The organism is Streptomyces sp. NPDC041200, from assembly GCF_055591805.1.
Map to the genome: position 1 here is coordinate 854208 of NZ_JBVIZF010000001.1, position 114276 is coordinate 968483.

A 114276-nucleotide genomic window follows, 5' to 3' on the forward strand; every position below is an offset into this window, starting at 1 on the left:
GTGCGGTCCCTGGGCCAGCAGCCACGCCAGTGCCACCTGAGCCGCCGTCACCGACTCCCCGTGCCGCCGCGCGACCCGCCGCAGCCCGGCCACGATGGGCTGGTTCGCCGCCATCATCTCCGCCGTGAACCGCGGATGCCGGGCGCGCATGTCCTCCGGCTCGAACCCCTGCCCCGGCGTCAGCGTCCCGCTCAGAAAGCCGTTGCCCAGTGGCATCGCCGCCAGGAAGCCCACCCCGCGCGAGGCACACCACGGCACCAGCGCCTCCAGCGCCTCGGGCGACCACACCGACAGTTCCGCCTGCACACAGCTCACCGGGAAGACCTGCTGCACCCGCTCCAGCTGCCGCACCGTCGCGTCGTGCATGCGGGCACCGGACCGCCGCTGCGCCCGCGCGCCCACCGCGCACAGCCCCAGCGCCCGTACCTTCCCCGCCGCGACCAGCTCGGCCATCGCGCCCCAGGTCTCCTCTATCGGTACCTCGGGGTCGGCCCGGTGCAGCTGGTAGAGGTCGATCACATCGGTCTGGAGCCGCCGCAGCGAGGCGTCGCACGCCCGCTTCACATAGCCGGGCCGCCCGTTCGCCACGATGTGCTGCTCGCCGACCAGCAGTCCGCACTTGGTGGAGACGAAAGCGTCCGCCCGCCGCTCCTTGAGCGCCCGGCCCACCAGCAGTTCATTGGTGAAGGGTCCGTACATGTCGGCGGTGTCGAGCAGGTTCACGCCCGCGTCGAGCGCGGTGTGCACGGCGCGCAGCGAATGCTCGCCGTTGCGCTGCGAAGCGGTATACGCCCAGCTCATGGGCATGCACCCCAGGCCGATCGCACCCACTTCGAGCGCCGCCGCTCCGATTGTCCTGCGCTCCACCTGGACTGACCCCTCCCGTTTCTCGCACCAAACTAACCTCTGCGGAGAGCCTCACTTCGCATAGCCTCCTGGCATGAGTGCAGATGACAGCGATACGTTCCGGCACCACGATTCGTCTCATGCCGCGTCCGGCGACCCGGCCCGCCCCCTCGCTTGGTTGCCCATCGCGCCCGACGAGATCGAGGGGCTGCCCGAGAGCCTGGACTACGCCCACTGGGACGGCGGCCCCGACTACCCCACCGACCCCGGCCGCGTCGCCTTCTACTGTGCGCCGTACATGAAGAAGCCCGAGGTGCTGGCCCGTCCGCTGGAGGCCATGACGGGCCTGCGGGTGATCCAGACGCTCACCGCGGGCATAGACGGCCTGCTGCCCGCCATGTCACGTGTTGTCCCCGATGTGCAGCTGTGCAACGCCCGGGGGCTGCATGACGCGAGCACCGCCGAGCTGGCCCTCACCCTGATCCTCGCCTCGCTGCGCGACATCCCCGGTTTTGTCCGCGCCCAGGACGCCGAAGAGTGGACCCCCGGCTTCCGTCCGGCGCTCGCCGACAAGTCCGTTCTGATCGTCGGGTACGGCTCGATCGGCAGCGCGATCGAGGCCCGGCTCGAACCTTTTGAATGCGAGCGGGTGGCGCGCGTCGCGCGCTCCCCGCGTACGACCGAGCGCGGTCCGGTGCACCCGATCGACGCCTTGCCTCAACTGCTTCCGGAGGCCGACGTCGTTGTCCTGGTGACCCCGCTGACCGAGGAGACCCGGGGCCTGGCCGGAGCGGACTTCCTGGCGAAGATGAAGGACGGAGCGCTGTTGGTGAACGTCGCACGGGGCGGGGTGGTGGACACCAAGGCGCTCCTCGCCGAGGTGGAGAGCGGCCGGCTGCGCGCCGCGCTGGATGTCACCGACCCCGAACCACTGCCCGCCGGGCATCCGCTGTGGCACGCTCCAGGAGTGCTCATCACCCCGCATGTGGGCGGCCCCTCGTCGGCCTTCCTGCCCCGCGCCAAGCGGCTGTTGCGCGCTCAGCTGCACCGGTTCGCCGCGGGTGAGCCGATGGAACATCTCATGATGACCACGGGGTAGACGAGGGGGCAACATGCCCCTGGCAGTACATACAGGCATCGATTGACTGCACTCCGTATATACAACGGCGTATGCGGTTACGGTGCGTAGATGACCTATGTCCCTGAGTGACCAGTCTGGTGTATCGTCCCGAGCGGGGGCTGCGCCAATGACCTGACGGCGTCAGCGATGGACCGGAACTCGAGGGGGGCGACGGGCGATGTATGGCCAATGGACCAACGACCCGACGCAGCTCAGGCGTCGACCGCGACTTTTCCGCGCAGCCGCGCGGCTCTCGATGACGAAGCTCACGGGGATACGGCTCGCGCGGCCGCGCCCCTTCGCACGACGGGCGGCAGCGCGGTGAGCGCCACCGGAGCGGTGCTCGCCCGGCCGTCGGTCACCGGCGGCACCCGGCTGCTGCCCCAGGTCGCCCTCGCCCTCGTCTGCGGCGGGTACGCGGTGGGCGCGGTGCTCGGCTGGGGATCATCCGAACTGGCCGTCTTCATGGGCGACTTCGGGCTGGCCGCGGCCGCCCTCACCGCCGCCGCCTCCTGCCTGTGGCACGGGCGCAGGAACTCGGGGCGGATGCGCCCGGCCTGGCTGCTGTTCGCGGCCTCGTCCGCCATGGCCGCGCTGGGCAACGGCACCTGGGGGTGGTACGAGGTGGTGCTGGGCCGTCCCGTGCCCACCCCCTCGTTCGCCGATGTGTGCTTCCTTCTCTTCGCGCCGCCCGCGATCGTGGGCATGCTGGTGCTCGCCAAGCGCCCGCGCAACCGGGCCGGGTGGATCTGCCTGGGGCTGGACGCCTGGCTGATCGCCGGATCGCTCATGACCCTGTCGTGGAGCCTCGCGCTCGCCCACACCGGGGAGTTCGGCCAGGACGCCGGGAGCGTGGCCCGCAGGGCCTTCTCGCTCGCCTATCCGCTGCTGGACATCGTGCTGGTCAGCATGGTGATCGTGCTGCACTTCCGGCGCTCGTCGACGGCCAGCAGGTCGGCGGTCAACACCGCGATCGGCGCGTTCGCCCTTACCGTGCTGTGCGACGCGCTGTTCACCTCGCCGCTGCTGCACGAGCACTACCGCTCCGGCCAGATCCTGGACGCGGGCTGGTTCGCCGGTTCGATGCTGCTCGCGTACGCGCCCTGGGTGGCCCGGCGGGACGCCGCCGAGACCCCGCCGCCCGCGGTGCGCCGCACCGACCGGCCGAGCCGTCCCACGGCGGGCGCGTTCGCCGCCCTGGCGCCGTACCTCGCCGCCGCCGTCTGCACGCTGGGGATCCTGTTCAACGTGATGGACGGCCGTCCGGTCGACGGGGTGGTGCTCTTCACCGCCTGCGCGGTCGTGCTCGCCCTGCTCGTCCGGCAGGCGATCATGCTGATGGACAACATCGCGCTCACTCAGGAGCTGGCGGAGAAGGAGAACCACTTCCGCTCCCTGGTGCAGAGCTCCAGCGACGTGATCATGATCGCCGCGCCCACCGGCATCCTGCGGTACGTCAGCCCCGCCGCCACCGGCGTCTACGGGCGGGACGCGGACGAGCTGCAGGACTCCGAACTGGCCTCGCTCATCCACCCCGAGGACCTGGGCGCGGTGGTCCACGAGATCCGCCGGTTCCTGGCCGCCTCGCCGGGCGAGGAGCCCACCACCCGCATCGAGTGCCGGTTCCGCTCCGGCTCCGGCGACTGGCTCAACGTGGAGTCGACGGTCAACCGCCACCACGGTGGCCTGATCTTCAACAGCCGCGATGTCACCGAGCGGGTCCGGCTCCAGGCCCAGCTGCAGCACAGCGCCGAGCACGACCCGCTCACCGACCTGCCCAACCGCGCCCTGTTCACCAAGCGGGTCCGGCACGCGGTCGGCGGACGCCGCCGTACCGACGCGGGCACCGCCGTGCTCTTCATCGACCTCGACGGCTTCAAGGCCGTCAACGACACCGTCGGCCACCAGGCGGGCGACGAGCTGCTGGTCCAGGCCGCCCGCCGGCTCCAGGAGTCCGTGCGGTCCGGCTCCGGCGACTGCGCCGCCCGGCTCGGGGGCGACGAGTTCGCCGCCCTCATCGTGGGCGACGGCGCCGGGGACACCAGCACCCGCGAATGCCACATCCTGGAGATCGCCGACCGGCTGCGGGCCCGGCTCTCCCAGCCCTACCGGGTGGAGGGCGGCACCGAGGTGCGGGTCGCCGCCAGCATCGGCGTCGCCTTCGCCGAGCCCGGCACCAGCCCCGGCGCCCTGATGCGCAACGCCGATCTGGCCATGTACCGCGCGAAGGCCGCCGGGAAGAACCGCGTCGAGCTGTACGCCCCGCAGATGCAGGCCGAGGTGGCGCGCCGCGCCGAGGTCGCGACGCGGCTGCGGGCCGCCCTGCACGACGGTGAGTTCGTGCTGCTGCACCAGCCCGTCGTGGAGCTGGCGACCGGCCGGGTCACCGCCGTCGCGGCGCAGCCCCGCTGGCGCTCGGCCCAGGGCATCCTGTTCACCCCGGCCGAGTTCCTGAGGGTCGCCGACAACAACGGGCGCGGCGGCGGCCACGGCCGCGCCGGTGAGGAAGGCGCCCGCACCGCCGAGCTGACCCGCTGGACGCTGGAGGCCGCCGTGGAGCAGGCCGCCCAGCGCCGCCGGGACGGCCACATGACCCCCGTCTGCGTGCGGCTGCCCGCGGGCCGTCTGGTCGACAAGTCGCTGCCGCCCAAGGCCGTCGAGACCCTGCTCGCCCGGCACGGCCTGCCGTCCGGCGCGCTGATCCTGGAGCTGACCGACAGCGATCCCCGGGTGCCGCTGGACGAGCTGGAGCACCGGCTCGGCGCGCTGCGGCGGCTGGGGGTGCGGATCGCGCTCGACGGCTTCGGCAGCGGATATGGCGCGATCAGGGCATTGCGCAGGCTCCCCATCGATGTGCTCAAGCTGGACCAGGGGCTGGTCGAGGGGGTGGTCGAGTCCTCCCGGCTGCACAAGATCACCTCAGGGCTGCTGCGGATCGGCGGCGACCTCGGGATGCAGTCCATCGCCGAGGGCGTGGACATGCCCGAACAGCTCGTGACCCTGCGCGGCATGGGCTGCACCCACGCCCAGGGCATGGCCTTCAGCGGCCCGCTGGACGAGCACCGGCTGCGCCGGGCGCTCACCCGAGGCAGCTATCCGGTGCCGCGCTCGGACGCTCCGGTGCTGGTCGGCGGCGGGCCGCCGGTGCGTCACGGCGGATTCGGCGGGCACGGGCCCCGGCGCCAGGAGGCGCACACCCACCCACCGACCCGCTCAAATACTGAGACTCCCGTCCCACCCACTTGACACCTGGTACGCGCGAGGGGGAGGGTCGGAGCCATGCGCACCCGAATTCTCGTACTTGGACAGCGCGTCGGCTGAGCAGGGCCATGTTGAAGCCCTGCGGACCCTCACCGGCGCGCTCCCCTCGCTTGCCTAACGGCACGAGGGGTTTTTTGTTGCACTGACGCCTGTGCACCGCCTTCCTCCCCCGCATCACACCTCATTCGAGAAGAGAACGCAGATGACCGACCAGGCCTCCGGGGCCCATCATCCCCAGCCGCGGGCCCGTAACGGCGGACCCCAGTCCGCGACCGTCGAGCACGTCACGGGTGCGCAGTCCCTCATCCGTTCGCTCGAGGAGGTGGGCGCCGACACCGTCTTCGGGATTCCCGGCGGTGCGATCCTCCCCGCGTACGACCCGATGATGGACTCCGTGAAGGTCAGGCACGTACTCGTCCGCCACGAGCAGGGTGCGGGCCACGCCGCCACCGGTTACGCCCAGGCCACCGGCAAGGTCGGCGTCTGCATGGCGACCTCGGGCCCCGGCGCCACCAACCTGGTCACCCCGATCGCCGACGCCCACATGGACTCGGTCCCCATCGTCGCGATCACCGGCCAGGTGGCCTCCAAGGCGATCGGCACGGACGCCTTCCAGGAGGCGGACATCTGCGGCATCACGATGCCGATCACCAAGCACAACTTCCTGGTCACCAAGGCCGAGGACATCCCGCGCACGATCGCCGAGGCGTTCCACATCGCGGCCACCGGCCGCCCCGGCCCGGTCCTGGTCGACATCGCCAAGGACGCGCTGCAGGCGAAGACCACCTTCTCCTGGCCGCCGCAGACCGACCTGCCCGGCTACCGCCCGGTGACCAAGCCGCACGCCAAGCAGATCCGCGAGGCGGCCCGGCTGATCACCCAGGCCGAGCGCCCGGTGCTGTACGTGGGCGGTGGCGTCCTCAAGGCGCACGCCACCGCCGAGCTGCGGGTGCTGGCCGAGCTGACCGGGGCGCCGGTCACCACCACCCTGATGGGGCTCGGCGCGTTCCCCGACAGCCACCAGCTGCACCTGGGCATGCCGGGCATGCACGGCACCGTCGCCGCCGTCACCAGCCTGCAGAAGGCGGACCTGATCGTGGCGCTCGGCGCGCGCTTCGACGACCGGGTCACCGGCAAGCTCGATTCGTTCGCCCCGTACGCCAAGATCGTGCACGCGGACATCGACCCGGCGGAGATCGGCAAGAACCGCGCCGCCGACGTGCCGATCGTCGGTGACGCCCGCGAGGTCATCGCGGATCTGGTCGTCGCGGTCCAGGCCGAGCACGACGCGGGCCGCACCGGCGACTACAGCGGCTGGTGGGAGGACCTGAACCGGTGGCGCGAGACCTATCCGCTCGGCTATGACCTGCCCGAGGACGGCAGCCTGTCGCCGCAGCAGGTCATCCAGCGGATCGGTGAGCTGGCCCCGGAGGACACGATCTTCGCCGCGGGCGTCGGCCAGCACCAGATGTGGTCCGCCCACTTCATCCAGTACGAGAAGCCCGCGACCTGGCTGAACTCCGGCGGCGCCGGGACCATGGGGTACGCCGTCCCGGCCGCCATGGGCGCCAAGGCGGGCGCGGAGGACCGTACGGTCTGGGCGATCGACGGTGACGGCTGCTTCCAGATGACCAACCAGGAGCTGGTCACCTGCGCGCTGAACAACATCCCGGTCAAGGTCGCGATCATCAACAACGGCGCGCTGGGCATGGTCCGCCAGTGGCAGACCCTGTTCTACAACCAGCGCTACTCCAACACCGTGCTGCACTCCGGCCCCGGCGCAGACACCCCCCCGCCCGGCGCGGGCACCCGGGTCCCGGACTTCGTGAAGCTCGCCGAGGCCATGGGCTGCATCGGCATCCGCTGCGAGGACCCGGCCGACCTCGACGCCGTGATCGAGAAGGCCAACGCGATCAACGACCGCCCGGTGGTCGTGGACTTCATCGTCCACGAGGACGCCATGGTCTGGCCGATGGTCGCGGCCGGCACCTCCAATGACGAGATCCTGGCGGCGCGTGACACCCGCCCGGACTTCGGCGACAGCGAAGACGACTGAGGCCGGGACCGAGAGAGAAGAAGAGAGACGCACCGCATGTCCAAGCACACGCTCTCCGTCCTGGTGGAGAACACCCCCGGCATCCTCGCCCGGATCGCCGCCCTGTTCTCCCGCCGCGGCTTCAACATCGACTCGCTCGCCGTGGGCGTCACCGAGCACCCCGACATCTCCCGCATCACCATCGTGGTCAATGTCGAGGAACTGCCGCTGGAGCAGGTCACCAAGCAGCTCAACAAGCTCGTCAACGTCCTGAAGATCGTCGAGCTGGAGGACGGCTCGGCCATTCAGCGGGAACTCGTTCTCGTGAAGGTCCGGGCCGACAACGAGACCCGCTCCCAGATCGTCGAGATCGTCCAGCTGTTCCGCGCCAAGACCGTGGACGTCTCCCCGGAGGCCGTGACCATCGAGGCCACCGGCGGCAGCGACAAGCTCGAAGCCATGCTCAAGATGCTGGAACCGTACGGCATCAAGGAGCTGGTGCAGTCCGGCACGATCGCCATAGGGCGCGGCGCCCGCTCCATCACCGACCGGAGCCTGCGCTCGCTCGACCGGTCCGCCTGACGAGACCCCCGAACCTTCACCCGCCCGCCCGTCATACGGTGGGACGCACAACCCACACGCTAGGAGAATCCCGAAGTGGCCGAGCTGTTCTACGACGACGACGCCGACCTGTCCATCATCCAGGGCCGCAAGGTCGCGATCCTTGGGTACGGCAGCCAGGGCCACGCCCACGCGCTGTCGCTGCGCGACTCGGGCGTCGACGTCCGCGTCGGCCTGCACGAGGGCTCCAAGTCCAAGGCCAAGGCCGAGGAGCAGGGCCTGCGCGTGGTGACCCCGGCCGAGGCGGCCGCCGAGGCCGACGTGATCATGATCCTGGTCCCGGACCCGATCCAGGCCAAGGTCTACGAGGAGTCCGTGAAGGACAACCTGAAGGACGGCGACGCGCTGTTCTTCGGCCACGGCCTCAACATCCGGTACGACTTCATCCAGCCGTCGGCCAACGTCGACGTCTGCATGGTCGCCCCCAAGGGCCCGGGCCACCTGGTCCGCCGCCAGTACGAAGAGGGCCGGGGCGTGCCGTGCATCGCGGCCGTCGAGCAGGACGCCACGGGCAACGCCTTCCCGCTCGCCCTCTCGTACGCCAAGGGCATCGGCGGCACCCGCGCCGGGGTCATCAAGACCACCTTCACCGAGGAGACCGAGACCGACCTCTTCGGTGAGCAGGCGGTGCTGTGCGGTGGCACCGCGGCGCTGGTCAAGGCCGGGTTCGAGACCCTGACCGAGGCCGGTTACCAGCCGGAGATCGCGTACTTCGAGTGCCTCCACGAGCTGAAGCTGATCGTGGACCTCATGTACGAGGGCGGCCTGGAGAAGATGCGCTGGTCGATCTCCGAGACCGCCGAGTGGGGCGACTACGTCTCCGGACCGCGGATCATCAACGACTCCACCAAGGCCGAGATGAAGAAGATCCTCGGTGAGATCCAGGACGGCACCTTCGCCAAGAACTGGATGGCGGAGTACAACGCCGGTCTGCCGAAGTACAACGAGCTGAAGAAGGCGGACGAGGACCACCTCCTGGAGACCACGGGCAAGGAGCTGCGCAAGCTCATGAGCTGGGTCGACGACGAGGCGTAAGCGCCCGCCCGGCGCGGTGGGCCGTGCCCCGGGTGTGGCGGGGGTTCCGTGGAACCCCCGCCACACCCGGTTCGCCTTTGTCCACCGCGCACCACCACGTGCGGGTGATCCTGCCGCATAGGCGCATTACACAGGCCCGATCGCTACTACACTTTCCTGCAACAAACGCGTCAGGCTCACAGCGTCGTGCGTCTTCCACGCGGCTGGAACCCTTCACCGCCTGCGGCCGTCGGGACGGCCGTCCGCTGAGGACTAGTGAGGACTGAAGACCACGTGAGCACTGCTTCCCCCGGTAAACCTGTCGTACTCATCGCCGAAGAGCTGTCGCCCGCCACGGTCGACGCCCTGGGCCCGGATTTCGAGATCCGGAGCTGCAACGGCGCGGACCGAGACGAACTGCTTCCCGCCCTTGCCGACGTGGACGCGATCCTCGTCCGCAGCGCGACCAAGGTCGACGCGGAAGCCATCGCCGCGGCGAAGAAGCTGAAGGTGGTCGCCCGCGCGGGCGTCGGCCTGGACAATGTGGACGTCTCCGCCGCCACCAAGGCGGGCGTCATGGTCGTCAACGCGCCGACGTCCAACATCGTCACCGCTGCCGAGCTGGCCTGCGGCCTGCTGGTCGCCACCGCCCGCAACATCCCGCAGGCGAACGCCGCTCTGAAGAACGGCGAGTGGAAGCGCAGCAAGTACACCGGTGTGGAGCTGAGCGAGAAGACCCTCGGCGTCGTCGGCCTCGGCCGCATCGGCGTCCTGGTGGCCCAGCGCATGTCCGCCTTCGGGATGAAGGTCGTCGCGTACGACCCGTACGTGCAGCCCGCGCGCGCCGCGCAGATGGGCGTGAAGCTGCTCACCCTCGATGAGCTGCTGGAGGTCTCGGACTTCATCACGGTCCACCTCCCCAAGACCCCCGAGACCGTCGGCCTGATCGGCGACGAGGCGCTGCGCAAGGTCAAGCCCGAGGTCCGCATCGTCAACGCCGCCCGTGGCGGGATCGTCGACGAGGTGGCGCTGGCCGCGGCCCTCAAGGAGGGCCGGGTGGCCGGTGCCGGTCTGGACGTGTTCTCCAAGGAGCCGTGCACCGACTCCCCGCTGTTCGAGTTCGACAACGTGGTCGCCACCCCGCACCTGGGCGCCTCCACCGGCGAGGCCCAGGAGAAGGCGGGCATCGCGGTCGCGCGCTCGGTGCGGCTGGCGCTGGCGGGCGAGCTGGTCCCGGACGCGGTGAACGTGCAGGGCGGTGTGATCGCCGAGGACGTACGCCCCGGGCTGCCGCTGGCCGAGAAGCTGGGCCGGATCTTCACCGCCCTCGCGGGCGAGGTCGCCGTCCGGCTCGACGTCGAGGTGTACGGCGAGATCACCCAGCACGACGTCAAGGTGCTGGAGCTGTCCGCGCTCAAGGGCGTCTTCGAGGACGTCGTCGACGAGACCGTGAGTTACGTGAACGCCCCGCTGTTCGCGCAGGAGCGCGGCGTCGAGGTGCGGCTGACCACCAGCTCGGAGTCCTCGGAGCACCGCAATGTGGTGACCGTGCGGGGCACCCTGGCCGACGGCACCGAGGTGTCGATCTCCGGCACGCTGGCCGGTCCGAAGCACCTCCAGAAGATCGTCGCGGTCGGGGAGTACGACGTCGACCTGGCGCTCGCTGACCACATGGCCTTCCTCCGCTACACCGACCGTCCCGGCATCGTCGGCACGCTCGGCCGCATCCTGGGCGAGGCGGGCATCAACATCGCGGGCATGCAGGTCTCGCGTTCCGCGGTGGGCGGTGCCGCGCTGGTCGCGCTGACCGTGGACGACACGATTCCGCAGACCGTGCTCACCGAGATCGCCGAGGAGATCGGCGCCACGTCGGCCCGTTCGGTCAACCTGGTCTGAGCCGGGTAGCGCATTCGCGTCTTCCCAGGGCCCGGCCCCCGCTTCGTGCGGGGGCCGGGCCCTTTTCCGTGCCTCCTCCGTGCCTCCTCCGTGCCTCCTCCGTGCCGCGACGGGACGCGTTTTTCATCAGGTGTTGAATAAGGTGTCGGGGAGCGCTACGCTCTGAGCTATGTGGAGAAAAAATCTCCACATAGCTCCGTGTGTGTCCTCCGCAGGAGACCCGTCGTGTCCGATGACACTCCCCGTATGCGCGCCGACGCGCGCCGCAACCGCGAACAGATCCTGCGCGCCGCCCGTGAGGTCTTCGCCGATCAGGGGCCGGACGCCCCGCTCGACGAGATCGCCCGGCGCGCCGGGGTCGGCATCGCCACCCTCTACCGGCGGTTTCCCGCCCGCTCCGACCTCTTCCGCGGCGTGGCCGCCGAGGTCTTCACCGCCGTCGCCGAGGCGGCGTGGCAGGCCGCCGAGGCGGAGGGCGACCCGGCCGACGCGCTGCGGCGCTTCACGCACGCCGCGCTCGACCTCAAGATCGGATCGGTGGTACCGGCGCTGCTGGGCCACTTCACCGCCGACGAACTCTTCGGGCAGGTACGCGGCGACGCCGCTGACCTTTCCAGCGGCACCGACCCCGTCGAGACCGTGGACCGCCTCCTGGCCCGTGCCCGCGCGGTCGGCGCGGTCCGTCCCGATGTCGTCTTCGGCGACATCGTCCTGATGATCATCCGGCTGTCGCGGCCGCTGCCCGGCGGTGGCCGCGTTCCGGACGACGACGCCCTCGCCCACCGCCAGCTCGACCTGTACGTGGACGGGCTGCGCCCCACCGGCTCCCCGCGGCCCACCACCGCCCTCGGCGGTCCGGCCGTCGACGCCGCCGCCTTCACCCGCCTCCGGGAGCGAGTGATCGACGACGCCCGTGCCGCCGTCGACTGATCACGTCCGTACGCGCCACCAGAAAGGCACCCTCATGTCCGAGCCCTCAGCCATACCGCCCGACGCCGCCCCGGCCGCTGGATCGCCCGCCGCTGGATCGCCCGCGCCCAACCCACGGCGCTGGATCGCGCTGCTCTTCATCGGCCTCGCCCAGCTGATGATCGTTCTCGACATCACCATCGTGAACATCGCCCTGCCCTCCGCCCAGCGCGACCTGGGCATCTCCGCGGGCGACCGGCAGTGGGTCATCACCGCGTACACCCTGGCCTTCGGCAGCCTGCTGCTGTTCGGCGGCCGGATCGCCGATTACACCGGCCGCAGGCGCGCCTTCCTGGTCGGTCTGATCGGCTTCGCCGGGGCCTCCGCGCTCGGCGGCGCCGCCCAGGGGCTCGGCATGCTGCTCGGGGCCCGTGCGCTCCAGGGCGCTTTCGCCGCGCTGCTCGCGCCCTCGGCGCTGTCGCTGCTGGCCGTGAACTTCACCGAGGCCCGCGAGCGCGCCAAGGCGTTCGGCATCTTCGGCGCGATCGCGGCGGGCGGGGGCGCGATCGGCCTGGTCGTCGGCGGGCTGCTGACCGAGTACCTGGACTGGCGCTGGTGCCTGTACGTCAACGTGCCGATCGCCGCCCTCGCCGCGTTCAGCTGGTCCGTCCTGCCCGCCGACCGGCCCGCCGAGCGGCGGGCACGCTTCGACATCCCCGGTGTGCTGCTGGCCGTCGCCGGTCTGGTGTCCCTCGTCTACGGATGCAGCGAGGCCGAGTCCGAGGGCTGGGGCTCCCGGCTGGTGACGGGGCTGCTGACGCTGGGCGTGGTGCTGCTCGTCGCCTTCGTCCTGGTGGAGCGGCGCGCCGCCCAGCCGCTGCTGCCGATCCGGGTGATCGCGGACCGCACCCGGGGCAGCGCCTATCTGGCGGTCGGCCTGTCGGTGGTCGGCATGTTCGCGATGTTCCTCTTCCTCACCTACTACATGCAGATCGTGAAGGGGTACTCGGCGCTGGTCACCGGCGTCGCCTTCCTGCCGATGACCGCGGCGGTGCTGGCCGCCGCGGGCGGCGTCGCCGCCCGCCTCATCCCCAAGGTGCCGCCCCGGGTCCTGGTGGCGCCCGGTCTGCTGATCGCGGCCACCGGGGTGGCGCTGCTGGTCCCGCTGGAGGCCGGAAGCTCGTACGCGGCGGGCGTGCTGCCCTCCGAACTCCTCGTCGGCTTCGGCATGGGCCTGGTGATGGCCCCCTCGATGAACTACGCGACCCACGGCGTCCAGCCCAGGGACGCGGGCATCGCCTCCGCCACGGTGAACACGGCCCAGCAGATCGGCGGTTCCATCGGCACGGCGATGCTCAACACCATCGCCACCAGCGCGACCGCCGACTACCTCCGTGACCACGCCCGCCGCATGACGCCGGAGACCGCGAAGGAGGGCCTGGTCGAGGGCTTCTCCCACGCGTTCGTCTGGTCGTCGGTGCTCCTCACGGTGGCGGCGGTGGTGGTGGGCGTGCTGATGAACACCCCGCGCCCGGCCCACGACAAGGCCGCCCACGCCGCCCCGGCCGCTCCCGTGCATCTGGGCTGACGGCGTCAATGCCAGGGCCACCCGTCACTCGTGTGAGGGGTGGTTCCGGCGTTCTCGCCCGCCAGGCTGGCCGTGCGGCCAAGAATCTCGTCCATGGGAGTAACCACGACTGCTGAACCGCTTCCGGCCTGGGTGTTTCCGCCCCCGGGCGGCTTCACCGCAGACGACCTTGACCGTATTCCGGATCTCCCGCCGCACACTGAGCTGATCGACGGGAGCCTCGTCTTCGTGAGCCCGCGGAAGCACTTCCATTCGCTGGCGGTCGACCTGCTGGTCAGCAACTTGCGGGGGCTGGCGCGTCGCTGCGTGTGTGCCGCGAGATGACCATCACCATCAACAAGATCAACCGGCCCGAGCCCGATATCTCACTCCTGCGTGCGGCGGCTGTCTCCGCCGAGGCGGACGAGACGGGCTACGACGCGGCCGATGCCCTGCTCGCGGTGGAGGTAGTGTCACCGGAGTCGGAAGGCCGCGACCGTGAGCGCAAGCCGCAGTTGTACGCCAAGGCTGGAATCCCGCATTTTTGGCGGGTCGAGAAGGGCGAGGGACGTCGCCCGGTTGTCTACGTCTATGAGCTGGATCCAGCGACCGGCTTCTACGTCCCCTCCGGCATCCACCACGACCGGCTGAAGCTCACCGTCCCCTTCGATATCGACATCGACCTCACCGAGATCGACCGGATGTGAGAGTCGGGCCCGCCTCGCGCAGCACCGTCCGGATGACCGCCCGGGGTGAGCGCTGGGGGCGGTAGCGGTAGATGTCGGCGGGGGTCCACCCGGGGTCCGTGGTGAAGGTGCGCAGGGCCCACTCGGGCGGCTGGGTGCCCGAGGACTCGGCTTCCGCTCGGGCCTTTGCCGCCTCCGCCTCGAACTTCGCTCGGGCGATGCGGTTCAGGTCGACGCGGCGGCCGTTGTACGAGGCGCCCGTGGCCGAGAACTGGTGGCCGTGGAAGGTGGTCACCGTGATGTCGGGGGAGGCTCCCGGGCCGGTGTGGGTGAAGACGTCGTGTTCGGAGACGATCTTCGATTCGAGCCCGGCGCCGAGGAAGTAGGAGCTGCCGCCGAGGGCCTGACCGCGCATCGGGTAGTCGGGGTCGTCGGTGGAGCCGCGGAAGTAGTTGTTGTACGTGTGCACCTGGCCGAAGCGGACGCGCGGGCTGCGCTGGGCGGTGTCGGAGAACAGGTTGTGGTGGAAGGTGATCCGCAGATGGCCGCGGTCGCGGTCGCCCTTGCCGTCCCCTGAGCCGATCAGCAGGGTCTTCTCGTGGTCGCTGAAGCGGCTGTAGGAGACGGTGACGAAGTCCGTGCCGTCCTCCATGTCCAGCAGCCCGTCGTGGTGTTCGACGTGCTTGCCGTGGAAGCCGACCGCGGCCCGGCTGGTGGGGTAGCGGCCGTCGGAGAAGGCGCAGTGGTCGATCCAGATGTTGCGGCCGGTGACGACCGACAGCGCGTCGAAGCGCGCGTTCCAGGAGCCGGTCGCGCCGTCGCCCGGGTCCCAGCTGGGGAAGTGGTCCACCGGGGCTTCGAGGCGGAGGTCGCGGATGACGATGTTCCGGCCGGTGTTGACGGTCAGATAGACGCCGAGCAGGGCCGCGTCCCTGCCCGTGCCCAGGATGGTGGTGTTGCTGGGCACGGTGAGCTGGATCTGCTGCTTCTGGGCGTTCGAGCCGGTGACGCGGAGCGTGCGCATCCGCTTGCACCACTCGTAGCGGTCGTCGCTCCAGGACGTACCGTCCGGGCCGAAGCAGTCCATGTAGCGCCGCAGGTCCCAGCCCGGGGCGTAGTCCTGGGCGCCCAGGAGGCGGCCGTCGTCGCTCTCGTTGCCGGCCAGGTGCCCGCGTACGCGGATGACCTTGGGGGCGGCCGGATCGCCGTGGTTGGCGAGGGCGGTCTTCAGCTCGGCGCGGGTGCGCACCACATGGACGCTGTCGGGGGCGGCGCCCGCGCCCCCGGTGGTGCCGGGGCCCGCCGTGGCCCAGCCCGTGGGCCGGTCCGATACGCCCGAAGGCGCCGCCGCCGAAGGTGCTGCCGTCAATGGTGCCGCGGCGGCCCCGCCCGGCGCGCCCAGCAGGGCGCACAGGAGCACGGCCGCCGCGGTGTACGCGGACCGGCGCGTCCGACGAGGCACCCTCAGCCCGCCATCTCGTACGCGTAGTCCGGCGAGAACGCCCCCGCCGCCCCCGCGCAGCCGTCGAGTTCGCCCGGCGGCTTGACCCACAGATAGGCGTCGATGGCCGGGTCCCCGGTGTTGGCCGTGGGGTTCTCGCCGACCTTGCGGCCGCGCGGGTCGCACCAGGCGTCGCCGGGCGCGGGGCCATTGCCGTTGCGGCTGGTGTCGATGACCGCGGTGAGGCCCGAGGAGGCGCCGAGCTGGGCGAGCACGGCCTTGGCGAAGGCCACCTCCTCGGTGGTGCGGCGGTAGTTGGAGACATTGCTGTAGATGCCGTCGCCGCTGCTCAGCACGCCCGCCGAGCGGAGCCGGGAGGCCTGGACGGCGGGGCTGTTCCAGGCGGAGTGCCCGGCGTCGAAGTACACCCGCGCCTTGGGCGCGGCGGCGTGGATGGCGGCGGAGGCGCGGGCGAGCGAGGCGTAGCGGCCGCTCAGCTCGGCGGGCGACAGACAGCTGATGAGCGCGATCGAGTCCGGTTCGAGGATCACGACCGAGGCTCCGCCCCCCAGCCCGGCGGCGAAGCCGCGGACCCAGGCGTCGTAGCTCGCCAGATCGGGGGCCCCGCCCGCGGAGGCGCCGCCGCAGTCGCGGTTGGGGAGCTGGTACGCGACGAGCACGGGTACCTGATTCTTGGCGGCGGCGGCCGAGGTGATCTTGCGGACGTCCTCGGTGACGGTGCCGGGGGTGTACCGCGAGAACCAGACGGCCTGGGGCTGGGACGCGATCCGCGAGGCGATGCGGGCCCGGCGGGAGTCGTTCGGGTTGGCGGCGACCCACTTGTTGACGAGCGAGCCGGGGTCGTTGAAGAAGGCGGTGGCGGAGGGCAGTTCGCCCGCCGCGGCGCGGGGCGCGTGGCCCACGCCGACCAGGAAGGTGGTGGCGAGCGCGGCGGCCGCTAACGCTCTGATGACGCGCACGGTGCATCAGTCCTCTCGCGTAACCGGGGGACGGGGAGCGGGGCGTGCGGGGTGCGTTCCGTATGGGTTGCCGCCGCACCGGGGAAGGTTGCCGTCGGCGTTCGGCATACGGGCGTCTAAGACGCTTGTATGGGCCCGGGATAGGCTGACGCCATGGGACATCGAGAGGATCTGCTGGCCGGTGCGAAGCGCTGCCTGCTGGAAAAGGGCTGGTCACGCACGACCGCGCGGGACATCGTGGCCGCCTCGGGGGCCAACCTCGCGTCCATCGGCTACCACTACGGCTCGAAGGACGCCCTCATGCGGGAGGCGCTGTTCGCGGCCATGAGTGACTGGGCCGACGAGGCCCAGGCGTCCCCCTCCCAGGGCGCCGTGACCGGCGGCGAGCTGACGGAGCGTTTCGCCTCGGGCTGGTCCCGGGCCCTCGAACTCTTCGGCAAGCACCAGGCGATGTGGCGGGCCCAATTGGAGGCCGTCATGCAGGCCGAGCACGACCCCGCGCTGCGGGAGGCCTTCGACCGCGCCCAGCCGGAGGCGCGGCAGGGGCTGGTGGGGCTGTTCCACGGCATCGACGAGCGCGAGGTCGACGAGGAGACCGCCCGCGTCATGGGCTCGTTCTACCTGACCCTGGTGAGCGGGATGGTCGTCCAACAGGCCCTCAATCCCGGCCTCGCGCCCGATGCCCGCGATCTGGTCGGCGCGATGCGCCGCATCGTCGGCGACGGCACGCCGCCCCCGGCGCCGTCCGCCTGAGCGGGAGGCGTCAACCCGTGAGCCGTGTCCGGAATTCTCGGCGACTGGGGCGATGGCGCGCGCGAACAGTCCGCCATCGAGGCGGAGTTCTGCGGCAAGATCCCGCCTAGCGGAGCCGGGCGGCCTTGAGCGCCATGTGCAGGAGCAGCCGGTCGTCGCCCGCGTCGAGGTCCAGGCCGGTGAGCTGGCGTACCCGGGAGAGGCGGTAGTAGAGCGTCTGCCGGTGGATGCCGAGCATCTGGGCGGTACGGCTCGCCTGGCCCGCGCAGTCGAGGAACGTCTCGGCGGTGCGGGCCAGTTCGACGTGCGCGCGCTCCAGGAGGGGGCGCACGGCGGCGTCGGGGGCGGTCGTGGGGAGCGTGGCCAGCAGCCGGTACGGGCCGATGGCCGTCCACTCCGCGATCGGGTCGAACCGGGCGTCCGCCCGCGCGGCCCGAGCGGCGGCCAGCGCCTCGCGCCAGGCGGCGGGCAGCTCGTCAAGGCCGCGCCGCGCCTCGCTGACCCCGGCGGCGCTCTCCCGGCCGCCGCCGCACGCCGGTGCGGGCTCGTCGGGGGCGGCCGCGCGGGGGGAGCGGAGGAGCTGTTCTGCGGTGGCCCGGGCGGGGCCGAGCGAGGTGGGGGCGCGCAGCCGGACGAGGGCGGCCAGCGCCGTTTCGTCGGGGATCACGCAGGCCGCGGCGATGCCCGGCAGATGAGGGAGGCCCGGGTGGTCCTCGTCCTCGCCCGTGTCCGGCACCCACGGCAGGACCGCGACCAGCGCCAGCGGCCCGTCGGCCGTGCCGCGCAGCGCGGTGTGCAGGTCCGAGCAGGCCGCGTCGCGGGCGGCGGGCGGCCCGGTGAGCAGTTCGCGCAGCAGCTCGCCCAGCTCCTCACCGGCCCGTGCCTCGGCCGCCAGCAGGGCGCCGATCCGGGCCGTGGTCTCCATCGCCCGGACCAGCCGCGGGTCGGGGCGTGCCGTGGGGCCGCCCAGTTCCAGGTCGGAGAGATGGCCGTCGTCCAGCAGCCAGACATAGCCGTGGACGACGCCGCGGTGCCGCACCGGCAGGCAGATGCGGCCCATGAAGACCCCGGCCCCCGGGTCCGGCGGGATCCGCAGCGGGGCCTGCGCCCGGGCGATCCCGAACGCCTCGAACCAGGCCCGCACCGCCGCCGTCGAGCGGCGCTGCAGGATGGACCGGGTCCGGACCGGGTCCAGGGTCGGTTCCTCGGCGTCGTCGCTGTCCTGCGCGCCGAAGGCGATCAGGGCGAAGTCGCGGTTCTCCAGGGTCGCGGGCGCGCCGAGCGTCGCGGTGATCTCGTCCACCAGCTGCTGATAGTCCTCGCGCATGGCGTCCCGGCCTCCTTCCCCGAATATCGCCTCAGCCTCTCATACAGGTGTCTGAGATCCCGGACACGGATGCGTGACAGCTGTCGATGGCACCGATTCCGCGCGATCCTTAGGTTTCACGGTGAGTTGTTGGAGCCGTTCACCGGCCGTCATCGTGGAGGTGCCCTGTGCTGGGACCCGTGCTGCTCGCCGCTTCGCGCAGTGCCGCCATCCGCCGGATCGTGTCCGGCGCGCCGGTCACTCGCCCGATGGTGGATCGATTCGTCGCCGGTGAGCGGCTGACCGAATCCATGGCCGCGGTGCGCGGGCTGACCTCGCGCGGCCTGGAGGTCACCCTGGACCACCTCGGCGAGGACGTTACCGACCGGTCCGAAGCGCTGCGCAGCCGGGACGCCTATCTGGCGCTGACCGAGGCGCTCGCCGGGGAGTCGCTCGGGGCCCGCGCGGAGATGTCCGTGAAGCTCTCCGCCTTCGGCCAGGCGCTGCCCGGCGGCCATGACCTCGCGCTCGCCAATGTGACCCCGGTCGTGGAGGCCGCCGCGGCGGCCGGGACGACGGTCACCCTCGACATGGAGGACCACACCACCGTGGACTCCACCCTCGCGATCCTCCACGAGCTGCGCACCCGGTTCCCGCAGACCGGCGCGGTCGTCCAGTCGTACCTCTTCCGGACCGAGGACGACTGCCGCGCGCTCGCCGGGGAAGGCTCGCGGGTGCGGCTGGTGAAGGGCGCGTACAACGAGCCCGCGTCGGTCGCGTACCAGGACAAGCGCGAGGTGGACCTCGCCTTCGTGCGCTGCCTGAAGATCCTGATGTCCGGCGACGGCTACCCCATGATCGGCTCGCACGATCCGCGCATGGTCGCCATCGCCCAGGACGTCGCCCACCGACTGGGCCGCAAATTGGACGAGTACGAGTTCCAGATGCTGTACGGCATCCGCCCGGCCGAGCAGGAGCGGCTGATCGCGGAAGGTCACCGTATGCGGGTTTACGTCCCGTATGGAACAGACTGGTATGGGTACTTCATGCGGCGGCTCGCCGAGCGTCCCGCGAACCTCGCGTTCTTCCTGCGCTCGCTCGTCGGCCGCGGCTGACAGCCCTCGGCTCACGACACCACGACGACCATCACGACAAAGGAGACAACGGCCATCATGGACGCTGTGACCCAGGTCCCCGTGCCGGTGAACGAGCCGGTGCACACCTATGCCCCCGGCAGCGCCGAGCGCACCCGCCTCGAGGCCAAGCTCAAGGAGCTGGCCGACAACCCGATCGACCTGCCTATGACCATCGGCGGCGAGAAGCGGCTCGGCGGGGGCGAGCGGTTCGACGTCGTACAGCCGCACAACCACGCGGCCCGCCTCGGCACCTACGGCAACGCCACCAAGCAGGACGCCCAGGACGCGGTCGACGCGGCCCTGGCCGCCGCCCCGGCATGGCGCGCGCTCAGCTTCGACGACCGTGCCGCGATCATCCTCAAGGCCGCCGACCTGCTGTCCGGCCCGTGGCGCGAGACGCTGGCCGCCTCCACCATGCTGGGCCAGTCGAAAACCGCGCAGCAGGCCGAGATCGACACTCCCTGCGAGCTGATCGACTTCTGGCGCTTCAACGTCCACTTCGCCCGCCAGATCCTGGCCGAGCAGCCGCCGGCCAACTCCCCGGGCGTCTGGAACCGCAGCGACCACCGGCCGCTGGAGGGCTTCGTCTACGCGATCACGCCCTTCAACTTCACGGCGATCGCGGGCAACCTCCCCACCGCCCCCGCCCTGATGGGCAACACCGTCGTCTGGAAGCCCTCGCCGACCCAGACCCACGCCGCCGTGCTGCTGATGCGGGTGCTGGAGGAGGCCGGGCTGCCCAAGGGCGTGATCAACCTGGTCACGGGCGACGGCAAGGACGTCTCCGAGGTGGCGCTGACCCACCCGGACCTCGCGGGCATCCACTTCACCGGCTCGACCCGTACCTTCCAGCACCTGTGGAAGACGGTCGGCAACAACATCGAGAACTACAAGACCTACCCGCGGCTGGTCGGCGAGACCGGCGGCAAGGACTTCATCGTCGCCCACCCGTCCGCCGACCCGGCGGTGCTGAAGACGGCGATCACCCGTGGTGCCTTCGAGTTCCAGGGCCAGAAGTGTTCCGCCGCCTCGCGCGCCTACGTCCCGCGCTCCCTGTGGGACAACGGCCTCAAGGAGGAGCTGGCCGCCGAGGTCAACGGCCTGGCGATGGGCCCCGTCACCGACCTGGGCAACTTCATGGGCGCGGTCATCGACGAGCGCTCCTTCGCCAAGAACAAGGCGGCGATCGACCGGGCGAAGTCCGACCCGACGATCGAGGTCGTCGCGGGCGGCACGTACGACGACAGCGAGGGCTACTTCGTCCGTCCGACCGTGCTCGTCTCCACCGACGCGGAGAACGAGATCTTCAAGGACGAGTACTTCGGCCCGATCATCGGTGTCTTCGTGTACGAGGACGCCGAGTACGACGCGATGCTGGAGCAGATGGAGTCGGCGTCGGCGTACGGCCTGACCGGCTGCGTCATCGCCCAGGACCGCGCCGCGGCCGCCGCGACCTGCGAGAAGCTGCGCTTCGCGGCCGGCAACTTCTACATCAACGACAAGCCCACCGGTGCCGTCGTCGGCCAGCAGCCCTTCGGTGGCGGCCGCGCGTCCGGCACCAACGACAAGGCGGGCGCGAAGCAGAACCTGATGCGCTGGACCTCCACCCGCTCCATCAAGGAGACGATGGTCCCGCCGACGGACTACCGCTACCCGCACATGGGCTGAGCCGCCCGGCGCACCGCGCGCCGCCCGGGTTCCCCCCCAGGGTCCCGCCCCCGACCTGGCTGCGAGCCGGTCGGGGGCGGCGTGCGTGAAGAGGGGGTGAAACGGCATAAACCTGTGGACGCCCGAGGCGGGCGAATGCTAGCGTCTTGCATTCAAGTCAGCGTTATTTACCGCAGTTTACGTCGATAACCAGCCATGGTCGAGGTCGGACGGGGGTCGGCCTCGGCCATGACTCGTCTCAGATAGTAGGACGTCCGACTAATTCTGCAGACACCGACGCTCTGCTCCCTTACTTTTGTGGAAGCCGAACGTCCCGCTCCATCGAGCGACGGCGGACGTGGCCCGGTGCATTCGCGCAGGTGATCCCTGCCCGCACCCAGGCCCCCGCCCCTTTACGGCAGCCACCTTCTCGGGGATACCGCCCGGCCGCGCGCCGGGGTTCAGCAGAGGAGACGTGAACCATGGCCGAGCAGACCATCCGCAGGATCCGCCGCAAGAGCGACGACACCGACCGGAGGAACGCCGCCGCCGCGCTTCAGCGCGCGCTCGACCGCCGCGACAACGGCGGCGCCACCGGTCACTGAGCCGGGCCCCGGAGCCGGTCACTGAGCCCGGCCCCGGCGACGGTCACCGGGCCGGGCCCCGGAGCCGCCCCTCAGCGGCGGCGGGAGCGGGTGACCTCGAAGTGGTCCACCCGCTCACCGGACTCCGCCAGCGCCGTGACGCTCAGGCGCGGGTCCGTGCCCGGCTCCACCTCGACCGCGAGGAACGAGAAGCCGGTGTAGCGGACCCGTGACCACTCCACGGTGTCCTTGTTCTTCGCACCGTCCTTCGTCCAGTGGTAGCTCTTCACCTCGTCGAGGTCCTTGACGTGTCCCTCGTAGCTGTCGGGCACCGGGAACTCGTACAGGTCCGCCCCGGCGCCGCCCGCCGTGACGTACACGATCCCGTCGCGCACGGCGTCCGCGCTGCCGCCGACCGGCACCTTCCGGGCCACCTTGCCGCCGCGGATGGCGTCGGTGCGCTCGTAGACGTGGTTGTGGCCGTTGATGACCAGATCCACCTGGTGCTTCTCGAAGAGCGGCACCCACTCGTCGCGCACCCCGCCGTCCGAGGCGTGCGAGCTGGTCGTGGAGTACGCGCAGTGGTGGAAGAAGACCACCAGGAAGTCGATGCCGGACCGCTCCCGCAACTGCCCCAGCCGCCGGTCCAGCCAGCGGGTCTGCTCGCCGCCCGTGTAGCCCTTGTTGGCGGGGATCTCGTACGAGACGTCATTGGCGTCCAGCGCGACGACGCCCACGCCCCCGTACGTGAACGAGTAGATCCCGGGCGCCTTGCGGGGGTCGGGACCGTTGTCGGGGAGCGACCAGCGGGCCAGCTGTCCGCCGTAGCCGTCGGGGGAGTACCAGGCCTCCATGTCGTGGTTCCCGGTCGTCACCATCCACGGCACGCTCGCCGCGACCGAGTCGGTCTGGGCGAGGAAGGAGTCCCAGACCCGGGCGTCGTACAGGTCGGACTTCTTGCCGTGGCCCGTGTCGTCGGCGTAGCAGATGTCCCCGGCGTGCAGGTGGAACGACGGGTTCTGCCCCAGGATCAACTGGTCGTTGGCGAGCGCGTCATAGCTCACCCCCTGGTCGCCGAAGGCGGTGAAGACGAACTTCTCCGGCCGCTTCGGGGCGGTGCGGAAGGTGCCCAGCGAGGAGAAGTGGCGCGGGTCGGCGGGGTCGTAGCCCTCGTGGCCGACGCCGTAGTAGTAGGTGGTGCCGGGGCTCAGCCCGTCCACCGCGGCGTGCAGGTAGTACTGGTCGACGGCGGGCAGCTTCTCGCCGAGCGACGGGGTGTGCAGATGGCGGACTTCGGCCTCGACCTTCCGGGTCAGCTCCGTCGGCCCCGGGCCGATCCGCAGATAGGGCTTACGTACCGCGAACGGCACCTGCCAGGAGACCCGCATCTGCGTCGTCGGCTCGGCGCCGAGCGCCAGATGACGGCCGAACGGGGCCACCAGCGCGCCGTCCACCTTCGGCGCGGCGGGGCGGGCGTCCGCCGCGGGCGACGGCTTGGACCCGGTGGCCCCGGCGCACCCGGCACCGCCGAACGCCACCGCGGCCGCCCCGGCTGTCGCGGCGCCCCCGCGCAGCACCCGTCGGCGGGGGAAGGCGTCGCGCAGGTACTCGTGCTGCTCCGCCATGGTCATCCGGTTCGCGAGCGGCTCCGGAATGCCGAACCGTGGTGTATGCATGCTCCGGAATCTCCCCCGGGCGGACGACATCACGCCGTACTGCGGGTGAACGCGGCCTGTCCGGTCAGCGATCTGTCCGTATGGCGGACGACCAGTGTCATGGGATGGGACGAGGAGTAGGGTCCCGGTATGTCGCGCAGCATTCGCCTCGCAGTGATCCCCGGTGACGGTATCGGCCAGGAAGTCGTGGCCCAGGGCCTCAAGGTCCTTAGGTCCGCTCTTCCCCAGGACGTGAAGCTGGAGACCAAGAGTTACGACCTCGGCGCCCAGCGCTGGCACGCCACCGGCGAGACCCTGCCGGACGCGGAGCTGGAGTCACTGAAGGAGCACGACGCGATCCTGCTGGGCGCGATCGGTGACCCGTCGGTCCCGTCCGGGGTGCTGGAGCGCGGGCTGCTGCTCAAGCTGCGCTTCGCCTTCGACCACTACGTCAACCTGCGTCCGTCGAAGCTCTTCCCGAACACCGCGACCCCGCTGGCCGGGCGCCCCGACATCGACTTCGTCGTCGTCCGGGAGGGCACCGAGGGCCCGTACGTGGGTAACGGCGGCTCGCTGCGGACCGGTACCCCGGCCGAGGTCGCCACCGAGGTCAGCCTGAACACCGCGTACGGCGTCGAGCGCGTCGTCCGGGACGCGTACGAGCGCGCCAACAGCCGCCCGCGCAAGAAGCTGACCCTCGTGCACAAGAACAACGTCCTGGTGCACGCCGGTCACCTGTGGAAGAACATCTTCGACAAGGTCGGCGCCGAGTACCCGGACGTCACCACGGACTACCTGCACGTCGACGCCGCGACGATCTTCTTCGTCACCCAGCCGGAGCGGTTCGACGTGATCGTGACCGACAACCTCTTCGGTGACATCCTCACCGACCTCGCCGCCGCCGTCACCGGCGGCATCGGGCTCGCCGCGAGTGGCAACATCAACCCCTCCGGCGCCTTCCCGTCGATGTTCGAGCCGGTCCACGGCTCCGCGCCGGACATCGCGGGCACCGGCAAGGCCGACCCGACCGCGACCATCCTGTCGGCGGCCCTGCTCCTCCAGCACCTCGGCTACACGGACGAGGCCGCCCGTATCGAGGCCGCCGTCGCCGAGGACCTCGCCGAGCGGGACGCGGCGCGTACCACCGACGAGATCGGCGACGCGCTCGCCGCCCGAGTATCCGGCTGACCCCAGCCTGCGCCGGTGCGCGGCTGGGTGCGAACATCGACCTCGGGCCGCGCACTTCGCACGCATGCTGAAACCCCGGCCCCACGTCAGCGATAATCGCTCGTGGGGCCGCCGTGTGCAGGGAAGCTTGGACGTCCTAGTACCGATCACGGGCAGGATGGTGTGAGCGCGGTCCGCCACAACGGAAGTGAAGGACTACCACTCATGACGACGCCCTCGATCGAGCTCAAGCCCTCCTCGCACCCGCTCTCCGACGCGGAGCGGGAGGAGATCCTGGCCAACCCCGGATTCGGCCGCCACTTCACCGACCACATGGTGACGATCAAGTGGACGGAGGGCCGCGGCTGGCACGAGGCCCAGCTCGTGCCCTACTCCCCGCTGTCGCTCGACCCGGCGAACATGACCCTGCACTACGCGCAGACGATCTTCGAAGGGCTCAAGGCGTACCGCCAGCCCGACGGGACCGTGGCCACCTTCCGCCCCGAGCAGAACGCCGAGCGCTTCCAGGCCTCCGCGCGCCGCATGGCGATGCCCGAGCTGCCGGCCGACCTGTTCCTCGCGGCCTGCGACGCCCTGATCACCCAGGACAAGGCGTGGGTGCCGGGCACTGGCGAGTCGTCCCTGTACCTGCGGCCGTTCATGATCGCGACCGAGGTGGGCCTGGGGGTCCGGCCCGCCAACGAGTACCTGTTCGTCGTGATCGCCTCCCCGGCCGGCGCCTACTTCCCCCGCGGCGTGCACCCGGTCTCCGTGTGGCTCTCCGAGGAGTACGTGCGCGCCGCCCCCGGCGGCACCGGCACCGCCAAGGCGGGCGGCAACTACGCCGCCTCCCTGGTGGCCCAGGCGCAGGCCGCCGAGCAGGGCTGCGACCAGGTGGTCTGGCTGGACGCCATCGAGCGCCGCTGGATCGAGGAGATGGGCGGCATGAACCTGTACTTCGTGTACGGGGACCGCATCGTCACCCCCGAGCTGTCCGGTTCGCTGCTGCCCGGCATCACCCGCGCCTCGCTGCTGCGGATCGCCGAGGACCTCGGATACGAGGTCGCCGAGGGCCGGATCTCGGTCGACGACTGGCGCGAGGGGAACGCGGACGGCAGCCTCACCGAGGTCTTCGCCTGCGGCACCGCGGCCGTCATCACCCCGGTCGGCTCGGTCAAGTCCGCCCGCGCGAGCTGGACGGTGGCCGACGGGCAGCCCGGCGAGGTCACGATGAAGCTGCGCAAGGCACTGCTGGACATCCAGACCGGTGCCGCCGCCGACCCGCACGGCTGGCTGCACCGCCTGGGCTGAGGCCTTGGCCGGGCCCGTTTCAGTCCAGCCCGTTAAGGGCCGAAAGCCCGCATCCTGAGACGGATGGGAGCACGGGGGCGGAATTGTGCTTGACTGCCTCCGTGCTCTCGTTCGCCACGATTATTGGCAGCAGGCGCGCCGGTCCGCAGTGATCGCCCCGTACGACCCGGTACGACGCGACCACCGTGCCCCAGACCCGCGCGCAGACCTCTCGCACCCGCGAGGGGTCTTTTCGTTTTCCGGACCATCCCACCGGAGGCGGAGCGTGCGGGACCATGGGAGGGCGCGGAACCGGTTATTCCGGTAGCTCGAGATCCATCCGACAGGAGCCAGACCACCATGAAGGATCGGCCCGACGACAGTTTCCACGTCTTCGACACCACGCTGCGCGACGGCGCGCAGCGCGAGGGCATCAACCTGACGGTCGCGGACAAGCTCACCATCGCCCGTCACCTGGACGACTTCGGAGTGGGCTTCATCGAGGGCGGCTGGCCCGGGGCGAACCCGCGGGACACCGAGTTCTTCGCCCGTGCCCAAGCGGAGATCGACTTCAAGCACGCCCAGCTCGTGGCGTTCGGTGCCACCCGCAAGGCGGGCGTCAAGGCTGAGGACGATCCGCAGGTCAAGGCGCTGCTCGACGCGGGCGCTCCGGTGATCACCCTGGTGGCCAAGTCCCACGACCGCCATGTGGAGCTGGCCCTGCGCACCACGCTGGAGGAGAACCTGGCGATGGTCAGCGACACCGTCGCCTATCTGCGGTCCCAGGGCCGCCGGGTCTTCCTCGACTGCGAGCACTTCTTCGACGGCTACCGCGCCAACCCCGACTACGCCAAGCGGGTCGTCTCCGCCGCCCACGAGGCGGGCGCCGACGTGGTCATCCTCTGCGACACCAACGGCGGCATGCTCCCCGGCCAGATCGACGCCGTGGTCCGCACCGTCCTCGCCGACACCGGCGCCCGCCTGGGCATCCACACCCAGGACGACACCGGCTGCGCCGTCGCCAACACCCTGGCCGCGGTCGACGCGGGCGCCACCCACGTCCAGTGCACCGCCAACGGCTACGGCGAGCGGGTCGGCAACGCCAACCTGTTCCCGGTCGTCGCCGCCCTGGAGCTGAAGTACGGCCGCCGGGTGCTGCCCCAGGGCGCGATGGAGGAGATGACCCGGATCTCGCACGCGATCGCCGAGGTCGTCAATCTGACGCCGTCGACCCACCAGCCCTATGTGGGTGTCTCCGCCTTCGCCCACAAGGCCGGACTGCACGCCTCCGCGATCAAGGTCGACCCGGACCTGTACCAGCACATCGACCCCGAGCGGGTCGGCAACACGATGCGGATGCTGGTCTCCGACATGGCGGGCCGCGCCTCGATCGAGCTGAAGGGCAAGGAGCTGGGCATCGACCTCGGCGGCGACCGGGCGCTGGTGCAGCGGGTGGTCGAGCGGGTCAAGGAGCGCGAGCTGGCGGGCTACACGTACGAGGCCGCCGACGCCTCCTTCGAGCTGCTGCTGCGCGCCGAGGCCGAGGGCCGCGCCCGCCGCTTCTTCCGGGTCGAGTCCTGGCGCGCGATCGTCGAGGACCGCCCGGACGGCACCCACGCCAACGAGGCGACCGTGAAGCTGTGGGCCAAGGGCGAGCGCATCGTCGCCACGGCGGAGGGCAACGGCCCGGTCAACGCGCTCGACCGGGCGCTGCGGGTGGGCCTGGAGCGGATCTACCCGCAGCTGGCCACGATGGAGCTGGTGGACTACAAGGTCCGCATCCTGGAGGGCAAGCACGGCACGGAGTCCACGACCCGGGTCCTCGTCTCCACCACGGACGGCAAGGGGGAGTGGTCCACGGTCGGCGTCGCCGAGAACGTGATCGCCGCGTCCTGGCAGGCCCTGGACGACGCGTACGCGTACGGCCTGCTCCGCGCGGGAGTGGAGCCCCAGGAGTAACGACCCAGCCGCCCCTGGCGCCCCGGCAGAGCCCCTGCCGGGCCGCGGCACCCCGGGGGCGGCGAGCGGCGCAGCGCCGCGGGGATATCGCGCTGCGGGACCGCCGCGTTGCGGGGGCCCGGCGTGGGAATGTCGCGCTGCGGGATGCCGTGCCGCGGGTTGGCCGCGCCGCAGGGCGCCCCTTCGCGCGGGCGGCCCGCCGCAGGAGATGCCATGCCGCAGGGGCGCCGCATCGCAGGGGTGTCCGGCGGCGTCGTATGGAAGGCGCCGTCGGCGGGCATCATCCCGCTGCCCGGGTTCACCGCGGAGGTTCGGCCACCTCAGGAGGTCCCATGCCAGCGCGCCCGTTCGGCTTCTGGTCCCGGCGGGGGTTCCTGGCCGTGGCCGCCGCCGGGGCGTTATGCCCCGCGCTCGCCGTACCCGCGTACGCGGCCGGGGCGGACTTCGGCGTACTGCGGCGCCGCTGGACCGACCTCGCGCTCGGCACCGGCTACGACCCCGCCGCCGAGCCGTACGCCGCCCGCCTCGCCGAGACCGGTCGTCTGGCCGCCGGGTTCCGGGCCGCCATGGCGCCCGCCGCCGCCTCGCTCTGGCCCGACCAGCCCTTCGACCCGCCCGCCGGGATCACCCAGAGCTACGCGCGCCTGAACACCATGGCCCAGGCGTACGCCCAGCCCGGCACCGGTCTCACCGGCGATCCCGGGCTCGCCGACGACATCGCCCGCGGCATCGATCACCTCGACGCCACCGTCTACCACCCCGGCACCGCCCGCTACGGCAACTGGTGGGAGTGGCAGATCGGCAGCCCCCGGCTGCTCCTGGACACCCTCGCGATCCTGTACGACCGGCTCGGCGGCGAGCGGCGGGCGCGCTGCCTCGCCGCCGTCGACCACTTCGTACCCGACGCCATGCTCGGCGACTACACCGGCACCAGCACCGGCGCCAACCGCGTCGACCTGTGCCGCGTCGTCGCGCTGCGCGGCATCCTCGGCGCGGCGCCCGCCAAGGTCGCGCTCGCCCGGGACGCGCTCTCGCCCGTCTTCCCGTACGTCACCAAGGGCGACGGGCTCTACGCCGACGGATCGTTCATCCAGCACACCTGGGTCGCCTACTCCGGCACCTACGGCTACGTCCTGCTCGACGGCCTCGGGCGGCTCTTCGCGCTGCTGGCCGGGTCGGAGTGGGAGGTCACCGACCCGAACCGGCGGATCATCCTGGACAGCGTGGAGCACGCGTACGCCCCGCTCCTGCACGACGGGCTGATGATGGACTGCGTCTCCGGCCGGGCCGTCAGCCGCGGCGTACAGATGAACGACCCGCGGGCCATCCCGCAGAGCGACCACCAGCGGGGCCATCTGCTCCTCGCCGCCATCGCCCTGCTCGGCGCGGGGGCCGACGACGCCGCGCGGGAGCGCTGGAACGGCATGGTCAGGGGCTGGATCGCCCGCGACACCGGCCACCCCGTGCTGACCGACCCGCAGTTCGGCGTCGCGGACCTGGCGCGGCTGGCCGCCGTGGCGAAGGAGGCGGGACCGGTGCTGCCCCAGCCGGTGGGCCACCGGCTGTTCCCGGCGATGGACCGGGCCGTGCACCGGCGTCCCGGCTGGACGGCCGCCCTGGCCATGGCCTCGGACCGGATCGCGTACTACGAGAACGGCAACGGCGAGCACCCGCGCGGCTGGCACACCGGCGCCGGAATGCTCTCCTGGTGGGCCGGTGAGAGCACGGCGTCCCAGTACACGGACGCCTTCTGGCCCACCGTCGACCCCTACCGGCTGCCCGGAACCACCGCCTCCGCCCGGCCCCTCGCCGACAACGAGGGCGGCGGCTGGGGCGAGCCCAAACCCGCCGCGCGCTGGGTCGGCGGCACCACCGACGGGGAGTTCGCCGCCATCGGCCAGGACCTGCGCGGACTCGGCTCCACGCTGCGCGCCAAGAAGTCCTGGTTCTGCGTGGCCGACGCGGTCGTCTGCCTCGGCGCGGACATCACCGCCCGCGACGGCGCCCCCGTCGTCACCGTCGTCGACAACCGCAACCTCGGCGCCGAGGGCACCCCCACCCTCACCGTCGACGGCCTCGCCCAGCCCCCCGCGCCCGACCGGACCCGCACCTTCCGCCGGGCCCGCTGGGCCCATCTCGCCGGGCACGGCGGCTATGTCTTCCCCGGCGGCGCCACCCTCCGTACCCGCCGGGAGGCCCGCACCGGCTCCTGGCGGGACATCAACACCGGCGGCTCCCCGGCCCCGGTCACCCGCCGCTACCTCACCCTCTGGCACGACCACGGCACCGACCCCGACGGCGGGGCTTACGCCTACCTCCTGATGCCGGGCGCGGGCCCGGCCGCCCTCGCCGCGCGGGCCGCCGACCGCCGCTGGCTGACCGTGCTCGCCAACTCCGGCGCCCGGCAGGCGATCGCCCTCCCGTCGCTCGGCGTCACGGCCGCGAACTTCTGGACCCCGGGCACGGCCGGGGCGCTCACCGCGAGCGCCCCGGCGAGCGTGCTGCTGCGCCGTACCGGACAGCACACCGCGCACCTCGCGATCGCCGAGCCGTCCCGCACCGGGGAGCCGTTCGAAGTGCGCTGGGCGCGTCCGGTGCGCGCCGTGACGGCCCACGACGCCACGGTCGAGGTGCTGGCCACCGGCGGCGCGCTGCGGCTGCGCGTCACCCCCGGTACGGCCTGCGCCACCCACCGCTGCGAGGTCATGCTCTAGGTTGTGGCCCCGGCGGCTGCCGACCATCCGGGTGGTTAAGCCCACCGGTTACGGTGCGTCGCCCACAAGATTGTGGAGTGCCGACAGCCCTCCTGGCCCTTGGGGGTGCCGGGTAAGGGGAAATCCGCTGTCCAGTTCTGTTCCGCCTGCCCACGAAAACGGGCCTGACGTTGTATGGAATTGACATGCGTTTCCGGGGGTCAGGGAACGTACCGTCGTTCCATGACCAATCTCGAAGGTGCGCCCGAAGAGGCGAGTGACGTCCGCGGGCGCGTCGCCGAGCTGCACGCGATCCGCGAGCAGGCTCGGCGCGGCCCGAGCGAGCGGGCGACCGAGGCCCAGAAGGCCAAGGGCAAGCTGACGGCTCGCGAGCGGATCGACCTCCTGCTGGACGAGGGGTCCTTCAACGAGGTGGAGCCGCTGCGGCGGCACCGCGCGACCGGATTCGGGCTCGAGGCGAAGAAGCCGTACACCGACGGGGTCGTCACCGGCTGGGGGACCGTCCACGGCCGGACGGTGTTCGTTTACGCACACGACTTCCGGATCTTCGGCGGCGCGCTGGGCGAGGCCCACGCCACCAAGATCCACAAAATCATGGACATGGCCATCTCGGCCGGGGCGCCGCTGGTGTCCCTGAACGACGGCGCCGGGGCCCGCATCCAGGAGGGCGTCTCGGCGCTCGCGGGCTACGGCGGCATCTTCCAGCGCAACACCAAGGCGTCCGGCGTCATCCCGCAGATCAGCGTGATGCTCGGCCCGTGCGCCGGCGGCGCCGCCTACTCCCCGGCGCTCACGGACTTCGTCTTCATGGTCCGCGAGACGTCCCAGATGTTCATCACCGGACCCGACGTGGTCCAGGCGGTGACCGGGGAGAAGGTCAGCCAGAACGGCCTGGGCGGCGCGGACGTGCACGCCGAGACCTCGGGCGTGTGCCACTTCGCGTACGACGACGAGGAGACCTGCCTGGAGGAGGTGCGCTACCTCCTCTCGCTGCTGCCGCAGAACAACCGGGAGAACCCGCCGACCGCCGAGGCCGACGACCCGGCCGACCGGCGCGGCGAGTCGCTGCTCGACCTCGTCCCGGCCGACGGCAACCGCCCGTACGACATGCGCAAGGTCATCGAGGAGATCGTCGACGACGGCGAGTACCTGGAGGTCCACGAGCGCTGGGCGACCAACATCATCTGCGCCCTGACCCGGCTCGACGGCCAGGTCGTCGGCATCATCGCCAACCAGCCGCAGTCGCTGGCCGGGGTGCTGGACATCGAGGCGTCGGAGAAGTCCGCGCGCTTCATCCAGATGTGCGACGCGTTCAACATCCCGCTGATCACCTTCCTCGACGTGCCCGGCTTCCTGCCCGGTGTGGACCAGGAGCACGGCGGGATCATCCGGCACGGCGCCAAGATGCTGTACGCGTACTGCAACGCGACCGTGCCGCGGATCTCCGTCATCCTGCGCAAGGCGTACGGCGGCGCGTACATCGTCATGGACTCCCAGTCCATCGGTGCCGACCTGACCTACGCCTGGCCGACCAACGAGATCGCGGTGATGGGCGCCGAGGGCGCCGCCAACGTGATCTTCCGCCGTCAGATCGCCGACGCGGACGACCCCGAGGCCATGCGCGCGCGCATGGTCAAGGAGTACAAGTCCGAGCTGATGCACCCCTACTACGCGGCCGAGCGGGGCCTGGTGGACGACGTCATCGACCCGTCCGAAACCCGTGAGGTCCTGATCCGGTCCCTGGCGATGCTGCGCGACAAGCACGCCGACCTGCCGTCCCGCAAGCACGGCAACCCGCCGCAGTAACGCCACGAGGAGACGAACACACCGTGAGCACGCCCAGCGACATCGCCGATACCGCCTCCGCGGCGGCCACTTTGGTCCGGGTCGAGAAGGGCCACGCCGACGCCGAGGAGCTGGCCGCCGTCACCGCCGTCCTGCTCGCCCGCGCGGCCGCCACCGCCGGTCACTCGCGCGACGGCGGCGCGGTCCGCCCGCGCCGCAGCCCCGCGCGCTGGCGCCGCCTGGAGCGCCGCCCGGCGTTCAGCGCCCCGCACAGCTGGCAGGGCTGACGCCCACCGCCTGACGGGCCCTGTCCGACGGCCCTGTCCGGCGCGGCACACGCGAAATCCCCCGTTCTCCATCGGAGAGCGGGGGATTTTCCGGATCTGAAACCGGCGGGTTCCGGCCGGTTCCGGCGGGCCGGGGCCCGCCGGAACCCGATGCCGCTAACGCAGCCGGGCCATCAGCGCGTGCTCGACCAGCGTGATCAGCGCGCTCTTGGCCTCGCTGCGGTGGCGCGCGTCCGTGATGATGATCGGCGCGTCGGGGCCGATCTGCAGGGCCTCGCGGACCTCCTCGGGACTGTAGGGCTGGTGTCCGTCGAAGCCGTTGAGGGCGATGACGAAGGGCAGTCCGGAGTTCTCGAAGTAGTCGACGGCGGGGAAGCAGTCGGCGAGGCGGCGGGTGTCGACGAGGACGACGGCGCCGATGGCGCCGCGGACCAGGTCGTCCCACATGAACCAGAACCGGTCCTGGCCGGGGGTTCCGAACAGGTACAGGATCAGGTCCTGGTCGAGCGTGATGCGGCCGAAGTCCATGGCCACCGTGGTGGTGGTCTTGTCCGGCGCGTGGGTGAGATCGTCGATGCCCGCCGAGGCGGACGTCATCACGGCTTCGGTGCGCAGCGGGTTGATCTCCGAGACCGCGCCAACGAACGTGGTCTTGCCCACGCCGAAGCCGCCCGCCACCACGATCTTCGCGGAGGTGGTGGAGCGGGCTGCACCGCTAGAGCTTGCGAAGTCCACTGAGCACCCTTTCGAGCAGTGTCACGTCAGGCTGGCCGCCGGCGGACTCGTCGCCGCCGGGCTGGTGAATGGCGACGAGCCCGGCCTCGGCCAGGTCGGCTACGAGGATCCGGGCGACGCCGAGGGGGATGGTGAGCAGTGCGGAGATCTCGGCGACCGACTTGATCTCACGGCACAGTTGGCAGATCCGCTGGTGCTCGGGCAGCTGGCCCTGGAGCTGGGTGGGATCGGCCGTGGTGTGTACCAGTGCCTCGATGGCGAGCTGGTACCGGGGCCGGGTCCGGCCCCCGGTCATGGCGTACGGGCGCACCAGGGGGTTATGCGCGCCGCCCGTGGGGGAAGGTTCCGGAGCGAGGCGCTGAGGCGGCTGTACGGGCTGGATGCGAGGTGGCTGCGGTGGTTCGTACATCGGACTCTCGGGAGGCGCGTAGGAGGGCGCGTAGAGGTCCTGCTGCCCCTGTGGGACATGGGGCTGCGGGGGCATCGGCTCCTGGGGCTGCTCGCCGGGGTAATCCCAGGACTGCTCGCCGGGGTAATCCCAGGACTGTTCGCCCGGGTACGGGGAGCGGGCCTGGCGGCTGGGCGCGGAGGGGAAGTTGAAGCGCTTCATCGGGGCTTCTCCGCGCGGTTCGGACGGCTGTCCATGGCCGTACGGATATCCGCTAGGGGGCGTTGCCACGTTTCCTCCTCCAACTCCAACGTGCCTGTCGGCCGGTCGCGCCACCGCACCCTATGGCGCGGTGGCGCGAAACGCACTCCATGTTTGCTAGTTGAGAAGACTGCCTTGCAATTCGGCGCGCAGGTCGGGGGTGAGGACGTTGCCCGCGCGATCGACGAGCAGGGCCATCTCGTAGCCGACGAGGCCGATGTCGCACTCCGGGTGGGCGAGTACGGCGAGGGAGGAGCCGTCGGAGATGGACATGATGAAGAGGAAGCCTCGTTCCATTTCGACGACGGTCTGGTTGACCGCGCCGCCTTCGAAGATGCGGGAGGCTCCGGCGGTGAGCGAGGTCAGGCCGGAGGCGACCGCCGCCAGTTGATCGGCTCGGTCACGGGGGAAGCCTTCGGACATCGCCAGAAGGAGTCCGTCGGCGGAGACCACCACGGTGTGGGACACCCCGGGGGTGTTGTCCACGAAGTTGGTGATCAACCAGTTCAGGTTCTGCGCCGCCTGGCTCATCGGGCTCACACTAACGCTCCTGATCGTAGGTGCTGCCGGGGCCGAAGCCCTGTTGGTCATGCTGGTCACGCGGGGGGATCCCGGATCCCGCGTCGCGTCCCCGCTGGATGCCGCTGCGCAGGTTGCTGAGCCTGCCGCGGATGTCCTCCGGGGCCCGGGAGACCTGGGGGCCGCCCTGTCCGGTGGGCTCCGCGGCACCCTCGACCAGGTTGGCCTTGGGCACCCTCCGGGGCAGACCGGAGGAGGTGACTCCGCCGGCCTTCGGCTCACGGAGCTGTTCGGCACGGTGCCAGCGCTGGTCGTTTTCCGACTGCCACCGGTTACCGTCCTCCTGCGGGGCCTGCCGCGGCCGTTCCGGCGCCGCGGGCGCCGCCGGCTCCCCGACTGCCGCCTGTGCCCCTGTCTCCTCGGTCGGCTGCCACTGCCTGTCGCGGCGCGGGAGCCCCGCGTCGGTCATCGAGTGGACGCCGCTCGGAGAGGGGCCCGGACGGTGGAACTCTACGCGGTCCCGGGAAACTTCGGGACCGCCGGGTCCCGATTCCGTTTGCGTCCCGAACTGCGACGCGAAGGGGTTTTCAAAAGATCCGGAATCGCCCCACTCTCCCTGCTGGGCAGGTGAGTTGTAGCCGCCATATGGCTGCTGTTCCGGCTCCGTCTGGGCGGTGAAGTCCGCTTCCGGTTCAGAAAAGGCGGAATCCTGGTACCCGGGCTGGACCGGTCCCGGACCGGGCTGGGCCAGCAGATCCGGACCGGGCTGGGCCAGCAGGTCCGGCCCGGCCGGGTCGTGCCGGGGCTCCTGCTCGGGCTGCACGGCCTGCATCCCGCCGTACTGCCGCTGGAACTGCTCCTGGGCGTACGACGAGTCGTCGAAGCCCAGCTCAGCGGCCGTACGGGAGGACAGCGCGGCGTCCTCCGCGGTGTACGTGGGCTGCGGCTGCGGCTGCGGCTCCGGCTCCGGGACGAGCCGGGAGACCGTGAAGTCCTCCTGGGGCAGCTCCTCGCCGCCACCGCCGTGGGTGATCGCCTCGGGCAGCATCACCAGCGACGTGGTGCCCGCCTGCTCACCGGCCGGGCGCAGCTGCACCCGGATGCCGTGCCGGTCGGCGAGGCGGCCGACCACGAACAGGCCCATGCGCTGGGAGACAGCGGCGTCCACGGTCGGCGGCTTGGCCAGCTTGTGGTTGATGTCGGCGAAGTCCTCGGCGGTCAGGCCGATGCCCTTGTCGTGGATCTCGACCACCACCCGGCCGTCCGGCAGCCGGGTCGCGGTGACCCGCACCTTGGTGTGCGGCGAGGAGAAGGTGGTGGCGTTCTCCAGCAGCTCGGCGAGCAGATGCACGAGGTCGGTCACCGCCGTGCCGTGGATCTCGCTCTCGGAGATCCCGGCCAGTTCGATCCGCTCGTACGACTCCACCTCGGACGAGGCGGCGCGCAGCACGTCGATCAGCGGCACCGGCTGGTTCCAGCGACGGCCCGGCTCCTCGCCCGCGAGGATCAGCAGGTTCTCGCCGTTGCGGCGCATACGGGTGGCCAGGTGGTCCAGCCGGAAGAGGTGCTCCAGCTGGTCCGGGTCGGCCTCCCGGCTCTCCAGTTCGGAGATCAGGGTGAGCTGTCGCTCGATCAGCCCCTGATTGCGACTGGAAAGGTTGGTGAAGATCGCGTTGACGTTGCCCCGCAGCATCGCCTGCTCGGCCGCGAGACGGATCGCCTCGCGGTGCACCTGGTCGAAGGCGCGGGCGACCTCGCCCAGTTCGTCCCGGGTGTTGATCGGGATCGGGGTGACCCGGGTGTTCACCCGGCCCGGGTCGGTGCGGGAGAGCTGGTCGACCACCATGGGCAGCCGCTGCTCGGCGACGTCGAAGGCGGCGTTGCGCAGCTGGAGCATGCTGTGGCTCATCGAGCGGGCCATCCGGCCGGCCACGATGAACGCCGCGAGCAGTGCGACGAGCACGATCGCGGAGTTCACGATCGTGTCCTGCTTTGCGTTCGCGGATATTTGCGATGCCTCGTTCACGGCCTTGTTGACGAGGTTCTGCTCGGCATCGCGGTACGCGTCGAACTTGACCGTGGACGCGGCGAACCAGGTGTCCGGAGTGATGCCCTGGTCCGCCAGCTCGTCGGGTGCCGAACCACCGGCAATGGCCTGGACCATCCGGTTCATGGAGGGCGGTTCGGTGTACGTCTTCCCCGCCGACTCGGCCTTCTGCTTCGCCGCGGCGCTCTGCTCCTCGGCCCGCTTCTTGGCCGCGGTGAGGGTGTCCTCCAGGCGGGTCACGTCCTCCGGGGTACCGGCGGCGTTGAACTCTCCGAGGGCGATGCCCTCCAGGTAGACATAGCTGCCGAAAGCGGTCAGCTGGGTCTTGCGGTCGGTCGCCGACGGACCCGGCTTGACCAGCAGATGCGTGCCGATGGAGCGCTGCAGCGACTCGGCGCCCTTGGCCAGCGAGACCGCGTAGACGGTGCGGCCGTAGGAGGTGATGTTGCCGGTGCCCAGACCCAGTTCATTGGCGAACTCGATCAGCGAGTGTTCGACGCTGACGTATCCCTCTTCGGTCTTCACCGCGCCCAGCCGGTCGGTGTAGGCGTTCCGCCGCAGCGCCGCCAGCTGGGGTTCGGCCGCCCGGAACGCCTTGAGGCGGCGCTTGAGGGCCGCCGTCTGCGGCATGTCGGCGGCCGCGTCGTCGAACTGCTTCTTCATCGCGTCGGTCGTCGCGCGCATTTTGCGCACCACGTCCTCATTGGTGCCCGTCAGCAGCGGTCCCGCGGTGCGGTCGCGCTCGTCGACCAGGGCGTGGGCGTAGCTCTCGGCGGCCCGGACCAGCTTGGCGGTGCGCTCCGCGTCCTGCGCCTCGTTCCAGGTGGCGAACGACGACTGCACCTGGAAGCCACCGAAGATCAGCGCCACCAGCACGGGGATGAGCAAAATGGCGTAAAGCCGCGTGCGCACCCCCCAGTTCCGCGGGGTGATCCGGCCACCGGTGGGGGCGGGCGGATCCGACGCATCTGCGGGCGGTGCCGCTGTGCGTGTACGCGGCGGCGGGGTGAAGTTCCCTCGCGCTTCTTGCGCGGGGTCCGGCGTGCTTCGCCTCACTCGACCAAAACCTCTCGGCGTCGGCACCGATCTCGTGCCGTTCCCAGTTGAGCCCTCTACTGCCCAGTTCAGCGAATTCCAGCACGCCCCGCTGGTGCTTTCCAAACACTGCGCAAACCGCTCAGTCTGTTGTCTAGACCAGAGATAAAACGGGCGTTAAGGGTGAGCCATGTCAAATACCGAACTAATTGAGTGCTCAGCGGAGTCGATCACATGCGCTCCGTGTCGACGAGCCGTGTTTTTCTCTGTCGAAACGTTATGAAGGTACGAGCGGGCCGTGTCGTTGGACACAGCCCGCTCGTACCTTCGCTGTCGGACAACCTCCGGCGGTCTGCCCCTACTTGAGCCGGGCCATCAACGCGTGCTCGACCAATGTGATAAGGGCACTCTTGGTCTCGCTGCGGTGGCGGGCGTCCGTGGTGATGATCGGGGTGTCCGGGCCGATCTGCAGGGCCTCGCGGACCTCCTCCGGAGCGTAGGGCTGGTGTCCGTCGAAGCCGTTGAGGGCGATGACGAAGGGCAGCCCGGAGTTCTCGAAGTAGTCGACGGCGGGGAAGCAGTCGGCGAGGCGGCGGGTGTCGACGAGGACGACGGCGCCGATGGCGCCGCGGACCAGGTCGTCCCACATGAACCAGAACCGGTCCTGGCCGGGGGTTCCGAACAGGTACAGGATCAGGTCGTCGTCCAGCGTGATGCGGCCGAAGTCCATCGCCACGGTCGTCGTGGTCTTGTCCTGCACATGGCTCAGGTCGTCGATGCCCGCCGAGGCGGACGTCATCACGGCTTCGGTGCGCAGCGGGTTGATCTCCGAGACCGCGCCGACGAACGTGGTCTTGCCCACGCCGAAGCCGCCCGCCACAACGATCTTCGCCGAGGTGGTCGCGCGGGCGGGAGGGGCGCCGCCGCTAGAGCTTGCGAAGTCCACTGAGCACCCTTTCGAGCAGTGTCACATCCGGCGTACCGCCCGTCTCCGAGCTGCCCCCCGGCTGGTGAATGGCCACCATGCCGGCCTCCGCCAGGTCGGCCACCAGGATCCGCGCCACCCCGAGGGGGATGTTCAGCAGAGCCGACACCTCCGCGACGGACTTGACCTCCCCGCACAGATGGCAGATGCGCTGGTGCTCGGGGAGCAGTCCCGCCAGGTGAGCGGGGTCGGCCGTGGTGCTGACCAGTGCCTCGATGGCGAGCTGGTAGCGCGGCCGGGTCCGGCCTCCGGTCATGGCGTAGGGACGCACCAATGGCTGGTCGCCTTCACCCCCGTACGGCGAGTGGTGATGGCCGCCGTACGGGCCGGTCGAGGCAGGGGGCGGGGTCATGAGTCCTCCGGTCGGACAACAAGGTGACGACTGTGCCGTCGGTCGGTGCCGGTGGGGGGCGCCCGGCCGTACGGCCGGGCTGGCGGTCGGGGGTCAGTTCAACAAGCTGCCTTGCAATTCGGCGCGCAGGTCGGGGGTGAGGACGTTGCCCGCGCGATCGACGAGCAGGGCCATCTCGTAGCCGACGAGGCCGATGTCGCACTCCGGGTGGGCGAGTACGGCGAGGGAGGAGCCGTCGGAGATGGACATGATGAAGAGGAAGCCCCGTTCCATCTCGACGACGGTCTGGTTGACCGTGCCGCCTTCGAAGATGCGGGAGGCGCCGGTCGTGAGGGACGTCAGGCCGGAGGCGACCGCCGCCAGTTGATCGGCTCGGTCACGCGGGAAGCCTTCGGACATCGCCAGAAGGAGTCCGTCGGCGGAGACCACCACGGTGTGGGACACCCCGGGGGTGTTGTCCACGAAATTGGTGATCAACCAGTTCAGATTCTGCGCCGCCTGGCTCATCGGGCTCAACTAACGCTCCTGCTGGTAAGTCGGGCCTACGCCGCGATCGTGATTGCCTTCGGGACCGGTATGGGCCCGACGGCCCTGCTGAATCCCCCGGCGGAGGTTGGTCAGCCTCCCGCGCACGTCGTCGGGCGCGCGAGACACCTGTGGCCCCACCTGCTCGGGCTGCTGCGACGGCTGGGCCGCGCCTTCCACGAGATTCGCGCGGGGCACCCGCCGTGGCAAGCCGGACGACGTGATACCGCCGGCGGCGGGCTCGCGGATCTGCCCGGCGCGGCGCCAGCGCTCGTCGTTGGCAGACGACGACTGCCACGCGGACTCTCCGGCACCGAGCCCCTGGAAACCGGCGCCGTTGGTGCCGTTCGTACCGCCGGTGCGCTGGGCTCCGTTGGTGTCGCGCACGGCGCTGGTGTCGCTCGCCCCGATGCCGTTGTACGCACCGGTGTTCCAGGACGACTGCTGCGGCTCACGGTCCCGCGCGGGCGGAACGGCCGAGGCGGGCCGCCCGGACGCGGGCGGCTCGGGAGCCGGGGCGGGCGGCTCGGCGGTGTACTGCCCGCTGTCGCCCTGGCCGCCCGGGTTTTCGGGCTGGTGCAGCCAGGTGGATTCGATGGTGTCGAATATCGGCGTCCGGCCGTCGCCGGGACCGGCGGGCGGCAGGGTGTCGTCCGGCTGGCGGCCGTTCCGGTCGTCCCGCACCTGCGGGAACTGGCCGGTGTCGCCGGGCCCCTGGCCCAGCTCCGGCCGCTGGAACTCGCTGGTGTCGCCGGGGCCGCGTCCGTAGTCGGGGCGGCTGAACTGCCCGGTGTCACCCGGACCGCGGCCCTCCTGGCCGGGTACGGCGAACTCACCGGTGTCACCGGGCCCGCGGCCGAAGTCGGGCCGCTGGAACTCGCTGGTGTCGCCGGGCCCGCGTCCGTAGTCCGGGCGCGGGAACTCGCCGGTGTCACCCGGGCCGCGGCGCGGCTCGAACAGGTTGGGGCCGTCGCTCAGCTGCGGCAGCTCACCGGTGTCGCCGGGGCCGCGGTTGCCGAACGGATCACGGCGCTCGCCCGGGGCGGCGAGGAGGTCCGGACGCTCGAACTGGCCCGTGGTCTCGGGCTCCTCGTGCCCGCGCGGCTGGTCGCCCGCGTCCCGGCGCCCGGCCGTCCAGTCGTCCTCGGGACGGCCCCAGCTGGTGCCGGGCTGCTGCGCCTGCGGACCGGGCAGCTCACGTGCCGGGTCGCGCGAGGGCAGCTGCGGACGGTTGCCCTGGTCGCCCGCGTCGGCGCGGCTGGGCGCACCGGTCGGCGGCGCGACCGTCGGCCCCTGGTCGCCGCGCGAGGGCAGCGGGGGACGGTCACCGGCACCGCCGCCGGATCCGGCCGGGGGCTCGTTGCGCTGCGGGGAGGCCGAGCGTCCGGGCGCCTCGAAGAGGTTGGGAGTGGACGGAGCCCCTCCGGACGGTCCCGAGGGACCCGCGCCCGCACCGGCCGGACGGGTCGGCAGGCCGCCGCCGTTGCCGGGCAGCGCGGTGCGCGGACCCGAACCGGGGACCTGCCGCCGCGGGGGCGGCGTACCGAGCAGTCCCGCCGAGCCGTTGCCCTGCCCGCCGGAACCCGGAGCGCCCTGGCCGGGGGCGCCGGCCTTGCCGCCCGCGCTCTGCGGCGCGGGCTTGCGGTTGCCCTGGGCGACGTCCACCGGCAGCATGACCAGCGCCGTCGTACCGCCCGAGTCGGACGGCCGGAGCTGGATGCGGATGCCGTGACGCAGCGACAGGCGGCCGACCACGAACAGGCCCATGCGCCGGGAGACCGACACGTCGACCGTGGGCGGCGAGGCCAGCCGCTCGTTGATCGCGGCCAGGTCCTCGGGGGAGAGCCCGATACCGGTGTCGTGGATCTCGACCAGCACCCGCCCGTCGGGCAGCGCGTGACCGGTGACCTTGACCTTGGTCTGCGGCGAGGAGAACGAGGTGGCGTTCTCCAGCAGCTCGGCGAGCAGGTGCACGAGGTCGTTGACGACCCGGCCCGCGACCTCGGTCGCCGGGACCGAGCTGAGTTCGATGCGCTCGTACTGCTCCACCTCGGAGGCGGCCGCGCGGAGCACGTCCACCAGCGGGACCGGCCGGGTCCAGCGGCGGCCGGGCTCCTCGCCCGCGAGGACCAGCAGGTTCTCACCGTTACGGCGCATGCGGGTCGCGAGGTGGTCGAGCTTGAACAGCGAGGACAGCTGGTCCGGGTCGGCCTCGCGGCTCTCCAGCTCGGAGATGAGCGAGAGCTGGCGCTGGATGAGGCCCTGGCTGCGGCGCGAGAGGTTGGTGAACATCGCGTTGACGTTGCCCCGCAGCAGCGCCTGTTCGGCGGCCAGCCGGACCGCCTCGCGGTGCACGTCGTCGAAGGCCGCGGCCACCTTGCCGATCTCGTCCCGGCTGTGCACGCCGACGGACTCGACGGAGGTGTCCACGTCCTGCGGGTCGGACTCGGACAGCTGCTTGACCAGCTCGGGCAGCCGCTTCTCGGCGACGTCCTGCGCGGTGTCCTGCAGCCGGCGCAGCGAGCGGACCATCGACCGGGCCACCACGAACGCGCCGACCAGCGAGACACCGAGGACGAGCAGGATCAGCGCACCGTTGAGGATCGCGTCCTGCTGGGCGGAGTCGCGCAGCTCACGAGACTTCTGCGTCATCTCGCTGAGCAGCGTCTGCTCGATCTTGCCCATCTCGTCGATCTTGATACTGTCCTGGTCGTACCAGTCCAGATACGTGCGCTTCTCGGCCTTGAGGCCGTCCGGGTCGCGCACCGCCCGGTCGGCGTACATCGTCGCCGCCTTGATGTCGGGGCGGCTGTCCAGCGGCTCCAGCAGGTCCTCGGAGTTGCCCTGGCGGATCTGCTTGAAGCTGCCGAGCGCCTCGTTCTCCTTGTCGACCGCGGTCCTGGCGAACCGGCTGTCGTTGGCGGAGAACTGGGCGCCCTTGGGGTCGGCGAGGGCGGCGCTGATGAGCGCGCGCTGGATGGAGGCGTACTCCTTGGCCGAGGAGAAGGTGGCGAGCGCGCGGGTGTTGTTGATCATCGCGCGGTTGCTGGTCGCCTGCGCCATGTCCTGCGACAGCGACAGCAGCGAGTTGATCAGCTCGTTGTAGTCCTGGACCGTCAGCGAGTAGTACTGGCTGTTGCCGTACGCCGTGTCGCGGATATCGTTGATCTTGCCGAGCTGGCGGTCGATGTTGACCAGCGTGGACTGCACACCGGCCATGGACTGGTCGCCGGGCTCGACGTTGTCGGTGGCCTTGCGGAAGGCCGCGATCGCGCGGTTGGTGTCCTCGCGCGTGGAGACGACGCCGTCGTCCTTCTCGTTGCCCTTGCTCGCCAGCGGCCCCGCCGACTTGTCCCGCTCCGCCTGGAGCGCGTTCGACAGCTGAGTGGCCTGCTGCGTCATGTCGGTGAGCAGCTTCATCTGGTCGAGCTGCTGGATGTTGTCCAGCGAGGTGTCGATACGCAGCGCTCCCAGCGTGGTCGCGGCGACCACCGGGAGCGCCAGCAGGGAGACCAGCCGGGTACTGATGCGCCAGTTCTTGAGGGCCACCCGGGCGCCGGGCCCGCTGGGCGCCGTCGGCGTGGTGGACTCGGCGGCGCCGCCGCCACCGCTGGGCGCGCTGGTCTTCGTAGCGCTCTGGGTACCGGCCTCGGGGCTCTGGCCGGCCGGGGGCCGCCCGCCGCCCTGGGCGCGCTGGGGCGCGGAACCGCGGTCGGTCCCACCACGCGGTTCCGGGTCCGCCGAAGCTTCCCCACGACCCTTGCGGGCCTGGGGGGACCCCATACCATCCCTCTTGAAACGTCCCTGCACTAGCGTCGCAACCTCTGGACCAGGCGCCCCACTGGATCAGCAGTGGAGCGGTGTCGAGTCGAGGGGGACCGCGGCCCCCCAATTCGGTCGTGAGTGACCGGCGCGCTTCCTTTCGTATATCGACAAGAGAGGAGCCTCCGCCGCTCGGCGCCTCTCTGTCTTGCGCCCCCATGCGCGCCGGGCTGATTCCCGCGGCGGTCCCGGGAATTCCAGCACAGTGCCGGATGCTGCAACAAGGGCAAGCGGTCAGGCTGTGACGCGCGTGACGCTCAGTACGGGCCTTATTACCGGACGTAGAAAGTCATGTCTGCGATAACGGACTTTTGTGAACGAGTCGATCGCGGTAACGGCGTGTCCGGCTAGCGATGATCAAGAGCGGAACGTCTGGTTCGGGGGTGCAATGTCCGTTTCGGGGCATGGATCGCGTGTCGTGAATGCGGCATTTGCCGGATCAGTCGTGAGCAAAATCACACGCTCGTCGAGACTTTTTCTGCGAATCCATGGGCAAGGCGGCCCCTAGCCTGACGCTTTACACCACCGGTCGATACGACAACAACGCGAGGCGTAAACCCAGTGAAGACGACGATGATGTTCCGCACCATAGCCAACCCCCGGCGCACCACCCTGGCCCATCTCGGGGACGCCGAGGAACTGCGGACCGAGACCGGCGAAGCGCCGGAGCACCCCGTCGAACTGCCCACCCAGACCGCCAACCCCCGGCGCACCGTGCTGACCGAGGCCCCCGGCCACTGAGCCGCTTACTTTGGGGCTCGGTTCTCCCCCAGCTACCGCTGGGAGGTGCCCCCGCCGGGGCGCCACAGCCGATGTCGACGGTCGACCGTGCTCGGTCCCTCGTTCCTCGGGACCTGCGCGCGCTCTCCCTTTCGACACCGGCGCGCCCCTTTGGCTCACTCGCCGGTGTCCCCCTACGGGGACGGGCGAGCCGACCCGGCGGCGCGCGGGAGGCGGGGCGATAGCCTGGAGCGTCAGTCTCCAGCGAGTTCAGTTAAGGGGCACCAGCTTCCCGTGCGCATCGCCAGATTCTCCATCGATGGCAACGTCGCCTTCGGAGTGGTCGAGGGCGAGCCGTCCGATCAGGGCGGCCCCGTCGTCGACATCATCAAGGGCCATCCCTTCGCCGAATTCGAGCGCTCAGGGCAGAAGGTCCCCCTCAGCAAGGTCCGGCTGCTGCCGCCCGTCCTGCCCAACAAGGTCGTGGGCGTGGGCCGCAACTACGCCGAGCACGCCGCCGAACTCGGCAACGAGGTCCCCGACGTCCCGGTCGTCTTCTTCAAGCCGTCCACCGCGGTGACCGGCCCCGGCGACCCCATCGCCTACCCCTCCTTCTCCTCCGAGGTGCACCACGAGGCCGAGCTGGCCGTGGTCATCGGACGGATGTGCCGCGAGGTCCCGCGCGAGCGCGTGGCCGACGTCATCCTCGGCTACACCTGCGCCAACGACATCACCGCGCGCGACGCGCAGCGGCGCGAGAAGCAGTGGGCACGGGCGAAGGGCTTCGACGGCTCCTGCCCGCTGGGCCCCTGGGTGGAGACCGGCATCGACCTGGAGCGGGCGGGCGACCTCGGGGTCATGTGCACCGTCAACGGCGAACAGCGGCAGCTGGGCCGCACCAGCGAGATGGTCCGCTCGATCGAGGACCTGATCGTGCACATCACCGAGGCGATGACGCTGCTCCCCGGCGACGTCGTGCTCACCGGCACCCCGGCGGGCGTCGGCCCCCTCACCGTCGGCGACGAGGTCGCCGTCACCATCGAAGGCATCGGCACTCTCACCAACAAGGTGATCAAGCGTGGCTAGCGCAAGCTCCTCCGCCCCCGTGCGGGTTCGTTTCTGTCCCTCGCCGACCGGCAACCCCCACGTGGGTCTGGTCCGCACCGCCCTCTTCAACTGGGCGTACGCCCGCCACCACGGCGGCACCCTGGTCTTCCGCATCGAGGACACCGACGCCGCGCGCGACTCCGAGGAGTCGTACGCGCAGCTGCTCGACGCCATGCGCTGGCTGGGCTTCGACTGGGACGAGGGCCCCGAGGTCGGCGGCCCGCACGCGCCCTACCGCCAGTCGCAGCGCATGGACATCTACGCCGACGTCGCGGCCAAGCTGCTGGACGCCGGGCACGCCTACCGCTGCTACTGCACGGCCGAGGAGCTGGACGAGCGCCGCGAGGCCGCCCGCAAGGCCGGCCGCCCCTCCGGCTACGACGGCACCTGCCGCACGCTGACCCCCGAGCAGATCGCGGCGCATGACGCCGAGGGCCGCACCTCGATCGTCCGCTTCCGGATGCCCGACGAGCCGATCACCTTCACCGACCTGGTGCGCGGCGAGCTGACCTTCACCCCGGACAACGTTCCGGACTACGGCATCGTGCGCGCCAACGGCGCCCCCCTCTATACGCTCGTCAACCCCGTCGACGACGCGCTCATGGAGATCACGCACGTGCTGCGCGGCGAGGACCTGCTGTCCTCCACCCCGCGCCAGATCGCGCTCTACCGGGCGCTCGCCGAGATCGGTGTGGGCGGCGGCCAGGTGCCCGCCTTCGGCCACCTGCCGTACGTCATGGGCGAGGGCAACAAGAAGCTCTCCAAGCGCGACCCCCAGTCATCGCTGAACCTCTACCGGGAGCGCGGCTTCCTCCCCGAGGGGCTGCTCAACTACCTCTCCCTGCTGGGCTGGTCGCTCTCGGCCGACCGGGACGTCTTCTCGCAGGAGGAGATGGTCGCCGCGTTCGACATCTCGGGCGTCAACGCCAACCCGGCGCGCTTCGACCTCAAGAAGGCCGAGGCGATCAACGCGGACCACATCCGCCAGCTGGACGTCAAGGCCTTCATCGAGGCGTGCGGCCCCTGGCTGCAGGCCCCGCACGCGCCCTGGGACCCGGAGCGTTTCGACCCGGCCGCCTTCGAGGCGCTGGCCCCGCTGGCCCAGACCCGGCTGACGGTGCTGTCCGACATCACCGCCAACGTCGACTTCCTCTTCCTGGCCGAGCCGGTGGAGGACGAGGCGTCGTGGGCGAAGGCCATGAAGCCGGGCGCGGACGCCCTGCTCGCCACCGCCCGCACGAAGATCGCCGAGCTGGCCGAGGCCGACTGGCGGGCCGAGCCGCTCAAGGAGGCCGTCCTCGCCGCCGGTGAGGAGCACGGTCTCAAGCTGGGCAAGGCGCAGGCCCCGGTCCGCGTCGCCGTCACCGGCCGCACGGTCGGTCTGCCGCTGTTCGAGTCCCTGGAGGTCCTGGGGCGCGAGCGCACACTGGCCCGCGTCGACGCGGCACTGGCCAAGCTGTCGGCGCCGTCGGCCTGACGAACCGGAGGGGCGCCGCGTGCCCGGCACGCGGCGCCACCGCCCCGGCAATCCGTTTTGGTGGCCCGTCCACCATCGGGTAATGTTCTTCCTGCGCCGCCCGGGCGGGCCGAAAGGCCGGACGGAGGCGTAACCCAGACAAAACCCCTACGGGGGTGGCGTTTTGGTGGGGTATGGTGTAATTGGCAGCACGAGTGATTCTGGTTCACTTAGTCTAGGTTCGAGTCCTGGTACCCCAGCAAGAGATCTTCCCGATTTTGTCGAGAATCTCTTGATCAAGCAAGACCAGGCCCCCGTTGTGTAGCGGCCTAGCACGCCGCCCTCTCAAGGCGGTAGCGCCGGTTCGAATCCGGTCGGGGGTACGGATCTCCAGTAGTTACGGAGATTGCTAGGGCCCCCGTTGTGTAGCGGCCTAGCACGCCGCCCTCTCAAGGCGGTAGCGCCGGTTCGAATCCGGTCGGGGGTACTGGTCTATACCATGGGCTATGGTGTAATTGGCAGCACGAGTGATTCTGGTTCATTTAGTCTAGGTTCGAGTCCTGGTAGCCCAGCGCAGTACAGGATGTGCTGATTCAGGCCCCCGTTGTGTAGCGGCCTAGCACGCCGCCCTCTCAAGGCGGTAGCGCCGGTTCGAATCCGGTCGGGGGTACAGAACAGAGAAGGCCCTCCGCGGTGACGCGGAGGGCCTTTTCGTGTTATGCCCCGTCGAAGCGGCGGCCGGACTCCTGGGCCTGCGCGAGCCGCCGCAGGCTCAGCAGCACCGGCTCGTACAGCACGGTCAGCGCGACGGACGCCTCGATCTGCTCGGTGGGCGTGTCGTACGTCTCCACTACATCCAGTTCGTGGACGGCCAGTTCGGACGCCAGCCGGGCGTACGGCAGCAAGTGGTCGGTGTCATACGGGTATCCGAGGCGGGCCAGCGACGCGACGGCCTCCACCAGCATGCGGTAGGCGGGGGAGTCGTCGCGGGCGTCCCGGCCGCGGGCCCAGCCGAGCCGGTCCAGCAGCGCGTCCGCCTCTTCCCGGGCGCGGGCCGTCGCCGGGGCGTCCACGGTGTCCTCATCGGGGCCCGGGCCGTTCGGCAGCGCCCAGATCGCGGCACCCAGCCGCCAGTGCTGGCTCAGCGACTCGTCCTCGGCGGCCTTCAGTACCTCGCGCGCCGTGGCCACCGGCATCCGGCCGACCTGGATCAGCGCCCGCACCAGCCGCAGCCTGCGCAGGTGCTCCTCGCCGTACGCGGCCTTCGTGGCGGTGAGGCGCTCGCCCGGCGGCAGCAGCCCTTCGCGCAGGTAGTACTTGATCGTCGCGGTGGACACCCCGCTGCGCTCGCTCAGCTCCGCCAGTCGCATGCCGTGCCTTCCCTTGCGGTTTTCTCTTGCGTTTCCGTATGGAGAGTGTCACTATCCAATCATTGGATAGCTTCACTATCCAGTACGCCGTGACGTCGGAACGAGGGGATCACCATGGGTGCCGATGTGATCGAGGGCCGTATGACCGCCGAGGTCGAGGGGGAGGTGACCGTCTTCCTCATCGGGATGCGCGTCAACCGCTTCCGCGCGCTGCGCAGCTGGCTGCCGGTCTTCCGGGCCATGCCGCGGATGCTGCGCGAGCTGTCGCGGGACAAGGAGAGCGGGCTGCTGGGATGCCAGCTGCTGGTCGGTCCGCCCCGGGTGCTGTACGTCGTCCAGTACTGGGACTCACACGAGAAGCTCCTCGCGTACGCCTCGGCGCAGGACGGGGAGCACCGCCCGGCCTGGGCCGCGTTCAACCGGCGGGCCCGGGAGGGCCGGGGGAAGGTCGGCATCTGGCACGAGACGTACGCCGTGCCGGCCGGTGCGCACGAGGCGATCTACTGCGACATGCCGGCGTTCGGGCTGGGCAAGGCCACCGGGGTCGTCCCGGTCGGCCGTCGCGGTGAGCGCGCGGCCGACCGGCTGTCGCTGAAGGGCGCGTAACGATCAGACGCCCGTAAGGCGGTCATCAGTGGCCCCGGCGCAGCGCGTCCGAGAGGCGCGCCGCCGCGTCGATGACCGCCTGGGCGTGCATGCGGCCCGGGTGGCGGGTCAGCCGCTCGATCGGTCCGGAGACCGAGACGGAGGCGACCACGCGGTTGGACGGGCCGCGCACCGGGGCGGACACGGACGCCACGCCCGGCTCCCGCTCGCCGATCGACTGGGCCCAGCCCCGCCGCCGTACGCCGGAGAGCGCCGTCGCGGTGAAGCGTGCGCCCTGGAGGCCCCGGTGCAGCCGCTCCGGCTCCTCCCAGGCCATCAGGATCTGGGCCGCCGAGCCCGCCTTCATGGGGAGCGTGGAGCCGACCGGCACGGTGTCCCGCAATCCGGACAGCCGCTCGGCCGCCGCGACGCAGATGCGCATGTCGCCCTGGCGCCGGTAGAGCTGCGCGCTCTCCCCGGTCACGTCCCTGAGGTGGGTGAGGACCGGCCCGGCCGTGGCGAGCAGCCGGTCCTCGCCCGCCGCCGCGGCCAGCTCGGCCAGACGCGGGCCCAGGATGAAGCGGCCTTGCATGTCACGTGCCACCATCCGGTGGTGCTCGAGTGCTACCGCGAGCCGGTGCGCCGTGGGGCGCGCGAGACCGGTGGCCCCGACCAGCCCCGCGAGGGTGGCCGGACCGGACTCCAGAGCGCTCAGTACCAGAGCCGCCTTGTCGAGAACGCCGACGCCGCTAGAGTTGTCCATGAAACGATACTCGCGTCTCACAGTGTGAAACGCAAGTTCAATTTTTCGGGATACCCGCCACTCTGTAACTGGCGGGCCCGCGAGCCAGGGCACGCACCCGACACGAGTTGGGCCGGCGAAGAGGCCGGTCGGAGGGAAAGCGATGGGACGGACACTCGCGGAGAAGGTCTGGGACGATCATGTCGTCCGGCACGCCGATGGCGAGCCCGACCTCCTCTTCATCGATCTGCACCTGCTGCACGAGGTGACCAGCCCGCAGGCGTTCGACGGCCTCCGCAAGGCCGGCCGCCAGGTGCGCCGTACCGATCTCACCCTCGCGACCGAGGACCACAACACCCCGACCCTCGACATCGACAAGCCGATCGCGGACCCCGTCTCCCGCACCCAGTTGGAGACGCTGCGCAAGAACTGCGCGGAGTTCGGGGTGCGTCTGCACCCGCTCGGCGACGTCGAGCAGGGCGTTGTCCACGTGGTGGGACCGCAGCTGGGGCTGACCCAGCCCGGCACCACCGTCGTCTGCGGTGACAGCCACACCTCCACCCACGGCGCCTTCGGCGCGCTCGCGTTCGGCATCGGCACCAGCCAGGTCGAGCACGTGCTGGCCACCCAGACGCTGCCGCTCGCGCCGTTCAAGACCATGGCCGTCACCGTCGAGGGCGAGCTGCCCGAGACCGTCACCGCCAAGGACCTGATCCTGGCGATCATCGCCCGCATCGGCACCGGCGGCGGCCAGGGCTTCGTGATCGAGTACCGCGGCCCGGCCATCGAGAAGCTCTCGATGGAAGCCCGGATGACCGTGTGCAACATGTCCATCGAAGCGGGCGCCCGGGCAGGCATGATCGCTCCGGACGAGACCACCTTCGCCTACCTGGAGGGCCGCCCGCACGCCCCGCAGGGCGAGGAGTGGGACGAGGCCGTCGCGTACTGGCGCACGCTGCGCAGCGACGACGACGCGGTCTACGACCGCGAGGTCGTCATCGACGCCTCCGAGCTGGCCCCGTTCGTCACCTGGGGCACCAACCCCGGTCAGGGCGCGCCGCTGTCGGAGTCGGTGCCGGACCCGGCCACCTTCGAGGACGCCAGCGAGAAGTACGCCGCCGAGAAGGCCCTGGAGTACATGGGTCTGACGGCCGGTCAGCCGCTGCGCGAGATCAAGGTGGACACCGTCTTCGTCGGTTCCTGCACCAACGGCCGCATCGAGGACCTGCGCAACGCCGCCTCCGTCCTGCACGGCCGTTCGGTGGCCGACGGGGTGCGGATGCTGGTGGTCCCGGGCTCGGTACGGGTCGCGCTGCAGGCCGTGGAGGAGGGGTTGGACAAGGTCTTCACCCAGGCCGGCGCCGAGTGGCGGCACGCGGGCTGTTCGATGTGCCTGGGCATGAACCCCGACCAGCTCGCCCCCGGCGAGCGCTCGGCGTCCACGTCCAACCGCAACTTCGAGGGCAGGCAGGGCAAGGGCGGCCGTACCCACCTGGTCTCGCCGCAGGTCGCCGCCGCCACCGCGGTGCTCGGCCACCTGGCCTCGCCCGCCGACCTGTCCGACGCCGACGTCACCGTTCCCGTGGGGGTCTGAGCAGCCATGGAAGCATTCACCACGCACACCGGCCGGGCCGTTCCGCTGCGCCGCAGCAACGTCGACACCGACCAGATCATCCCGGCGCACTGGCTCAAGAAGGTCACCCGCGACGGTTTCGAGGACGGGCTGTTCGAGGCCTGGCGCAAGGACCCGGAGTTCGTGCTCAACCAGCCCGAACACAAGGGCGGGACGGTCCTGGTGGCCGGTCCCGACTTCGGCACCGGCTCCTCGCGCGAGCACGCGGTGTGGGCGCTGCAGAACTACGGCTTCAAGGCCGTGATCTCCTCCCGCTTCGCCGACATCTTCCGCGGCAACTCCCTCAAGAACGGGCTGCTGACCGTCGTCCTGCCGCAGGAGACCGTGGAACGGCTCTGGAAGCTGGTCGAGGCGGACCCCGCCGCGGAGGTCACCGTGGACCTCGTCGACCGTCAGGTTCGAGCCGAGGGAATCACGGCTGATTTTGAGCTTGACGAGAACGCCCGGTGGCGACTCCTGGAGGGGCTGGATGACATCAGCCTCACCCTCAGGGAGGAGGCCGACATCGTCGCGTACGAGGGTCGCCGCTTCTCCTTCAAGCCCACCACGACGGTGCTCTGACCCCCCGGTTTTCCCTGCACAGAGCGGGTTTGGCATGATGCGCCGCCAGTCCTCGGACTGGCGGCGCATCGTCATGTTGAGGCCCCGTGAAGCGACAACTCGCCTCAGATGGCACAATCAGTGCATGGAACGCGACGGCCAACTCGAGCTCTACGGTCTTGTCGCTGCCCGGCTCAAGGAAGCGCACACAAGGGTGCGCACACTGCAAGTCCCGGAGGGCGTACGGATGGCGCTGTCCCGGAAGCTGCTGGTGATCACGGCAGCGTCAAAACACGATCTCGCAGACGCGGCAAGGCGTCTGGAGCGGTTGATGAACGACCTCGACGAGGGCCGTTTCCCCGAAGATCCCGACTCCTACCGAAGTCCGTGACGACCGAGTGCGTTGCGGCACAAGGGTGATTAGCCCGTTTCGTGTTTGATTTGCGGTATATATCTGCCTAACGTGCGAAAAAGCTTGAACACATTCGTTCCAGCAATGTCTCCGAAGGGGAAGACGTGAACAAGGCGCAGCTCGTAGAAGCGATTGCCGACAAGGTCGGCGGACGACAGCAGGCCGCCGAAGCGGTCGACGCGGTCCTGGACGCCATCGTCCGTGCAGTGGTCGGCGGGGATCGAGTTTCGGTCACCGGTTTCGGTTCGTTCGAGAAGGTGGAGCGGCCTGCTCGGTACGCCCGTAACCCCCAGACCGGGGAGCGGGTCCGGGTCAAGAAGACCTCGGTGCCCCGTTTCCGCGCGGGCCAGGGCTTCAAGGACCTGGTGAGCGGTTCGAAGAAGCTGCCCCGGGGCGGCGAGGTGGCCGTGAAGAAGGCCCCCAAGGGCAGCCTCCAGGCCGCCGCGAAGAAGGCCGCGGCCAAGAAGGCCACCGCCAAGAAGGCGGCTCCGGCGAAGAAGACGACCGCCAAGAAGACCACGGCCAAGAAGGCGCCCGCCAAGAAGGCCCCGGCGACCAAGGCCACCGCCAAGAAGGCGGCTCCGGCGAAGAAGACGACCGCCAAGAAGGCCACCGCGAAGAAGGCCCCGGCGCGCAAGACGGCCGCGCGCAAGGCCCCCGCCAAGAAGACCACCACCGCCAGGAAGCGCTAGTCAGCCCCGTACAGCGGCACCGTTCACGCGCCGGGCCGGGCTCCGCAGAGGGAGCCCGGCCCGCGGTGCGTCACGGCCCCGGAACCCCCGCTAGGGGCGTCAGAACGTCTGCAGGGTGATGAAGACGACGCGCCGCTCGGCGCCCTCGCCCGCGACCTCGATCCGTACCCGCTGCCCGGGCCGCAGCGTCAGCAGCCCCCCGGCGTCGAAGGCCGCCGCGTCGAAGGGCAGGGGCGTGCCGTCGTCGAGCAGCACACTGCCCGTACGGGCGTCGGAGTCGTAGGTGTAGGCCGTTCCCTGCATACCGGCAAGCCTAGTGCGCGCCGCCCGACGCCTCCTCGCGGGGCACCCCCTGTGTCCCCGGCAGGCCGCCCCTATGTCCCCGGCAGTGCCGCCCTGGGGCCGGGCGGGCAGGTGCCGCACAGCCGGGCCGTATGGGTGCCGACGCCCAGCGCCAGCGCCGCGCGCAGGTCCTCGCCGGTGTCCACGTCACGCCGCACCGAATCGACCCCGGGCAGCTCGATCTCGTACGCGCCGGACGCCCGGTGCCGGGCCCGGGAGGCGCCCCCGAAGGCGGGCGCGAGGTCGGTGCCCGGCGCCGCCGCGAGGAGCGTCGTGCCGACGCCCGCCGCGTCCGCCAGAAAGGCGCGTGGGGCGCCCGCGGCGGCTTCGAGCACCTGGTCGAGGTCGGCCGTCCGCAGCGCCGGGAGATCGGCGTTCAGCGCCGCCACGAAGGCCCTGGGGCGGGCCTCCCGCACCGTCCGGGCGCCGTGCGTGAGTGCCGCGTTCAGTCCGCGGCCCGGCGTATCGGGCAGAATCCGGGCGCCGAGGGCCGTCAGCTCGCGCGCGGCGAGCGGGTCGTCCGTGACCACGGTCACCCCGCCCACGCGCCGACCGGCCAGCGCCGCGGCCACCGTGTCCTTGGCGAACGCCAGCGCGAGACCCGGCCGCAGGGCGTCCCCGGTGGCGTCGGAGAGCCTGCTCTTCGCCCGTGACAGGGGTTTCAGCGGCACCACCAGCGTCCACACCACAGGGCTTGCGTTTCTTCCCACGGATCCCATTCTCGCCTGCTGCCCGGCTCGTCCCGGACGTGGCGGGGTTACGGTGTCCTCGACAGACCGAGTACCTGGAGCGACACTTGTGCGGCTGCCCGGACGGCAGCAAGCCAGCAGGTCAGCAGGGTCAAGAGGAGGATGTTCCGAGTGTCCGGCCGCAGAATCGGCTTCTGGTACCGCATGGCGGCGGTCATGGTGAAACCACCGATGGTGGTTCTGTTCAAGCGGGACTGGCACGGAATGGAGCACATTCCGGCCGATGGTGGCTTTATCACCGCGGTCAACCACAACTCGTATCTCGACCCGCTCTCCTACGCGCACTTCCAGTACAACTCCGGACGCGTGCCCCGCTTCCTCGCCAAGGCCGCCCTCTTCAGGGGCGGCTTCATGGGCACGATGCTGCGCGGCACCGGGCAGATCCCCGTCTACCGCGAGTCGACCGACGCGGCCAACGCCTTCCGGGCCGCCGTCGACGCCATCAACCAGGGCGAGTGCGTGGCCTTCTACCCCGAGGGCACCCTGACCCGCGACCCCGACATGTGGCCGATGCGGGGCAAGACCGGCGCCGCCCGGGTCGCCCTGCTCACCAAGGCCCCGGTCATCCCGGTCGCGCAGTGGGGGGCCAACGAGGCCGTACCGCCGTACGCCAAGGAACGACGGGTCCGGCTCTTCCCGCGCAAGACCCTCAAGGTGCACGCGGGCCCGCCGGTGGACCTGTCCGAGTACTACGGCCAAGAGCCCACCGCCGACGTGCTGCGGGCGGCCACCGACACCATCATGGCCGCGGTCACCGAACTCCTCGCCGAGGTCCGCGGTGAGCCGGTGCCCGCCCGGACGGCCGATATCACCGCCGATGCCACCACCGACCGGCCGCACGCCGCCGACCAGCCGCGCCGCATGGCCGAACGCCCGGTGGCCGAGGAGGAGAGCAAGTGACGCGCTGCGCCGTCTTCGGCACCGGCTCCTGGGGCACCGCCTTCGCGATGGTGCTCGCCGACGCCGGCTGCGAGGTGACGCTGTGGGGCCGTCGGCCCGATGTCGTCGAGTCCATCAACACCGGCCGCACCAATCCCGACTACTTCCCCGGCATCCGCCTCCCCGAGGGCGTACGGGCCACCACCGACCCGGCCGAGGCCGCGCGCGGCGCGGAGTTCACCGTCTTCTCCGTGCCCTCCCAGACGCTGCGCGGCAACCTCGCCGCCTGGGCCCCGCTGCTGCCCGCCGACACCGTGCTGGTGTCCCTGATGAAGGGCGTCGAACTCGGCACGGCCAAGCGGATGAGCGAGGTCATCGCGGAGGTCGCCGACGCGCCCGCGGAGCGCGTCGCGGTGCTCACCGGCCCCAACCTGGCCAAGGAGATCGCCGCCCGGCAGCCCGCGGCCTCCGTGGTGGCCTGCCGGGACGAGGACGTGGCGCGCCGCCTCCAGACCGCGTGCCACACCCCTTACTTCCGCCCGTACACCAACACCGACGTGGTCGGCTGCGAACTCGGTGGCGCGGTGAAGAACGTCATCGCGCTGGCCGTCGGCATCGCGGACGGCATGGGGCTCGGCGACAACGCCAAGGCGTCCCTCATCACCCGCGGGCTCGCCGAAACGACCCGCCTCGGGCTCGCGATGGGCGCCGACGCGCACACCTTCGCCGGACTGGCGGGCATGGGCGACCTGGTCGCCACCTGCTCCTCGCCGCTCTCCCGCAACCACACCTTCGGCACCAACCTGGGGCGCGGGATGACGCTGGCGGAGACCATCGCGGTCACCCGGCAGACGGCTGAGGGCGTCAAGTCGTGCGAGTCCGTAGCGGATCTCGCCCGCCGCTACGACGTCGACATGCCGATCACCGAGACCGTGGTGGGCATCGTCCATGACGGCAAACAGCCGCTCGTCGCGCTCAAAGAGCTGATGTCGCGCAGCGCGAAGGCCGAGCGGCACTGACGCCGTCCGAACCGCAAGGTAACCTCAACGCGATATGAGCAGCGAGACTCCTTCCTCAAGCCCTGTCCCGGCTTCCTCCACCGGCGAGCCGCGGAAGCCGCGCGTCGCCGTCGTCTTCGGCGGACGCAGCTCCGAGCACGCCATCTCCGTGGTCACCGCGGGGGCCGTGCTGCGCGCCATCGACCGCGAGAAGTACGACGTGCTGCCGATCGGCATCACGTCGGACGGCCGTTGGGCGCTCACCGCCGACGAGCCCGAGCGGATGGCCATCGCGGACCGGCGGCTCCCGAGCGTCGACCGGCTCGCCGAGTCCGAGGAGGGGTCGGTCGTGCTGCCGGTCGACCCGGGCAGCCGCGAGGTCGTCTACAGCGAGCCGGGCGCGGTGCCCAAGGCGCTCGGCGACGTCGACGTCGTCTTCCCCATGCTGCACGGCCCGTACGGCGAGGACGGCACCCTCCAGGGGCTGCTGGAGCTGTCCGGGGTGCCCTACGTGGGCGCCGGGGTGCTGGCCTCCGCGGTCGGCATGGACAAGGAGTACATGAAGCGGGTGTTCGTCTCGTTCGGGCTGCCCGTCGGCCCGTACGAGGTGATCCGCCCCCGCGACTGGGAGCGTGACCCCGCCGCCGCCCGCGCCAGGATCACCGAGTTCGCCGATGAGCACGGATGGCCGGTGTTCGTGAAGCCCTCCCGGGCCGGTTCCTCCATCGGCATCACCAAGGTCGACGGCCCGGAACAGCTGGACGAGGCGATCGAGGAGGCCCGCCGCCACGACCCGAAGGTCATCGTGGAGGCGCTGCTGCGCGGTCGCGAGATCGAGTGCGGGGTGCTGGAATTCGAGGACGGGCCGCGGGCCAGCGTGCCCGCCGAGATCCCCCCTGTCTCCACCCACGACTTCTACGACTTCGAGGCCAAGTACATCGACGCGGCCCCCGGTGTGGTGCCCGCGCCGCTCACCGCGGAGGAGACCGAGCGGGTCCAGGAGTTGGCGGTGCGCGCGTTCGACTCGGTGTCCTGCGAGGGCCTGGTGCGCGCGGACTTCTTCCTGCTGGACAGCGGCGAGTTCGTGATCAACGAGATCAACACGATGCCCGGCTTCACCCCGATCTCCATGTACCCGCGCATGTGGCAGGAGAGCGGCGTGACCTACCCCGAGCTGGTGGACCGGCTCATCCAGGCCGCGCTGCGCCGCTCCACGGGGCTGCGCTAGCCGCTCCACGGGGCCGCGCCGAAGCGTTCGGCCACCGGGCCGCGTCGGCCCGGTGGCCCGCCTCACCGGCCGAGCGTTCTGGGGGAGCTGGATCTAGATATGGACCACCGGGCAGGTGAGTGTGCGCGTGATCCCTTCCACTTGCTGGACTTTCGCGACCACCATGCGGCCGAGTTCGTCGACGGTCTCGGCCTGGGCGCGCACGATCACGTCGTACGGCCCTGTGACGTCCTCGGCCTGTATCACCCCCGGGAGCTTGGCGATGACGTCGGCGACGGTCGACGCCTTGCCGACCTCGGTCTGGATCAGGATGTACGCCTGTACCACGGAACCTCCAGGGCGGCTACGAGGATCATGTGGGGAGAAGGGACGCCACGGTACCGCGTCGCCACGCGGCGCGGGGAGACCCGCGCGGGGTGCGCCGCGCGGCGGGCAGAGGGCCACGAGCACGAAGGGGCAATGCGATGAAGGGCACCGTGGGCGAGTTGGGGGAGTTCGGGCTCATCAGAGAGCTGACCTCCCGGCTCACCACCACCCCGGCGGTGAAGCTGGGGCCCGGGGACGACGCGGCGGTCGTGGCCGCCCCGGACCGCAGGGTGGTGGCCAGTACGGACGTCCTGCTGGAGGGCAGGCACTTCCGCCGGGACTGGTCCACCGCCTATGACGTCGGCCGCAAGGCCGCCGCGCAGAACCTCGCGGACATCGCGGCCATGGGCGCGGTGCCGACCGCGCTGCTGCTGGGCCTGGTGGTGCCCGCCGATCTGCCGGTGACCTGGCCGGCCGAGATGATGGACGGGATCCGCGACGAATGCCAGGTGGCGGGCGCCGCGGTGGTCGGCGGCGATGTGGTGCGCGGAGACGCCATCACCATCGCCATCACCGCCCTGGGCGATCTGCGCAATCATGAGCCGGTCACCCGATCCGGTGCCCGGCCGGGTGACGTTGTCGCCGTCACCGGCTGGCTGGGCTGGTCGGCCGCCGGGCACGCGGTGCTCTCGCGCGGCTTCCGCTCGCCGCGCGCCTTCGTCGAGGCGCACCGCCGCCCGGAGCCGCCGTACCACGCGGGACCGGCCGCCGCGGGGCTCGGCGCGACCGCGATGACCGACGTCAGCGACGGGCTGGTGGCCGACCTCGGGCACATCGCCGACGCCAGCCAGGTCCGCATCGATCTGCGCTCCGGGGACATCGACATCCCCACGCAGATGTCGGACATCGGGCAGGCGGTCGGCGTCGATCCGATCCAGTGGGTGCTCAGCGGGGGAGAGGATCACGCGATCGTGGCCACCTTCCCGTCCGACGTGAAGCTGCCCGCCCGCTGGAAGGTAATCGGCGCGGTGCTCAACCCGTCGGCGCTGCCGCAGGTGACGGTCGACGGGGCGCCCTGGGTGCACGCGGGCTGGGACCATTTCGGGGATGACCAGGGCGCCGAGTAGATTCGGCCGTATGGCCATGTCTACCGATGTCCCCCGCGTCCCCCGGGACCACCAGGTGCCCGTCCGTGTCCTCACTGTCGCCGGATCGGATTCCGGCGGTGGTGCGGGCATCCAGGCCGACCTGAAGACGATGCTGGCCCTGGGCGCGCACGGGATGAGCGTGCTCACCGCGGTGACGGCGCAGAACTCCCAGGGCGTCCAGGGCGCCTGGGAGCTGCCCGCGGAGGCGGTCCGCGCCCAGTTCCGCAGCGTGGTGGACGACATCGGCGTCCAGGCGGTCAAGACGGGCATGCTGGCCAGCCCCGAGCTGGTCGAGACTGTCGCCGGGCTGCTCGCGGGGCTGCCCGCGCCGGTGGTCGTCGACCCGGTCGGGGTCTCCAAGCACGGCGATCCGCTGCTGGCCGCCGAGGCGCTGGACGCGGTCCGCACCAAGCTGCTGCCCACCGCTACCGTCGCCACCCCCAACCTGGACGAGGTCGCCCAGCTGACCGGCATCCGGGCCGGTTCGGAGGGCGATCTGCGGCGGGCGGCGCGCGCGGTGCTGGACTTCGGCCCGCGCTGGGCGCTGATCAAGGGCGGTCATCTGCGGGGTGACGCGGTGGACCTGCTCACCGACGGCACCGAGGAGCACTGGCTGCGGGCGCCCCGCTACGACAACCGCCACACCCACGGCACCGGCTGCACCCTCGCCTCGGCGGTCGCCACCTACCTCGCGGGCGGCATGGCGGTCCCGGAGGCCGTCACGGCGGCCAAGGCGTACGTCACGGGCGCCATCGAGGCGGGCTTCCCCCTGGGCGCGGGCATCGGCCCAGTCGACCACGGCTGGCTGGCGGCCGGCGAATGAGCCGAAGGGGCGCGCCCGGGCATGCGTAAAGGCCGGTCCACCGTCATGTGTGGACCGGCCTCGGCAACCGGAACCCCGCTTGCGCGGGGGGAAGGCGTGCGCCTAGCGCGAGACCTTGCCGGCCTTGATGCACGAGGTGCAGACATTGAGCCGCTTCGGGGTCCGACCGACCACAGCGCGCACCGTCTGGATGTTGGGGTTCCAACGACGGCGGGTGCGGCGGTGCGAGTGCGAGATGTTGTTGCCGAAGCCCGGCCCCTTGCCGCAGACGTCGCAGTTGGCAGCCACGGGTTACTCCAAAGACGGGTCAGCCTCGCTTCCCGCGAGGAGACAGAAACTTAACGGGAACCCCGGCGTAGCCAGGATCGTGGAAGACCGGCGGCGCCAGGGGGAATAGCCCGACTCTCATCGGGCAACCGGAGCAGCATACAACGGCCACTCCCGTACAACGAAACTATCATGGCTGCCCCAGCCCCTGCGGAGGGCGGCGACTAGCCTGCGAGCACGCCATGCCCGACCCCGTCCCTGAGACATCCCTCACCGTCCCGAGGAGTACGTACGTGCCGCACACGCTCGACGCCGATGCGGTACGGATCTGGTGTGGGCTGGCGCTGGACGCGCTGGGCCGGGCCCGCGAGGACATCGACGCGATCAATGTCTATCCGGTCGCGGACGGTGACACCGGCACCAATCTGTATCTGACCGTCGAATCCGCCGCCCAGGCCGTCGACGCCGCGTTCGACCGTCACCCCGCCTCGGCCGGTGCCGCCCGCCCCAGCCTCGCCGACGTGGTGCGGGCCATGGCCCACGGCGCGCTGATCGGCGCGCGCGGCAACTCCGGCACCATCCTGGCCCAGCTGCTGCGCGGCATGGCGGACGTCCTGGCCGAGGGCGGCGGTACGGAGAGCGGCGGCGAGGCGGACGGGCTGCGGCGGGCCCTGCGGCGCGCGGTCCAACTGGCGTACCTCGCCGTCGCGCACCCCGTCGAGGGGACCGTGCTGACCGTGGCCGTGGCCGCCGCCGAGAGCGCGGAGCGGGCCACCGGAGACGTCGGAGTGGTGGCGCGCGCGGCGTACGAAGGGGCGCGCACCGCGCTCCAGGCGACCCCCGGGCAGCTCGACGTGCTGGCCCGCGCGGGCGTCGTCGACGCGGGGGGATACGGCCTGGTCACGGTGTTGGGCGGGCTCGCCGAGGCCCTCTCCGGCGAACCCCCGGCCGCACCGCCCGCCGCCCCCGCCATCCCCGCTCCCGCCTCCGACTCCGTGCCCTCCGGGGAGTCCGGGCCGGTGGACTGCTCCGCCGACGGGCCCGCGTTCGAGGTGATCTACCTCCTGGAAGCCGTGGATGACGCCGTCCCCGGTCTGCGCGAGCGGCTGGACGCACTCGGCGACTCGCTCGTGATCGTCGGCGGCGACGGACTGTGGAACGTCCACGTCCATGTGGACGACGCGGGCGCCGCGGTGGAGGCGGGCATCGAGGCCGGGCGCCCGTACCGCGTCCGCATCACCCACTTCGGCGCCCCCGCCGAGCGCCGTCCCGCCGTCCCGGAGCCCGGCCGTCCCGAGCGGCGGCCCGACCGGCCGTCCGGCGAGCGCGCGACCCGTGCCGTGGTCGCCGTCGTCCCCGGCGACGGGCTCGCCGCGCTGTGCGCCGAGGCCGGGGCCACCGTGGTCGCCACCGAGCCGGGGAAGCCGCCCGGCGGCAGCGAGCTGGCCGAGGCGATCCTGCGGGCCCACGCCCGCGAGGTGGTGCTGCTGCCCAACGACGCCGAGCTGCGTTATCCGGCCGCGGCCGCAGCCGCGCAGGCCCGCGCCGAGGGCGTACGGGTCGCCGTCATCCCCACCCGCTCCCCGGTCCAGGGCATCGCCGCGCTCGCCGTGCACGAACCCGCCCGCAGCTTCGACGAGGACGTCGTCGCGATGACCTCCGCCGCGGGCGCCACCCGCTGCGCCGAACTGGCCGTCGCCGAGCACCGGTCCTGGACCATGGCCGGGGTCTGTCAGGCCGGGGACGTCCTGGGTCTGATCGATGGCGATGTGGCGGTGATCGGCACCGAACTGGTCCCGACCGCCGAGACGGTCCTCGACCGGATGCTGGCCGCGGGCGGGGAGATGGTCACGCTGGTGCTCGGCGCGGACCTCCCGGACGAGATCGCCGAGCGGCTGGAGCGGCACGTACGGGAGGGCCACTTCGCCGTCGACACGGTCGTCTACCGGGGCGGCCAGCCCTCCGCGCCGCTGATCATAGGCGTCGAATGATCCCGGGCATGATCCGATGACCCCGGGCGAGATCCCGGGCATGACCCCGTGAATGGCCCCGCTTGTCGGTGGCGTGGTGTGCAATGGACTGCGTGCCCGTGCTGGATGAACCCCTGAAGAAAGTCCTCGGCGGCAACACCGCGAAGGTGATGGCCGAGCACCTCGGCCTGCACACCGTCGGCGACCTGCTGCACCACTACCCGCGGCGGTACGCGGAGCGCGGCGAGCTGACGCGCCTGGCCGAGCTGCCCCTGGATGAGCATGTGACCGTGGTCGCGCAAGTCGCGGACGCCCGGGTGCACAAGTTCAACAGCGGCAGGGGCCAGCGACTGGAGGTCACCATCACCGACGGCAGCGGCCGTCTCCAGCTCGTCTTCTTCGGCAAGGGCGTCCACAAGCCGCGCTCCGAGCTGCTGCCCGGCAGCCGCGCCATGTTCGCCGGGAAGGTCTCGGTCTTCAACCACAAGCGGCAGCTGGCGCACCCCGAGTTCAAGCTGCTGCGCGCGGACAGCGGCTCGGACGCCGTGGAGGCGTTCGCCAACCAGCTGCTGCCGCTGTACCCGGCCTGCAAGCAGATGGAGTCCTGGCAGATCCAGCAGGCGATCGACACCGTGCTGGGCCCGGCGGGCCAGGAGGACACCGTGCTGGCGGGGCTGATCGACCCGCTGCCCGAAAGCCTCCGCGAGGGCCGCGGGCTGGCCACGCTGCCCGGGGCGCTGCGCCGCATCCACCGCCCGCGCACCAAGGCCGACATCGCCGACGCGCGCGACCGGCTCAAGTGGGACGAGGCGTTCGTCCTGCAGGTCGCCCTCGCCCGCCGCCGCCAGGCCGACGCGACGGCGCCCGCCGCTCCCCGCAGGCCGGTGGCCGGTGGCCTGCTGGACGCCTTCGACGCCCGGCTGCCGTTCACCCTCACCGACGGCCAGCAGCGGGTCAGCGCCGAGATCTTCGCCGACCTGGCCACCGACCACCCCATGCACCGGCTGCTCCAGGGCGAGGTCGGGTCCGGCAAGACGATGGTCGCGCTGCGCGCGATGCTCGGCGTCGTGGATGCCGGGGGACAGGCGGCGATGCTCGCGCCGACCGAGGTTCTGGCCCAGCAGCACCACCGTTCGGTCACCGAGATGATGGGCGAGCTGGCCGAGGGAGGGATGCTGGGCGGCGCCGAGCAGGGCACCAAGGTCGTGCTGCTCACCGGCTCCATGGGGGCCGCGGCCCGCCGCCAGGCGCTGCTGGACCTGGTCACCGGCGAGGCCGGGATCGTGATCGGCACCCACGCCCTGATCGAGGACAAGGTCCAGTTCCACGACCTGGGCCTGGTGGTGGTCGACGAGCAGCACCGGTTCGGCGTCGAGCAGCGCGACGCCCTGCGCTCCAAGGGCAAGCAGCCGCCGCATCTGCTGGTGATGACGGCCACCCCGATCCCGCGGACCGTCGCGATGACCGTCTTCGGTGACCTGGAGACCTCCGTCCTGGACCAGCTGCCGGCCGGCCGCTCCCCGATCGCCTCCCACGTGGTGCCCGCCAAGGACAAGCCGCACTTCCTGGCCCGGACCTGGGAGCGGGTGCGGGAGGAGGTGGCGGCCGGACACCAGGCGTATGTGGTGTGCCCGCGCATCGGAGACGAGGAAGACGAGGAGAAGGCGGCGAAGGCGGCGAAGGCGGCGAAGGAGAAGACCGCCGAGGACGAGGCGGAGAAGCGTCCGCCGCTCGCGGTCCTCGACGTCGCCGACCAGCTCGCCACGGGCCCGCTGCGCGATCTGCGGGTGGAGGTGCTGCACGGCCGGATGGCGCCGGAGGCCAAGGACGAGGTGATGCGCCGCTTCGCCGCGGGCGGGGTGGACGTGCTGGTCGCCACGACCGTCATCGAGGTGGGCGTCAACGTCCCCAACGCCACCGCCATGGTGATCATGGACGCTGACCGGTTCGGCGTCTCCCAGCTGCACCAGCTGCGCGGCCGGGTCGGGCGGGGCTCGGCCCCGGGGCTGTGTCTGCTGGTGACCGAGATGCCCGAGGCCAGCCCCGCCCGGGTGCGGCTCGGCGCGGTCGCGGCCACGCTCGACGGCTTCGAGCTGTCCCGGATCGACCTGGAGCAGCGCCGCGAGGGCGATGTCCTCGGCCAGGCCCAGTCCGGCGTCCGCTCCTCGCTGCGGGTGCTCGCCGTCATCGACGACGAGGAGGTCATCGCCGCCGCCCGGGAGGAGGCCACCGCGATCGTCACGGCCGACCCCGAGCTGACCGGCTATCCCGAGCTGCGCACCGCGCTGGATGCCCTGCTGGACAAGGAGCGGGAGGAATTCCTCGACAAGGGATAACTCGTAGGGGCCGTGCGGGGGTCCCGTGCGGCGCCGGACGCCATATCGTGGAGGGGCGGCGGACCGGCGTACCCGCCCGCCGCCGCCCCGACCACCGCGACGACCCACCGCGAAGGACTGCCACACCCATGACCCGCGTGATCGCCGGAGCGGCCGGCGGACGTCGCCTGGCCGTGCCGCCGGGAAACGGCACCCGACCCACCTCGGACCGGGCGCGCGAGGGCCTGTTCTCCACCTGGGAGTCGCTGCTCGGCTCGCTGAGCGGGGTCCGGGTCCTCGATCTGTACGGCGGCTCGGGCGCGGTCGGCCTGGAGGCGCTGTCCCGGGGCGCGGCCCATGTGCTGCTGGTCGAATCGGACCCGCGCGCCGCCCGCACCATCCGGGAGAACGTCCGGTCGCTGGGGCTGCCCGGCGCCGAGCTGCGGACCGGGAAGGCCGAGGCGACCATCGACGGACAGCCTCCGGCCACCGGCCCGTACGACGTCGTTTTCCTGGATCCGCCCTATGTGGTCAGCGACGACGATCTCCGCGAGATCCTGCTCACACTCCGTGGCAAAGACTGGCTCGCGCCGGACGCGCTGGTCACCGTGGAGCGCAGCACCAGAGGCGGGGAGTTCGGGTGGCCGGCCGGTTTCGAGGGACTGCGGTCCCGTCGCTACGGCGAGGGCACGCTTTGGTACGGTCGCGCCGCCTCGACGTGCGACAACGCGTCATGACCGGACCCGAGAGCGAGGAACTTCCGTTGCGCCGCGCCGTCTGTCCGGGGTCCTTCGACCCCGTCACCAATGGGCACCTGGACATCATCGCCCGAGCGTCCAAGCTGTACGACGTCGTCCACGTCGCCGTGATGATCAACAAGTCCAAGCAGGGGCTGTTCACGGTGGAGGAGCGGATGGATCTGCTCCGCCAGACCACCGCCGAGTACGGAAACGTGGAGGTCGAGGCCTTCCACGGGCTGCTCGTGGACTTCTGCAAGCAGCGCGACATCCCCGCCATCGTCAAGGGGCTGCGGGCCGTCAGCGACTTCGACTACGAGCTGCAGATGGCCCAGATGAACAACGGCCTGTCGGGCGTGGAGACCCTCTTCGTGCCCACCAACCCCACCTACAGCTTCCTCTCCTCCAGCCTGGTCAAGGAGGTCGCGGCCTGGGGCGGCGACATCTCCCACCTGGTGCCGCCGCTCGTCCTGGAGGCCCTGGACGAACGGCTCCGGCGGAAGTAGCGCGGACGGGGACTGACGGCGGATCAGCGGGTGTCGGGCAGGCGCCCGCTGGCCGTACAGTCGGTCCCGTCTCATCCCCTCCGACTCAGACTGCGAGCACCCAAGGTGGACGTGCAGAAGAAGCTCGACGAGATCGTGAGCGCCGTCGGCAGTGCCCGGGCCATGCCCATGTCGGCCTCGTGCGTGGTCAACCGCGCCGACCTGCTCGCCATGCTCGAAGAGGTGCGCGCCGCGCTCCCGGACTCCCTCGCCCATGCCGAGGAGCTGATCGGCGGACGGGACCGGATGGTGGACGACGCCCGCCAGGAGGCGACGCGGATCATCGAGGCCGCGCACGCCGAGCGCGCCCAGCTGATCTCCGGGACCGAGGTGGCCCGGACGTCGCAGGAGGAGGCCGACCGGATCCTCGAGGAGGCCCGCCGGGAGGCCGAGGAGATCCGTGCCGAGGCCGACGACTACGTCGACAGCAAGCTCGCCAACTTCGAGGTCGTGCTGACCAAGACCATCGGGTCGGTGGACCGCGGCCGCGACAAGCTGCTCGGCCGGGTGCCCGGCGGCGACGGCATGGACGACGAGCCGGAGCGCAGCGCCGATCCGCACACCCTGCGGCAGCGCGCCGACGAGTACGTGGACACCAAGCTGGGGGCCGTCTCCGCGGTCCTCGGCAAGACCCTGGAGGCGGTCGGCCGGGGGCGGCAGAAGCTGCTCGGCTCCCGTCCGGCCGATGACCTGGGCGCCCACATGGCGGCCCAGGACGCGGCCGCCCAGGCCCTGCGGACCAGCGACGACGACTACTACGCGGAGCTGGCCCAGGCGCAGGACGCCACCGTGCGGCCCGCGGCCGTGCCGCAGCCGCCCGTCATCGAGCCCGCCGCCGTCCAGCCCGCCGCGATGGATCCCGCGGCGATGGACCCCGCCGCGGCCGCCGGGTACTACGCCGCCCCGGGCTACCCGCAGCAGGACGCGTACGGCTACCCGCAGCAGGGGTACGTCCAGCAGCAGGACCCGTACGTCCAGCAGGCGGGCTACCCGCAGCAGGACGCGTACGGCTGGCAGCAGCAGCCGCAGCCGCAGGGCTACGACCCGAACGGCTACGTCCAGCAGCCGCAGGTCCCGCAGCAGCCCCCGTACCCGCCGCAGCAGCCGGGCGCGGCGCTCGACGAGACCAGCCTCTTCGACACGAGCATGATCGACCTCGACCAGCTGCGCCAGTACGAGCAGGGACGCTAGCGCTCCGGAGCCGCGGGAGCCGCCCGACACCCGATTGGGCCTGGAGCGGCCCGTCCAGTATCCTGGCTCTTCGGTCGCGAGTACGTCCGCGATCTCGGCTGCCCGCTTCAAGTCCGTGTCGGGCGGCCCGCCGCAGCGTAGAAAGCAGGAAGCCCTGAACGCCCGCCTCGACCACCGTGCCCCCCTCGTGTTCGACACACGTGAGCTGGGGCGGCGTCCTGGTGCGCTGAAGCGGGTCTCCCGCTCCGTGGCGGCCCCCAAGGACCTCGGCATCGAGGTCATCGGGGTGCGGGAAGGCGCGACCGTGGAGCTTGAGCTCCGCCTTGAGTCGGTCATGGAAGGGGTGCTTGTCACAGGCACCGCCCGTGCACCGCTCACGGGGGAGTGCGTAAGGTGTCTGGAGCCGCTGGAGCGAGAGCTCGAAGTGGACTTCCAGGAGATGTACTCCTACCCCGACGCCGACGACCGGAGCCGCGACGCGGACACCGGCGACGACGCCGAGGAGGAGGACACGCTCTTTCTCGAGGCCGACTTGTTCGACCTCGAGCCCGTGCTGCGGGACGCGGTGGTGCTCGCACTGCCGCTGCAGCCGGTGTGCCGGGAGGACTGCCCGGGGCTGTGTGCCGACTGTGGTGCGCGCCTCGCGGACGACCCGGACCACCACCACGAAGCCGTCGACATCCGTTGGGCGGCATTGCAGGGACTCGCCGAGTCCATTCAGGACGGCGAGAAGGACAACGCCCCCCGCCCGCGCGGGGATGACCCACAGGAGAAGTAGCCGTGGCTGTTCCGAAGCGGAAGATGTCGCGCAGCAACACGCGCCACCGCCGGTCGCAGTGGAAGGCTGCGGTCCCCACCCTGGTGGCGTGCGAGCGCTGCCACGAGCCGAAGCAGCAGCACATCGCGTGCCCGAGCTGCGGCACCTACAACCGCCGCCAGGTCCTCGAGGTCTGATCGGCGGGTGACAGGCTCTATGTCGGACGCCAGCACGCCGTCCCGCAAGCGCGCGGGTGAACCTCGCGGAGGTCATCAGCGCGGCGGCGATACGGTCCAGGCGGACAAGGCCTCGTCCCACACGATCCTGGAAGGGCGGCTCGGGTATCAGCTCGAGTCCGCCCTTCTGGTGCGTGCGCTCACCCATCGCTCCTTCGCGTACGAGAACGGCGGGCTGCCCACCAACGAGCGGCTGGAATTCCTCGGGGATTCGGTGCTCGGCCTGGTGGTCACCGACACGCTGTACCGCATCCACCCGGATCTGCCCGAAGGCCAGCTGGCCAAGCTGCGGGCCGCGGTGGTCAACTCGCGCGCGCTCGCCGAAGTGGGCCGGGGTCTGGACCTCGGCGCCTTCATCCGGCTCGGCCGGGGCGAAGAGGGCACCGGGGGCAGGGACAAGGCATCCATTCTCGCCGACACCCTGGAAGCGGTGATCGGCGCGGTCTATCTCGACCGGGGACTCGACGCCGCCGCCGAACTGGTGCACCGGCTCTTCGACCCACTGATCGAGAAGTCCTCGAACCTCGGCGCCGGCCTGGACTGGAAGACCAGCCTCCAGGAGCTGACGGCCACCGAGGGTCTTGGGGTTCCGGAGTACCTGGTCTCCGAGACCGGGCCCGACCACGAGAAGACCTTCACGGCTGCCGCCCGCGTCGGTGGTGTCGCGTACGGCACCGGCACCGGCCGCAGCAAGAAGGAAGCCGAGCAGCAGGCGGCCGAGGCCGCCTGGCGCGCGATCCGCGCTGCCGCCGACGAGGCGCAGACGAAGTCCAAGGCGGAGGCCGAAGCCGCGGCGGAAGCCGAGGTCAAGGAAGCCGAGGTCAAGGAAGCCGAGGCCACGGTAGACGCCGAGGCCGAGGCAGCCGCCGAAGGCGCCGAGGCTGCGAGCGCCCCGGCCGCGGACTCGGCCACCACCACCCGTTAGGCACCGCCCCGGCCCCGGTCACCGACCGGGGCCGGAGTGCCGGTGATCCCTCCTTCAGGAGTCACGTTGCCCGAGCTGCCCGAGGTCGAGGTGGTCCGGCGCGGTCTGGAGCGCTGGGTCAGCGGCCGTACGGTCGACGAGGTCCAGGTGCTGCACCCCCGCGCGGTCCGCCGCCACCTGGGCGGCGCGGAGGACTTCGCGGCCCGGATGAAGGGCCGCCGCGCCGGGGCGGTCCGCCGCCGCGGCAAGTATCTGTGGCTGCCGTTCGAGGACACCGCCGAGGCGGTCCTGGCCCACCTCGGCATGAGCGGCCAGCTGCTGGTCCAGCCGGGCACCGCCCCGGACGAGAAGCATCTGCGCATCCGGGTCCGGTTCGCCGACGACGTGGGCACCGAGCTGCGCTTCGTCGACCAGCGCACCTTCGGCGGGCTCTCGCTGCACGGCTCCGTACCCGGCGACCTGGAGGGGCTGCCGGACGCCATCGCGCACATCGCCCGCGACCCGCTGGACCCCGCCTTCGACGAGGCCGCCTTCCACCTCGCGCTGCGCCGCCGCCGTACCACCGTCAAGCGCGCCCTGCTCGACCAGTCGCTGATCAGCGGCGTCGGCAACATCTACGCCGACGAGGCGCTGTGGCGCGCCCGGCTGCACTACGACCGGCCGACCGCCACCCTGACCCGGCCGCGCTCCACCGAACTCCTCGGCCATGTGCGGGATGTCATGAGCGCGGCACTGGCGGTGGGCGGCACCAGCTTCGACAGCCTCTACGTCAATGTGAACGGCGAGTCGGGCTACTTCGAGCGCTCGCTCGACGCCTACGGCCGGGAGGACGAGCCGTGCCGCCGCTGCGGCACCGCCATGCGCCGCCGCCCGTGGATGAACCGCTCCAGCTACTTCTGCCCGCGCTGTCAGCGCCCGCCGCGCCCGGTCGGCGCGGTGGCGCTCTCGGCGCGCCGCCCGTCGTAGCGCTCCCGGGCGCTCAGCACCTCCGGCATCCGCTCCTCGACCAGGCCGATCAGCGCCAGCAGCCGTTCGGCGACCGCGTGCCCCAGCGGGGTGAGCCGGTAGTCCACGCGCGGCGGGTTGACCGGCTGGGCCTCGCGGTGCACCAGACCGTCCCGCTCCAGCGCGTGCAGCGTCTGGGACAGCATCTTCTCGCTGACCCCGTCGACCCGCCGCCGCAGCTCGTTGAAGCGGCAGCCGCTCTCGAACAGGGCGGTCAGGGTGAGGCCGCCCCACTTGCCGGTGATGTGCTCCAGCGTGGCGCGGGACGGACAGGCGCGCGCGAACACGTCGAAGGCATCGTCCCCGGCGGCGTCCTCCTCGGGGCGGGACCCGGCGGTACGTTCACATTCCATGCACACACCATACGCGCGCGGCGCTCTCTCCTGGGTTGCGCTGCCGTTCGGTGCGCGCGGGAGACCGGACGTACGCGTACGCCCGGTCCGTCCGCTCGTCGCTCTGGTCCGCCCCAGTAGCCGACGTGGTAGCCGACCTAGTAGCCGAAGTCCTGGGTCCACCAGGGGCCGTCGTCGCCGAAGTGCGCGCCGACGCCGAGTGTCGTGTACTGGCAGTTGAGGATGTTCGCCCGGTGATCGGGGCTGTCCATCCACGAGTCCATCACGTCCTGCGCGGTGGCCTGCCCGCGGCCGATGTTCTCGCCGCCCAGGTCCAGGATGCCCGCGAGCTTGGCGCGGTCCCAGGGGTCCTCGTTGTCCGGGCTGGTGTGGTCGAAGAAGTCGCGTATCGCCATGTCGTCGCTGAAGTCCTGCGCCAGCTGGGCGAGTTTCCGGTCCTCGGTCACCGGCTGGCAGCCGACCGCCGCCCGCTCCTGGTTCACCAGGGCGATGACCGCCTTCTCGGCCGCCGCCGCCCGGTCCGGCTTCTCCGGCGGGAGGCTGGGCACCGGGTCGGTCGTGGGCGTACGGGACGGAGTGGACGAGTTTGAGCCGCCACCGCCGCCGGACCCGCCGGGCTTGCTGCCGGACCCGGGGCGCTCGGCCGGCGTCGTGGACGGCGTTCCGGCGGGCTTCGAGGGTGTCTGGGAGGGGGACGTGGACGGCGTCTGCGGGTTCGCGTCGCCGGATCCCGTCGACGTCCCGGCGCCTCCCGAGGGGAACGATGTCCCCGGGTCCTGGGTGTCCAGGCCGGTGCCGGGCGACCCGCCCGCCTGCACCTGACCGGCGGGTTCAGTGCCACCGCCGAGACCGGAGGGGCCGCCCGGAACCAGGCCGGAGGCCATGGCCACAGCGCCCACCGCGACCGCGGCGGACACACTTAACAGTCCGGTCCTCACCGGTGCGAGAGGGCTACGGCGCGGTCCCCGGTGGCGGCCGGCGCCCACCTCGGGCGGCGTCGCGGAGCCGGGGGCAGATCGTCGATGGCGGCCCATCTCCTGCCTTCCTTATGTGTGAGAGCGTCAAATGTGTGGCTTCTGTGGGCAACTCATGTGTCACTCGTGTGAGTGAGTCTCGTTGAGGCGGGACTGTACGCCATGCGGTAGGAGATGAATGTGCCGAGGCGCCAATTAGCCGGTTAACGTGCAGACATGAACGACAACGTGCGCCTCACGGCGTGGGTCCGCGGCCGGGTCCAGGGCGTCGGCTTCCGGTGGTTCACCCGGGCCAACGCGCTGCGCATCGGAGGCCTCGCGGGCTTCGCCTCCAACCTCGCCGACGGCCGCGTACAGGTGGTCGCGGAGGGCTCGCGTGCGGGGTGCGAACAGCTGCTCGATTGGCTGCGCGAGGGCGACACGCCCGGGCGGGTCGACGGTGTCACCGAGATCTGGGACACACCGCGCGGCGTCTACGAGAGCTTCGAGATCCGCTGAGCGAGCCCTCGCGGGACCCCCGTTCGGCCCTCTCCCGATGCCCCGCTGACCATGCCTTCCGTGCGCGCTGTGAGCAGAAATCGGCTGATGGTTGCGAATGGAGCCGCTCCGTGGAAGGCTGCGGAGCGTAGGAAGATCCCCAACCGCTACGGGTCCTCTGGAGAGCGGGCGGCGCGGCTCGCGCCCCCTTGTGCTCTCGGCCTTCGCGGTGTCGGCGGCATGTGATCGTGTTGACCCTCAAACCAATTGGTGAGACTCTGGAAGTCCCCGCGCACCTTAACTTGTCCGCCACCTCAGCACGGCAATATCGGCAGACATCGCGGGTGCGAATCCCTCACGACCCACACCGCTTCGGTCGGTCACTCAGTGTGGAGGACCATCCATCATGGCAAAGGCGCTTCTCGGTTACGTCGGCGGCTCCGACCCCCGAGTCCTCGCCGAGATGCGACGGCTTCAGCAGCGCGTTCAGGATCTTGAATCCGAGCTGGTTCGGATTCAGGCCGAGAACGACTCGCTGTCCGCCGCCGCTCGTCACGGCGACTCGCTGCTCGACAGCATCGACGTATCCCAGGCGGAGCCTGCGCTCGCCTGACCCAGCCCTCGGGCCGGTCGGGCTGAACCGTCAGCCGCTTGAGAATCTTCAAGGGACGCCTCGGCGTCCCTTCGTCGTTCCCCCGCGTTTCCGGTTTTCCCTTACCGACTGATGTGCCCCACCCCCTCGCCGGTGAAACCGATCTTTGAGGAAAGCGGGAAAAAGCCGGGACGGGACCGCGGCGCCGGGCGCGGGGACGGCTGCCGGACGGGGCCCGGAAGGTAGAGTCCAACGGCGTGCACCTGAAGAGCCTGACCCTACGAGGCTTCAAGTCCTTCGCCTCCGCCACGACGCTCCGCTTCGAGCCGGGTATCACCTGCGTCGTCGGTCCCAACGGGTCGGGCAAGTCCAACGTCGTGGACGCTCTGTCCTGGGTCATGGGCGAACAGGGAGCCAAGTCGCTGCGCGGCGGCAAGATGGAGGACGTCATCTTCGCCGGGACCACCGGCCGTCCCCCGCTCGGCCGCGCCGAGGTCTCCCTCACCATCGACAACGCCGATGGCGCGCTGCCCATCGACTACGCCGAAGTCACCATCACACGGATCATGTTCCGCAACGGCGGCAGCGAGTATCAGCTCAATGGCGACACCTGCCGGCTGCTGGACATCCAGGAACTGCTGTCCGACTCCGGCATCGGCCGCGAGATGCACGTCATCGTCGGACAGGGCCAGCTCGACGGCGTCCTGCACGCCGACCCGACCGGCCGCCGGGCCTTCATCGAGGAGGCCGCGGGCGTCCTCAAGCACCGCAGGCGCAAGGAGAAGGCGCTGCGGAAGCTGGACGCCATGCAGGCCAACCTGGCCCGCGTCCAGGACCTCACCGACGAGCTGCGGCGGCAGCTCAAGCCCCTCGGGCGGCAGGCCGCTGTCGCCCGCCGGGCCGCCGTCATCCAGGCCGACCTGCGCGACGCCCGGCTGCGGCTGCTTGCCGACGACCTGGTCACCCTGCGCGAGGCGCTGCGCGCCGAGGTCGCCGACGAGGCCGAGCTGAAGAAGCGCAAGGAGGCCGCGGAGGCCGAGCTGCGCACCGCCCAGCAGCGCGAGGCCGCCCTGGAGGAACAGGTCCGGCAGCTCGCACCGCGGCTGCGCGACGCCCAGCAGACCTGGTACGAGCTGTCCCAGCTCGCCGAGCGGGTGCGCGGCACGGTCAGCCTGGCCGACGCCCGGGTCAAGAGCGCGACCACCGCCCCCGCCGAGGAGCGGCGCGGCCGTGACCCCGAGGACATGGAACGCGAGGCGGCCCGCATCCGGGAACAGGAAGCCGAGCTGGAAGCCGCCCTGGAGGCGGCCAGCCGGGCCCTGGACGACACCGTCGCGCACCGCGCGGAACTCGAACGGAACCTGGCGGAGGAGGAGCGCCGCCTGAAGGACGTGGCCCGAGCCATCGCCGACCGCCGCGAAGGGCTCGCCCGGCTGCAGGGCCAGGTCAACGCCGCCCGCGGCCGCGCCGCTTCGGCCCGCGCCGAGATCGAACGCCTGGCCGCCGCCCGCGACGAGGCCCAGGCCCGGGCCACCGCCGCGCAGGAGGAGTACGAACAGCTCAAGGCCGAGGTCGACGGACTCGACGCGGACGACGCGGAACTGGCGGAGCGCCACGAGGCCGCCAAGCGGGAGCTGTCCGAGGCGGAGACCGCGCTGAGCGCGGCCCGTGAGGCCGCCACCGCCGCCGAACGCGACCGCGCCGCGACCGCCGCCCGGCACGACGCCCTGGCCCTCGGCCTCCGCCGCAAGGACGGCACCGGCGCCCTGCTGGCCGCGGCCGACCGCCTCACCGGCCTCCTCGGCCCGGCCGCCGAACTGCTGACCGTGAGCCCCGGCTACGAGGTCCAGGTCGCCGCGGCCCTGGGCGCCGCCGCCGACGCGATCGCCGTCACCGACCCCACGACCGCCGCGCGGGCGATCCGCCACCTCCGCACCGAAGACGCGGGCCGCGCCACCCTCCTCCCGACCCGGGCCATCAGCGGCCCGGCGCCCGCCGATTCCGGCGCCGTCCCCGCCTCGCGGACCCCGGACGCCGCCGCGCCGGGCGAGCTGGGCGAGGCTGCCAGGCCGCAGGCGGCAGGCGTCGGGGCCGAGCCCGGCTCTGGCTTCCCGGCCCCCGCGCCGGAGCCCGGCCCGCCACCGCCCGGGCCCTCGGCTACGGGAGACGGCGCGGCCGTCGTCCCGGGCACGCGGGCGCCCGTCGCGGCGGACGGCGCCCCGTCCGGTGGGGCTGCCACCGCTCCGGCGGACGGTGGCGCAGAGCCGGGCTCCTCGTCCAGGTCCGCGTCGCCGGGTGGCCCGGCGGACCCGCCCTCGGCCGCTGTGGGCGGCACGGTGCCCGGTACGCGGGTGCCCGCCGCCGATGCGCCCTCCGGCGCTGCTGGGGAGCCGTCCGGTCAGGCCACCGGCGTCCCCACGGCCGTGGGGGACCGGGCGCACGCGGCGGAGCCGGAAGCAGACGACGGCGCGGAACCGGACCCGCAGCCCGACCCGGGGGTGGCCGCCAGAGGCTCCGGCGGGGCAGGGACAGCCGGTGCCGGCGGTACAACGGGCAGCTCGCGCACGGGGCCGGGCGCCGCCCCTGCGGCACCGGACGGCCCGGCAGGCCCGCCCTCGGGCGGCGCGGTGCCGGTCACGCGGACGTCTTCCGCGGCGGATGGCGCCCCGCCTCCTGGTGCCGCTCGCGCGGTGGCCTCGGGCACGCGGGCACCTGCCGACGACGCTGCCGGTGAGGCCCGTCACCCCGCCGTGCCGCGTAGCGGACACGGCCCGGAGGCCGGGGGCGTGGTTGCCGCTGAGGAGCCGGATCGGCGGGATGTGTCCGTGCGGGTGCCGCAGCCCGCCGGGGGTGAGCCCGAGGGGGTCGGGACCGGTGCCGCCGCGGGCCCGCCGCGGGTGGCGGAGCTGGTGGACGGGCCCGCTGGGCTGGTGGCGGCCGTGCGGCGGTTGGTCGAGGGCGTCGTGGCGGTCGGGACGCTGGAAGAGGCCGAGGAACTGGTCCGGGCTCAGCCCGAGTTGACCGCGGTGACCGCCGACGGCGATCTGCTCGGGGCGCACTTCGCGCAGGGCGGGTCCGCAGGAGCGCCCAGTCTGCTGGAGGTGCAGGCGTCGGTCGACGAGGCGGCGGCGGAGCTGGAGGAACTGGCCGTACGGTGCGAGGAGCTGGGCGTAGCGCGGCGCGCGGCGGGGGAGCGGCGTACCGAGTGCGTGGCGCTGGTGGAGGAGCTGGCGGCCCGGCGCAGTGCGGCGGACCGGGAGAAGTCGCAGGTCGCGCAGTCCCTCGGTCGGCTCTCCGGGCAGGCGCGGGGCGCGGCGGGGGAGGCGGAGCGGTCGGCCGCGGCCGCCGCGCGGGCCGAGGAGGCGCTGGAGAAGGCGACGGGGGAGGCCGAGGAGCTGGCCGAGCGGCTGGCGGTGGCCGAGGAGCAGCCGGGGGAGGAGGAGCCGGACACCTCCGTACGGGACCGGCTCGCCGCGGACGGCGCCAACGCCCGGCAGACCGAGATGGAGGCGCGGCTCCAGGCCCGTACACATGAGGAGCGCGTGAAGGGGCTCGCGGGGCGGGCCGACGCGCTCGACCGGGGCGCGCGCGCCGAGCGCGAGGCGCGGGCGCGCGCAGAGCAGCGGCGCGCCCGGCTGCGCCACGAGGCGCAGGTGGCGTCGGCGGTGGCAGGAGGGGCCCGTCAGCTGCTCGACCATGTGGAGGTGTCGCTCGTACGGGCCGCCGAGGAGCGGGACGCGGCTGAGCGCGCCAAGGCCGAGCGCGAACGCGAGCTGGAGGCCGCGCGCAACCGGGGCCGTGACCTCAAGGGCGAGCTGGACAAGCTGACCGACTCGGTGCACCGGGGCGAGGTGCTGGGCGCCGAGAAGCGGCTGCGGATCGAGCAGCTGGAGTCGAAGGCGCTGGAGGAGCTGGGCGTGGAACCGGCCGGGCTGATCGCCGAGTACGGCCCCGATCAGCTCGTACCGCCGTCGCCGCCCGCGGAGGGCGAGGAGCTGCCGGACGACCCCGAGCACCCGCGCAACCGGCCGGTGCCGTATCTCCGGGCACAGCAGGAGAAGCGGCTGAAGGCCGCCGAGCGGGCGTATCAGCAGCTCGGCAAGGTCAACCCGCTGGCGCTGGAGGAGTTCGCGGCGCTGGAGGAGCGGCATCAGTTCCTGAGCGAGCAGCTGGAGGACCTGAAGAAGACGCGGGCGGACCTCCTCCAGGTGGTGAAGGAGGTCGACGAGCGCGTCGAGCAGGTGTTCACGGAGGCGTACCGGGACACCGCGCGCGAGTTCGAGGGGGTGTTCTCGCGGCTCTTCCCGGGCGGGGAGGGGCGGCTGGTGCTCACCGACCCGGACAACATGCTGACCACGGGCGTCGACGTGGAGGCACGGCCGCCGGGCAAGAAGGTCAAGCGGCTGTCCCTGCTGTCCGGCGGGGAGCGCTCCCTGACGGCCGTGGCGCTCCTGGTGTCGATCTTCAAGGCGCGGCCGAGTCCGTTCTATGTGATGGACGAGGTCGAGGCGGCGCTGGACGACACCAATCTGCAGCGGCTGATCCGCATCATGGAGGAGCTGCAGGAGTCGTCCCAGCTGATCGTGATCACGCACCAGAAGCGGACGATGGAGGTCGCGGACGCGCTGTACGGCGTCTCGATGCAGGGCGACGGAGTGTCGAAAGTCATTAGTCAACGCCTGCGGTGACCGCTTCAATACTTGAAGTCAATGGTGCAAAGGGTGCTGCGTAACTTCTTGGCCTCCCCCTATTGACTTCGAAACTTGAAGGAATAGTCTCTGCAACGTCGCTTTTACCTTTAAGTGGTGGCCGACCTCTTCGGCTCCGCCTCCACCGGAAGGGTCTGCCCCCCACGTCTGGCAGCGTTGCCGGACGGGCCACAGGAGTTCACGTTGTCCACCACCGTGCAGGCACAGGGGTCCGAAGGCCGCAAGGCCAAGCCGGACCATCTCGGCCATGTCATCTTCATCACCGCTGCCGCCGCGATGGGCGGCTTTCTCTTCGGCTACGACAGCTCGGTGATCAACGGAGCGGTCGAGGCCATCCGCGGCCGGTACGACATCGGGTCCGCGGCCCTCGCCCAGGTCGTCGCCATCGCACTGATCGGTTCGGCGATCGGCGCGGCCACCGCGGGCCGGATAGCCGACCGGATCGGCCGGATCCGCGTCATGCAGATCGCCGCACTGCTGTTCACCGTGAGCGCGGTCGGCTCGGCCCTGCCCTTCGCCCTGTGGGACCTGGCCATGTGGCGGGTGCTCGGAGGCATCGGCATCGGTATGGCGTCCGTGATCGGCCCGGCCTACATCGCCGAGGTCGCCCCGCCCGCGTACCGTGGCCGGCTCGCCTCCTTCCAGCAGGCCGCGATCGTCATCGGCATCGCCGTCTCCCAGCTCGTCAACTGGGGCATCCTCAACCTCGCCGACGGCGACCAGCGCGGCAAGATCGCCGGTCTTGAGGCCTGGCAGTGGATGCTCGGGGTCATGGTCATCCCGGCCGTGCTGTACGGGCTGCTCTCCTTCGCCATCCCCGAGTCCCCCCGCTTCCTGATCTCGGTCGGCCGGACCGACCGGGCCAAGGAGGTCCTGAGGGAGGTCGAGGGCAAGGCCGTCGACCTGGACGTCCGGGCGGCCGAGATCGAGCAGGCGATGCGCAGCGAGCACAAGTCGACCTTCAAGGACCTGCTCGGCGGCCGGTTCGGGCTGCTGCCGGTCGTCTGGATCGGCGTCGGGCTCTCGGTCTTCCAGCAGCTCGTGGGCATCAACGTGGCCTTCTACTACTCCTCGACGCTGTGGCAGTCCGTCGGCGTCGACCCGAGCAGCTCGTTCTTCTACTCCTTCACCACGTCGATCATCAACATCCTCGGCACCGTGATCGCGATGATCTTCGTCGACAAGGTCGGCCGCAAGCCGCTCGCGCTCATCGGCTCCGTCGGTATGGCGCTTTCGCTCGCCCTGGTGGCCTGGGCCTTCTCCGCGAACCTGGTGGACGGCAAGCTTCCGCACACCGAGGGCGTCGTGGCGCTGGTCGCGGCCCACGCGTTCGTCCTCTTCTTCGCGCTCTCCTGGGGCGTGGTCGTCTGGGTGCTGCTCGGCGAGATGTTCCCGAACAAGATCCGCGCCGCCGCCCTGGGTGTCGCCGCCTCCGCGCAGTGGATCGCCAACTGGGCCATCACCGCCAGCTTCCCGAGCCTGTCGGAGTGGAACCTCTCCGCGACCTACATCCTGTACACGGTCTTCGCCGTGCTCTCGATCCCGTTCATCCTCAAGTGGGTGCCGGAGACCAAGGGCAAGGCGTTGGAGGAGATGGGCTAACCCCCCGCCGCCCACTCCTCACTCCAGGAGAACTGCCCCGCCTCAGTCCTTGAGGCGGGGCAGCACTCGTTCCGCGAACAGCCGCAGAGCGCTCCAGCCCTCCTCGACCGGCATCCCGCCGCACAGCGGATGCAGCACCAGGCTCGCCTGCTCGCCGCTCTGCCGTGCGTACGCCACGCACTCCTCGGGCGTGACGATCCGGTAGACGCCCTCGCGGCGCAGCGCCTCCGCGTCCGCGGCGTGCGAGCGGACCGCCGAGCGCACCGCTCCCGACTGCCAGGACGCGTAGGTGCGCGCCTCGTGCAGCAGATGCTCCCCGTACAGCGCCCAGGCCCGGTCCGGGTCCTCGGCGATGTGCAGCAGCGGGGTGACCGCCGGGGGCATCAGGCACCAGCCGTCGGTGCCGTACTCCATGCGCCGCGCGTGGTAGTACCCCTCCAGCTCCGGCAGATGAGCGCTCGGGAAGAACGGCAGCCCCAGCCGGGCCGCGCGCCGGGCCGCCGCCTTCGAGCTGCCGCCGACCAGCAGCAGCGGATGCGGCTGGGTGTACGGGCGCGGGGTGACCCGCACGGTGCGGCCCCGGTACGCGAACGGCTCGCCCGTCCACGCCGCGAGCAGCGTCTCCAGCGCCTCGTCCTGGAGCGCGCCGCGCCCCTGCCAGTCCTTGCCGTGCGCCGCGTACTCCTCGGGCCGGTAGCCGATCCCGGCCACCGTGGTCAGCCGTCCGCCGCTGGCCAGGTCGAGCACCGCGATGTCCTCGGCCAGCCGCAGCGGGTCGTACAGCGGTGTGATCAGCGCGGAGACGGTCACCGTGATCCGGCGGGTGGCACCGAGCACCGTGCCCGCGAAGACCAGCGGCGCGGGCAGCCAGCCGTTCGCGGCGCCGTGGTGCTCCTCGGTCTGGACGGTGGAGATGCCCCGTTCGTCGGCGTAGGCGGCCATGTCGATGGCGGCGCGGTACCGCTCGGCCAGCGCGCGCGGAGTGGCGGCGGGATCGACGAGGTTGAGGCGTACGACCGTGACGGCCATGGCGGAGGGTCCCCCTTCGTCGCGGGGCGGGCGGGAGCGGGCCACCGGACCGTAGCTGACGGGACGTCAAATCGCTACCACGAGACACCGGGCGGAGCCGGGACGGATGACTCATGCGCCTGGGACGCGGGGCGCGCGAATCTCATCCTGGGCCCGGCGAGCCGGGCCCAGGGAACCACATCGCACCATCACCCGAGGAGGGGCGCATGATCACCACGGGGGAAACGCTCATCACCACATCCGACATCGACGACCTGGTCGGCCGGGTCCGGCTCAGCGAGGGCGACACCCGGGAACTGGAGGCCGCGAAGGAAGCGCTCTTCGCGGGCGGGCTCACCCCCGCCGAGGCACAGCGCATCCGTCAGCGGCTGATGGTCACCGCGCTGCGCCACGGCGGCGATCTCCTCGCCAAGGTGCTCGGGCGGCTCACCCCGCGCGAGACCGCCATGGTGCGCCGCTACGCCCACCGGCTCGCCAACTACCTGGACACCCTGGACATCTGGGCGGCGCAGCCCGTCATGCTCACCCTGATGCGGTACGGAATCCCCTACGACGAGGCCGAGTCGATCGCCGTCGCCATCCTCTTCCAGGTCTGGTGACAGGCGCGGTGGCAGGCATGGTGACGGGCGCGGTGAAGCCGCGATGAACCGGAAAGGGTGAACGCGCCACCGGAACGCGGGTGCGGGCGGGTCACCGGTTCGGGTGGGGCATGCCGTCCGCGCACTTCAGAGCCGAGATGCGGGGTAAGGCACGGGCGAGTACCAGGAGGTTGAAGATGCGACTTTCCCGAATCCGCGCCACCACGGCGCTCGGCCTGCTCGCGGGAACCGTCATGTGGACCGCCAGTGCCTCCCCCGCCACCGCCTCCGGTGGCGCGGGGTGGCGGGAGGAAGGGCACTTCGACACCCAGGGCGCCTGCCGGAAGGCGGGGCAGGCCGGGGTGGAGAAGAGCAAGTGGGACGAGTACAAGTGCCGCCCCGGCCGCAGCGCCTACGTCACGCTGTGGGTCCGGGGCGGCGCCGCGCGCCTCACCGGGCCGACCGCCGGCTGACATGCGGCACGCCCTTCCGAAAGACCGTGCCGTGCAGGCCGCGGGCGGGGTGTCGGCGCTGTTCGTCGTGGTGCTGGCGGGTTGGCTCGCCGGTCTGCTGCGGATCAACGACCAGTGGCTCGACCTGTCCTCCCCCCGCATGCGCGGCACCACGCTCCTGACCTCGGTGGCCGTGGGCGTCCCGGTGCTCGGCGTCGGCGTCCTGCTGCTCGCCGAGCGGTCCGCCCGGCGCTACGGCGGAGTGCTGCTGGTGGCGGGCGCCCTGTGGCTGCTGCCCTCGGCCGTCGCCGACCTGCTGGGGCCCGCCGGGCTGGGCCCGGCGGGCGCCGCCGTGTCCCTGCTGCTCGCGGTCGCCGCCATGGTCTGCCGGCCGCTGACCGTCCTGCTGCTGCCGCTGTGGCTCTTCCCCCGCGGTGCCAAGCGGCGCTGGCACTGGTGGGCCATGAGCGCGGCCGCCTCCGCCTACTGGCTCGGTTACGCCGCGCTGTGGCTGATCAGCGAGCCACGGGTCGGCGCGGTCACCAACCCCGCCTTCCACACCGCCGGCGGCCAATGGGCCTTCGACCACCTCGACACCTACGCGGCGGCGGAGCCCTGGGTGCTGCGCAGCGTGGCGGTCGCCGTCACGGCCGCCCTGTGCTGCCGCGCCGCCGTCTCCGGCGGCGCCGAGCGGCGCGACTGGGCCCTGCTGGCCGCCGCCTACCCGGCCTGCGTCTCGCTCCTGCTGTCGGAGTGGGGCGAGGGCATGCCCACGATCGCGGCCCGCACCCTCGGCAGCGCGGTCTGGGCGGCCGCCATCTGTCTGGGCGTCGCCCGCACCGGGATCTGGCGGCTCGACCGCTCCACCAGCCACCGGCTCGCCCGCGCCTTCGTCCTCACCTCGCTCGCCGCCGTCGTCGTCTGCGCCGCCGTCGCCGTGCAGGCCGGACTCCCCTCCGTGCGCGACGGGACCACCGTCACCGCCGTCGGCGGCGCCCTGCTGCTGGGCTGCGCGCTGCGGCCGTCCGCCCGCTGGCTCACCCTCCGCGTCGAGCGCGCCTTCTACGGGCCCCGGGCCCGGCCGCACGAAGCCGTCAGCGCCCTGGCCGTACGCCTGCAACAGGCCCCGCACCCCGGCGAGGTGCCCCAGCAGATCTGCCGCAGCGCCGTCGAGGACCTCGGCGTCTCCGGGGCCGCCGTCAGCGTCGACACCCGCGCCGGGCCCCGTCGGCTGGCCGACGCCGGGGCGCCCCTCACCGGCCGCGTCCAGACCTATCCGCTGCGCCACCACGGCCGCACCGTCGGGCGGCTCGACGTCTCCCGCGACGGCTCCGGCACGCCCGCCGAGCGCGACAGCGGGCTGCTGTCCCTCCTCGCCGACCAGGCCGCCCCCGCGCTCGCCGCGCTGCGGCTGGCCGAGGAGGCCCAGGCCGCCCGCGAGCGGCTGGTGCTCGCCCGCGAGCAGGAGCGGCGCAGGCTGCGCCGGGAGATCCACGACGGCCTCGGGCCCCAACTCGCCGCCGTACGGCTGCGCCTGGACATCGCCCAGACCTCCTGCCCGCCCGGCCACCCGGCCCGCGTCCAGCTCTGCGAGGCCGCCGAAACCCTCGCCGAGGCCCTGGTCGAGGTGCGCCGCATCACCGCCGGGCTCGCCCCGGCCGCCCTCGCCGAGCGCGGCCTCGCCGGTGCGGTGCGGGACCTGGCGCGGCGGCTGGGCGTGGACGGGCTGCGGGTGAGCGTGGCCAGCAGGCCCGCCGTCCTGCCCCCGCTGTCGCCGGGCGTCGAGACCGCGGCGTACCGGATCGCGGCCGAGTCGCTCACCAACGCCGTACGACACGCCCGGGCGCGCCAGGTCCGGGTCGAACTCGCCACCGATCCCGACACCCTCGAAACCCTCGACATCACGATCACCGACGACGGCAGCGGACTGCCGGAGACCGCGGTGCACGGCGTCGGGCTGGCCTCGGTCCGGGAACGGGCCGAGGAGATCGGCGGCTCCTGCACGGTCACCGGCTCCGCGACCGGCACCGTGGTGCACGCGGTGCTGCCGCTCATCGGCCCCGGGGAGCACGAGGACCCAGAGGAACACCTGGAGCACACCGGATGCCGGTCCTGTACGACACTCATCACCCAGGCCAAGCCCAGGGAGAGGACCCCGGCCCCATGACCGCGCCGGTGGGCCCGCCGGCGGGTGCCGCCGTGACCGCCCCGGTGGGCACCGCGCAGTGGCGCGTCCTCCTCGTCGACGACCATCCGCTCTTCCGCGAGGGCCTGGCCGCCGCCCTCAACCTGGACGACGCCTTCACCGTCGTCGGCCAGGCGGCCTGCGCGGACGAGGCGGTCGCCGAGGCCGGGCGGGCCGCGCCCGATCTGGTGGTGATGGACCTCGGGCTGCCCGGCCGGTCCGGTCTGGAGGCCACCCGGCGGATCCTGTGCGCCCGCCCCGAGGCGCGGGTGATGGTCATGACGATGTCCGAGGACGACGACAGCCTGCTGGCCGCCGTGCGCGCCGGGGCCCGTGGCTATCTCCTCAAGGGCGCGGGCCGGGACGAGATCCTGCGCGCCCTGCACACGGTGGTGCGCGGCGGCGCCGTCTTCAGCCCGCGCATGGCGGAGCGGCTGGGGGCGCTGCTGGGCGCCTCCGGCGCGGCGTCGGCCAAGGAGGCGTTCCCGACCCTCACCGCGCGCGAACGGGAGGTGCTGGACCTGCTCGCGGGCGGGCTCGGCTACCGGCAGATCGCCCAGCGGCTGGTGGTCACGGACAAGACCGTGCGCAACCACGTCGGCTCGATCTTCGCCAAGCTCCAGGTGCACGACCGGGCCCAGGCGATCGTCCGGGCCCGCGAAGCCGGTCTCGGAGGCGAGTGACGAGGCGAATGACTCCCTTGGCCGTGTGTCTGATACTGGGTGGGTTATGGAATTCGTCATCCTTGCTGTAGTCATCGCTGTGGTCGCGCTCGCCGCGATCAGCGGGCTTGTGATCAGCAGCCGCAAGAAGAAGCGACTGCCCCCGGCACCGCCGAGCAGCCCGTCCGTCACCGCGCCGCCCGCCGAACCGCACGTCGGCGAGGAGGCCGAAACCCCGCGCGAGGAACCGCGCAGAACCATCGAAGAGGTGGACCTGCCCGGCGCCGAGGCGCCGGCCGCGCCCGCGGAGGCCGCCGCCCCCGCCGCGCCGGAGGCCCCGCCGGTCGAGGTTCCGGAGCCGACCGCCGGCCGGCTGGTCCGGCTGCGCGCCCGGCTGTCCCGTTCCCAGACGACTCTGGGCAAGGGGCTGCTGACGCTGCTGTCCCGTGAGCACCTCGACGACGACACCTGGGAGGAGATCGAGGACACGCTGCTGACCGCCGACGTCGGCGTCGCCCCGACCCAGGAGCTGGTCGAGCGGCTGCGCGAGCGCGTCAAGGTGCTCGGCACCCGCAGCCCCGAGGAGCTGCGCGGGCTGCTGCGCGAGGAGCTGCTGCACCTCGTCGGCACCGAGGCCGACCGCACCGTGCACACCGAGAGCGGGGTGGGGGCGAACGGCGAGGAGAAGCCGGGCGTCGTCATGGTCGTCGGGGTCAACGGCACCGGCAAGACCACCACCACCGGCAAGCTGGCCCGGGTCCTGGTGGCCGACGGCAAGTCGGTCGTGCTGGGCGCGGCGGACACGTTCCGGGCGGCCGCCGCCGATCAGCTGCAGACCTGGGGCGAGCGGGTCGGCGCCCGTACGGTCCGCGGCCCCGAGGGCGGCGACCCGGCGTCGGTCGGCTTCGACGCGGTGAAGGAGGGAATCGCCGAGTCCGCGGACGTCGTCCTCATCGACACCGCCGGGCGGCTGCACACCAAGACCGGCCTGATGGACGAGCTGGGCAAGGTCAAGCGGGTCGTGGAGAAGCACGGCACGGTGGACGAGGTGCTGCTCGTGCTCGACGCCACCACCGGGCAGAACGGCCTGGTGCAGGCGCGGGTCTTCCGCGAGGTGGTGGACATCACCGGCATCGTGCTCACCAAGCTGGACGGCACCGCCAAGGGCGGCATCGTCGTCGCGGTCCAGCGCGAACTGGGCGTACCGGTCAAGCTGATCGGGCTGGGCGAGGGCGCGGACGACCTGGCGCCGTTCGAGCCGGAGGCGTTCGTCGACGCGCTGATCGGCGACTGATCCGGTCCCTCACGCCGTCCCCCAACGCCGGACGGGCTTGAATCGACCACCGATTCAAGCCCGTCCGGCGTTTGTCCGGCGTTTTACGGAGGGACGCGGCGCCCTCAGGACCCGGCGCGGTGGCTCACATAGGCGAGGGTGCCCAGCACCAGCCGGGCGTGCGGCGGGCGACCCGCCGTGTCGAGGGTCGGCGGGCGCAGCCAGCGCACCGGTCCCATGCCCCCGAGGTCGGAGGGCGGCGCGGTGATGTGGTCGCCCTTCCCTAAGCAGCTCAGATCGAGATCGGCGTCGTCCCAGCCCATGCGGTAGAGGAGGCCGGGGAGTTCGGCCGCGGCCCCCGGCTCGACGAAGAACTGGGCGCGCCCGTGCGGGGTGACGGCCACCGGGCCGAGCGGCAGGCCCATCCGCTCCAGCCGCACCAGAGCGTGCCGCCCCGCGTACTCGGCCACCTCCAGGACGTCGAACGACCGGCCCACGGGCAGCAGGACGGCCGCCCCCGGGACCTCCTCCCACGCCGCCGCGGCGGCGTCGAGCGTGGCGCCCGCAGGTACGCCGGGCACGAAGCCGAGCGGATGGGCGCCGGGGGAGGGACAGTCGGCAGCACCGCAGGAGCATTCGCCCGAGCCGCCCGAGCCGCCGCGCGTGGCCCGGGCGCCCGGCACCACGTCCCAGCCCCACAGCCCGGTGTACTCCGCCACCGTGGTGGACTCGGACGTACGGCCGCGGCGCCGTGAGCCGGACCGCATCTCCCGGATGCCGCCGATCGTGAAGCCCATGCCCCCTCCAACGGGTCGCGCTCTCGATGGTTACGAGCCGGAGCGCACTCATGACGCTCCGTCGCCGATGTGGTGCGGCGGGTGGTGTGTCGCGGTGTAACGGGTGGTGTGGAACGGCGCGTACGCCCCGCTGTGCACCTCTTCGCGTTCTTCCGGTCGCCCCGTGTCAAGTGAATCGTGTGAATCGGCGACGGGGTTCATTCGAAGGGGTGGCGAATGGTGGCGTTTTCCCGATCCACCTCGCATAGAGCGTGATCGTAGGATTACTTTCGGTGCACGATCCCCGATGGCGAGCATATGCCCGGCCGCGGTCCGGTACTTGCCACTGGCAAGGGCCGGTTCCGGCGGCGGACGGTTGATGCGCCGTATCGCGGGGACAACTGACCGTGACAGAGGGCATTCTGGTGGCGGTCCGGAAAGATTCGTGGGATGGGGGCGTTCCGGTGGGCGACAGCGGCGGCGGTGCTGACAAGCGACCCAACGCGCAGCTGGGGTCGTGGTTTGTGCGCAGCGGCTGGTCGAAGGGGGAGCTGGCCCGCCAAGTCAACCGCAGAGCGCGTCAGTTAGGCGCCCATCACATCAGTACGGACACCTCGCGGGTGCGCCGCTGGCTGGACGGGGAACAGCCGCGCGAGCCGATCCCGCAGATCCTCTCCGAGCTGTTCTCCGAGCGCTTCGGCTGCGTGGTCGGCATCGAGGACCTGGGGCTGCGCCCCGCCCACCGGTCACCGTCCGTGTCCGGAGTGGATCTTCCTTGGGCCGGTCCCGAGACCGTCGCGCTGATCGGCGAGTTCTCCCGCAGCGACCTCATGCTCGCCCGGCGCGGCTTCCTCGGCACCTCCCTCGCCCTCTCCGCGGGCCCCGCCCTCATCGAGCCGATGCAGCGCTGGCTGGTGCCCTCGCCGAGCGGGGCGCCCGGCGGCGCGCGCGCGGCGGACAGCGGCCGCTCCCGGCGCATCTCCCGGCTCTCCGAGCCGGAGCTGGAGCTGCTGGAGTCCACCATCACGATGTTCCGCGCCTGGGACGCCCAGTGCGGCGGCGGGCTGCGCCGCAAGGCGGTGGTCGGCCAGCTGCACGAGGTCACCGACCTGCTCCAGGAGTCGCACACCGAGGCGGTGTCCAAGCGGCTGTTCAAGGTCGCGGGCGAGCTGGCCGAGCTGGCCGGGTGGATGAGCTACGACATCGGGCTCCAGCCCACCGCCCAGAAGTACTTCGTCCTCGCGCTGCACGCCGCCAAGGAGTCCGGCGACCGCCCGCTCGGCTCGTACATCCTCTCCAGCATGAGCCGCCAGATGATCCACGTCGGGCGGCCGGACGACGCGCTGGAGCTGATCCACCTCGCGCAGTACGGCAGCCGGGAGAGCGCCACCCCGCGCACCCAGGCCATGCTGTATGCGATGGAGGGCCGGGCGTACGCCAACATGGGCCAGCCCAGCAAGTGCCACCGCGCCGTCAAGATGGCCGAGGACACCTTCGCCGACTGCGCCACGGGCGACGGCGACCCGAACTGGATCGACTTCTTCTCCGAGGCCGAGCTGAACGCGGAGAACGCCCACTCCTACCGCGACCTCGCCTACGTCGCGGGCCGCAGCCCCACCTACGCCCAGCTCGCCGACCCGGTGATGCGCAACGCCGTGCGCCTCTTCGGCGAGGAGACCGCCGAGGGCGAGGGCGGACACCAGCGTTCGTATGCGCTCAACCTGATCGGCATGGCCACCGTCCACCTCCTCCAGAAGCAGCCCGAGCAGTGTGCGGAGGTCGCCGGGAAGGCGCTGCCGCTCGCCCAGCGGATCCGCTCGGAGCGGGTGAACAACCGCCTCCGCAAGACCGTGGACACGGCGGTGCGCCACTTCGGGGACGTGCCCGAGGTCGTCGAGCTGAGCGACAGGCTCGTCGAAATGCTGCCCGACTCCCCGGACGGGACGGGCGCCCCCCGGGCCGTCTGAGGCGGCCCGGAGCGGGCTGCGACACGGTAACGGAGCGGAAGGACCGCTTACCGTCAATTCATCGGCGCGTAACACGCCCGCGCCCTTCGTCACTGCCGCGAAACATCGAGGGGCATCGACTGAAACGGCGCTGCGCCAATCTCGTGGCGAATACCGGCCCTTTTGTTTATTGCCCGCACGGGCCGTTTCGACAGCGAGGAGACGCCGATGCCAGTGGGCATCACGATGCTTGCCGCGGACAAGATCACACCCGATGACGCACTCAGCGCGGCCAACACCGGGTTCATGCTGCTGTGCGCCGCCCTGGTCCTGATCATGACGCCCGGCCTTGCCTTCTTCTACGGCGGCATGGTCCGCGTCAAAAGCGTGCTGAACATGCTGATGATGAGCTTCATCAGCATCGGCATCGTCACCGTCCTGTGGGTCCTCTACGGCTTCAGCGTCGCCTTCGACAAGGGCAATGACCTGTTCGGCGGCTTCGACTGGCTGGGCATGCACAACATCGGGCTGACCGAGCTGTGGCCCGGGTACACGATTCCGATCTATGTCTTCGCCCTGTTCCAGATGATGTTCGCGATCATCACCCCGGCGCTGATCAGCGGTGCTCTCGCGGACCGCGTGAAGTTCTCCGCCTGGGCGGTGTTCATCGCCCTGTGGGCGACGGTCGTCTACTTCCCGGTCGCGCACTGGGTGTGGGCTCCCGACGGCTGGGCCTTCAAGCTCGGCGTGATCGACTTCGCCGGTGGTACGGCCGTCCACATCAACGCGGGCGCCGCCGCGCTCGGCGTGATCCTCGTCATCGGCAAGCGGGTCGGCTTCAAGAAGGACCCGATGCGGCCGCACAGCCTGCCGCTGGTCATGCTCGGCGCCGGTCTGCTGTGGTTCGGCTGGTTCGGCTTCAACGGCGGCTCCTGGCTCGGCGCCGACGGCGTCACCGCGGCCGCCTTCACCAACACCCAGGTCGCCACCGCCTCCGCGATGCTCGGCTGGCTCGCGTACGAGAAGATCCGGCACGGCTCCTTCACCACCCTGGGCGCCGCCTCCGGCGCCGTCTCCGGGCTCGTCGCGATCACCCCGGCCTGCGGCGCGGTCAGCCCGCTCGGCGCGATCGCGATCGGCGTCATCGCCGGTGTCGTCTGCGCCATGGCGGTCGGCCTGAAGTACAAGTTCGGCTACGACGACTCGCTCGACGTCGTCGGCGTCCACATGGTCGGCGGCCTCATCGGTTCGCTGCTCATCGGCCTCTTCGCCACCGGCCGGGTGCAGAGCGACGCCAAGGGTCTGTTCTACGGCGGCGACTTCAGCCAGCTCGGCAAGCAGGCCGCCGGTGCCTTCGCGGTCCTCGCCTACTCCCTGATCGTCTCCGCGATCCTGGCCAAGGTCATCGACCTGGTCATGGGCTTCCGGGTGGACGAGGACGACGAGGTCGCCGGGATCGACCAGGTCGAGCACGCCGAGACGGCGTACGACTACGCGGGGGCCGGCGGTGGTACCTCCCTCGGCGGCCTCCAGGCGGCCGCGCACTCGGCGGTCGGCGAGGCGAAGAAGAAGGACGCCAAGAAGGACCCGAAGAAGGTGGACGCGTGAAGCTCATCACGGCGGTTGTGAAGCCGCACCGGCTCGACGAGATCAAGGAAGCCCTCCAGGCGTTCGGCGTGCAGGGCCTGACCGTCACCGAGGCCAGCGGCTACGGGCGCCAGCGCGGCCACACCGAGGTCTACCGGGGCGCGGAGTACACCGTCGACCTGGTGCCCAAGGTCCGCATCGAGGTGCTGGCCGAGGACGAGGACGCCGACGAACTCGTCGAGGTCGTGGTCAAGGCCGCCCGCACCGGAAAGATCGGGGACGGCAAGGTCTGGAGCGTCCCCGTCGAGACCGCGGTCCGGGTCAGGACCGGCGAACGGGGCCCGGACGCCTTGTGAGCCACCCGTGAGGCATCCAGCAAGCGCATGTCCAGCTGACAGGGAGCAGCCGAGTTGACGGAACGCGTCGAGGCAACGACAGAGACCACCGACTCGGGCCCCGGCGGCTACGCGGCGGCCCGGCTGCGGCTCCTCCAGGAGGAGTCGCGGTCCGGGCCGCCGCGCCGTGGCGCGCTCGCCGGACTCACCGACCAGTGGCTGGCCGCGCTGCTCACCGGCGGCGCCGAGACCTCCGGGATCACGGAGGGCGTCGCGCTGGTGGCGGTCGGCGGATACGGACGCGGCGAGCTGTCCCCGCGCAGCGACCTCGACGTCGTCCTGCTGCACGACGGCTCCGCCGATTCCTCGGCCCTCGCGGCACTGGCCGACCACGTCTGGTACCCCGTCTGGGACATGGGGCTGGCCCTCGACCACTCCGTACGCACCCCCGGCGAGGCCCGCAAGACCGCCGCCGAGGACCTGAAGGTCCAGCTCGGCCTGTTGGACGCCCGCCATCTCGCGGGAGACGCCGCCCTCACCGCGGGCCTGCGCACCACGGTCCTCGCGGACTGGCGCGCCCAGGCCCCGAAGCGCCTGCCCGAACTGCGCGAGCTGTGCCAGGAGCGCGCCGAGCGCCACGGCGAGCTGCAGTACCTGCTCGAACCCGACGTGAAGGAGGCGCGCGGCGGACTGCGCGACGCCACCGCGCTGCGGGCCATCGCCGCCTCCTGGCTCGCCGACGCGCCCCGCGAGGGCCTGGACGAGGCCCGGCGGCGGCTGCTGGACACGCGCGACGCGCTCCACCTGGCCACCGGCCGGGCCACCGACCGCCTCTCCCTCCAGGAACAGGACCAGGTCGCGGCCGAGGTCGGCCTGATGGACGCCGACGCCCTGCTGCGCCAGGTCTACGAGTCGGCCCGGACCATCGCGTACGCGAGCGATGTCACCTGGCGCGAGGTCGACCGGGTGCTGCGCGCCCGCTCGGGGAGCCGGCCGCGGCTGCGCGGACTGCTCGGCGGCCGCGGACGCGGGGGCTCCGGCTCCGCGCAGACCCCGGCGGAGCGCAGCCCGCTCGCCGAGGGCGTCGTCGAACAGGACGGCGAGGTGGTGCTCGCCCGCGCCGCGCGCCCCGAGCGCGACCCCGTGCTCCCGCTGCGGGCCGCCGCGGCCGCCGCCCAGGCCGGTCTTCCGCTCTCGCTGCACGCCGTACGGCGGCTGGCCGCCGCCACGGGCCCGCTGCCGGTGCCCTGGCCGCCCGAGGCCCGGGAGGAACTGGTCACCCTGCTGGGCGCGGGCGAGTCCACCGTGCCGGTGTGGGAGGCCCTGGAGGCCGAGGGCCTGATCACCCGGCTGCTGCCGGACTGGGAGCGGGTGCGCTGCCGCCCGCAGCGCAACCCCGTGCACCGCTGGACCGTCGACCGCCATCTCGTCGAGACCGCGGTGCGCGCGAGCGCCCTCAGCCGCCGCGTCGGCCGCCCCGACCTGCTGCTGGTCGCCGCGCTGCTGCACGACATCGGCAAGGGCTGGCCCGGCGACCACTCGGTGGTGGGGGAGACGATCGTCCGGGACGTGGCCACCCGGATCGGCTTCGACCGCGCCGATGTGTCCGTCCTCGCCACCCTCGTACGCCACCATCTGCTCCTCGTCGAGACCGCCACCCGCCGCGACCTGGACGACCCGGCCACCGTGCGCTCGGTCGCCGAGGCCGTCCGCGGCCCCGCCACCCTGGAGCTGCTGCACGCCCTCACCGAGGCCGACGCGCTGGCCACCGGGCCCGCGGCGTGGAGCGCCTGGCGTGGCGCGCTCGTCGCCGACCTGGTCAAGCGGGTCGCCGCCGTCCTCGCGGGCGAGCCCGCCGCCGACCCGGACGCCCCGCAGCAGATCACCGCCGAGCAGGAACGGCTCGCGATCGAGGCGTGCCGCACCGGCGGCCCGGTGCTCGCCCTCCACGCCCGGTCGGAGGCGCTGCCGCCGGGCACGCCCACCGGGACGGCACCCGAGGAGGCGGCGGAACCGGAACCGATCGGCGTCGAGCTGCTGATCGCCGTCCCCGACCAGTCCGGAGTGCTGGCCGCGGCCGCCGGGGTGCTCGCCCTGCACCGGCTCACGGTGCGGGCGGCCGACCTGCGCGCCGTGGAACTGCCGTCGGAGCTGGACGGCGCCGACAAGCCCGGCGGCGTCCTGCTGCTGAGCTGGCGGGTGGCCGCCGAATACGGATCGCTGCCGCAGGCCGCCCGGCTGCGGAACGATCTGCTCCGGGCCCTGGACGGCTCGCTCGACATCGTCGCGCGGCTCGCCGAGCGCGAGGCCGCCTACCGCAAGTACCCGCGCCGCCGAGGCATCCACGCCCCGCCCCCGCGGGTGACGGTCGCGCCCGGCAGCTCACAGCTCGCCACCGTGATCGAGGTCCGCGCCCAGGACATCCCCGGCCTCCTCCACCGCATCGGCCGCGCCCTGGAGGCGTCCGGCGTCACGGTCCGCAGCGCCCACGTCAGCACGCTGGGCGCGAACGCGGTCGATGCGTTCTACGTCACGGACTCCACCGGCGCCCCCCTGGCCCCCATGCGTGCGGCGGAACTGGCCCGAGAGGTGGAACAGGCCCTGCGCTAGCGCTCCCACCGGCCGTCCGCCGCGGCGAGGCCGAACAGGAACCCGCCTGGGCCCCGGGGATGGGGGCACCTTCCCGCGGCAGCCGGTGGAGTTCCCGGACCGGTCCCGCATGCCGGAGACGCCCCCGCCCCCACCGGCATGCGGACAGCCGGGCCCAGGGCCGGGGACGCACCCCCGGCCTCTCCGGCGTCCCGCGAGCCGGGTGTCCAGGGGCGGAGCCCCCCCCACCCGCAGCCCCTCCGGCGTTTGAGGAGCGGCCCGGGGTGGATGTGCCCCACCCCAGCCCCTCCGGCGATTGAGGAGCGGGGGCCGGGGCGGAGCCCCGGTTCGGGTAGGGGCGGGGTGGGGGAAGACCCTCCGACCGAGTGGCACACGCCCGGGGGCAGACCGTTACCGCGGCGTGCGGATACCCTTGGAGGCCGACCGCCGACCCGACATCCGACCGAAGGATTCGCGACCACCGTGTTCGATACCCTCTCCGATCGCCTCGCAGCGACTTTCAAGAACCTCCGGGGCAAGGGCCGCCTCAGCGAGGCGGACATCGACGCGACGGCACGCGAGATCCGGATCGCCCTGCTCGAGGCGGACGTCGCGCTGCCCGTCGTACGGGCGTTCATCAAGCAGGTCAAGGAGCGCAGCCTCGGCGCCGAGGTCTCCCAGGCGCTGAACCCGGCCCAGCAGGTCATCAAGATCGTCAACGAGGAGCTGATCGGCATCCTCGGTGGCGACGCCCGCCGCCTGCGCTTCGCCAAGCAGCCCCCGACGGTCATCATGCTCGCCGGTCTGCAGGGCGCCGGTAAGACGACGCTCGCCGGAAAGCTCGGCCGCTGGCTGAAGGGCCAGGGCCACGCGCCGCTGCTCGTCGCGTGTGACCTCCAGCGCCCCAACGCCGTCAACCAGCTCTCGGTGGTCGCCGAGCGCGCGGGCGTCGCGGTGTTCGCGCCGGAGCCGGGCAACGGCGTCGGCGACCCGGTGAAGGTGGCCCAGGACTCGATCGAGTTCGCCAAGACCAAGCAGCACGACGTCGTGATCGTCGACACCGCCGGACGCCTCGGCATCGACGAGGAACTGATGCGTCAGGCCGCGGACATCCGCGACGCGGTCAGCCCGGACGAGGTCCTGTTCGTCGTCGACGCGATGATCGGCCAGGACGCGGTGAACACCGCCGAGGCGTTCCGCGACGGCGTCGGCTTCGACGGCGTGGTGCTCTCCAAGCTCGACGGCGACGCGCGCGGCGGTGCCGCGCTGTCCATCGCGCATGTCACCGGCCGTCAGATCATGTTCGCCTCCAACGGCGAGAAGCTGGACGACTTCGACGCGTTCCACCCGGACCGCATGGCGTCCCGCATCCTCGGCATGGGCGACATGCTCAGCCTCATCGAGAAGGCCGAGCAGACCTTCAGCCAGCAAGAGGCCGAGAAGATGGCGGCCAAGCTGGCGAAGGGCCCCAAGGAGTTCACGCTCGACGACTTCCTGGCGCAGATGGAGCAGGTCCGCAAGATGGGCTCCATCTCCAAGCTGCTCGGCATGCTGCCGGGCATGGGCCAGATGAAGGACCAGATCAACAATCTGGACGAGCGGGACGTGGACCGCACGGCCGCGATCATCAAGTCGATGACGCCGGGCGAGCGCCAGGACCCGAACATCATCAACGGCTCCCGCCGTGCCCGTATCGCCCGGGGTTCCGGCGTCGAGGTGAGCGCGGTCAAGAACCTGGTGGAGCGGTTCTTCGAAGCGCGCAAGATGATGTCGAAGATGGCCCAGGGCGGCGGCATGCCGGGGATGCCCGGGATGCCGGGCATGCCGGGCGGCGGCAGCGCCAAGCGCAAGGGCAAGCAGCAGAAGAAGGTCAAGGGCAAGCAGCGCAGCGGCAACCCGATGAAGCGGAAGGCCGACGAGCAGGCCGCCGCGGCCCGCCGTGAGCAGGCGGGCCAGCAGGGCGGCGCGTTCGGCGCGCCCGGCGGCCAGGGCGGCCAGGACTTCGAACTTCCCGACGAGTTCAAGAAGTTCATGGGCTGAACCCGCCCGCACAGCACCGGGTGCGCGGGTCCCTGCCACGGACGGCAGGGGCCCGCGCCCCCGTATGTGCGGACGTTCAGGCCCGGACGTTCAGGCCCGGGCGATCAGGTACCGCAGGACGTTCGGCATCCACACCGTCCCGTCCGGACGCTGATACGGATGCAGCGCCTCCGCTATCTCCTTGCGCACCTGTGTCGGATCGGTCGCCCGCTCCGCCGCGTCGAACAGCCCCGTCGAGAGCAGTCCGCGCACCGCGCTGTCCAGGTCGGCGTACCCGAACGGGCAGGCCACCCGCCCCGATCCGTCCGGCCGCAGCCCGGCCCGCTCGGCCAGCGTCTCCAGGTCGTCCCGGCCGCACGGCCGCCAGCGCGCCGGGGCGCACATCGGGTCGGCGAGCCGGGCCCCCACCCGCAGGACCGACGAGGTGGCGCACCGCTCCGGCGGACCCCACCCGGCCAGCACCACCGCGCCGCCGCGCTCGGCGAGCGCCGCGGCCGCCGTGAGCGAGGAGGCCGCCGCGCCGAGCCCGCCGGTGCCGCCCGCCGCCGGGGCGGGCAGCGGCTCGAAGGCGGTCACGACCGAGAAGCGGGAGACCGCCGCCGCCTCCCGCGCGCACGCCGACTCCGCGTCGCCGGGCCCCAGCCGCACCGGGTCGCCCAGCCGCTCCCGCGCCAGCGCGAGGCGCGGCTCGTCCGTGTCGACCCCGCAGACGTCGGCGCCGCGCCCGGCCGCCATGAGAAGGGCGAGTCCCGAGCCGCAGCCCAGCCCCAGCAGCCGCGTGCCGGTGCCGACGTCCAGCCGTTCGTACACGGCCTCGTACAGCGGCACCAGCATCCGTTCCTGGATCTCCGCCCAGTCGCGGGCGCGGGCGTGCGGGTCCGCCGTGCGCGGCGGGGAGGGGTGCGGGTGGCGCCGCCGTACGAGCGTAGATGTCATCGAAAGGGCCCCAATCAGCGAAGAGCAGTGCCGTCGTCAGATCCGCCGTTGTGCGCCAGAGGGTGCCGTGTGGATCGTGCCGGGCTCTTCCACAGGGCACCCGCTCGTCGCGTCCCACCCCCGTATGCCAGAGAACTCCGCATCCGTCCCCGCGTCCAGAGCTTTCACGGCCGTGCTTGCGTGCCCCCTCCGTGCGCCCCCACACGCCCTGGCGAACGGCCCCGCTCCCGCGACCGCCCCGTGCCCAGCCCCGCCCCGGCCCGCCCCGGTGGAAATTCGCCGCGGTTCGCCGCGCCGCCGCCGTACGATCGGCGCCATGGTCAAAGCACCCGTTCTCACCCCTCGTGCGGTGGATTTTCCGCGTTGGTACCAGGATGTCATCAGCAAGGCCGAGCTGGCCGAGAACGGACCGGTGCGCGGCACCATGGTCATCCGACCGTACGGATACGGGCTGTGGGAGCGGATGCAGGGCGATCTGGACGCCCGGATCAAGGCGGTGGGCGTCCAGAACGCCTACTTCCCCCTCTTCATCCCGCAGTCGTACCTGACCCGGGAGGCGGAGCACGTCGAGGGCTTCGCGCCCGAACTCGCGGTCGTCACCCACGGCGGCGGCAAGGAGCTGGAGGAGCCGGTGGTGGTCCGGCCCACCTCCGAGACGATCGTCAACGAGTACTTCTCGAAGTGGGTGCGGAGCTACCGCGATCTGCCACTGCTGATCAACCAGTGGGCCAATGTGGTGCGTTGGGAGCTGCGGCCCCGGCTGTTCCTGCGGACGACCGAATTCCTCTGGCAGGAAGGGCACACCGCGCACGCCACGTACGAGGACGCCCGGGAGTTCGCCGCCCGCATCCACCGCGATGTCTACGCCGACTTCATGGAGAACGTGCTCGCCATGGACGTCGTCCTGGGGCGCAAGACCGCCCGGGAGCGTTTCGCGGGCGCCGTCAACACCCTCACTCTGGAAGGGATGATGGGCGACGGCAAGGCGCTGCAGCTGGGCACCAGCCATGAGCTGGGCCAGAACTTCGCCCGCGCCTTCAACACCCGCTATCTGTCCAGGGACGGCGAGCAGGAGCTGGTCTGGCAGACCTCCTGGGGCAGCACGACCCGCCTGGTCGGCGCGCTGGTGATGACGCATGGCGACGACGACGGGCTGCGGCTGCCGCCCCGGCTGGCCCCGGTCCAGGCCGTCGTCCTCGCGGTCAAGGGCGACGACGCGGTGCTCGCCGCGGTCCGCGAGACCGGCGACCGGCTGGCGGCGGCGGGGGTGCGGGTCCAGGTCGACGACCGCACCGACGTCCCCTTCGGCCGCCGCGCGGTCGACTGGGAGCTGCGGGGCGTGCCGGTGCGCGTCGAGATCGGCCCGCGCGACCTGGCGGCCGGGACCGCCACCCTCGTCCGGCGCATTCCGGGCGGCAAGGAACCGGTGCGCGCCGACCTGCTGGCCGAGGCGGTGCCGAAGGCACTGGAGGAGGACCAGGCGCTGCTGCTGCGCCAGGCGCGGGAGCGCCGCGCGGCGCGCACGGTGGAGGCGCGGACCGTGGAAGAGGCCGCGGAGGCGGCGGCCGCGGGCGGCTGGGCGCGCATCCGGTGGGCCGATCTGGGCCCGGAGGGCGAGGCCGCGCTCGCCGAGCGGGCGGTGTCCGTACGGTGTCTGGTCACCGAGGACGGGGCGGTGCCGGACGCGGATGACGCGCCAGGTAACGTCGCCTTCGTGGCACGCGCCTACTGAGGGCGCGGGACGGCGAGCCGGTGCCGACGGTGTACGCGTCCTCGGCGGGCCGATGTCTGCGGGCCGGTGTCTGCGCCGGTGTCTACGGGCCGGGCCGTACGTGGCGGTACGTACCGCCTTGGTGCGCCGTGGGCGGCTCATCCATGCATGTGCGCACCCGCCCTCGTCGCGACGCATCAGCGCTGAACTGACTGGTACGTGCAAATTATTTGAGATGCCCCGGAATCGGAACACCGGGCGGCTCCTGCTCGTTAGCACGACGTGAGCACGACACCACCTGTACTCGCCGCAGAGCTGGCACAGGCGTGGGCCGACATTCAACGGCACCACCCCGAGCTGCCAGATCTAGCCGCGCCCGAATCGCTGATCGGAGAGTCGTCGTCCGCATGTGGCGCCGAGCTCTCCTTCGAACGGCTGCTGCACGAGGCAGTCCACGGCATCGCCGCCGCCCGCGGTGTCCGTGATACCTCGCGCGCCGGCCGCTACCACAACCGCCGGTTCCTGGCGATCGCCGAGGAGCTGGGGCTCGACCACTCCGAGGAGCCGCACCCAAGCAGCGGCTTCTCGCTGGTCACCCTCAGTCCCGAGGCGAGAAAGCGCTACCGGACCACGATCGACCGGCTGCACCGCGCCCTCAAGGCGCACACCGTCGCGACCGCGGCCGAGACCTCCCGCGCCTTCCGCGGGCCCGCGGCACGGCACGGTTCGTCCGGGGGCGGCGTCCGCGTCAAGGCGGTGTGCGACTGCGGGCGGAACGTCCGCGTCGTCCCGTCGGTGCTGGCCCAGGCGCCGATCATGTGCGGGGGATGCGGGAAGCCGTTCCGCATTCCGGACGCGGTGGCCGCGGTCGGCTGACCTGTCACGGTGTGGCAGAATGGTCCGCTGTACTCGACAGCCGACCAGGACCCCTCTCTCCTCCGGCTGACGCGTCCATCGGGCACTCGGGTACCGCAACCCCACGCGGCACTTCGCAGTGCTCAACCACGTCAAGACCAGGAGACACCACTCCCGTGGCAGTCAAGATCAAGCTGAAGCGTCTGGGCAAGATCCGTTCGCCTCACTACCGCATCGTCGTCGCCGACTCCCGCACCCGCCGTGACGGCCGGGCGATCGAGGAGATCGGCCTGTACCACCCGGTGCAGAACCCCTCGCGCATCGAGGTCGACTCTGAGCGTGTGCAGCACTGGCTGAAGGTCGGCGCCCAGCCGACCGAGCCGGTGCTCGCCATCCTGAAGGTCACCGGTGACTGGCAGCAGTTCAAGGGCCTGCCCGCCCCGGCTCCGATGAAGGTCGCCGAGCCGAAGGCCGACAAGCGCGCCCTGTTCGAGGCCGCGGCCAAGGACGCCGGTGACGAGCCGAAGGGTGAGGCCATCACCCCGAAGGCGAAGAAGTCCGAGAAGAAGTCGGACGAGGCGGCCGAGACCGCTGAGTCCACCGCGTCGACCGAGGCCTGAGGATGCTCGAGGAAGCCCTCGAGCACCTGGTGAAGGGCATCGTCGACAACCCCGACGACGTGCAGGTCGCCTCGCGCAACCTGCGTCGCGGACGCGTGCTCGAGGTCCGGGTGCACCCCGATGACCTGGGCAAGGTGATCGGCCGCAACGGCCGCACCGCCCGCGCGCTGCGCACCGTTGTGGGCGCCATCGGCGGCCGTGGGATCCGCGTCGACCTCGTCGACGTGGATCAGGTCAGCTGAGAGGCGATCAATAGGAGCACCGGCACGGGCCGGGGAGGGCTTTGGGCCGTCCCCGGCCCGTGTGCGTGAAAGGGACATGCATCGTGCAGTTGGTTGTCGCGCGGATCGGCCGTGCCCATGGCATCAAGGGCGAGGTCACCGTCGAGGTGCGCACGGACGAGCCCGAGCTGAGGCTCGGTCCGGGCGCCGTGCTGGCCACCGAGCCCGCCTCGGCCGGACCGCTGACCATCGAGACCGGCCGGGTGCACAGCGGTCGGCTGCTGCTGCGCTTCGAGGGGGTGCGGGACCGTACGGGCGCGGAGGCGCTGCGCAACGTCCTGCTCATCGCGGAGGTCGACCCCGAGGAGGTCCCGGAGGACCCCGAGGAGTTCTACGACCACCAGCTGATCGACCTCGACGTGGTCACCGTGGACGGCACGGCGGTCGGCCGGATCTCCGAGATCTCCCACCTTCCGTACCAGGACCTGCTGATCGTGAAGCGGCCCGATGGCGGCGAGGTGATGATCCCGTTCGTCTCCGAAATGGTGCCGGAGATCGACCTGGAGGAGCAGCGCGCGGTCATCGACCCGCCGCCGGGACTGCTGGACGAGGCCGAGGCTGAGATCGCCACCGACGTCGAGGACGCGTCGTCATGAGGCTCGACGTCATCACGATCTTCCCGGAGTACCTGGAGCCGCTGAACGTCTCGCTGGTCGGCAAGGCGCGCGCCCGCGGACAGCTGGACGTCCGCCTGCACGACCTGCGCTCCTTTACGCACGACCGGCACAACACGGTGGACGACACCCCGTACGGGGGCGGCCCGGGCATGGTCATGAAGCCCGAGCCGTGGGGCGAGGCCCTGGATGCGGTCATCGCGTCGGGCGAGGACGAGGGGCTGCCCAAGCCGACCCTCGTGGTGCCCACCCCGAGCGGTCGCCCGTTCACCCAGACCCTCGCGGTGGAGCTGTCCGAGCGCCCCTGGCTGGTCTTCGCCCCGGCGCGCTACGAGGGCATCGACCGGCGGGTGATCGAGGAGTACGGGGAGCGGCTGGAGATCCACGAGGTCTCCATCGGCGACTACGTCCTGGCGGGCGGCGAGGCCGCGGTCCTGGTGATCACGGAGGCCGTCGCCCGGCTGCTGCCCGGTGTGCTGGGCAACGCCGAGTCGCACCAGGACGACTCCTTCGCCCCCGGCGCGATGGCCGATCTGCTGGAGGGGCCCGTCTACACCAAGCCCCCCGAGTGGCGCGGCCGGGGCATCCCGGAGGTGCTGGTCAGCGGCCACCACGGCAAGATCGCGCGGTGGCGCAGGGACGAGGCGTTCCGTCGCACCAGCGCCCACCGCCCCGATCTGATCGAGCGGTGCGACCCGGCGACGCTCGACAAGCACGACCGGGCGCTCCTGGCCGATCTCGGCTGGGAGGAGCTGCCCGGAGCGGGCGAAACCGGGGGACGGGCCCGATTTGGGCGGCCGGACCGGCCCGTGGAAGAATAGGCCGCTGCCGTACGTCCGGGTGGGCGCCCCTGCCACAGGGGGACCGACGCCCGCCCGATGAGGGCGGCACTCCGAATCAACATTCCGATATGCCGCTGATGACCTGTGGCATCAGCGAAGAAAGCAGACGATCATGTCTCACCTGCTCGACAACGTCGACTCCGCGTCGCTGCGCAGCGACATCCCGACGTTCCGCCCCGGCGACACGGTCAACGTCCACGTCCGCGTCATCGAGGGCAACCGCTCGCGTGTCCAGCAGTTCAAGGGCGTCGTCATCCGCCGCCAGGGCTCCGGCGTGCGGGAGACCTTCACCGTCCGCAAGGTGAGCTTCAGCGTCGGCGTCGAGCGCACCTTCCCGGTGCACACCCCGATCGTCGAGAAGATCGAGGTCGTCACCCGCGGTGACGTGCGCCGCGCGAAGCTGTACTACCTGCGTGACCTCCGCGGCAAGGCCGCGAAGATCAAGGAGAAGCGCACCAACTGAGTTTTGTGCGACTACTGAGCTAGCGTCGGATGCCCCGGCCGGGCCGGATAGGCTCTGGCCCGATGGACATCGAAGGACGGCTCGCGGAGCGCGATCGCTCCTCCTGCTCCGACCCGGAGCACGAGGAGCGATCGCGCTCTTCGCATTCCCCGGAGCAGCCTCCCGCGGAGCAGCCCGAGGCGGAGCGGCCCCCTGAGGAGCAGCCCGAGGCCGGGCGGACGCAGGAGTGGCCGTGGCGGCGGGCCGCGCTTCTCGCGGCCGCCTCCATGGCGCTGGTCCTGCTGGTGAGCGGGTTCGTGGTGCAGCCGTTCCTGATCCCCAGCGGCTCCATGGAGAACACCCTGCGCCCCGGGGACCGGGTGCTGGTGAACAAGCTCGCCTACCGTTTCGGGGACGATCCGCGCCGTGGCGACGTTGTCGTCTTCGACGGCACCGGCTCCTTCCTGCAAGAGGGGCCGTCCGGGAACCCGGTGACCGGCGCGCTGCGCAAGGCGGCCGCGGCGGTCGGTCTCGCCGAGCCCGCCGAGACCGACTACATCAAGCGCGTGGTGGGCGTCGGCGGTGACCGGGTCATCTGCTGCGACAAGCGGGGGAGGATCGAGGTGAACGGCCGGCCCGTGAACGAGGACTATCTGTACCCCGGGGACAGCGCCTCGCGGGTGCCGTTCGACACCGTCGTGCCCGAAGGGCGGCTGTGGGTGATGGGCGACCACCGCAGCGCCTCCCGGGACTCCCGCGACCACCTCGGCGAGCCGGGCGGCGGCACCGTCCCCGTGGACCAGGTGATCGGGCGTGCCGACTGGATCGGCTGGCCGTTTGGCCGGTGGTCCCGCGTCCGGGGCCCGGAAGCCTTCGCCCACGTCCCAGGACCCGGCGGAGCGCAGGGCGCGGCGGCCCCCGGCGGTGCGCATGGGTAACCGCGGACGCCCCCGCTCCGGCACCCGCCGGGCGGGGCTCGCCCCCGCCCCTGCCGCGCCGCAGCGCGAGCCGGGTCAGCGGCGTCTGGCCACGCGCGCGGAGCGTCGCCGGGTGCAGCAGCGGATCAAGCGCAGAAGACGCCGTTCCGCCGTGCGGGAGATACCGATCCTGATCGGTGTGGCGCTGGTGATCGCGCTGGTCCTCAAGACCTTCCTGGTCCAGGCGTTCGTGATCCCGTCCGGCTCGATGGAGCAGACGATCAAGATCGGCGACCGGGTGCTGGTCGACAAGTTCACCCCGTGGTTCGGCTCCAAGCCGGCGCGCGGGGACGTGGTGGTGTTCAAGGACCCCGGTGGCTGGCTCGAGGACGAGCGGAAGCCGCCCAAGGACGATCCGCCGGTCATCAAGCAGGGCAAGGAGTTCCTGACCTTCATCGGGCTGCTGCCCTCGTCGGACGAGCAGGACCTCATCAAGAGGGTGGTCGCCGTCGGCGGCGACACGGTGGCATGCTGTGACACGAACGGCAGGGTCACGGTCAACGGGACACCGCTGAACGAGTCGTATCTGTACCCGGGGAACGCGCCTTCGCAGCGCAAGTTCAAGGTGACCGTCCCCGCGGGGCGGATGTTCATGATGGGCGACCACCGGGCCAACTCGGCGGACTCCCGGGTGCACCTCAGCGAGGCGTACCAGGGCACCGTCGCGGACGAGAGCGTGGTGGGCCGGGCCGTGGTGATCGCATGGCCGTTCGGCCATATGCGGCAGCTGGAGGAGCCCGGAGCGTACGCCTCCGTGCGGGACGCGCCGAGTGGGGCGACACAGGTGAGCGGTGCGCCGCATAGGCTGTCCCCCATGGATCAGCAAGGAATGATCCAGCTCCCGACCCCTGCGGAACTCCCGCTCGTTATGGGAGTGGTGGGCCTGCGCCGTTCGTGGAGCAGGCGGCAGCGGCGTGAGGAGTGAATGTGGGGGACTTGGCGGTCGGCGCGCGATCCGGTCACGAAGAGCCCGAGAGGCGGCCCGGTACGAGCGGAGAGGGGACCGCGGACCAGGCACCGGAAGCGGCCGGGGCGTCCCTGGCAGCGGGCGGCGCTCCCGCGGCCGGACCGGCTGACACCCCGCCCTCCGGCCCTTCGGGACCACCCGGGCCGGGGTCCGGGTCCGGGCCCGGTGCGGAGCGGGAGGCCGGCTCCGAGGAGGAGGGCAAGGCGGCCGGTGCCGGGCGGCGGCCCGCGAAGGGCAGGAAGGTGCGCTCCTTCTGGAAGGAGCTGCCGATCCTGATCTTCATCGCGCTGGTGCTGGCGCTGCTGATCAAGACCTTCCTGGTGCAGGCCTTCTCGATCCCGTCCGACTCGATGCAGAACACGCTGCAGCGGGGCGACCGGGTGCTGGTGGACAAGCTCACTCCGTGGTTCGGCTCGAAGCCGGAGCGCGGCGAGGTGGTGGTCTTCCACGACCCGGGCGGCTGGCTCGGGGAGACCCAGACGCAGGACGCGGGCCCGATCGCCGAGGGCATCCAGGAGGCGCTCAGCCGCGTCGGCCTGATGCCGTCCGCCGATGAGAAGGACCTGATCAAGCGAGTGATCGCGACTGGCGGGGACACGGTCTCGTGCCAGCGCGGCGGCAAGGTGATGGTCAACGGCAAGGCGCTGGACGAGCCGTACATCTTCCCCGGGAACACTCCGTGTGACGAGAAGCCGTTCGGCCCGGTCAAGGTGCCCAAGGACCGGATCTGGGTGATGGGCGACCACCGTCAGGACTCGCTGGACTCCCGCTACCACCAGAACCTGCACAACGGCACGGTCTCGGTGAACGACGTCGTCGGGCGCGCGATCGTGGTCGCCTGGCCCATCAACCGCTGGTCCGCCCTGTCGGTCCCCGGAACCTTCGAGCAGCCGGGGCTGAGCGCGGCGGCTTCCATGGCCCCCTCGGCGCTCGGGCTCGCGGGCGCGGTGCCGCTCGTGCTGTGGCGTCGTCGCAGGCAGGCGGCAAAGGTGCGGGGGACGGCTGACTGACGCCCCTACCGCGGGTAAGGTGCGATCCCGTGCCACAGGGCATGCGGAACATGACCTTCTATGTCTGCTGGACACGGCGGGAGCACTGGAATGAGCGATGCCCGAGGGGCGGGGGGCAGCAGGCTGGGCGCCGTGCTGTCCGGGCTGGCGGTGGCCGTCGGCTGTGTGCTGTTCCTGGGCGGCTTCGCCTGGGGTGCGGTGCTCTACAAGCCGTACAGCGTCCCGACCGACTCGATGTCGCCGACGATCGGCAAGGGCGACCGGGTGCTCGCGGAGCGCATCGACGGCGGTGAGGTGCGCCGCGGTGATGTGGTCGTCTTCCAGGACGAGATCTGGGGCGCCCTGCCGATGGTGAAGCGGGTCATCGGAGTCGGCGGTGACAAGGTCGTGTGCTGCGACAAGCAGAACCGCATCACCGTGGACGGCAAGGTCCTCGAAGAACCGTATCTGCAGGACAAGGAACCGGCCTCGATGACCCGGTTCTCCACCACCGTGCCCAAGGGGCGCCTGTTCCTCATGGGCGACCACCGCAGCGACTCCCTCGACTCCCGGGTGCACCTCAGCGACAGCAGCCATGGAGCCGTCCCCACGGATGCCGTGACGGCCCGGGTGGACGCCACTGCCTGGCCGCTGGGGGCCTTCGGCATGATGGAGCGCCCGGAGGTGTTCAAGGAGTTGCCGGGCGGGGTCTCACAGGCCGGTCCGCTCCGGATCGTCCTGGTCTCGGTCCTGACCGGCGCCGTGCTCATCCTGGGAGGTGCGGCCTACGGGCCGGTCGCGCGCCGGATGGGAGGCGGCACCACCCGGCGGGAGGAGACGCGGGAGAAGGTGGCGGCCAGTGGCTGACGGGACTGGCGGGACTGACAGGGCTGACAGGGCTGACACGGCCGACACGGCCGACACGGCCGACACGGCCGACACGGCCGACGGGACCGGCGCGGAGGCGAGGCCGCTGCGGAAGGTCGCCCGGGTGGTGCTGCTCGACCCGCGGGACCGGATCCTGCTGCTGCACGGCTTCGAACCGGACGACCCGTCGCTGACCTGGTGGTTCACCCCGGGCGGCGGGCTGGAGGGCGAGGAGAGCCGCGAGCAGGCCGCCCTGCGCGAGCTGGCGGAGGAGACCGGGATCACCGATGTCCGGCTCGGCCCGCTGCTGTGGCGGCGCACCTGCTCCTTTCCCTTCTACGGCCGCCGCTGGGACCAGGACGAGTGGTACTACCTGGCCCGTACGGAGCAGACCACGACGCGCCCCGAGGGGCTGACTGAGCTGGAGCGGCGCAGCATGACCGGTTCGCGCTGGTGGACGGTGGAGGAGCTGGCCGGGGCCACCGAGCCGGTATACCCGACCCGGCTCGTGGGACTGTTGCGTACGCTGCTCGAACAGGGACCGCCCAGTACACCGGTGATCCTGGAGACTGAGCGCGTCTGACGCACAATGGGGGGACGCACGGCTGAAGGGGAACATGCCATGAGCGCCGAGGACCTCGAGAAGTACGAGACCGAGATGGAGCTGAAGCTCTACCGGGAGTACCGCGACGTCGTCGGTCTGTTCAAATACGTGATCGAGACCGAGCGCCGCTTCTATCTCACCAACGACTACGAGATGCAGGTGCACTCGGTCCAGGGTGAGGTCTTCTTCGAGGTGTCGATGGCGGACGCCTGGGTCTGGGACATGTACCGACCGGCGCGGTTCGTCAAGCAGGTACGCGTCCTGACGTTCAAGGACGTGAATATCGAGGAGCTGAACAAGAGCGACCTCGACCTTCCGGGCGGCTGATCTTCCGGGGTCGGCCTTCCGTGGCTGACTCACTCTTCCGGGTGGCTGAGTTGTCCACCTGCGGCGGGTCGTCCACAGAAATCCACCAAGATCCCTGAATTCGGGGCGGGGGCGTCACAGTCGGTGCCGGAGGTGGTGCCGAATGAACGCCCGGGGAGCACTGGGCCGCTACGGCGAGGACCTGGCGGCGCGCCGGCTGGCCGAGGCCGGTATGACCGTCCTGCAGCGCAATTGGCGGTGCCGGGACGGCGAGATCGACATCGTCGCGCTGGACGCCGGGGCGCTGGTCGTATGCGAGGTCAAGACTCGTCGCGCGGAGGGCTACGAACCTCCGGCGGCGGCGGTCAGGCCCGGCAAGGCCGACCGGCTGCGCCGCCTCGCCGAGCGCTGGCTCGAGCGGCACGGCGGGCCGCCGCCGGAGGGCGTGCGGATCGACCTGGTGGGCGTGGTGCTGCCGCGGCGCGGCGCGCCCGTGGTCGAGCACCTGCGGGGGGTGGTCTGAATGGGGTTCGCCCGCACCTGCTCGGTCGCCCTGGTCGGGGTCGAGGGCGTGGTGGTCGAGGTCCAGGCCGATCTGGAGCCCGGCGTGGCCGCCTTCGCCCTGGTCGGTCTGCCCGACAAATCCCTGGTGGAAAGCCGGGACCGGGTCCGCGCCGCAGTGGTCAATTCCGGCGCCGCCTGGCCGCAGAAGAAGCTCACCGTCGGGCTCAGCCCGGCGTCCGTCCCCAAGGGCGGCAGCGGCTTCGACCTGGCCGTGGCCTGCGCGGTGCTCGGCGCCGCCGAGCGCATCGACCCACGGGAGATCGCCGATCTGATGATGATCGGGGAGCTGGGCCTGGACGGCCGGGTCCGGCCCGTGCGCGGAGTGCTGCCCGCCGTGCTCGCGGCCGCCGAGGCCGGATACCGGCAGGTCGTCGTACCGGAGCAGACCGCGGCCGAGGCCTCCCTGGTCCCGGGCGTCTCGGTGCTCGGCGTGCGGAGCCTGCGCCAGCTGATCGCGGTCCTCACCGACGAACCGGTCCCCGAGGAGGACGAGCCGCTGGAGGCCGGGCGGCCCGACCCCATGCTGGCGGGGCTCACCATGCCCGGCGCGGGCATGGGCGCCGGAGTGGCCGCACTCCCCGGGGCCGGGGCGGGCCGCCCCGATCTGGCCGAGGTCGCCGGGCAGCGGGCCGCGCGCTCCGCGCTGGAAGTCGCCGCCGCCGGGGGCCACCATCTGTTCCTCATCGGGCCGCCGGGCGCGGGCAAGACCATGCTCGCCGAGCGGCTGCCCGGGCTGCTGCCGCCGCTCACCCAGCAGGAGGCGCTGGAGGTCACCGCCGTGCACTCGGTGGCCGGAGCGCTGCCGCCGGGCCAGCCCCTGGTGGAGACACCCCCGTACTGCGCACCGCACCACTCGGCGACCATGGCCGCCCTGGTCGGCGGCGGAAACGGGCTGCCGCGGCCGGGTGCGGTCTCGCTCGCCCACCGCGGGCTGCTCTTCCTGGACGAGGCGCCGGAGTTCAGCGGCCGGGCCCTGGACGCCCTGCGGCAGCCGCTGGAATCGGGCCATGTGGTGGTCGCCCGCTCCGCGGGCATGATGCGCATGCCCGCGCGCTTCCTCCTCATGCTGGCCGCCAACCCCTGCCCGTGCGGGCGCCACGGGCTGCTGGGGAGCGGCTGCGAATGCTTGCCCTCGACGGTCCGCCGCTATCAGTCGCGGCTGTCCGGCCCGCTGCTGGACCGGGTCGACCTGCGCGTCCACGTCGAGGCGGTGAGCCGGGCCGAGCTGACCGGGGCGCGCGGCACGGCGGAGGGCACCGCCGCGGTCGCGGCCCGGGTGCGCGAGGCGAGGGAGCGGGCCGCCGCGCGCCTCGCGGACACCCCCTGGCGGCTGAACAGCGAAGTGCCGGGCCATGAGCTGCGCACCCGCTGGCATGCCTGCCCCGGGGCGCTCCGGGAGGCCGAGCGCGACATGGAGCGCGGGCTGCTGACCGCCCGCGGCCTGGACCGGGTGCTGCGGGTCGCCTGGACCGTCGCCGACCTCGCCGGGCACGACCGGCCGCTGGCGCCGGATGTCGCGCAGGCCCTCCAGCTGCGCACCGGAGTGGCCCGCGGGGTGCCGGTCGGCGCGGGGGAGTGCTGATGGCCGCCTTCCCGGCGGGAGGCCCGCTCGTGGCGCCCTGGCCATCACGCGCCCTTGACCCCGGGCCGGGCGTAGGCGACGAGGAGCGGCTGGCCCGCGCGGCCCTCACCCGGCTCGTGGAGCCCGGCGACGAAGCGGTGGGCCGCTGGCTGCGCGAGCTGGGGGCGGTCGGCCTGTGGCGGGCGCTCACCGGGGAGGCCGAGCCGCCGTCCGGGGCGAGCCCGCAGCGGCTGGCCGGATGCGCGCTGCGGGCCACCGGGCTCGACCCGGCGGCCGACCTCGGCCTGATCGCCGCCAGCGGCGGGCGGTTCATCTGCCCCGGGGACATGGAGTGGCCCGGTCAGCTCGACGACCTGGGGGACGCTCGCCCGGTCGGGTTATGGGTGCGGGGCCCCGCGTCGCTGCGCATGTGGGCACTGCGCTCGGTCGCCGTGGTGGGAGCGCGCGCCTGCAGCGACTACGGCGCCCATGTCGCGGCGACGATGGGTGCCGGGCTCACCGAGCGGGGCTGGGTGGTGGTCTCCGGCGCGGCCCAGGGGGTGGACGGCGCGGTGCACCGCGGGGTCCTCGCCGCGGGCGGGGCCACCATCGCCGTGCTCGCCTCCGGCGTGGACACCCCCTATCCGCGGGGGCACACCGAGTTGATCGAGCGCATCGCGGAACAGGGGCTGGTACTGGCCGAGTTGCCGCCCGGCGCGCATCCCACCCGCGGCCGCTTCGTGCTGCGCAACCGGGTCATCGCCGCGCTCACCCGCGGCACGGTCGTCATCGAGGCCGAGTACCGCAGTGGATCGCTGGTCACCGCCCGCCGGGCACAGCAGCTCGGCCGGTCCACCATGGGCGTGCCCGGCCCGGTCACCAGCGGGCTCTCCGCGGGGGTCCATGAACTGCTGCGCGGCGAGGCCGTCCTGGTCACCGACGCCGACGAAATCACCGAGCTGATCGGCGCCATCGGGGACCTCGCCCCTGTCCGGGAAGGGCCCCTCGTCGAGCGGGACCTGCTCGATCCCGTGACGGCACGGGTGCTGGAAGCGTTGTCGGCACAGGGCGGCAACGACGGACGTGAGGTGGCCAGGGATTCCGGGACGAGCTGTGAGGAGGCCGTGGGCCGGCTCTATGAACTGCTCGCCCTGGGTTTCGTCGAACGCCATGGCGACCGCTGGCAGTTGGCGCCGCCCGCACGCCGTAGTGACGGCACACGGCGAGGCGATCCCCCAAATCGGGGCAATCGGGTGAAAGGGTTGAGGCGATGACCGTATCCGCAGACCGCCGAGTCGACGCCCTTCGCATACCGCGACGCCGCAGTCACGCTACGCTCACAAGGTTTCCGGTGGAAGCGTACGACCTCACTCATGTCATGGCAGAACGGCTCAAGGCGACGAATGCCCCAGCACATCTCCGGGTCTGACCGCGCGGCGCCGCCCGCTGCCCGCGGCGCGGTGCGCCCCGCGGCACCGTCCTCGCTCGACGAGCTGTGGCGGTCGTACAAAGCCACGGGCGACGGGCGGCTACGGGAGCAGCTGATCCTGCACTACTCGCCACTGGTGAAATACGTGGCCGGGCGGGTCAGCGTCGGGCTGCCCTCCAACGTCGAGCAGGCCGACTTCGTCTCGTCCGGTGTCTTCGGACTCATCGACGCCATCGAGAAGTTCGACCCCGAGCGCGCCATCAAGTTCGAGACCTACGCCATCACCCGCATCCGCGGTGCGATGATCGACGAACTGCGGGCGCTGGACTGGATCCCGCGCTCGGTCCGCCAGAAGGCCAGGGCGGTCGAGCGGGCGTACGCCACGCTGGAGGCGGCGCTGCGCCGCACCCCCAGCGAGGCCGAGGTCGCTTCCGAGATGGACATCAGCGTCGACGAACTGCACGGGGTCTTCAGTCAGTTGTCGCTGGCCAACGTGGTCGCCCTGGAGGAGCTGCTGCACGTCGGCGGCGAGGGTGGCGACCGGCTCAGCCTCATGGACACCCTGGAGGACACCGCCGCGGACAACCCGGTCGAGGTGGCCGAGGACCGGGAGCTGCGCCGACTGCTCGCCCGCGCCATCAACACCCTTCCGGAGCGGGAGAAGACCGTGGTCACGCTCTACTACTACGAGGGGCTCACCCTGGCCGAGATCGGCCAGGTCCTCGGGGTCACCGAGAGCCGGGTCAGCCAGATCCACACCAAGTCCGTGCTCCAGCTGCGCGCGAAACTCGCCGACGTCGGACGCTGAATCGTCCCGCCGGGATCGCCGCCGCCGTGACGTGAACGTGACGTCTCCGTACAGTGGTGGCGTGCCCAGGATTCGAGCGGCCTCAGTGGCCGAGCACCGGACGATGCAGCGCGGCGCCCTGCTGGAGGCCGCCCGCTCCTTGCTGTCCGAGGGCGGTACGGAGGCGTTGACCTTCCCCGCACTCGCCGAGCGCACGGGCCTCGCCCGCTCGTCCGTCTATGAGTACTTCCGTTCCCGCGCGGCCGTGGTCGAGGAGTTGTGCACCGTCGACTTCCCGGTCTGGGCCGCCGAGGTCGAGGCCGCCATGGAGGAGGCCGGTACGCCCGAGGCGAAGGTCGAGGCGTATGTGCGCCGACAGCTCGCCCTCGTCGGCGACCGCCGCCACCGCGCGGTGGTGGCGATCTCGGCCGGTGAGCTGGACGCGGGTGCGCGCGAGAAGATCCGCGCCGCCCACGGCGGGCTGATCGGCATGGTGGTCGACGCCCTCGGAGCCCTCGGCCATCAGCAGCCCCGGCTGGCCGCGGTGCTGCTGCAGGGCGTCGTGGACGCCGCGGTCCGCCGCACCGAGCTGGGAGCCGCCGAGGACCCCGAGCGCATCACGGAGGCGGCGGTCGCCATGGCCCTGAACGGCGTGCGCGGCTGACCTCCGAGGTCCCGCCGCGCGCCGAGCGGACCTGGCCGCGCAGGCGGCGCCCGGCGTAGGCGGCCGCGGCCGCCAGCGCCGTGGCCGGGGCCAGGTCCCACGGTCCGGTGGGGGAGGCGGTCGCCAGAAGCGGGCGCGAACCGGCGGTCCGCGGCGGTGGCGCCGTCGCGGACTCCCCGGCGGCCGGGACGCCGAAGACCGGCAGCAGCCGGGACGGGCCGCCCCTCAGTATCGACGGCGGCAGCAGCGACAGCGGATCCAGATAGCGGTCCCCGCGCCGCAGCCCCCAGTGCAGGCACCCCGCCGCGCAGTGGAACGGGCCCGCCTCCACCACCCCGACCACCTGCCCCGCGGCCACCCGCGCGCCCCTGGCGACCGTGGCCCGTACCGGTTCGTAGGACGTCCGCAGCGGAGGGTCGCCGGTCCCGGGCAGTTCGATGGTGAGCACCCCGCGCCCCGCGACCGGCCCCGCGAAGCTCACCCGCCCCGAGGCCGCCGCCCGCACCCGCTGCCCCGCCCGCGCCGCCAGGTCGACCCCGCGGTGGCCCGCCGCCCACGGCGCGGGCGGCGGCCGCCACGCCCTCAGCACCGCCGGCCGCGCCGTCCCCGCCGGGCCCGCCACCGGCCATGACCGGCCCTCGGATCCCGGGGCCGCCACCGCGGCCGGGGCCCGCACCACGAACACCAGAACGCACAGGGCAAGAGCCCACACCGCACCAAGCCGTCGCATGTCACCCACGGTGACGCCCATCGCCGCATCTGGTGGATCATGGACGCGAAGTGGGGACTACCCACGGGTTGTGGATATCGCCGTCACCCGGCACCGCACGGGTCCCGTACACTTCTTATGGCGATCCGGGTCACCGGATCGACTTCGCACGCCCCGCCGCCGACGCCCCGAGCACGTTTCGGCAGCACGGCGGCCGCGCCCCTCGGTCCTCGGACGAGCCCCCTACCAGGGCCCTCGTTCGTGGCAGGCGCGCCGGGGCGTCAGGCGCGGCGGCCGCCCGGCCGCCGTGGAACCGAGTACCTCAAGGAGTACGGCCATGGCCGTCGTCACGATGCGGGAGCTGCTGGAGAGCGGCGTCCACTTCGGGCACCAGACCCGCCGCTGGAACCCGAAGATGAAGCGCTTCATCTTCACCGAGCGCAACGGCATCTACATCATCGACCTGCTCCAGTCGCTGTCGTACATCGACCGCGCCTACGAGTTCGTCAAGGAGACCGTCGCCCACGGCGGCTCCATCATGTTCGTCGGCACGAAGAAGCAGGCGCAGGAGGCGATCGCCGAGCAGGCGACCCGCGTCGGTATGCCGTATGTCAACCAGCGCTGGCTGGGCGGCATGCTGACCAACTTCTCGACTGTCTACAAGCGCCTGCAGCGCCTCAAGGAGCTCGAGCAGATCGACTTCGAGGATGTGGCCGCCTCCGGCCTCACCAAGAAGGAGCTGCTGGTTCTCTCCCGCGAGAAGGCCAAGCTGGAGAAGACCCTCGGCGGTATCCGCGAGATGCAGAAGGTGCCGAGCGCCGTCTGGATCGTGGACACCAAGAAGGAGCACATCGCCGTCGGTGAGGCGCGCAAGCTCCGCATCCCGGTGGTCGCGATCCTCGACACCAACTGCGACCCCGACGAGGTCGACTACAAGATCCCGGGCAACGACGACGCGATCCGTTCCGTCACGCTGCTCACCCGCGTGATCGCCGACGCGGTCGCCGAGGGCCTCATCGCCCGCTCCGGCGTCGCCACCGGCGACGAGAAGGCCGACAAGGGCGCGGCCGAGCCGCTGGCCGAGTGGGAGCGCGACCTGCTCGAGGGTGAGAAGAAGGCCGACGAGCCCGAGGCCAAGCCGGCCGAGGCCGCCGAGGAGAAGCCCGCCGAGGCTGTCGCCGAGACGCCGGCCGAGGACGCGAAGCCGGTCGAGGACGCGAAGCCCGCCGAGGCCCCGGCCGCGGACGCCGAGCAGGCCTGACCTACGCAGACGGTGTACAACGGCGGGGGTCGGTGCGGTGGCACCGCCCCCGTCGTTCACCCGTAGAGCTTTCGACTTTCGAGAAGAGATTCACAGATCATGGCGAACTTCACCGCCGCTGACGTCAAGAAGCTCCGCGAGCTCACCGGCGCCGGCATGATGGACTGCAAGAAGGCGCTGGACGAGGCCGAGGGCAGCGTCGACAAGGCCGTCGAGATCCTCCGCGTCAAGGGCCAGAAGGGCGTGGCCAAGCGCGAGAGCCGCAGCGCCGAGAACGGTGCCGTTGTCTCCCTCATCGCCGACGACAAGACCTCCGGCGTGCTGGTCGAGCTGAAGTGCGAGACCGACTTCGTGGCCAAGGGCGACAAGTTCATCGCCGTCGCCGACGCCATCGCCGCCCACGTCGCCAAGACCGTCCCGGCCGACCTGGAGGCCCTGCTCGCCTCCGAGATCGAGGCCGGCAAGACCGTCCAGGCGTTCGTGGACGAGGCCAACGCCACTCTCGGTGAGAAGATCGTCCTCGACCGTTTCGCGCAGTTCTCCGGCGGCTACGTCGCCGCGTACATGCACCGCACCAGCCCGGACCTGCCGCCGCAGGTCGGCGTCCTGGTCGAGCTGGACAAGGAGAACGCCGAGGTCGCCAAGGACATCGCGCAGCACGTCGCCGCGTTCGCGCCGAAGTTCCTGAGCCGTGACGAGATCGCGGCCGAGACGGTCGAGAACGAGCGTCGCGTCGCCGAGGCCACCGCCCGCGAGGAGGGCAAGCCCGAGGCCGCCCTGCCGAAGATCATCGAGGGTCGCGTCACCGGCTTCTTCAAGGAGAACGTCCTGGTGGACCAGGCGTTCGCCAAGGACAACAAGAAGAGCGTCCAGAAGGTCCTGGACGAGGCCGGCGTCTCCCTGACCCGTTTCGCCCGTTTCCGCGTCGGCGTCTGAGCCGAGCAGCGAAACACCGGCGACACCGATAGGGTCGTAGGCAGCCAACCGTCAACCGGTCGGCCGCAGATGTGACGAGGAGGCCATTGCCGCAGAGGTCGTACCAGGACCCGGCAGTGGCCTTCTTCGTATGTGCACGAGGAGATCTCCAATGAATCACGGCGCGGACGCCACACAGGCCGCCGACAAGAACGCGGACGGCCCCGTACGACACGGCCGTTTCCTGCTGAAGCTGTCCGGCGAGGCGTTCGCCGGGGGCGGGGGACTCGGGGTCGACCCCGATGTCGTGCACGCCATCGCCCGCGAGGTCGCCGCCGTGGTGCGGGACGGCGCGGAGATCGCCATCGTGATCGGCGGTGGCAACTTCTTCCGCGGGGCCGAGCTGCAGCAGCGCGGCATGGACCGGGCGCGCTCGGACTACATGGGCATGCTCGGCACCGTCATGAACTGCCTCGCTCTCCAGGACTTCCTGGAGAAGGAGGGCATCGACTCCCGCGTCCAGACCGCCATCACCATGGGCCAGGTCGCGGAGCCGTACATCCCGCTGCGCGCGGTGCGCCACCTGGAGAAGGGACGCGTCGTGATCTTCGGCGCGGGCATGGGCATGCCGTACTTCTCCACGGACACCACCGCCGCCCAGCGTGCCCTAGAGATCGACGCCGAGGCGCTGCTCATGGGCAAGAACGGGGTCGACGGGGTCTATGACTCCGACCCCAAGCGGAACCCGGACGCCGTCAAGTTCGACGCGCTGGAGTACAGCGAGGTGATCACCCGGGACCTCAAGGTCGCCGACGCCACCGCGATCACCCTCTGCCGGGACAACAAGCTGCCGATCCTGGTTTTCGAGCTGACCGCCGAAGGAAATATCGCGCGCGCGGTGAAGGGTGAGAAGATCGGCACGCTCGTGAGCGACCGGGACGTACGCGCCTGACGGCTCGTTCGGGGGATGGACAACGGCCTGCCGGTCGGACACCGTGCAGGAGAAGACGCACGCAGGGGCGAGGCTCTGCTTACGGATAACACCAGGAGCAAGTGGTGATCGAAGAAATCCTCCTCGAGGCCGAGGAGAAGATGGAGAAGGCCGTTGTGGTCGCCAAGGAGGACTTCGCCGCGATCCGCACCGGGCGTGCGCACCCGGCGATGTTCAACAAGATCGTGGCGGACTACTACGGTGCGCTGACGCCGATCAACCAGCTCGCGTCGTTCTCGGTGCCCGAGCCGCGCATGGCTGTGATCACGCCGTTCGACAAGAGCGCGCTGCGCAACATCGAGCAGGCGATCCGCGACTCGGACCTGGGGGTCAACCCCAGCAACGACGGCAACATCATCCGAGTGGTGTTCCCCGAGCTGACCGAGCAGCGCCGCAAGGAGTTCATCAAGGTCGCCAAGGGCAAGGGCGAGGACGCGAAGATCTCGATCCGCAGCATCCGGCGCAAGGCCAAGGAGTCGATCGACAAGCTGATCAAGGACGGCGAGGTCGGCGAGGACGAGGGCCGCCGTGCCGAGAAGGAGCTCGACGACCTCACCGCGAAGTACGTCGCGCAGGTGGATGAGCTGCTCAAGCACAAGGAAGCCGAGCTGCTCGAGGTCTGATGAACGACTCTTCCTGGGGGGCCCCACCACGCGCCGGACTCTGGGGACCGACTGATCAGGGCACCTCCCCCGGCTACGGCTGGGAGGTGCCCCCTTCTTCGGCGGGTCCCGCGCACGACGTGGCCGAAGCGGCGCAGACTCGCCCCATGCCCACCGTGCCGCACGCAGGCGGCGATCCCGGCGACGCCGCCGGCCGTGACCGGGGGGCCGCCCGGCCGGGCGGCCCCTTGTTCCGCGATGAGCGCGAGCCGCGGCCCGGCCCCCGGCAGCCGCCCGCCGGGCAGCCGCCGACGCCCCCCGGCCCCGGCCCCGAGTCCGCCGGGAGCGCGCCCGGCAGCGGCGGCGGTCAGGGCACGAAGAAGAAGAGCGCGGGCCGCGATCTGCGCGCCGCGATAGGGGTGGGCGTCGGCCTCGGCGTGATCATCATCGCGTCGCTCTTCATCTACAAGCCCGTGTTCATCGGCGTGATAGCGGTCGCCGTGGTCGTCGGGCTGTGGGAGCTGACCTCCCGGCTGGCCGAGCGGAAGGACATCCGGGTTCCCCTGGTGCCGCTCGCAGTCGGCGGCGTCGCCATGGTCGTCGCGGGCTATGTGCGC

Annotated in this window: 100 protein-coding genes, 5 tRNA genes and 3 pseudogenes (2 of these 108 running past the window's edge); 83 read left to right on the plus strand and 25 right to left on the minus strand. The window is 71.7% G+C overall.

Going from position 1 to position 114276, the window contains the following annotated elements:
- Positions 1–867, minus strand: the 5' portion of a protein-coding gene (locus tag ACZ6CL_RS04010) for an aldo/keto reductase (protein WP_468930806.1). The gene continues 132 nt to the left of window position 1, outside the view; 867 of the gene's 999 nt are visible here — the first part of the coding sequence; its start codon is at positions 865–867; the stop codon falls past the left edge of the window.
- Positions 868–940: 73 nt separating this feature from the next.
- Here ACZ6CL_RS04010 and ACZ6CL_RS04015 point away from each other — a divergent pair, with 73 nt between their 5' ends.
- The 9 genes and pseudogenes from ACZ6CL_RS04015 to ACZ6CL_RS04055 all read left to right on the plus strand — a co-directional run bounded on the left by ACZ6CL_RS04015 (position 941) and on the right by ACZ6CL_RS04055 (position 13976).
- Complete coding sequence (locus tag ACZ6CL_RS04015) at positions 941–1945, plus strand: 2-hydroxyacid dehydrogenase (RefSeq protein WP_468930808.1); 1005 nt, start codon at positions 941–943, stop codon at positions 1943–1945.
- 342 nt (positions 1946–2287) lie between these two features.
- Positions 2288–5212 (plus strand): putative bifunctional diguanylate cyclase/phosphodiesterase, encoded by a 2925-nt coding sequence (locus tag ACZ6CL_RS04020; protein WP_468930810.1) that lies wholly within the window; start codon positions 2288–2290, stop codon positions 5210–5212.
- A 217-nt stretch (positions 5213–5429) separates the two neighbouring features.
- Positions 5430–7283, plus strand: a complete 1854-nt coding sequence (locus ACZ6CL_RS04025; RefSeq protein ID WP_468930812.1) for an acetolactate synthase large subunit — start codon at positions 5430–5432, stop codon at positions 7281–7283.
- 36 nt (positions 7284–7319) lie between these two features.
- On the plus strand, positions 7320–7844 hold the full coding sequence (gene ilvN, locus ACZ6CL_RS04030) for an acetolactate synthase small subunit (protein ID WP_358621278.1): 525 nt from the start codon (positions 7320–7322) through the stop codon (positions 7842–7844).
- Between the two features lie 75 nt (positions 7845–7919).
- Positions 7920–8918 carry a ketol-acid reductoisomerase gene (gene ilvC, locus ACZ6CL_RS04035; RefSeq protein ID WP_009714817.1) on the plus strand — a complete coding sequence of 333 codons (999 nt, stop codon included), beginning with the start codon at positions 7920–7922 and terminating at the stop codon, positions 8916–8918.
- 273 nt (positions 8919–9191) lie between these two features.
- On the plus strand, positions 9192–10793 hold the full coding sequence (serA, locus tag ACZ6CL_RS04040; RefSeq protein ID WP_468930815.1) for a phosphoglycerate dehydrogenase: 1602 nt from the start codon (positions 9192–9194) through the stop codon (positions 10791–10793).
- A 246-nt stretch (positions 10794–11039) separates the two neighbouring features.
- Positions 11040–11723: a TetR/AcrR family transcriptional regulator gene (locus ACZ6CL_RS04045; RefSeq protein WP_468931272.1), complete on the plus strand. Its 684-nt coding sequence runs from the start codon at positions 11040–11042 to the stop codon at positions 11721–11723.
- 34 nt (positions 11724–11757) lie between these two features.
- Positions 11758–13290 (plus strand): MFS transporter, encoded by a 1533-nt coding sequence (locus tag ACZ6CL_RS04050; RefSeq protein WP_468930817.1) that lies wholly within the window; start codon positions 11758–11760, stop codon positions 13288–13290.
- Positions 13291–13383: 93 nt separating this feature from the next.
- Positions 13384–13976: pseudogene (locus ACZ6CL_RS04055) on the plus strand (Uma2 family endonuclease).
- Here the strand turns inward: ACZ6CL_RS04055 and ACZ6CL_RS04060 are convergent.
- On the minus strand, positions 13954–15417 hold the full coding sequence (locus ACZ6CL_RS04060) for a pectate lyase family protein (RefSeq protein ID WP_468930819.1): 1464 nt from the start codon (positions 15415–15417) through the stop codon (positions 13954–13956). The pseudogene ACZ6CL_RS04055 and the gene ACZ6CL_RS04060 sit on opposite strands and share 23 nt — an antisense overlap.
- 2 nt (positions 15418–15419) lie before the next feature.
- Positions 15420–16376: a glycoside hydrolase family 6 protein gene (locus ACZ6CL_RS04065; protein ID WP_468930821.1), complete on the minus strand. Its 957-nt coding sequence runs from the start codon at positions 16374–16376 to the stop codon at positions 15420–15422.
- Between the two features lie 153 nt (positions 16377–16529).
- On the opposite strand from ACZ6CL_RS04065, the gene ACZ6CL_RS04070 reads away from it, so the two are divergent.
- Positions 16530–17129, plus strand: coding sequence for a TetR/AcrR family transcriptional regulator (locus tag ACZ6CL_RS04070; protein WP_468930823.1), 600 nt, complete (start codon positions 16530–16532; stop codon positions 17127–17129).
- A 106-nt stretch (positions 17130–17235) separates the two neighbouring features.
- Here ACZ6CL_RS04070 and ACZ6CL_RS04075 read toward each other — a convergent pair whose 3' ends face one another.
- The gene (locus ACZ6CL_RS04075; RefSeq protein WP_468930824.1) at positions 17236–18456 is read right to left on the minus strand and encodes a PucR family transcriptional regulator; all 1221 of its coding nucleotides are present in this window, start codon (positions 18454–18456) and stop codon (positions 17236–17238) included.
- A gap of 167 nt (positions 18457–18623) precedes the next feature.
- Between ACZ6CL_RS04075 and ACZ6CL_RS04080 the strand changes: the two genes are divergently transcribed.
- The 3 genes from ACZ6CL_RS04080 (at position 18624) to ACZ6CL_RS04090 (ending at position 21823) form a co-directional block, all read left to right on the plus strand.
- The gene (locus ACZ6CL_RS04080) at positions 18624–19550 is read left to right on the plus strand and encodes a proline dehydrogenase family protein (RefSeq protein WP_468930826.1); all 927 of its coding nucleotides are present in this window, start codon (positions 18624–18626) and stop codon (positions 19548–19550) included.
- Positions 19551–19607: 57 nt separating this feature from the next.
- Positions 19608–21239 (plus strand): L-glutamate gamma-semialdehyde dehydrogenase, encoded by a 1632-nt coding sequence (pruA, locus tag ACZ6CL_RS04085; protein WP_468930827.1) that lies wholly within the window; start codon positions 19608–19610, stop codon positions 21237–21239.
- A 461-nt stretch (positions 21240–21700) separates the two neighbouring features.
- Complete coding sequence (locus tag ACZ6CL_RS04090) at positions 21701–21823, plus strand: hypothetical protein (RefSeq protein WP_468930829.1); 123 nt, start codon at positions 21701–21703, stop codon at positions 21821–21823.
- A 71-nt stretch (positions 21824–21894) separates the two neighbouring features.
- On the opposite strand, the gene ACZ6CL_RS04095 is transcribed toward ACZ6CL_RS04090, so the two are convergent.
- Positions 21895–23478, minus strand: coding sequence for a purple acid phosphatase family protein (locus ACZ6CL_RS04095; RefSeq protein WP_468930831.1), 1584 nt, complete (start codon positions 23476–23478; stop codon positions 21895–21897).
- A 129-nt stretch (positions 23479–23607) separates the two neighbouring features.
- Between ACZ6CL_RS04095 and ACZ6CL_RS04100 the strand changes: the two genes are divergently transcribed.
- From ACZ6CL_RS04100 to ACZ6CL_RS04125, 6 genes are all read left to right on the plus strand, one after another.
- Positions 23608–24645, plus strand: a complete 1038-nt coding sequence (locus ACZ6CL_RS04100; protein ID WP_468930833.1) for a 3-isopropylmalate dehydrogenase — start codon at positions 23608–23610, stop codon at positions 24643–24645.
- A gap of 204 nt (positions 24646–24849) precedes the next feature.
- On the plus strand, positions 24850–25935 hold the full coding sequence (locus ACZ6CL_RS04105) for a branched-chain amino acid aminotransferase (protein WP_468930835.1): 1086 nt from the start codon (positions 24850–24852) through the stop codon (positions 25933–25935).
- Between the two features lie 339 nt (positions 25936–26274).
- Complete coding sequence (gene cimA, locus ACZ6CL_RS04110) at positions 26275–27873, plus strand: citramalate synthase (protein WP_468930837.1); 1599 nt, start codon at positions 26275–26277, stop codon at positions 27871–27873.
- 332 nt (positions 27874–28205) lie between these two features.
- Positions 28206–30587: a polysaccharide lyase 8 family protein gene (locus ACZ6CL_RS04115; protein ID WP_468930839.1), complete on the plus strand. Its 2382-nt coding sequence runs from the start codon at positions 28206–28208 to the stop codon at positions 30585–30587.
- Positions 30588–30809: 222 nt separating this feature from the next.
- On the plus strand, positions 30810–32393 hold the full coding sequence (locus tag ACZ6CL_RS04120) for an acyl-CoA carboxylase subunit beta (protein ID WP_468930840.1): 1584 nt from the start codon (positions 30810–30812) through the stop codon (positions 32391–32393).
- Positions 32394–32416: 23 nt separating this feature from the next.
- Positions 32417–32659 carry an acyl-CoA carboxylase subunit epsilon gene (locus ACZ6CL_RS04125; protein WP_468930842.1) on the plus strand — a complete coding sequence of 81 codons (243 nt, stop codon included), beginning with the start codon at positions 32417–32419 and terminating at the stop codon, positions 32657–32659.
- 156 nt (positions 32660–32815) lie between these two features.
- On the opposite strand, the gene ACZ6CL_RS04130 is transcribed toward ACZ6CL_RS04125, so the two are convergent.
- From ACZ6CL_RS04130 to ACZ6CL_RS04165, 8 genes are all read right to left on the minus strand, one after another.
- On the minus strand, positions 32816–33394 hold the full coding sequence (locus ACZ6CL_RS04130) for a GTP-binding protein (protein WP_078510301.1): 579 nt from the start codon (positions 33392–33394) through the stop codon (positions 32816–32818).
- Entirely contained in the window at positions 33375–34073 is a 699-nt protein-coding gene (locus ACZ6CL_RS04135; protein ID WP_468930845.1) for a DUF742 domain-containing protein, read from the minus strand. Before ACZ6CL_RS04135 ends, ACZ6CL_RS04130 begins: the two co-directional genes overlap by 20 nt.
- A gap of 87 nt (positions 34074–34160) precedes the next feature.
- Positions 34161–34574: a roadblock/LC7 domain-containing protein gene (locus tag ACZ6CL_RS04140; RefSeq protein WP_009714795.1), complete on the minus strand. Its 414-nt coding sequence runs from the start codon at positions 34572–34574 to the stop codon at positions 34161–34163.
- Positions 34575–34584: 10 nt separating this feature from the next.
- On the minus strand, positions 34585–37665 hold the full coding sequence (locus tag ACZ6CL_RS04145) for a sensor histidine kinase (RefSeq protein WP_468930847.1): 3081 nt from the start codon (positions 37663–37665) through the stop codon (positions 34585–34587).
- A gap of 337 nt (positions 37666–38002) precedes the next feature.
- Positions 38003–38590, minus strand: a complete 588-nt coding sequence (locus tag ACZ6CL_RS04150) for a GTP-binding protein (protein WP_179936959.1) — start codon at positions 38588–38590, stop codon at positions 38003–38005.
- The gene (locus ACZ6CL_RS04155; RefSeq protein WP_009714792.1) at positions 38571–38981 is read right to left on the minus strand and encodes a DUF742 domain-containing protein; all 411 of its coding nucleotides are present in this window, start codon (positions 38979–38981) and stop codon (positions 38571–38573) included. Before ACZ6CL_RS04155 ends, ACZ6CL_RS04150 begins: the two co-directional genes overlap by 20 nt.
- Before the next feature lie 93 nt (positions 38982–39074).
- Positions 39075–39488, minus strand: a complete 414-nt coding sequence (locus ACZ6CL_RS04160; protein WP_009714791.1) for a roadblock/LC7 domain-containing protein — start codon at positions 39486–39488, stop codon at positions 39075–39077.
- Positions 39489–39497: 9 nt separating this feature from the next.
- The gene (locus tag ACZ6CL_RS04165; RefSeq protein ID WP_468930851.1) at positions 39498–43289 is read right to left on the minus strand and encodes a sensor histidine kinase; all 3792 of its coding nucleotides are present in this window, start codon (positions 43287–43289) and stop codon (positions 39498–39500) included.
- Positions 43290–43889: 600 nt separating this feature from the next.
- On the opposite strand from ACZ6CL_RS04165, the gene ACZ6CL_RS04170 reads away from it, so the two are divergent.
- From ACZ6CL_RS04170 to ACZ6CL_RS04205, 8 genes are all read left to right on the plus strand, one after another.
- The gene (locus ACZ6CL_RS04170) at positions 43890–44069 is read left to right on the plus strand and encodes a hypothetical protein (RefSeq protein WP_385439323.1); all 180 of its coding nucleotides are present in this window, start codon (positions 43890–43892) and stop codon (positions 44067–44069) included.
- Between the two features lie 273 nt (positions 44070–44342).
- Entirely contained in the window at positions 44343–45134 is a 792-nt protein-coding gene (locus ACZ6CL_RS04175; RefSeq protein ID WP_468930853.1) for a fumarylacetoacetate hydrolase family protein, read from the plus strand.
- Complete coding sequence (gene gltX / locus ACZ6CL_RS04180) at positions 45127–46632, plus strand: glutamate--tRNA ligase (RefSeq protein ID WP_468930855.1); 1506 nt, start codon at positions 45127–45129, stop codon at positions 46630–46632. Before ACZ6CL_RS04175 ends, gltX begins: the two co-directional genes overlap by 8 nt.
- Positions 46633–46799: 167 nt before the next feature.
- Positions 46800–46871, plus strand: a tRNA-Gln gene (locus ACZ6CL_RS04185).
- Positions 46872–46921: 50 nt separating this feature from the next.
- Positions 46922–46994: transfer RNA gene (locus ACZ6CL_RS04190), tRNA-Glu, on the plus strand.
- A 31-nt stretch (positions 46995–47025) separates the two neighbouring features.
- Positions 47026–47098, plus strand: a tRNA-Glu gene (locus ACZ6CL_RS04195).
- Between the two features lie 13 nt (positions 47099–47111).
- Positions 47112–47183 (plus strand) — tRNA-Gln (locus ACZ6CL_RS04200).
- A 25-nt stretch (positions 47184–47208) separates the two neighbouring features.
- Positions 47209–47281: transfer RNA gene (locus ACZ6CL_RS04205), tRNA-Glu, on the plus strand.
- A 46-nt stretch (positions 47282–47327) separates the two neighbouring features.
- Here ACZ6CL_RS04205 and ACZ6CL_RS04210 read toward each other — a convergent pair.
- Positions 47328–47981, minus strand: coding sequence for a MerR family transcriptional regulator (locus tag ACZ6CL_RS04210; protein ID WP_468930857.1), 654 nt, complete (start codon positions 47979–47981; stop codon positions 47328–47330).
- A gap of 114 nt (positions 47982–48095) precedes the next feature.
- Between ACZ6CL_RS04210 and ACZ6CL_RS04215 the strand changes: the two genes are divergently transcribed.
- Entirely contained in the window at positions 48096–48587 is a 492-nt protein-coding gene (locus ACZ6CL_RS04215; protein WP_468930858.1) for a DUF4188 domain-containing protein, read from the plus strand.
- 25 nt (positions 48588–48612) lie between these two features.
- On the opposite strand, the gene ndgR is transcribed toward ACZ6CL_RS04215, so the two are convergent.
- Entirely contained in the window at positions 48613–49329 is a 717-nt protein-coding gene (gene ndgR, locus ACZ6CL_RS04220) for an IclR family transcriptional regulator NdgR (protein WP_385439332.1), read from the minus strand.
- 142 nt (positions 49330–49471) lie between these two features.
- On the opposite strand from ndgR, the gene leuC reads away from it, so the two are divergent.
- The 4 genes from leuC (at position 49472) to ACZ6CL_RS04240 (ending at position 52585) form a co-directional block, all read left to right on the plus strand.
- Positions 49472–50902: a 3-isopropylmalate dehydratase large subunit gene (leuC, locus tag ACZ6CL_RS04225; RefSeq protein WP_468930861.1), complete on the plus strand. Its 1431-nt coding sequence runs from the start codon at positions 49472–49474 to the stop codon at positions 50900–50902.
- Positions 50903–50908: 6 nt separating this feature from the next.
- Positions 50909–51502, plus strand: coding sequence for a 3-isopropylmalate dehydratase small subunit (leuD, locus tag ACZ6CL_RS04230; RefSeq protein ID WP_468930864.1), 594 nt, complete (start codon positions 50909–50911; stop codon positions 51500–51502).
- A gap of 124 nt (positions 51503–51626) precedes the next feature.
- A complete protein-coding gene (locus ACZ6CL_RS04235; protein ID WP_179936968.1) occupies positions 51627–51872 on the plus strand; it encodes an SCO5555 family protein in 246 nt (81 codons plus the stop codon).
- A gap of 125 nt (positions 51873–51997) precedes the next feature.
- A complete protein-coding gene (locus ACZ6CL_RS04240) occupies positions 51998–52585 on the plus strand; it encodes an HU family DNA-binding protein (protein WP_468930865.1) in 588 nt (195 codons plus the stop codon).
- 99 nt (positions 52586–52684) lie between these two features.
- Here the strand turns inward: ACZ6CL_RS04240 and ACZ6CL_RS04245 are convergent, their stop codons facing one another.
- Positions 52685–52888 carry a hypothetical protein gene (locus ACZ6CL_RS04245; protein ID WP_468930867.1) on the minus strand — a complete coding sequence of 68 codons (204 nt, stop codon included), beginning with the start codon at positions 52886–52888 and terminating at the stop codon, positions 52685–52687.
- 71 nt (positions 52889–52959) lie between these two features.
- Positions 52960–53646, minus strand: coding sequence for a 2-phospho-L-lactate guanylyltransferase (gene cofC, locus ACZ6CL_RS04250; RefSeq protein WP_468930869.1), 687 nt, complete (start codon positions 53644–53646; stop codon positions 52960–52962).
- 141 nt (positions 53647–53787) lie between these two features.
- On the opposite strand from cofC, the gene ACZ6CL_RS04255 reads away from it, so the two are divergent.
- Genes ACZ6CL_RS04255 through ACZ6CL_RS04265 form a run of 3 tightly spaced genes read left to right on the plus strand, consistent with a single transcriptional unit; the run spans position 53788 to position 56781 of the window.
- Positions 53788–54576 carry a lysophospholipid acyltransferase family protein gene (locus tag ACZ6CL_RS04255; protein WP_468930871.1) on the plus strand — a complete coding sequence of 263 codons (789 nt, stop codon included), beginning with the start codon at positions 53788–53790 and terminating at the stop codon, positions 54574–54576.
- Positions 54573–55574: an NAD(P)H-dependent glycerol-3-phosphate dehydrogenase gene (locus ACZ6CL_RS04260; protein ID WP_468930873.1), complete on the plus strand. Its 1002-nt coding sequence runs from the start codon at positions 54573–54575 to the stop codon at positions 55572–55574. Before ACZ6CL_RS04255 ends, ACZ6CL_RS04260 begins: the two co-directional genes overlap by 4 nt.
- A 34-nt stretch (positions 55575–55608) precedes the next feature.
- On the plus strand, positions 55609–56781 hold the full coding sequence (locus ACZ6CL_RS04265; RefSeq protein ID WP_468930875.1) for a D-alanine--D-alanine ligase family protein: 1173 nt from the start codon (positions 55609–55611) through the stop codon (positions 56779–56781).
- A 93-nt stretch (positions 56782–56874) separates the two neighbouring features.
- Here ACZ6CL_RS04265 and ACZ6CL_RS04270 read toward each other — a convergent pair whose 3' ends face one another.
- On the minus strand, positions 56875–57108 hold the full coding sequence (locus tag ACZ6CL_RS04270; protein ID WP_009714774.1) for an Lrp/AsnC family transcriptional regulator: 234 nt from the start codon (positions 57106–57108) through the stop codon (positions 56875–56877).
- Positions 57109–57245: 137 nt separating this feature from the next.
- Between ACZ6CL_RS04270 and ACZ6CL_RS04275 the strand changes: the two genes are divergently transcribed.
- A complete protein-coding gene (locus ACZ6CL_RS04275; protein ID WP_468930878.1) occupies positions 57246–58214 on the plus strand; it encodes a thiamine-phosphate kinase in 969 nt (322 codons plus the stop codon).
- A gap of 16 nt (positions 58215–58230) precedes the next feature.
- The gene (thiD, locus tag ACZ6CL_RS04280; protein ID WP_468931275.1) at positions 58231–59058 is read left to right on the plus strand and encodes a bifunctional hydroxymethylpyrimidine kinase/phosphomethylpyrimidine kinase; all 828 of its coding nucleotides are present in this window, start codon (positions 58231–58233) and stop codon (positions 59056–59058) included.
- Between the two features lie 177 nt (positions 59059–59235).
- Here thiD and rpmB read toward each other — a convergent pair.
- Positions 59236–59346, minus strand: a pseudogene (gene rpmB, locus ACZ6CL_RS04285) (50S ribosomal protein L28); the annotation flags it as partial.
- Between the two features lie 272 nt (positions 59347–59618).
- Here rpmB and ACZ6CL_RS04290 point away from each other — a divergent pair.
- From ACZ6CL_RS04290 to mutM, 9 genes are all read left to right on the plus strand, one after another.
- The gene (locus ACZ6CL_RS04290) at positions 59619–61316 is read left to right on the plus strand and encodes a DAK2 domain-containing protein (protein ID WP_468930880.1); all 1698 of its coding nucleotides are present in this window, start codon (positions 59619–59621) and stop codon (positions 61314–61316) included.
- Between the two features lie 83 nt (positions 61317–61399).
- Positions 61400–63631, plus strand: coding sequence for an ATP-dependent DNA helicase RecG (recG, locus tag ACZ6CL_RS04295; protein WP_468930882.1), 2232 nt, complete (start codon positions 61400–61402; stop codon positions 63629–63631).
- Positions 63632–63759: 128 nt separating this feature from the next.
- Positions 63760–64347: a 16S rRNA (guanine(966)-N(2))-methyltransferase RsmD gene (rsmD, locus tag ACZ6CL_RS04300; protein WP_468930885.1), complete on the plus strand. Its 588-nt coding sequence runs from the start codon at positions 63760–63762 to the stop codon at positions 64345–64347.
- The gene (coaD, locus tag ACZ6CL_RS04305; protein ID WP_468930887.1) at positions 64344–64853 is read left to right on the plus strand and encodes a pantetheine-phosphate adenylyltransferase; all 510 of its coding nucleotides are present in this window, start codon (positions 64344–64346) and stop codon (positions 64851–64853) included. Before rsmD ends, coaD begins: the two co-directional genes overlap by 4 nt.
- 105 nt (positions 64854–64958) lie before the next feature.
- Complete coding sequence (locus tag ACZ6CL_RS04310) at positions 64959–66083, plus strand: cell division initiation protein (protein WP_468930889.1); 1125 nt, start codon at positions 64959–64961, stop codon at positions 66081–66083.
- Between the two features lie 187 nt (positions 66084–66270).
- Entirely contained in the window at positions 66271–66861 is a 591-nt protein-coding gene (locus tag ACZ6CL_RS04315; RefSeq protein ID WP_468931278.1) for a YceD family protein, read from the plus strand.
- 2 nt (positions 66862–66863) lie between these two features.
- Positions 66864–67037: a 50S ribosomal protein L32 gene (gene rpmF / locus ACZ6CL_RS04320; RefSeq protein ID WP_009714764.1), complete on the plus strand. Its 174-nt coding sequence runs from the start codon at positions 66864–66866 to the stop codon at positions 67035–67037.
- A 19-nt stretch (positions 67038–67056) separates the two neighbouring features.
- Positions 67057–68001 (plus strand): ribonuclease III, encoded by a 945-nt coding sequence (rnc, locus tag ACZ6CL_RS04325; RefSeq protein WP_468930892.1) that lies wholly within the window; start codon positions 67057–67059, stop codon positions 67999–68001.
- 66 nt (positions 68002–68067) lie between these two features.
- Positions 68068–68967, plus strand: coding sequence for a bifunctional DNA-formamidopyrimidine glycosylase/DNA-(apurinic or apyrimidinic site) lyase (mutM, locus tag ACZ6CL_RS04330; protein ID WP_468930894.1), 900 nt, complete (start codon positions 68068–68070; stop codon positions 68965–68967).
- Here the strand turns inward: mutM and ACZ6CL_RS04335 are convergent.
- Entirely contained in the window at positions 68910–69359 is a 450-nt protein-coding gene (locus tag ACZ6CL_RS04335) for a winged helix-turn-helix transcriptional regulator (RefSeq protein WP_468930896.1), read from the minus strand. The genes mutM and ACZ6CL_RS04335 overlap by 58 nt on opposite strands.
- Before the next feature lie 137 nt (positions 69360–69496).
- Entirely contained in the window at positions 69497–70276 is a 780-nt protein-coding gene (locus tag ACZ6CL_RS04340; RefSeq protein WP_468930899.1) for a CAP domain-containing protein, read from the minus strand.
- A 273-nt stretch (positions 70277–70549) separates the two neighbouring features.
- Between ACZ6CL_RS04340 and ACZ6CL_RS04345 the strand changes: the two genes are divergently transcribed.
- The 4 genes from ACZ6CL_RS04345 (at position 70550) to ACZ6CL_RS04360 (ending at position 77713) form a co-directional block, all read left to right on the plus strand.
- Positions 70550–70831 carry an acylphosphatase gene (locus tag ACZ6CL_RS04345; protein WP_468930901.1) on the plus strand — a complete coding sequence of 94 codons (282 nt, stop codon included), beginning with the start codon at positions 70550–70552 and terminating at the stop codon, positions 70829–70831.
- Positions 70832–71216: 385 nt separating this feature from the next.
- Complete coding sequence (locus ACZ6CL_RS04350; RefSeq protein ID WP_385439375.1) at positions 71217–71423, plus strand: hypothetical protein; 207 nt, start codon at positions 71217–71219, stop codon at positions 71421–71423.
- A 236-nt stretch (positions 71424–71659) separates the two neighbouring features.
- A complete protein-coding gene (locus tag ACZ6CL_RS04355; RefSeq protein ID WP_468930903.1) occupies positions 71660–76090 on the plus strand; it encodes an AAA family ATPase in 4431 nt (1476 codons plus the stop codon).
- A 204-nt stretch (positions 76091–76294) separates the two neighbouring features.
- Complete coding sequence (locus ACZ6CL_RS04360; protein WP_468930905.1) at positions 76295–77713, plus strand: sugar porter family MFS transporter; 1419 nt, start codon at positions 76295–76297, stop codon at positions 77711–77713.
- Positions 77714–77755: 42 nt separating this feature from the next.
- Here ACZ6CL_RS04360 and ACZ6CL_RS04365 read toward each other — a convergent pair whose 3' ends face one another.
- A complete protein-coding gene (locus ACZ6CL_RS04365; RefSeq protein WP_468930907.1) occupies positions 77756–78742 on the minus strand; it encodes an LLM class flavin-dependent oxidoreductase in 987 nt (328 codons plus the stop codon).
- A gap of 206 nt (positions 78743–78948) precedes the next feature.
- Here ACZ6CL_RS04365 and ACZ6CL_RS04370 point away from each other — a divergent pair, with 206 nt between their 5' ends.
- The 5 genes from ACZ6CL_RS04370 (at position 78949) to ftsY (ending at position 83913) form a co-directional block, all read left to right on the plus strand.
- Entirely contained in the window at positions 78949–79341 is a 393-nt protein-coding gene (locus tag ACZ6CL_RS04370) for a hypothetical protein (protein ID WP_468930909.1), read from the plus strand.
- A 176-nt stretch (positions 79342–79517) separates the two neighbouring features.
- The gene (locus tag ACZ6CL_RS04375) at positions 79518–79793 is read left to right on the plus strand and encodes a hypothetical protein (RefSeq protein ID WP_468930911.1); all 276 of its coding nucleotides are present in this window, start codon (positions 79518–79520) and stop codon (positions 79791–79793) included.
- A 1-nt stretch (position 79794) separates the two neighbouring features.
- The gene (locus ACZ6CL_RS04380) at positions 79795–81939 is read left to right on the plus strand and encodes a sensor histidine kinase (RefSeq protein ID WP_468930914.1); all 2145 of its coding nucleotides are present in this window, start codon (positions 79795–79797) and stop codon (positions 81937–81939) included.
- Positions 81936–82640, plus strand: coding sequence for a response regulator (locus tag ACZ6CL_RS04385; RefSeq protein ID WP_468930916.1), 705 nt, complete (start codon positions 81936–81938; stop codon positions 82638–82640). Before ACZ6CL_RS04380 ends, ACZ6CL_RS04385 begins: the two co-directional genes overlap by 4 nt.
- Positions 82641–82686: 46 nt before the next feature.
- A complete protein-coding gene (gene ftsY, locus ACZ6CL_RS04390) occupies positions 82687–83913 on the plus strand; it encodes a signal recognition particle-docking protein FtsY (protein ID WP_385439389.1) in 1227 nt (408 codons plus the stop codon).
- Between the two features lie 104 nt (positions 83914–84017).
- On the opposite strand, the gene ACZ6CL_RS04395 is transcribed toward ftsY, so the two are convergent.
- The gene (locus tag ACZ6CL_RS04395; protein WP_468930918.1) at positions 84018–84689 is read right to left on the minus strand and encodes a bifunctional DNA primase/polymerase; all 672 of its coding nucleotides are present in this window, start codon (positions 84687–84689) and stop codon (positions 84018–84020) included.
- Positions 84690–85132: 443 nt separating this feature from the next.
- Here ACZ6CL_RS04395 and nsdA point away from each other — a divergent pair, with 443 nt between their 5' ends.
- The 5 genes from nsdA to ffh all read left to right on the plus strand — a co-directional run bounded on the left by nsdA (position 85133) and on the right by ffh (position 93165).
- Complete coding sequence (gene nsdA, locus ACZ6CL_RS04400; RefSeq protein WP_468931281.1) at positions 85133–86635, plus strand: transcriptional repressor NsdA; 1503 nt, start codon at positions 85133–85135, stop codon at positions 86633–86635.
- A gap of 207 nt (positions 86636–86842) precedes the next feature.
- Positions 86843–88222, plus strand: coding sequence for an ammonium transporter (locus ACZ6CL_RS04405; RefSeq protein ID WP_468930920.1), 1380 nt, complete (start codon positions 86843–86845; stop codon positions 88220–88222).
- Entirely contained in the window at positions 88219–88557 is a 339-nt protein-coding gene (locus ACZ6CL_RS04410) for a P-II family nitrogen regulator (RefSeq protein ID WP_468930921.1), read from the plus strand. Before ACZ6CL_RS04405 ends, ACZ6CL_RS04410 begins: the two co-directional genes overlap by 4 nt.
- A 54-nt stretch (positions 88558–88611) precedes the next feature.
- Positions 88612–91146, plus strand: coding sequence for a [protein-PII] uridylyltransferase (locus tag ACZ6CL_RS04415; protein WP_468930923.1), 2535 nt, complete (start codon positions 88612–88614; stop codon positions 91144–91146).
- 462 nt (positions 91147–91608) lie between these two features.
- The gene (gene ffh, locus ACZ6CL_RS04420) at positions 91609–93165 is read left to right on the plus strand and encodes a signal recognition particle protein (protein ID WP_468930926.1); all 1557 of its coding nucleotides are present in this window, start codon (positions 91609–91611) and stop codon (positions 93163–93165) included.
- A gap of 90 nt (positions 93166–93255) precedes the next feature.
- Here ffh and ACZ6CL_RS04425 read toward each other — a convergent pair whose 3' ends face one another.
- Entirely contained in the window at positions 93256–94101 is an 846-nt protein-coding gene (locus ACZ6CL_RS04425; protein ID WP_468930928.1) for a methyltransferase domain-containing protein, read from the minus strand.
- Positions 94102–94417: 316 nt separating this feature from the next.
- Between ACZ6CL_RS04425 and proS the strand changes: the two genes are divergently transcribed.
- From proS to ACZ6CL_RS04515, 18 genes and pseudogenes are all read left to right on the plus strand, one after another.
- On the plus strand, positions 94418–95833 hold the full coding sequence (gene proS, locus ACZ6CL_RS04430) for a proline--tRNA ligase (protein ID WP_468930930.1): 1416 nt from the start codon (positions 94418–94420) through the stop codon (positions 95831–95833).
- A gap of 261 nt (positions 95834–96094) precedes the next feature.
- Entirely contained in the window at positions 96095–96688 is a 594-nt protein-coding gene (locus ACZ6CL_RS04435; protein ID WP_009714740.1) for a hypothetical protein, read from the plus strand.
- A 155-nt stretch (positions 96689–96843) separates the two neighbouring features.
- On the plus strand, positions 96844–97287 hold the full coding sequence (gene rpsP, locus ACZ6CL_RS04440; RefSeq protein WP_398301635.1) for a 30S ribosomal protein S16: 444 nt from the start codon (positions 96844–96846) through the stop codon (positions 97285–97287).
- A 2-nt stretch (positions 97288–97289) separates the two neighbouring features.
- Positions 97290–97529: an RNA-binding protein gene (locus tag ACZ6CL_RS04445; RefSeq protein ID WP_003958958.1), complete on the plus strand. Its 240-nt coding sequence runs from the start codon at positions 97290–97292 to the stop codon at positions 97527–97529.
- An 83-nt stretch (positions 97530–97612) separates the two neighbouring features.
- Positions 97613–98164, plus strand: coding sequence for a ribosome maturation factor RimM (gene rimM / locus ACZ6CL_RS04450; RefSeq protein WP_468930935.1), 552 nt, complete (start codon positions 97613–97615; stop codon positions 98162–98164).
- Entirely contained in the window at positions 98161–99003 is an 843-nt protein-coding gene (gene trmD / locus ACZ6CL_RS04455; RefSeq protein ID WP_468930938.1) for a tRNA (guanosine(37)-N1)-methyltransferase TrmD, read from the plus strand. The genes rimM and trmD overlap by 4 nt, the downstream gene beginning before the upstream one ends.
- A 133-nt stretch (positions 99004–99136) precedes the next feature.
- Complete coding sequence (gene rplS / locus ACZ6CL_RS04460) at positions 99137–99487, plus strand: 50S ribosomal protein L19 (RefSeq protein WP_009714736.1); 351 nt, start codon at positions 99137–99139, stop codon at positions 99485–99487.
- Positions 99488–99549: 62 nt separating this feature from the next.
- Positions 99550–100404 carry a signal peptidase I gene (gene lepB / locus ACZ6CL_RS04465; protein WP_468930940.1) on the plus strand — a complete coding sequence of 285 codons (855 nt, stop codon included), beginning with the start codon at positions 99550–99552 and terminating at the stop codon, positions 100402–100404.
- Positions 100397–101459 (plus strand): annotated as a pseudogene (gene lepB, locus ACZ6CL_RS04470) (signal peptidase I); the annotation flags it as partial. The gene lepB (ACZ6CL_RS04465) and the pseudogene lepB (ACZ6CL_RS04470), both read left to right, overlap by 8 nt.
- Entirely contained in the window at positions 101371–102420 is a 1050-nt protein-coding gene (gene lepB / locus ACZ6CL_RS04475) for a signal peptidase I (RefSeq protein ID WP_468930942.1), read from the plus strand. The pseudogene lepB (ACZ6CL_RS04470) and the gene lepB (ACZ6CL_RS04475), both read left to right, overlap by 89 nt.
- A gap of 90 nt (positions 102421–102510) precedes the next feature.
- Positions 102511–103266, plus strand: coding sequence for a signal peptidase I (gene lepB / locus ACZ6CL_RS04480; protein ID WP_468930945.1), 756 nt, complete (start codon positions 102511–102513; stop codon positions 103264–103266).
- A 106-nt stretch (positions 103267–103372) separates the two neighbouring features.
- Positions 103373–103849: an NUDIX hydrolase gene (locus ACZ6CL_RS04485; RefSeq protein WP_468931284.1), complete on the plus strand. Its 477-nt coding sequence runs from the start codon at positions 103373–103375 to the stop codon at positions 103847–103849.
- A 39-nt stretch (positions 103850–103888) separates the two neighbouring features.
- The gene (locus ACZ6CL_RS04490; protein ID WP_009714730.1) at positions 103889–104197 is read left to right on the plus strand and encodes a DUF2469 domain-containing protein; all 309 of its coding nucleotides are present in this window, start codon (positions 103889–103891) and stop codon (positions 104195–104197) included.
- A 142-nt stretch (positions 104198–104339) separates the two neighbouring features.
- On the plus strand, positions 104340–104699 hold the full coding sequence (locus tag ACZ6CL_RS04495; RefSeq protein WP_468930947.1) for a YraN family protein: 360 nt from the start codon (positions 104340–104342) through the stop codon (positions 104697–104699).
- Entirely contained in the window at positions 104700–106322 is a 1623-nt protein-coding gene (locus tag ACZ6CL_RS04500) for a YifB family Mg chelatase-like AAA ATPase (protein WP_468930950.1), read from the plus strand.
- A complete protein-coding gene (dprA, locus tag ACZ6CL_RS04505) occupies positions 106322–107575 on the plus strand; it encodes a DNA-processing protein DprA (protein ID WP_468930953.1) in 1254 nt (417 codons plus the stop codon). The genes ACZ6CL_RS04500 and dprA overlap by 1 nt, the downstream gene beginning before the upstream one ends.
- A 129-nt stretch (positions 107576–107704) precedes the next feature.
- Complete coding sequence (whiG, locus tag ACZ6CL_RS04510; RefSeq protein WP_468930955.1) at positions 107705–108538, plus strand: RNA polymerase sigma factor WhiG; 834 nt, start codon at positions 107705–107707, stop codon at positions 108536–108538.
- Between the two features lie 103 nt (positions 108539–108641).
- The gene (locus tag ACZ6CL_RS04515) at positions 108642–109181 is read left to right on the plus strand and encodes a TetR/AcrR family transcriptional regulator (protein ID WP_468931287.1); all 540 of its coding nucleotides are present in this window, start codon (positions 108642–108644) and stop codon (positions 109179–109181) included.
- Here the strand turns inward: ACZ6CL_RS04515 and ACZ6CL_RS04520 are convergent.
- On the minus strand, positions 109135–109911 hold the full coding sequence (locus ACZ6CL_RS04520; protein ID WP_468930956.1) for a peptidoglycan DD-metalloendopeptidase family protein: 777 nt from the start codon (positions 109909–109911) through the stop codon (positions 109135–109137). The genes ACZ6CL_RS04515 and ACZ6CL_RS04520 overlap by 47 nt on opposite strands.
- 316 nt (positions 109912–110227) lie before the next feature.
- Here ACZ6CL_RS04520 and rpsB point away from each other — a divergent pair, with 316 nt between their 5' ends.
- The 5 genes from rpsB to ACZ6CL_RS04545 form a co-directional block, all read left to right on the plus strand.
- Complete coding sequence (gene rpsB / locus ACZ6CL_RS04525) at positions 110228–111151, plus strand: 30S ribosomal protein S2 (protein WP_468930958.1); 924 nt, start codon at positions 110228–110230, stop codon at positions 111149–111151.
- A 99-nt stretch (positions 111152–111250) separates the two neighbouring features.
- Positions 111251–112087 (plus strand): translation elongation factor Ts, encoded by an 837-nt coding sequence (tsf, locus tag ACZ6CL_RS04530; RefSeq protein ID WP_468930959.1) that lies wholly within the window; start codon positions 111251–111253, stop codon positions 112085–112087.
- Between the two features lie 151 nt (positions 112088–112238).
- Complete coding sequence (gene pyrH / locus ACZ6CL_RS04535; protein WP_468930961.1) at positions 112239–113018, plus strand: UMP kinase; 780 nt, start codon at positions 112239–112241, stop codon at positions 113016–113018.
- A gap of 104 nt (positions 113019–113122) precedes the next feature.
- The gene (gene frr / locus ACZ6CL_RS04540; RefSeq protein ID WP_009714720.1) at positions 113123–113680 is read left to right on the plus strand and encodes a ribosome recycling factor; all 558 of its coding nucleotides are present in this window, start codon (positions 113123–113125) and stop codon (positions 113678–113680) included.
- Positions 113680–114276, plus strand: the 5' portion of a protein-coding gene (locus tag ACZ6CL_RS04545) for a phosphatidate cytidylyltransferase (protein WP_468930963.1). 582 nt of this gene lie beyond the right edge of the window; 597 of the gene's 1179 nt are visible here — the first part of the coding sequence; the start codon lies at positions 113680–113682; its stop codon lies beyond the right edge, outside the window. Before frr ends, ACZ6CL_RS04545 begins: the two co-directional genes overlap by 1 nt.

Excerpts from the sequence above, each read along its gene's own strand:
- ACZ6CL_RS04015 (WP_468930808.1), top strand. The coding sequence starts at position 941 with ATGAGTGCAGATGACAGCGATACGTTCCGGCACCACGATTCGTCTCAT.
- ACZ6CL_RS04025 (WP_468930812.1), top strand. The coding sequence starts at position 5,430 with ATGACCGACCAGGCCTCCGGGGCCCATCATCCCCAGCCGCGGGCCCGT.
- ilvN (WP_358621278.1), top strand. The coding sequence starts at position 7,320 with ATGTCCAAGCACACGCTCTCCGTCCTGGTGGAGAACACCCCCGGCATC.
- ACZ6CL_RS04045 (WP_468931272.1), top strand. The coding sequence starts at position 11,040 with ATGCGCGCCGACGCGCGCCGCAACCGCGAACAGATCCTGCGCGCCGCC.
- ACZ6CL_RS04050 (WP_468930817.1), top strand. The coding sequence starts at position 11,758 with ATGTCCGAGCCCTCAGCCATACCGCCCGACGCCGCCCCGGCCGCTGGA.
- ACZ6CL_RS04070 (WP_468930823.1), top strand. The coding sequence starts at position 16,530 with ATGGGACATCGAGAGGATCTGCTGGCCGGTGCGAAGCGCTGCCTGCTG.
- ACZ6CL_RS04075 (WP_468930824.1), bottom strand. The coding sequence starts at position 18,456 with ATGCGCGAGGACTATCAGCAGCTGGTGGACGAGATCACCGCGACGCTC.
- pruA (WP_468930827.1), top strand. The coding sequence starts at position 19,608 with ATGGACGCTGTGACCCAGGTCCCCGTGCCGGTGAACGAGCCGGTGCAC.
- ACZ6CL_RS04090 (WP_468930829.1), top strand. The coding sequence starts at position 21,701 with ATGGCCGAGCAGACCATCCGCAGGATCCGCCGCAAGAGCGACGACACC.
- ACZ6CL_RS04095 (WP_468930831.1), bottom strand. The coding sequence starts at position 23,478 with ATGCATACACCACGGTTCGGCATTCCGGAGCCGCTCGCGAACCGGATG.
- ACZ6CL_RS04100 (WP_468930833.1), top strand. The coding sequence starts at position 23,608 with ATGTCGCGCAGCATTCGCCTCGCAGTGATCCCCGGTGACGGTATCGGC.
- ACZ6CL_RS04105 (WP_468930835.1), top strand. The coding sequence starts at position 24,850 with ATGACGACGCCCTCGATCGAGCTCAAGCCCTCCTCGCACCCGCTCTCC.
- cimA (WP_468930837.1), top strand. The coding sequence starts at position 26,275 with ATGAAGGATCGGCCCGACGACAGTTTCCACGTCTTCGACACCACGCTG.
- ACZ6CL_RS04115 (WP_468930839.1), top strand. The coding sequence starts at position 28,206 with ATGCCAGCGCGCCCGTTCGGCTTCTGGTCCCGGCGGGGGTTCCTGGCC.
- ACZ6CL_RS04120 (WP_468930840.1), top strand. The coding sequence starts at position 30,810 with ATGACCAATCTCGAAGGTGCGCCCGAAGAGGCGAGTGACGTCCGCGGG.
- ACZ6CL_RS04140 (WP_009714795.1), bottom strand. The coding sequence starts at position 34,574 with ATGAGCCAGGCGGCGCAGAACCTGAACTGGTTGATCACCAACTTCGTG.
- ACZ6CL_RS04155 (WP_009714792.1), bottom strand. The coding sequence starts at position 38,981 with ATGACCCCGCCCCCTGCCTCGACCGGCCCGTACGGCGGCCATCACCAC.
- ACZ6CL_RS04160 (WP_009714791.1), bottom strand. The coding sequence starts at position 39,488 with ATGAGCCAGGCGGCGCAGAATCTGAACTGGTTGATCACCAATTTCGTG.
- ACZ6CL_RS04165 (WP_468930851.1), bottom strand. The coding sequence starts at position 43,289 with ATGGGGTCCCCCCAGGCCCGCAAGGGTCGTGGGGAAGCTTCGGCGGAC.
- ACZ6CL_RS04210 (WP_468930857.1), bottom strand. The coding sequence starts at position 47,981 with ATGCGACTGGCGGAGCTGAGCGAGCGCAGCGGGGTGTCCACCGCGACG.
- ACZ6CL_RS04215 (WP_468930858.1), top strand. The coding sequence starts at position 48,096 with ATGGGTGCCGATGTGATCGAGGGCCGTATGACCGCCGAGGTCGAGGGG.
- ndgR (WP_385439332.1), bottom strand. The coding sequence starts at position 49,329 with ATGGACAACTCTAGCGGCGTCGGCGTTCTCGACAAGGCGGCTCTGGTA.
- leuC (WP_468930861.1), top strand. The coding sequence starts at position 49,472 with ATGGGACGGACACTCGCGGAGAAGGTCTGGGACGATCATGTCGTCCGG.
- leuD (WP_468930864.1), top strand. The coding sequence starts at position 50,909 with ATGGAAGCATTCACCACGCACACCGGCCGGGCCGTTCCGCTGCGCCGC.
- ACZ6CL_RS04235 (WP_179936968.1), top strand. The coding sequence starts at position 51,627 with ATGGAACGCGACGGCCAACTCGAGCTCTACGGTCTTGTCGCTGCCCGG.
- ACZ6CL_RS04245 (WP_468930867.1), bottom strand. The coding sequence starts at position 52,888 with ATGCAGGGAACGGCCTACACCTACGACTCCGACGCCCGTACGGGCAGT.
- cofC (WP_468930869.1), bottom strand. The coding sequence starts at position 53,646 with ATGGGATCCGTGGGAAGAAACGCAAGCCCTGTGGTGTGGACGCTGGTG.
- ACZ6CL_RS04265 (WP_468930875.1), top strand. The coding sequence starts at position 55,609 with ATGAGCAGCGAGACTCCTTCCTCAAGCCCTGTCCCGGCTTCCTCCACC.
- ACZ6CL_RS04275 (WP_468930878.1), top strand. The coding sequence starts at position 57,246 with ATGAAGGGCACCGTGGGCGAGTTGGGGGAGTTCGGGCTCATCAGAGAG.
- thiD (WP_468931275.1), top strand. The coding sequence starts at position 58,231 with ATGTCTACCGATGTCCCCCGCGTCCCCCGGGACCACCAGGTGCCCGTC.
- recG (WP_468930882.1), top strand. The coding sequence starts at position 61,400 with ATGGACTGCGTGCCCGTGCTGGATGAACCCCTGAAGAAAGTCCTCGGC.
- rsmD (WP_468930885.1), top strand. The coding sequence starts at position 63,760 with ATGACCCGCGTGATCGCCGGAGCGGCCGGCGGACGTCGCCTGGCCGTG.
- coaD (WP_468930887.1), top strand. The coding sequence starts at position 64,344 with ATGACCGGACCCGAGAGCGAGGAACTTCCGTTGCGCCGCGCCGTCTGT.
- rnc (WP_468930892.1), top strand. The coding sequence starts at position 67,057 with ATGTCGGACGCCAGCACGCCGTCCCGCAAGCGCGCGGGTGAACCTCGC.
- ACZ6CL_RS04335 (WP_468930896.1), bottom strand. The coding sequence starts at position 69,359 with ATGGAATGTGAACGTACCGCCGGGTCCCGCCCCGAGGAGGACGCCGCC.
- ACZ6CL_RS04345 (WP_468930901.1), top strand. The coding sequence starts at position 70,550 with ATGAACGACAACGTGCGCCTCACGGCGTGGGTCCGCGGCCGGGTCCAG.
- ACZ6CL_RS04350 (WP_385439375.1), top strand. The coding sequence starts at position 71,217 with ATGGCAAAGGCGCTTCTCGGTTACGTCGGCGGCTCCGACCCCCGAGTC.
- ACZ6CL_RS04365 (WP_468930907.1), bottom strand. The coding sequence starts at position 78,742 with ATGGCCGTCACGGTCGTACGCCTCAACCTCGTCGATCCCGCCGCCACT.
- ACZ6CL_RS04370 (WP_468930909.1), top strand. The coding sequence starts at position 78,949 with ATGATCACCACGGGGGAAACGCTCATCACCACATCCGACATCGACGAC.
- ACZ6CL_RS04375 (WP_468930911.1), top strand. The coding sequence starts at position 79,518 with ATGCGACTTTCCCGAATCCGCGCCACCACGGCGCTCGGCCTGCTCGCG.
- ACZ6CL_RS04380 (WP_468930914.1), top strand. The coding sequence starts at position 79,795 with ATGCGGCACGCCCTTCCGAAAGACCGTGCCGTGCAGGCCGCGGGCGGG.
- ACZ6CL_RS04385 (WP_468930916.1), top strand. The coding sequence starts at position 81,936 with ATGACCGCGCCGGTGGGCCCGCCGGCGGGTGCCGCCGTGACCGCCCCG.
- ftsY (WP_385439389.1), top strand. The coding sequence starts at position 82,687 with ATGGAATTCGTCATCCTTGCTGTAGTCATCGCTGTGGTCGCGCTCGCC.
- ACZ6CL_RS04395 (WP_468930918.1), bottom strand. The coding sequence starts at position 84,689 with ATGGGCTTCACGATCGGCGGCATCCGGGAGATGCGGTCCGGCTCACGG.
- ACZ6CL_RS04405 (WP_468930920.1), top strand. The coding sequence starts at position 86,843 with ATGCCAGTGGGCATCACGATGCTTGCCGCGGACAAGATCACACCCGAT.
- ACZ6CL_RS04425 (WP_468930928.1), bottom strand. The coding sequence starts at position 94,101 with ATGACATCTACGCTCGTACGGCGGCGCCACCCGCACCCCTCCCCGCCG.
- proS (WP_468930930.1), top strand. The coding sequence starts at position 94,418 with ATGGTCAAAGCACCCGTTCTCACCCCTCGTGCGGTGGATTTTCCGCGT.
- ACZ6CL_RS04445 (WP_003958958.1), top strand. The coding sequence starts at position 97,290 with ATGCTCGAGGAAGCCCTCGAGCACCTGGTGAAGGGCATCGTCGACAAC.
- trmD (WP_468930938.1), top strand. The coding sequence starts at position 98,161 with ATGAGGCTCGACGTCATCACGATCTTCCCGGAGTACCTGGAGCCGCTG.
- rplS (WP_009714736.1), top strand. The coding sequence starts at position 99,137 with ATGTCTCACCTGCTCGACAACGTCGACTCCGCGTCGCTGCGCAGCGAC.
- lepB (WP_468930940.1), top strand. The coding sequence starts at position 99,550 with ATGGACATCGAAGGACGGCTCGCGGAGCGCGATCGCTCCTCCTGCTCC.
- lepB (WP_468930945.1), top strand. The coding sequence starts at position 102,511 with ATGAGCGATGCCCGAGGGGCGGGGGGCAGCAGGCTGGGCGCCGTGCTG.
- ACZ6CL_RS04490 (WP_009714730.1), top strand. The coding sequence starts at position 103,889 with ATGAGCGCCGAGGACCTCGAGAAGTACGAGACCGAGATGGAGCTGAAG.
- ACZ6CL_RS04495 (WP_468930947.1), top strand. The coding sequence starts at position 104,340 with ATGAACGCCCGGGGAGCACTGGGCCGCTACGGCGAGGACCTGGCGGCG.
- ACZ6CL_RS04500 (WP_468930950.1), top strand. The coding sequence starts at position 104,700 with ATGGGGTTCGCCCGCACCTGCTCGGTCGCCCTGGTCGGGGTCGAGGGC.
- dprA (WP_468930953.1), top strand. The coding sequence starts at position 106,322 with ATGGCCGCCTTCCCGGCGGGAGGCCCGCTCGTGGCGCCCTGGCCATCA.
- whiG (WP_468930955.1), top strand. The coding sequence starts at position 107,705 with ATGCCCCAGCACATCTCCGGGTCTGACCGCGCGGCGCCGCCCGCTGCC.
- ACZ6CL_RS04515 (WP_468931287.1), top strand. The coding sequence starts at position 108,642 with ATGCAGCGCGGCGCCCTGCTGGAGGCCGCCCGCTCCTTGCTGTCCGAG.
- ACZ6CL_RS04520 (WP_468930956.1), bottom strand. The coding sequence starts at position 109,911 with ATGCGACGGCTTGGTGCGGTGTGGGCTCTTGCCCTGTGCGTTCTGGTG.
- rpsB (WP_468930958.1), top strand. The coding sequence starts at position 110,228 with ATGGCCGTCGTCACGATGCGGGAGCTGCTGGAGAGCGGCGTCCACTTC.
- tsf (WP_468930959.1), top strand. The coding sequence starts at position 111,251 with ATGGCGAACTTCACCGCCGCTGACGTCAAGAAGCTCCGCGAGCTCACC.
- pyrH (WP_468930961.1), top strand. The coding sequence starts at position 112,239 with ATGAATCACGGCGCGGACGCCACACAGGCCGCCGACAAGAACGCGGAC.